The organism is Kushneria pakistanensis (assembly GCF_014652795.1).
Taxonomy (GTDB): Bacteria; Pseudomonadota; Gammaproteobacteria; order Pseudomonadales; family Halomonadaceae; genus Kushneria; species Kushneria pakistanensis.
The window spans coordinates 230,289-345,631 of record NZ_BMZM01000003.1 but is presented as its reverse complement, the minus strand read 5'-3'; the positions used below and the strand labels follow the sequence as shown (position 1 = coordinate 345,631).

The 115,343-nt window shown below is 61.1% G+C and carries 105 protein-coding genes and 1 tRNA gene (2 of these 106 cut by a window edge); 57 read left to right on the top strand and 49 right to left on the bottom strand.

Annotated elements, in window-relative coordinates:
* Together IE123_RS12040 and IE123_RS12035 are read left to right on the top strand one after the other, a co-directional pair.
* Positions 1-372 carry the 3' portion of a DUF1007 family protein gene (locus IE123_RS12040; RefSeq protein WP_229819736.1) on the top strand. The gene continues 297 nt to the left of window position 1, outside the view, so only the last 372 of its 669 coding nucleotides appear in the window; its start codon lies beyond the left edge, outside the window; it ends in the stop codon at positions 370-372.
* On the top strand, positions 357-1,388 hold the full coding sequence (locus IE123_RS12035; protein WP_189518507.1) for a nickel/cobalt transporter: 1,032 nt from the start codon (positions 357-359) through the stop codon (positions 1,386-1,388). The genes IE123_RS12040 and IE123_RS12035 overlap by 16 nt, the downstream gene beginning before the upstream one ends.
* A 13-nt stretch (positions 1,389-1,401) precedes the next feature.
* On the opposite strand, the gene IE123_RS12030 is transcribed toward IE123_RS12035, so the two are convergent.
* Positions 1,402-1,965 (bottom strand): fasciclin domain-containing protein, encoded by a 564-nt coding sequence (locus IE123_RS12030; RefSeq protein ID WP_189518505.1) that lies wholly within the window; start codon positions 1,963-1,965, stop codon positions 1,402-1,404.
* Positions 1,966-2,013: 48 nt separating this feature from the next.
* Positions 2,014-3,153 carry a GNAT family N-acetyltransferase gene (locus tag IE123_RS12025; RefSeq protein WP_189518503.1) on the bottom strand — a complete coding sequence of 380 codons (1,140 nt, stop codon included), beginning with the start codon at positions 3,151-3,153 and terminating at the stop codon, positions 2,014-2,016.
* Between the two features lie 168 nt (positions 3,154-3,321).
* Here IE123_RS12025 and pncB point away from each other — a divergent pair, with 168 nt between their 5' ends.
* On the top strand, positions 3,322-4,488 hold the full coding sequence (gene pncB, locus IE123_RS12020; protein WP_189518501.1) for a nicotinate phosphoribosyltransferase: 1,167 nt from the start codon (positions 3,322-3,324) through the stop codon (positions 4,486-4,488).
* A gap of 86 nt (positions 4,489-4,574) precedes the next feature.
* Here pncB and IE123_RS12015 read toward each other — a convergent pair whose 3' ends face one another.
* The 4 genes from IE123_RS12015 to gap all read right to left on the bottom strand — a co-directional run bounded on the left by IE123_RS12015 (position 4,575) and on the right by gap (position 7,937).
* Positions 4,575-5,414 (bottom strand): dienelactone hydrolase family protein, encoded by an 840-nt coding sequence (locus tag IE123_RS12015; RefSeq protein ID WP_189518499.1) that lies wholly within the window; start codon positions 5,412-5,414, stop codon positions 4,575-4,577.
* A gap of 168 nt (positions 5,415-5,582) precedes the next feature.
* A complete protein-coding gene (locus IE123_RS12010) occupies positions 5,583-5,903 on the bottom strand; it encodes a hypothetical protein (RefSeq protein WP_189518497.1) in 321 nt (106 codons plus the stop codon).
* A gap of 241 nt (positions 5,904-6,144) precedes the next feature.
* Positions 6,145-6,825 (bottom strand): haloacid dehalogenase type II, encoded by a 681-nt coding sequence (locus IE123_RS12005; protein WP_189518495.1) that lies wholly within the window; start codon positions 6,823-6,825, stop codon positions 6,145-6,147.
* 110 nt (positions 6,826-6,935) lie between these two features.
* Positions 6,936-7,937, bottom strand: coding sequence for a type I glyceraldehyde-3-phosphate dehydrogenase (gene gap / locus IE123_RS12000; RefSeq protein ID WP_189518493.1), 1,002 nt, complete (start codon positions 7,935-7,937; stop codon positions 6,936-6,938).
* Between the two features lie 490 nt (positions 7,938-8,427).
* On the opposite strand from gap, the gene glk reads away from it, so the two are divergent.
* From glk to IE123_RS11980, 4 genes are all read left to right on the top strand, one after another.
* A complete protein-coding gene (gene glk, locus IE123_RS11995; protein ID WP_189518491.1) occupies positions 8,428-9,390 on the top strand; it encodes a glucokinase in 963 nt (320 codons plus the stop codon).
* On the top strand, positions 9,387-10,256 hold the full coding sequence (locus tag IE123_RS11990) for a D-hexose-6-phosphate mutarotase (protein WP_189518489.1): 870 nt from the start codon (positions 9,387-9,389) through the stop codon (positions 10,254-10,256). The genes glk and IE123_RS11990 overlap by 4 nt, the downstream gene beginning before the upstream one ends.
* 5 nt (positions 10,257-10,261) lie before the next feature.
* Positions 10,262-11,125: an aldo/keto reductase gene (locus IE123_RS11985; RefSeq protein WP_189518487.1), complete on the top strand. Its 864-nt coding sequence runs from the start codon at positions 10,262-10,264 to the stop codon at positions 11,123-11,125.
* Positions 11,126-11,242: 117 nt separating this feature from the next.
* Positions 11,243-12,667 carry an amidohydrolase family protein gene (locus IE123_RS11980; RefSeq protein ID WP_189518485.1) on the top strand — a complete coding sequence of 475 codons (1,425 nt, stop codon included), beginning with the start codon at positions 11,243-11,245 and terminating at the stop codon, positions 12,665-12,667.
* Between the two features lie 113 nt (positions 12,668-12,780).
* Here the strand turns inward: IE123_RS11980 and IE123_RS11975 are convergent, their stop codons facing one another.
* The 3 genes from IE123_RS11975 to zwf (IE123_RS11965) all read right to left on the bottom strand — a co-directional run bounded on the left by IE123_RS11975 (position 12,781) and on the right by zwf (IE123_RS11965) (position 15,715).
* The gene (locus IE123_RS11975; RefSeq protein WP_189518483.1) at positions 12,781-13,443 is read right to left on the bottom strand and encodes a bifunctional 4-hydroxy-2-oxoglutarate aldolase/2-dehydro-3-deoxy-phosphogluconate aldolase; all 663 of its coding nucleotides are present in this window, start codon (positions 13,441-13,443) and stop codon (positions 12,781-12,783) included.
* 123 nt (positions 13,444-13,566) lie between these two features.
* Positions 13,567-14,247 carry a 6-phosphogluconolactonase gene (pgl, locus tag IE123_RS11970; RefSeq protein ID WP_189518481.1) on the bottom strand — a complete coding sequence of 227 codons (681 nt, stop codon included), beginning with the start codon at positions 14,245-14,247 and terminating at the stop codon, positions 13,567-13,569.
* On the bottom strand, positions 14,234-15,715 hold the full coding sequence (gene zwf / locus IE123_RS11965) for a glucose-6-phosphate dehydrogenase (RefSeq protein ID WP_189518479.1): 1,482 nt from the start codon (positions 15,713-15,715) through the stop codon (positions 14,234-14,236). Before zwf (IE123_RS11965) ends, pgl begins: the two co-directional genes overlap by 14 nt.
* A gap of 607 nt (positions 15,716-16,322) precedes the next feature.
* Here zwf (IE123_RS11965) and IE123_RS11960 point away from each other — a divergent pair.
* The 4 genes from IE123_RS11960 to IE123_RS11945 all read left to right on the top strand — a co-directional run bounded on the left by IE123_RS11960 (position 16,323) and on the right by IE123_RS11945 (position 21,027).
* Positions 16,323-17,765, top strand: coding sequence for a sugar porter family MFS transporter (locus tag IE123_RS11960; RefSeq protein WP_308430222.1), 1,443 nt, complete (start codon positions 16,323-16,325; stop codon positions 17,763-17,765).
* A gap of 185 nt (positions 17,766-17,950) precedes the next feature.
* On the top strand, positions 17,951-18,802 hold the full coding sequence (locus tag IE123_RS11955) for a putative selenate ABC transporter substrate-binding protein (protein ID WP_189518477.1): 852 nt from the start codon (positions 17,951-17,953) through the stop codon (positions 18,800-18,802).
* 4 nt (positions 18,803-18,806) lie between these two features.
* Positions 18,807-19,502: an ATP-binding cassette domain-containing protein gene (locus IE123_RS11950; RefSeq protein ID WP_229819735.1), complete on the top strand. Its 696-nt coding sequence runs from the start codon at positions 18,807-18,809 to the stop codon at positions 19,500-19,502.
* On the top strand, positions 19,489-21,027 hold the full coding sequence (locus tag IE123_RS11945; RefSeq protein ID WP_229819734.1) for a PhnE/PtxC family ABC transporter permease: 1,539 nt from the start codon (positions 19,489-19,491) through the stop codon (positions 21,025-21,027). The genes IE123_RS11950 and IE123_RS11945 overlap by 14 nt, the downstream gene beginning before the upstream one ends.
* A 22-nt stretch (positions 21,028-21,049) precedes the next feature.
* Here the strand turns inward: IE123_RS11945 and IE123_RS11940 are convergent, their stop codons facing one another.
* A complete protein-coding gene (locus IE123_RS11940; RefSeq protein WP_189518475.1) occupies positions 21,050-22,705 on the bottom strand; it encodes a right-handed parallel beta-helix repeat-containing protein in 1,656 nt (551 codons plus the stop codon).
* 196 nt (positions 22,706-22,901) lie between these two features.
* Between IE123_RS11940 and IE123_RS11935 the strand changes: the two genes are divergently transcribed.
* The 15 genes from IE123_RS11935 to IE123_RS11865 all read left to right on the top strand — a co-directional run bounded on the left by IE123_RS11935 (position 22,902) and on the right by IE123_RS11865 (position 36,641).
* Positions 22,902-23,654, top strand: a complete 753-nt coding sequence (locus IE123_RS11935; RefSeq protein ID WP_189518473.1) for a beta-ketoacyl synthase chain length factor — start codon at positions 22,902-22,904, stop codon at positions 23,652-23,654.
* 116 nt (positions 23,655-23,770) lie between these two features.
* Entirely contained in the window at positions 23,771-24,046 is a 276-nt protein-coding gene (locus IE123_RS11930; RefSeq protein ID WP_229819733.1) for a phosphopantetheine-binding protein, read from the top strand.
* Between the two features lie 16 nt (positions 24,047-24,062).
* Positions 24,063-24,617, top strand: coding sequence for a COG4648 family protein (locus tag IE123_RS11925; protein WP_189518471.1), 555 nt, complete (start codon positions 24,063-24,065; stop codon positions 24,615-24,617).
* On the top strand, positions 24,614-26,335 hold the full coding sequence (locus IE123_RS11920; RefSeq protein ID WP_189518470.1) for an ApeI family dehydratase: 1,722 nt from the start codon (positions 24,614-24,616) through the stop codon (positions 26,333-26,335). The genes IE123_RS11925 and IE123_RS11920 overlap by 4 nt, the downstream gene beginning before the upstream one ends.
* Positions 26,332-27,120, top strand: coding sequence for a glycosyltransferase family 2 protein (locus IE123_RS11915; RefSeq protein WP_189518466.1), 789 nt, complete (start codon positions 26,332-26,334; stop codon positions 27,118-27,120). Before IE123_RS11920 ends, IE123_RS11915 begins: the two co-directional genes overlap by 4 nt.
* On the top strand, positions 27,117-28,079 hold the full coding sequence (locus tag IE123_RS11910) for a lysophospholipid acyltransferase family protein (RefSeq protein ID WP_189518464.1): 963 nt from the start codon (positions 27,117-27,119) through the stop codon (positions 28,077-28,079). Before IE123_RS11915 ends, IE123_RS11910 begins: the two co-directional genes overlap by 4 nt.
* Positions 28,080-28,123: 44 nt before the next feature.
* Positions 28,124-28,723 (top strand): LolA family protein, encoded by a 600-nt coding sequence (locus tag IE123_RS11905; protein WP_189518460.1) that lies wholly within the window; start codon positions 28,124-28,126, stop codon positions 28,721-28,723.
* Positions 28,724-28,725: 2 nt separating this feature from the next.
* The gene (locus tag IE123_RS11900; RefSeq protein WP_189518458.1) at positions 28,726-31,065 is read left to right on the top strand and encodes an MMPL family transporter; all 2,340 of its coding nucleotides are present in this window, start codon (positions 28,726-28,728) and stop codon (positions 31,063-31,065) included.
* Entirely contained in the window at positions 31,040-32,371 is a 1,332-nt protein-coding gene (locus IE123_RS11895; RefSeq protein WP_229819732.1) for an NAD(P)/FAD-dependent oxidoreductase, read from the top strand. The genes IE123_RS11900 and IE123_RS11895 overlap by 26 nt, the downstream gene beginning before the upstream one ends.
* Positions 32,368-32,985 (top strand): DUF3261 domain-containing protein, encoded by a 618-nt coding sequence (locus IE123_RS11890; protein WP_189518456.1) that lies wholly within the window; start codon positions 32,368-32,370, stop codon positions 32,983-32,985. Before IE123_RS11895 ends, IE123_RS11890 begins: the two co-directional genes overlap by 4 nt.
* Positions 32,982-34,160: a beta-ketoacyl-ACP synthase gene (locus IE123_RS11885; protein ID WP_229819731.1), complete on the top strand. Its 1,179-nt coding sequence runs from the start codon at positions 32,982-32,984 to the stop codon at positions 34,158-34,160. The genes IE123_RS11890 and IE123_RS11885 overlap by 4 nt, the downstream gene beginning before the upstream one ends.
* A complete protein-coding gene (locus IE123_RS11880) occupies positions 34,153-34,614 on the top strand; it encodes a hotdog family protein (RefSeq protein ID WP_189518455.1) in 462 nt (153 codons plus the stop codon). Before IE123_RS11885 ends, IE123_RS11880 begins: the two co-directional genes overlap by 8 nt.
* Positions 34,615-34,671: 57 nt before the next feature.
* Positions 34,672-35,394, top strand: coding sequence for a 3-oxoacyl-ACP reductase FabG (gene fabG, locus IE123_RS11875; RefSeq protein WP_189518454.1), 723 nt, complete (start codon positions 34,672-34,674; stop codon positions 35,392-35,394).
* Between the two features lie 83 nt (positions 35,395-35,477).
* On the top strand, positions 35,478-36,077 hold the full coding sequence (locus IE123_RS11870) for a class I SAM-dependent methyltransferase (protein WP_189518453.1): 600 nt from the start codon (positions 35,478-35,480) through the stop codon (positions 36,075-36,077).
* A 96-nt stretch (positions 36,078-36,173) separates the two neighbouring features.
* Positions 36,174-36,641 (top strand): excinuclease ATPase subunit, encoded by a 468-nt coding sequence (locus tag IE123_RS11865; RefSeq protein WP_189518451.1) that lies wholly within the window; start codon positions 36,174-36,176, stop codon positions 36,639-36,641.
* 102 nt (positions 36,642-36,743) lie between these two features.
* On the opposite strand, the gene IE123_RS11860 is transcribed toward IE123_RS11865, so the two are convergent.
* The 11 genes from IE123_RS11860 to manD all read right to left on the bottom strand — a co-directional run bounded on the left by IE123_RS11860 (position 36,744) and on the right by manD (position 49,109).
* On the bottom strand, positions 36,744-37,604 hold the full coding sequence (locus IE123_RS11860) for a universal stress protein (protein ID WP_189518449.1): 861 nt from the start codon (positions 37,602-37,604) through the stop codon (positions 36,744-36,746).
* 85 nt (positions 37,605-37,689) lie between these two features.
* A complete protein-coding gene (locus IE123_RS11855; RefSeq protein ID WP_189518447.1) occupies positions 37,690-39,189 on the bottom strand; it encodes a SulP family inorganic anion transporter in 1,500 nt (499 codons plus the stop codon).
* A gap of 592 nt (positions 39,190-39,781) precedes the next feature.
* Positions 39,782-40,417, bottom strand: a complete 636-nt coding sequence (locus tag IE123_RS11850; RefSeq protein ID WP_189518446.1) for a YceI family protein — start codon at positions 40,415-40,417, stop codon at positions 39,782-39,784.
* 94 nt (positions 40,418-40,511) lie between these two features.
* Complete coding sequence (locus tag IE123_RS11845) at positions 40,512-41,267, bottom strand: slipin family protein (RefSeq protein ID WP_189518444.1); 756 nt, start codon at positions 41,265-41,267, stop codon at positions 40,512-40,514.
* Between the two features lie 29 nt (positions 41,268-41,296).
* A complete protein-coding gene (locus IE123_RS11840) occupies positions 41,297-41,869 on the bottom strand; it encodes an NfeD family protein (protein ID WP_189518442.1) in 573 nt (190 codons plus the stop codon).
* A gap of 152 nt (positions 41,870-42,021) precedes the next feature.
* Positions 42,022-43,203, bottom strand: coding sequence for a mannonate dehydratase (gene uxuA / locus IE123_RS11835; RefSeq protein WP_189518440.1), 1,182 nt, complete (start codon positions 43,201-43,203; stop codon positions 42,022-42,024).
* A 59-nt stretch (positions 43,204-43,262) separates the two neighbouring features.
* Entirely contained in the window at positions 43,263-44,762 is a 1,500-nt protein-coding gene (locus IE123_RS11830) for a mannitol dehydrogenase family protein (RefSeq protein WP_189518439.1), read from the bottom strand.
* Between the two features lie 44 nt (positions 44,763-44,806).
* Entirely contained in the window at positions 44,807-46,093 is a 1,287-nt protein-coding gene (locus IE123_RS11825) for a TRAP transporter large permease (protein WP_189518438.1), read from the bottom strand.
* Between the two features lie 4 nt (positions 46,094-46,097).
* Entirely contained in the window at positions 46,098-46,691 is a 594-nt protein-coding gene (locus tag IE123_RS11820) for a TRAP transporter small permease (protein WP_229819730.1), read from the bottom strand.
* Positions 46,692-46,786: 95 nt separating this feature from the next.
* The gene (locus IE123_RS11815) at positions 46,787-47,785 is read right to left on the bottom strand and encodes a TRAP transporter substrate-binding protein (RefSeq protein ID WP_229819729.1); all 999 of its coding nucleotides are present in this window, start codon (positions 47,783-47,785) and stop codon (positions 46,787-46,789) included.
* A gap of 112 nt (positions 47,786-47,897) precedes the next feature.
* On the bottom strand, positions 47,898-49,109 hold the full coding sequence (gene manD, locus IE123_RS11810; RefSeq protein WP_189518437.1) for a D-mannonate dehydratase ManD: 1,212 nt from the start codon (positions 49,107-49,109) through the stop codon (positions 47,898-47,900).
* Positions 49,110-49,350: 241 nt separating this feature from the next.
* Between manD and IE123_RS11805 the strand changes: the two genes are divergently transcribed.
* From IE123_RS11805 to dps, 3 genes are all read left to right on the top strand, one after another.
* On the top strand, positions 49,351-50,124 hold the full coding sequence (locus tag IE123_RS11805; protein WP_189518436.1) for an FCD domain-containing protein: 774 nt from the start codon (positions 49,351-49,353) through the stop codon (positions 50,122-50,124).
* 182 nt (positions 50,125-50,306) lie between these two features.
* Positions 50,307-51,875: a sodium:solute symporter family transporter gene (locus IE123_RS11800; protein WP_189518434.1), complete on the top strand. Its 1,569-nt coding sequence runs from the start codon at positions 50,307-50,309 to the stop codon at positions 51,873-51,875.
* 152 nt (positions 51,876-52,027) lie between these two features.
* The gene (gene dps / locus IE123_RS11795) at positions 52,028-52,567 is read left to right on the top strand and encodes a DNA starvation/stationary phase protection protein Dps (RefSeq protein ID WP_189518432.1); all 540 of its coding nucleotides are present in this window, start codon (positions 52,028-52,030) and stop codon (positions 52,565-52,567) included.
* A 105-nt stretch (positions 52,568-52,672) separates the two neighbouring features.
* Here dps and kdgK read toward each other — a convergent pair whose 3' ends face one another.
* The gene (gene kdgK, locus IE123_RS11790; protein WP_229819728.1) at positions 52,673-53,599 is read right to left on the bottom strand and encodes a 2-dehydro-3-deoxygluconokinase; all 927 of its coding nucleotides are present in this window, start codon (positions 53,597-53,599) and stop codon (positions 52,673-52,675) included.
* A 119-nt stretch (positions 53,600-53,718) separates the two neighbouring features.
* Between kdgK and IE123_RS11785 the strand changes: the two genes are divergently transcribed.
* The 3 genes from IE123_RS11785 (at position 53,719) to IE123_RS11775 (ending at position 55,387) form a co-directional block, all read left to right on the top strand.
* Complete coding sequence (locus IE123_RS11785) at positions 53,719-54,384, top strand: HAD family hydrolase (protein WP_189518430.1); 666 nt, start codon at positions 53,719-53,721, stop codon at positions 54,382-54,384.
* A gap of 91 nt (positions 54,385-54,475) precedes the next feature.
* Positions 54,476-55,195, top strand: coding sequence for a DUF2076 domain-containing protein (locus tag IE123_RS11780; protein WP_189518427.1), 720 nt, complete (start codon positions 54,476-54,478; stop codon positions 55,193-55,195).
* Between the two features lie 102 nt (positions 55,196-55,297).
* Positions 55,298-55,387 (top strand) — tRNA-Ser (locus IE123_RS11775).
* A gap of 121 nt (positions 55,388-55,508) precedes the next feature.
* Here IE123_RS11775 and IE123_RS11770 read toward each other — a convergent pair.
* The 3 genes from IE123_RS11770 to IE123_RS11760 all read right to left on the bottom strand — a co-directional run bounded on the left by IE123_RS11770 (position 55,509) and on the right by IE123_RS11760 (position 57,920).
* Entirely contained in the window at positions 55,509-56,030 is a 522-nt protein-coding gene (locus IE123_RS11770; RefSeq protein ID WP_189518425.1) for a copper resistance protein NlpE, read from the bottom strand.
* Between the two features lie 102 nt (positions 56,031-56,132).
* Positions 56,133-57,425, bottom strand: coding sequence for a sensor domain-containing diguanylate cyclase (locus tag IE123_RS11765; protein ID WP_189518423.1), 1,293 nt, complete (start codon positions 57,423-57,425; stop codon positions 56,133-56,135).
* 273 nt (positions 57,426-57,698) lie between these two features.
* On the bottom strand, positions 57,699-57,920 hold the full coding sequence (locus IE123_RS11760) for a hypothetical protein (protein WP_189518421.1): 222 nt from the start codon (positions 57,918-57,920) through the stop codon (positions 57,699-57,701).
* Between the two features lie 358 nt (positions 57,921-58,278).
* Between IE123_RS11760 and argC the strand changes: the two genes are divergently transcribed.
* The 5 genes from argC (at position 58,279) to IE123_RS11735 (ending at position 63,847) form a co-directional block, all read left to right on the top strand.
* Positions 58,279-59,235 carry an N-acetyl-gamma-glutamyl-phosphate reductase gene (gene argC, locus IE123_RS11755; protein ID WP_189518419.1) on the top strand — a complete coding sequence of 319 codons (957 nt, stop codon included), beginning with the start codon at positions 58,279-58,281 and terminating at the stop codon, positions 59,233-59,235.
* A 70-nt stretch (positions 59,236-59,305) separates the two neighbouring features.
* The gene (locus IE123_RS11750) at positions 59,306-60,121 is read left to right on the top strand and encodes an ion transporter (RefSeq protein WP_189518417.1); all 816 of its coding nucleotides are present in this window, start codon (positions 59,306-59,308) and stop codon (positions 60,119-60,121) included.
* Positions 60,122-60,233: 112 nt separating this feature from the next.
* Positions 60,234-61,811 (top strand): glucose-6-phosphate dehydrogenase, encoded by a 1,578-nt coding sequence (zwf, locus tag IE123_RS11745; RefSeq protein WP_189518414.1) that lies wholly within the window; start codon positions 60,234-60,236, stop codon positions 61,809-61,811.
* A gap of 222 nt (positions 61,812-62,033) precedes the next feature.
* Positions 62,034-63,203 carry a zinc-dependent alcohol dehydrogenase gene (locus IE123_RS11740; protein ID WP_189518412.1) on the top strand — a complete coding sequence of 390 codons (1,170 nt, stop codon included), beginning with the start codon at positions 62,034-62,036 and terminating at the stop codon, positions 63,201-63,203.
* 68 nt (positions 63,204-63,271) lie between these two features.
* Complete coding sequence (locus IE123_RS11735) at positions 63,272-63,847, top strand: hypothetical protein (RefSeq protein ID WP_189518411.1); 576 nt, start codon at positions 63,272-63,274, stop codon at positions 63,845-63,847.
* Positions 63,848-63,904: 57 nt separating this feature from the next.
* Here IE123_RS11735 and IE123_RS11730 read toward each other — a convergent pair whose 3' ends face one another.
* The 10 genes from IE123_RS11730 to IE123_RS11685 form a co-directional block, all read right to left on the bottom strand.
* Positions 63,905-64,861, bottom strand: coding sequence for a cyclodeaminase (locus IE123_RS11730; RefSeq protein WP_189518410.1), 957 nt, complete (start codon positions 64,859-64,861; stop codon positions 63,905-63,907).
* A 29-nt stretch (positions 64,862-64,890) separates the two neighbouring features.
* On the bottom strand, positions 64,891-65,985 hold the full coding sequence (gene eutB, locus IE123_RS11725; RefSeq protein WP_229819727.1) for a hydroxyectoine utilization dehydratase EutB: 1,095 nt from the start codon (positions 65,983-65,985) through the stop codon (positions 64,891-64,893).
* A gap of 29 nt (positions 65,986-66,014) precedes the next feature.
* Positions 66,015-67,481, bottom strand: a complete 1,467-nt coding sequence (locus IE123_RS11720; protein ID WP_189518409.1) for an NAD-dependent succinate-semialdehyde dehydrogenase — start codon at positions 67,479-67,481, stop codon at positions 66,015-66,017.
* 292 nt (positions 67,482-67,773) lie between these two features.
* Positions 67,774-68,754 (bottom strand): ABC transporter substrate-binding protein, encoded by a 981-nt coding sequence (locus IE123_RS11715; protein WP_229819726.1) that lies wholly within the window; start codon positions 68,752-68,754, stop codon positions 67,774-67,776.
* Positions 68,755-68,841: 87 nt separating this feature from the next.
* Positions 68,842-69,516: an ABC transporter permease gene (locus IE123_RS11710; protein WP_189518408.1), complete on the bottom strand. Its 675-nt coding sequence runs from the start codon at positions 69,514-69,516 to the stop codon at positions 68,842-68,844.
* Positions 69,516-70,151 carry an ABC transporter permease gene (locus IE123_RS11705; RefSeq protein WP_189518406.1) on the bottom strand — a complete coding sequence of 212 codons (636 nt, stop codon included), beginning with the start codon at positions 70,149-70,151 and terminating at the stop codon, positions 69,516-69,518. Before IE123_RS11705 ends, IE123_RS11710 begins: the two co-directional genes overlap by 1 nt.
* Positions 70,148-71,308 (bottom strand): ATP-binding cassette domain-containing protein, encoded by a 1,161-nt coding sequence (locus IE123_RS11700; protein ID WP_189518404.1) that lies wholly within the window; start codon positions 71,306-71,308, stop codon positions 70,148-70,150. Before IE123_RS11700 ends, IE123_RS11705 begins: the two co-directional genes overlap by 4 nt.
* 75 nt (positions 71,309-71,383) lie before the next feature.
* Entirely contained in the window at positions 71,384-71,887 is a 504-nt protein-coding gene (locus tag IE123_RS11695) for a cupin domain-containing protein (RefSeq protein ID WP_189518402.1), read from the bottom strand.
* Positions 71,888-71,974: 87 nt separating this feature from the next.
* On the bottom strand, positions 71,975-72,691 hold the full coding sequence (locus IE123_RS11690) for a gamma-glutamylcyclotransferase (RefSeq protein WP_189518400.1): 717 nt from the start codon (positions 72,689-72,691) through the stop codon (positions 71,975-71,977).
* 142 nt (positions 72,692-72,833) lie between these two features.
* Positions 72,834-74,147, bottom strand: coding sequence for a solute carrier family 23 protein (locus tag IE123_RS11685; protein ID WP_189518398.1), 1,314 nt, complete (start codon positions 74,145-74,147; stop codon positions 72,834-72,836).
* A 318-nt stretch (positions 74,148-74,465) separates the two neighbouring features.
* Between IE123_RS11685 and rutR the strand changes: the two genes are divergently transcribed.
* Positions 74,466-75,125 (top strand): HTH-type transcriptional regulator RutR, encoded by a 660-nt coding sequence (rutR, locus tag IE123_RS11680; protein ID WP_189518397.1) that lies wholly within the window; start codon positions 74,466-74,468, stop codon positions 75,123-75,125.
* A 137-nt stretch (positions 75,126-75,262) separates the two neighbouring features.
* A complete protein-coding gene (locus IE123_RS11675; RefSeq protein ID WP_189518394.1) occupies positions 75,263-76,459 on the top strand; it encodes an NAD(P)/FAD-dependent oxidoreductase in 1,197 nt (398 codons plus the stop codon).
* Between the two features lie 28 nt (positions 76,460-76,487).
* Here the strand turns inward: IE123_RS11675 and IE123_RS11670 are convergent, their stop codons facing one another.
* From IE123_RS11670 to pilM, 12 genes are all read right to left on the bottom strand, one after another.
* Entirely contained in the window at positions 76,488-77,000 is a 513-nt protein-coding gene (locus IE123_RS11670; RefSeq protein WP_189518392.1) for a GNAT family N-acetyltransferase, read from the bottom strand.
* A gap of 165 nt (positions 77,001-77,165) precedes the next feature.
* The gene (locus IE123_RS11665) at positions 77,166-77,420 is read right to left on the bottom strand and encodes a hypothetical protein (RefSeq protein WP_189518391.1); all 255 of its coding nucleotides are present in this window, start codon (positions 77,418-77,420) and stop codon (positions 77,166-77,168) included.
* 161 nt (positions 77,421-77,581) lie between these two features.
* Positions 77,582-79,018, bottom strand: coding sequence for a glutamate synthase small subunit GltD family protein (locus IE123_RS11660; RefSeq protein ID WP_189518390.1), 1,437 nt, complete (start codon positions 79,016-79,018; stop codon positions 77,582-77,584).
* Positions 79,019-79,031: 13 nt separating this feature from the next.
* The gene (gene gltB / locus IE123_RS11655) at positions 79,032-83,486 is read right to left on the bottom strand and encodes a glutamate synthase large subunit (protein WP_189518389.1); all 4,455 of its coding nucleotides are present in this window, start codon (positions 83,484-83,486) and stop codon (positions 79,032-79,034) included.
* A gap of 469 nt (positions 83,487-83,955) precedes the next feature.
* Entirely contained in the window at positions 83,956-85,320 is a 1,365-nt protein-coding gene (locus tag IE123_RS11650) for a CitMHS family transporter (RefSeq protein ID WP_189518387.1), read from the bottom strand.
* A gap of 357 nt (positions 85,321-85,677) precedes the next feature.
* On the bottom strand, positions 85,678-86,760 hold the full coding sequence (gene aroB / locus IE123_RS11645; protein WP_189518385.1) for a 3-dehydroquinate synthase: 1,083 nt from the start codon (positions 86,758-86,760) through the stop codon (positions 85,678-85,680).
* An 82-nt stretch (positions 86,761-86,842) separates the two neighbouring features.
* On the bottom strand, positions 86,843-87,412 hold the full coding sequence (gene aroK / locus IE123_RS11640; RefSeq protein ID WP_189518383.1) for a shikimate kinase AroK: 570 nt from the start codon (positions 87,410-87,412) through the stop codon (positions 86,843-86,845).
* Positions 87,412-89,592: a type IV pilus secretin PilQ gene (locus tag IE123_RS11635; RefSeq protein WP_229819725.1), complete on the bottom strand. Its 2,181-nt coding sequence runs from the start codon at positions 89,590-89,592 to the stop codon at positions 87,412-87,414. The genes aroK and IE123_RS11635 overlap by 1 nt, the downstream gene beginning before the upstream one ends.
* Positions 89,589-90,119: a pilus assembly protein PilP gene (locus IE123_RS11630; RefSeq protein WP_189518381.1), complete on the bottom strand. Its 531-nt coding sequence runs from the start codon at positions 90,117-90,119 to the stop codon at positions 89,589-89,591. The genes IE123_RS11635 and IE123_RS11630 overlap by 4 nt, the downstream gene beginning before the upstream one ends.
* Positions 90,116-90,763, bottom strand: a complete 648-nt coding sequence (locus IE123_RS11625; protein WP_229819724.1) for a type IV pilus inner membrane component PilO — start codon at positions 90,761-90,763, stop codon at positions 90,116-90,118. The genes IE123_RS11630 and IE123_RS11625 overlap by 4 nt, the downstream gene beginning before the upstream one ends.
* Positions 90,760-91,377, bottom strand: a complete 618-nt coding sequence (locus IE123_RS11620; RefSeq protein WP_189518379.1) for a PilN domain-containing protein — start codon at positions 91,375-91,377, stop codon at positions 90,760-90,762. Before IE123_RS11620 ends, IE123_RS11625 begins: the two co-directional genes overlap by 4 nt.
* Positions 91,374-92,429 (bottom strand): type IV pilus assembly protein PilM, encoded by a 1,056-nt coding sequence (pilM, locus tag IE123_RS11615; protein WP_189518377.1) that lies wholly within the window; start codon positions 92,427-92,429, stop codon positions 91,374-91,376. The genes IE123_RS11620 and pilM overlap by 4 nt, the downstream gene beginning before the upstream one ends.
* Before the next feature lie 281 nt (positions 92,430-92,710).
* Between pilM and IE123_RS11610 the strand changes: the two genes are divergently transcribed.
* The 3 genes from IE123_RS11610 (at position 92,711) to IE123_RS11600 (ending at position 97,129) form a co-directional block, all read left to right on the top strand.
* Entirely contained in the window at positions 92,711-95,242 is a 2,532-nt protein-coding gene (locus tag IE123_RS11610; protein ID WP_189518375.1) for a penicillin-binding protein 1A, read from the top strand.
* 65 nt (positions 95,243-95,307) lie between these two features.
* On the top strand, positions 95,308-96,153 hold the full coding sequence (locus IE123_RS11605) for a DUF481 domain-containing protein (protein ID WP_308430221.1): 846 nt from the start codon (positions 95,308-95,310) through the stop codon (positions 96,151-96,153).
* Positions 96,154-96,325: 172 nt separating this feature from the next.
* Complete coding sequence (locus IE123_RS11600) at positions 96,326-97,129, top strand: DUF481 domain-containing protein (protein WP_189518373.1); 804 nt, start codon at positions 96,326-96,328, stop codon at positions 97,127-97,129.
* 76 nt (positions 97,130-97,205) lie between these two features.
* On the opposite strand, the gene IE123_RS11595 is transcribed toward IE123_RS11600, so the two are convergent.
* Positions 97,206-98,477 carry a malic enzyme-like NAD(P)-binding protein gene (locus IE123_RS11595; RefSeq protein ID WP_189518371.1) on the bottom strand — a complete coding sequence of 424 codons (1,272 nt, stop codon included), beginning with the start codon at positions 98,475-98,477 and terminating at the stop codon, positions 97,206-97,208.
* Positions 98,478-98,707: 230 nt separating this feature from the next.
* On the opposite strand from IE123_RS11595, the gene IE123_RS11590 reads away from it, so the two are divergent.
* From IE123_RS11590 to tatC, 13 genes are all read left to right on the top strand, one after another.
* Positions 98,708-100,942, top strand: a complete 2,235-nt coding sequence (locus tag IE123_RS11590) for a primosomal protein N' (protein WP_189518369.1) — start codon at positions 98,708-98,710, stop codon at positions 100,940-100,942.
* 211 nt (positions 100,943-101,153) lie between these two features.
* Positions 101,154-102,839 carry an arginine--tRNA ligase gene (gene argS / locus IE123_RS11585; RefSeq protein WP_189518367.1) on the top strand — a complete coding sequence of 562 codons (1,686 nt, stop codon included), beginning with the start codon at positions 101,154-101,156 and terminating at the stop codon, positions 102,837-102,839.
* Entirely contained in the window at positions 102,840-103,721 is an 882-nt protein-coding gene (locus IE123_RS11580) for an SPOR domain-containing protein (RefSeq protein WP_189518365.1), read from the top strand.
* 283 nt (positions 103,722-104,004) lie between these two features.
* Positions 104,005-104,526, top strand: coding sequence for an ATP-dependent protease subunit HslV (gene hslV, locus IE123_RS11575; RefSeq protein WP_189518363.1), 522 nt, complete (start codon positions 104,005-104,007; stop codon positions 104,524-104,526).
* 2 nt (positions 104,527-104,528) lie between these two features.
* Positions 104,529-105,893: an ATP-dependent protease ATPase subunit HslU gene (hslU, locus tag IE123_RS11570; RefSeq protein WP_229819723.1), complete on the top strand. Its 1,365-nt coding sequence runs from the start codon at positions 104,529-104,531 to the stop codon at positions 105,891-105,893.
* 137 nt (positions 105,894-106,030) lie between these two features.
* Positions 106,031-106,423 (top strand): gamma-butyrobetaine hydroxylase family protein, encoded by a 393-nt coding sequence (locus tag IE123_RS11565; protein ID WP_189518361.1) that lies wholly within the window; start codon positions 106,031-106,033, stop codon positions 106,421-106,423.
* 167 nt (positions 106,424-106,590) lie between these two features.
* Entirely contained in the window at positions 106,591-107,337 is a 747-nt protein-coding gene (gene ubiE, locus IE123_RS11560) for a bifunctional demethylmenaquinone methyltransferase/2-methoxy-6-polyprenyl-1,4-benzoquinol methylase UbiE (RefSeq protein ID WP_189518360.1), read from the top strand.
* Positions 107,338-107,466: 129 nt separating this feature from the next.
* Positions 107,467-108,102, top strand: coding sequence for a ubiquinone biosynthesis accessory factor UbiJ (locus IE123_RS11555; RefSeq protein ID WP_189518359.1), 636 nt, complete (start codon positions 107,467-107,469; stop codon positions 108,100-108,102).
* Complete coding sequence (gene ubiB, locus IE123_RS11550; RefSeq protein ID WP_189518357.1) at positions 108,102-109,730, top strand: ubiquinone biosynthesis regulatory protein kinase UbiB; 1,629 nt, start codon at positions 108,102-108,104, stop codon at positions 109,728-109,730. The genes IE123_RS11555 and ubiB overlap by 1 nt, the downstream gene beginning before the upstream one ends.
* Before the next feature lie 95 nt (positions 109,731-109,825).
* Entirely contained in the window at positions 109,826-110,164 is a 339-nt protein-coding gene (locus tag IE123_RS11545) for a phosphoribosyl-ATP diphosphatase (protein ID WP_189518355.1), read from the top strand.
* A gap of 105 nt (positions 110,165-110,269) precedes the next feature.
* The gene (gene tatA / locus IE123_RS11540; RefSeq protein ID WP_189518353.1) at positions 110,270-110,521 is read left to right on the top strand and encodes a Sec-independent protein translocase subunit TatA; all 252 of its coding nucleotides are present in this window, start codon (positions 110,270-110,272) and stop codon (positions 110,519-110,521) included.
* Between the two features lie 6 nt (positions 110,522-110,527).
* A complete protein-coding gene (gene tatB, locus IE123_RS11535; protein ID WP_189518351.1) occupies positions 110,528-111,073 on the top strand; it encodes a Sec-independent protein translocase protein TatB in 546 nt (181 codons plus the stop codon).
* The gene (tatC, locus tag IE123_RS11530; protein WP_189518349.1) at positions 111,070-111,843 is read left to right on the top strand and encodes a twin-arginine translocase subunit TatC; all 774 of its coding nucleotides are present in this window, start codon (positions 111,070-111,072) and stop codon (positions 111,841-111,843) included. The genes tatB and tatC overlap by 4 nt, the downstream gene beginning before the upstream one ends.
* A 15-nt stretch (positions 111,844-111,858) precedes the next feature.
* Here the strand turns inward: tatC and elbB are convergent, their stop codons facing one another.
* Entirely contained in the window at positions 111,859-112,527 is a 669-nt protein-coding gene (gene elbB, locus IE123_RS11525; RefSeq protein WP_189518347.1) for an isoprenoid biosynthesis glyoxalase ElbB, read from the bottom strand.
* Between the two features lie 176 nt (positions 112,528-112,703).
* Between elbB and hemB the strand changes: the two genes are divergently transcribed.
* Positions 112,704-113,714, top strand: a complete 1,011-nt coding sequence (gene hemB, locus IE123_RS11520) for a porphobilinogen synthase (RefSeq protein ID WP_373295804.1) — start codon at positions 112,704-112,706, stop codon at positions 113,712-113,714.
* 79 nt (positions 113,715-113,793) lie between these two features.
* Positions 113,794-115,343 carry the 5' portion of a polyphosphate kinase 1 gene (gene ppk1, locus IE123_RS11515; RefSeq protein WP_189518345.1) on the top strand. It continues 646 nt past the right edge of the window, so 1,550 of the gene's 2,196 nt are visible here — the first part of the coding sequence; its start codon is at positions 113,794-113,796; its stop codon lies beyond the right edge, outside the window.

The window sequence follows — 115,343 nt, the reverse complement described above, 5'->3', positions numbered from 1 at the left end:
CTGACCCATGTGTATGACGGGGATCAGCCGCTGGCGCTGGGAAAGATCGTGGATTACACCACCCGTCTTGACGACAACCGGGTCGAATTCTCCTTTGTCGTAACGCTGGCCGAGCCGCAGCCGCTGAGTGAGTCGCTGCGCTGGCAGATCTTTGACGACACCTACTTCATCGAATTCTTGTATGACGATCAGACCGAGCGCCCCATCGAGCTGGTCAATGCGCCGTCGCAGTGCCGCGGCGAGGTGGTCCATGCCGATCCTGATCCCGCGGTCGTGGCCAGCGTCTCGGCCATTGATGTGACCGGTGAGACGCCCGAGGGCATCGGGCGCCTCTTTTCAGACACCGGAGTCATCAAGTGTCAGGATATTTAAAACCCCTGGTCGTCACGCTCGCTGTCGCGCTGCTGGCAACGCTGTTGTTGTCTACCGTCGGGCAGAGCCTGTGGCAGTCGCTGGTAACAGACATTATTCAACAGCAACGCACCCTGCATCGAGGGTTGGCCAATGCCATGATGGCGCTCTCCCGGCGTGAAAGTGCAGGTGACTGGCTGGATCTGATGGCGCTGAGCATGGGTTACGGCGTCTTTCATGCGCTCGGGCCCGGACACGGCAAGGCAGTTGTCGCGACCTATCTGCTGACCCATCGCGCCGCGCTGACTCGCGGACTGATCATGACCGCCTGCGCCGCCCTGCTGCAGGGGGTGGTGGCCATTGTCATGGTCACGGTACTGGTACTGGGATTTGGCTGGCTGACCCGGGAGGCGATGGCCAGCACCGCTTGGGTCGAAAAGGCAAGCTTTGTCGCTGTCACGGCGCTGGGGCTCTGGCTCATGATTCGCGCCGGTCGCGGCCTTCAGACACTCAAGGCCGAAGTGGCTCGCCGGCCATCACCTGCAGATACCATGTCACCCGCCGCCCTGCGACTGACCCCGGTACAACGCTCAGGTGCCAGCATCATGACGCCGCTCCATCATGTCAGCAATGGCCCCTGTCACTGTGGTCGCGTGCATCATATCGACCCCATGGCCAGCGGCCGGCACTGGCGCGAGATGACGGCGGCCATCTTCTCGATCGGGCTGCGCCCGTGCAGCGGTGCTGTCATGGTGCTGGGCGTGGCGGCCATGCTGGGCTTCTGGTGGGCAGGTGTACTGGCGGTGCTGGCCATGTCGGTAGGCACGGCGCTGTCTACCTCCCTGCTGGCCGCCCTGACCGTGCTGGCACGTGCTCGCATGGCGCATCTCTTCCAGCGGGCCGACACCCGCCGCCCGCTGGGGCTGGGCTACATCCTGGCCCTGCTGGGCGGTGCACTGATCACGCTGTTGGGGATTGCCCTTTTGATCAATGCACCGGATGCATCACTGTCACCGCTGATGCGAGGGCCGCTGTAGGCATGCTCTGCTGTCAGGAATCCGGACGCAGCCCGGTGGCATCCCAGGGAATCAGCACGCCATCGATGGGATGCACAATGCCGTTTTTCGCACGAATTTCCTGTTGATCGACAGGCACGTCGTTGACCTTGTACCGGCCGTTGTCCACGCTCAGACTGATCTGCCCCGACAGGGCCTGAGGCCGGCCAAGGGTCTTGAACTCGCTGGCCGGTACCGTGCCCGGCAGCAGGTGATACTTGATCACCTTCCTGAGCCACTCTTCATGCTCACCATCCAGCAGCCCCTGACGCTCGCTGTCCGGCAGTTGCGCAAAGGCCTTATCGGTCGGGGCAAAGATGGTGTAGGGCCCGCGCCCGTCAAGCATGTCACTCATGTGGGCATCATCGATCGCCTGCACCAGGGTATCGAAATTACCGCTGGCCTTCAGCGTTTCCAGAAGCGTCTGGTCTTCGTGGTCAGTACGGTCTCCCGGCTGCTGCTGGGGTGCACTCTGGGCCTCTGACTGCGCCTGCGCCATACCGGTACCTGCAAGGGCCAGACAGGCCGCCATCCATACGCTGCGATACAGGGTTTTCATCATCTCTCCATGATATGAATAAAAGAAATCCGTGGCGATCAGGGCGCCTCAGGTCTCGCGCCGAAAGGGAAGCATGGTGGCCGCTTCAAGACGCATCTGATCCATGGCCGTCTCTTCACGACCCAGAAACTCGGCCACGGCGTCGCGAAACCCTTCATGTGCCAGCCAGTGCAGTGACCGTGTGGCGATCGGTTCAAAGCCTCTGGCAATCTTGTGCTCTCCCTGCGTTCCCGGGTCAAAACGGGACAGCCCCGCCGCCAGGCAGTATTCGATGCCCTGATAATAGCAGGCTTCAAAATGCAGGCAGCTGGCCTCGACCTCACTGCCCCAGTAGCGTCCATAGAGCGTAGTCGAGCCGCGCAGACACAACGCTGCGGCCACGGGGCGCGATGTCTCATCGAGTGCCTGCACCAGCACCAGCGCCTCGGGCATGTCCTGTAACAGGCGGTAGAAAAAATCGATCTCCAGATAGCCGCGCTGGCCGCGCTCCATATAGGTGATCTGATAGCAGCGGTAGAAATGCTCCAGTGCTGTTTGATCGATGTCGCGGCCTTCCAGGCGACGCATTGTCAGCCCCTGCTCGGCCACCCGACGGCGCTCCCGACGCACTTCCTTGCGTCGTTTTGAGGTCATGGCCGCCAGAAAGCCCTCAAAATCACCATAGCCGCGGTCAAACCAGTGATACTGCATGCCGCTGCGCTCCAGAAGATCAGGCCAGCGCGCACGCCATTGACGCGCCAGCGATGCTTCCGGGAAAAGCAGATGCCACGACAGTAGACCGGCGCTTTCAAGGTGGTCGGCCATGACAGTCAGGGCGTCATCAGTATCGATATCGGGCGCGAGCAGCAACCGCGGGCCGGTCGCCGGGGTAAAGGGAATGGCACTGAGCTGCTTGGGATAGTATTCACCGCCGGCCCGCTCCCAGGCATCGGCCCACTGCCAGTCAAAGACGTACTCGCCCCAGGAGTGATCCTTCAGATAGCGCGGCATGGCGCCCACCAGCTGCTCTCCCTGCCATATGGTCAGGTGATGGGGCGTCCAGCCGGTGCGTGCACAGACGGCGCCCGTCACTTCCAGCGCATTGAGAAACTCATGACGAATGAAGGGATAGTCCGGGCCTGCCAGCGCATTCCACTGCTGCGCATCGATATCGGCCATTGCACCGATATCGCGAACATCGAGACTCATGGCGCTTCTCCAGCCAGATGCATGATAAAGCTACAGGATAGAAGGGACTGGCGCGCCCGGATCAGGCCCTGAGAGTGCCAGCGCTTCGGGATGGAGTCAGCGTAGCGGCTGCGCTATGCTGTCGAGCTATCGCTTAAATGGCCATCAACAGAGATGCCGACTCGCTCAATGCTGCATTCGATCCTTGATAATGACTTCTACAAGTTCACCATGCAAAACGCAGTGGTGAAACTGTTTCCCAACGCTTATGCGCGCTACAGCTTTATCAATCGTGGCGAGCATGCCTTCCCGCCCGGCTTTGGCGAGCGGCTTCGAGAGCAGGTAGATGCCATGGCCGCGCTGCGGCTGACGGGCGAAGAACGCCACTTCCTGGAGGTCACCTGCCCCTATCTCGACCCGACCTACCATGACTTTCTGGAAGGCTTTCGCTACAAGCCTCAGGAAGTCACCATCGAGCAACATGGCGAGACGCTAAGCGTCACCATCGAGGGGCTCTGGTATCGCACCATCCTCTGGGAAGTCCCCCTGATGACGCTGATCAGCCAGATCTGGTACGAAATGCTCGACGAGCAGCGTGACAGTGATGAGATGGTCATCCAGCGCACGCGTGAAAAGATCGAGCATTATGGCGAACTGGGAGTGCGCATTGCCGAGTTCGGGACCCGCAGGCGTCACTCCTATGAGGTGCACGACCTGGTCGTGAGTACGCTCAAGCGCTATGGCGGCAGCACCTTTACCGGCACCAGCAACGTGCATATGGCCCATCGTCATGGGGTCAAGCCACTGGGCACGCATGCTCATGAGTGGTTCATGTTCCATGCCGCCCGCTTCGGCTTCAAGATGGCCAATACGCTGGCGCTGGAGAACTGGGTCGAGGTCTATCGCGGCGACCTGGGCATTGCGTTGTCGGATACCTTCACCACTCAGGTCTTTTTTGAAGGCTTCGACAAGATGTTTGCCAAGCTTTTCGACGGTATTCGCCACGACAGCGGTGACCCGATCGAGTTTGCCAAGGCCACCATCGATCATTACGAACACTACGGGATCGATCCGCGCAGCAAGACCATCATCTTTTCCGATGCACTCGATACCCACAAGGTCGAAAAGATTACCCGCTTTTGTGAAGGGCGCATCGGCATGTCGTTTGGTATCGGCACCAACTTCACCAATGATGTCGGCCTCAAGCCGATGAACATGGTGGTCAAGATGACCGAAACCCGGCCCGAAGGTGATCAGTGGCTGCCGGTGGTCAAGCTCTCCGATATTCGCGCCAAGAATACCGGCGACCCGGACATGATTCATCTGGCACGGCGCATTCTGTCACTGCCCCAGTAATCGCGGTGGCCATCATGAGCGGGGCCGGCACGTCATGCACCGTGCCGGCCCCTTTTCGTTAAAGCCCTTCCTGTTACGGCGCTGCCTTACTTGGCGCTGGAAGCCGGTGCCGCAAACGCCTTGTTGAAGACGTTGAGCATGACCTGCCAGCTGGCCGCATCGGCCGCTGCGTTATAGGCCAGCGGTAGATCGAACTCGCTGGCTTTCGCATCGACATACGGATTGGTAAAGGCATGCATGGCGTCGGGATACTGAATCAGCGTGGCATCGGTATCCACGCCTTGATAAGTATCCAGCAGGGACTTGAGCGCCGATTGTTCGACCATCTGATCGTTCAGCCCGTTTTGAATGATGACCCGCCCATCGAAGTGGCTGGGCGTTTCGACCACCTGTCCGGGGCTGCCATGAAAGCTGACTGCAGCCTTGAACGGCATGCCGGCCAGTGCCGCATTGAGCGCGATACCGCCACCAAAGCAGTAGCCAATGATGGCCATGCGCGAGCCATCCACACCCTGGGTATTCTTGAGCGCCTCAATGGCGGTTTCCAGATTGTGTCGGGCGCCGGGCCAGTCGCTCATGACGGCCTTTGAAAAGCTGCCGGCGTCATCGGGATGCGTGGCCGTTTTGCCACTGCCGTACATGTCCACGGCAAAGGCCACGTACCCCAGTGCGGCCAGCTGTTCGGTGCGCTGGCGAATGTAGTCGCTCAGCCCCCACCACTCGTGGACCACCAGTACCAGCGGACGCTTGCCATCTGTCCTGGTGTCATGGGCCAGATAACCGGTGTATTGCTCGCCATCCACGCTGTAGGTGAGGGTTTGCGTTTCAACCTTCGGGCCCATTCGTCCCAGTGTGCCTTCATCGCCCCAGGTATTGACGCTGGCCAGCATCAATCCCATGCCAAGTCCCAGAAACATGGTTCTCATGAACGCTCCCAATGCAGTTATATGATCATTATGTGATGCCATTGTGACCGACAGTATAAGAAGTCATGCCACAGGAGGGTTATTTTTCCATCAATGGCAGCAACAGCAAAAAGGGGCCCCACCATGATTGGTGAGGCCCCTTTTCTGAACAGGACGGTACTGAACGAGTCAGGCGCGGCGCTGTTCAACCATCAGCGCCGAATTTTCATCGTGGTCCTGCCTGTCCGGCACTTTGCTCGTGGCTGTCTTTTGCGTATCCAGGGCTGCCCGCGCAACGCTTGCCCTGACCAGATCGCGAAGCTGATCGCAGGTAATGATAATGCGCTCGGCGCGAGGCTGACCCTGCCAGATCACATCGATGACCGGATGCTCCCGCGTCTGATCGATACCGACGATACGCCCCTGCCGCTCCCGACGTGCATCCTTCAGTGTTGATCCCAGAAGCTGATGCACACCGCTGACACATTGTTTTCTGGATACGTATGGCATGGCTGGCTGACCTGTTGCTGCCATTGAACGGCAGTCATTTCGGGTGCATTGCTGCACGCAAAAGGATAAATCAAGGTTGACAAATTATTCGTTTTGAAGCGCAACCTTAACATAACGAACTGATCAGAACACAGTATATTTGTCAATTAAATTGTCGCCATAGTGCGACACCTGCACACCTTTCAAACCGGTTAATGCAGGCAATTCAGACGGTGATAATGCCCCTGATCATCGCTCGATATCAGCCTCCCTTGCCCAGTTTCTGCGCCAGTTCATCGAGTCTTTCAACTTCAATATCGGGAACAAGTGCGGGGTCTTCTATCAGGGCCGTTTTGTCACGATGAATCCAGGCTGCCTTCAAACCCGCATGACGAGCTCCCTGAATATCCCAGTTGTTGCTTGAGACCAGCCAGGCATTTTCGTGGGACACATCCATGCGTCGTGCCAGGTGATGATAGACCACCGGGTCAGGCTTGAAGCGCTTGATATCGTCAACGCTGACCAGGGCTTCGAAATGGTGGGCAAGCCCTGCATTGCCCAGCACTTCCTGCATCGCCTTTTCGGTGCCATTGGAGAAGGCCACGCAGCGATAGCCGGATGCCACCAGTGATGCCAGCGCATCGTCGACCTCCTCAAAGGCGGGCAGCCGGGAATAGGCCTCCAGCCATTCATCCCGGGTCTTTTGCTCCACCGTAACCCCCTGCGCTGCAAGGGCGACATCCAGCGCGTCACGCGTACAGACCGAAAACTCGACATAGCGCCCCATCAGCCCGCGACGAAAGGCCAGCTGCAGCTGACTGGTACGCCACTGCGCCGCCACGCTATCGGCCTGATCATTCAGTGTCGGGCGCAATATATCGGCCATGGCGTTCGGATTGATCAGTGTGCCGTAAACATCAAAGGCCAGTAGTGTCTGTGTCATTTCTCCTCCCTGAGAAAGCTTTTCAAAAAATACGCGTCAAAAAAGGACGCCCTAAGGCGTCCTTTTAACCATGGCGCTGAACAGGTAGCGCTGCTATTACAGGGTGCGACTTAGAGCGTTTTGCCCATGGCCAGTGCCGTATCCAGCATACGGTTGGAGAAGCCCCACTCGTTGTCATACCAGGCCATGACCTTGACCAGCTTGCCGTTGACGCGGGTGTGGTTGGTGTCAAAGGTTGAAGAGCTGGGGTTATGGTTGAAATCAATCGATACCAGCGGCTTTTCGTTGATGTTCAACACGCCCGACTTTTCAGCAGCGTCGCGCATGATCTGGTTGATCTCGTCACGGCTGGTCTCACGCGAGGCCGTAAAGGTCAGATCCACCACCGAGACGTTGACCACCGGTACGCGAATGGCGAAGCCGTCCAGCTTGCCTTCAAGCTCCGGCAGCACCTTGGCCACGGCCGAGGCAGCACCGGTCTTGGTCGGAATCATCGACTGGGTCGCGCTGCGCGCACGGAACGGGTCGGAGTGATAAACGTCCGACAGGTTCTGGTCGTTGGTGTAGGCATGGATGGTGTTCATCAGGCCGGTCTCGATACCCACGGTATCGTTGAGGGCCTTGGCCACCGGCGCCAGGCAGTTGGTGGTGCATGAAGCGTTGGAGACCACCGTGTGACCGGCTTCCAGCACCTGTTCGTTGACACCAAATACGATGGTGGCGTCGGCATCACCGCTCGGACCGGAGATCAGGACACGCCTGGCACCGGCTTCAATGTGCTTGGCGGCAGCCTCACGCTTGGTAAAGATACCCGTGCATTCCATGACCAGATCAACGTTGAGATCGCCCCACGGAAGTTTGGCCGGATCACGCTCGGAGAGAATGCGAACACGGTCGCCATTGACGGTAAAGCTTTCATCATCATGGGTAATGTCGGCATTGAAATGGCCGTGCGTACTATCATTTTCAAGCAGCAGCGCATTCAGCGCCGGGTCGCCCAGATCGTTGATGGCCACGACTTCGATACGGTCACGATAACCACTTTCATACAGTGCACGAAAGGTGTTACGTCCAATACGTCCGAACCCGTTGATTGCGACACGAAGCGTCATGTTTTCTCCTCCTGCGACATTGGATGAAGCTCATCACCGACAGGTTAATGAGCCGCAATTCTCTCGGTTTTCGGCCCCTGATTCTCTAACGTGGGGTCATTTTTTGTGACCTCAATGGTCTGTTGTAATGCACTGCCTGTACTGATGTCACCGATCGATCAAATGTGCATCAATATCGCTTGTCTGGTGTTGCCTGATGCCCGAACAAGTCTGGCCAGAAACGATCAATTACGCCAGAACCCGTTCTCACTGTCTGACCATACCCTGACCAGACAGGACAGACCATGCCAAAACCTGCCTGATGGTTTTCACAAAACCGGGTGAATCGTGTCAAACAAGGCGCAACCCGGTAAAGTCCTGCCCATACGACATGCTTTATCCTGTCTTATCCCCTTGCATCAGCGTGTTGCCACAATGACTGATATTCTGGCGGCATCAATGAGCAGGACACGTTTCAAAGACTTATAGAACTTCAGGAGTACCATCCGCCATGACACGCCCCGCCCTGGTCGGCGATATCGGTGGCACCAATGCCCGCTTCGCCCTGGTGACCCCCGGCGCCTTCGATCTGCATGACATTCAGACGCTGGCCTGCGCCGATCACGCCAACCTTGATGATGCGGTCAACGCCTATCTTGCCAGTGTCGATGGTGAGCGGCCGATCGAAGCCTGTCTGGCCTTCGCCTGCCCGGTACACGATGACGAAATCAAGATGACCAACAACCCATGGCGCTTTTCGAAAAATGCCATGAAAGCGCGCCTCGGGCTGGATAACTTCAAGGTCATCAACGACTTTACTGCCATGGCGCTGGGCCTGCCCCACATTCCCGACGAGGATCTGGTTAATCTGGGTAACGGTCACAGCGAAGCCGGGCGCGCCCGTCTTGTCATTGGCCCGGGCACCGGCCTGGGCCTGGCCGGGCTGGCGCCGAGTCAGCGCTTCTGGATTCCCCTGTCGGCCGAAGGCGGTCATGCCAGTTTCGCTCCGGTCGATGATTTCGAGATTCGTCTGCTGCAGTGGTTTCGAGGACGCTACGGGCGCGTCTCGATCGAGCGCGTTCTTTGCGGCCAGGGGCTTCTGGACATCTATACCGCCATGTGCGAATTCGAAGGGCACGACTGCGGCCTCAGGACGCCGGCCTGCGTGACCGAAGCCGCGCGCGGCGAGCAGGACACCGTGGCATATCAGGCCGTCCTGCGCTTTTGCAAGATCCTCGGTGATGCCACCGGCGATGCGGCTCTGACGCTGGGCGCCCGTGGCGGCGTTTATCTGTGCGGGGGCATTCTGCCACGTATCCTCGATATTCTTCGGATCAGCGATTTTCGCAAGGCCTTTGCCGACAAGGGACGCATGAGCCCCTACAATGCCGATATCGCGACCTGGGTAGTGACCGCCAAATGGACCGGACTACTGGGCGCTGCCGAAGCACTTCATAACGAGGAGGTGACATGATCCCGGATGCATTGAGCGCGCTTTTGTCGTCCACTCAGGGGCAACGTGACGCGACCTGGGAGGGTCGATCACTGCTGGTGATCAACGATGAGTGGGGTGAGTTGATCCTTTCCCGCCAGGGTGGCCACCTGCTGCACTACGCCCCTGCTGGCGATCGCGGCTGGCTCTGGACCACCTCAACGCCCAAGGCACCGCCGGAGGCCCTGCGCGGCGGCGTGCCGCTGTGCTGGCCCTGGTTTGCCGAACCCGAAGACGGCAATGGGCCCATGCACGGGGTCGCTCGTACGGCTGACTGGCGCATTGATGCCATCGATGAAGACGTGGAAGGCGGCGTGGAAATTCATCTGTCGCCTGAGACACAGCTGCATGACATGCTTTCGCCCCGACTGGTCATCCATGCCAACGCACAGCGCCTGGCCATGGAGCTTGTGACAGAGCACATCGGTGAAACGCCGGTACGCCTGACCCAGGCGTTGCATGCCTATTTTGCCGTGCCGGATACGCATCAATGTCGCATTGAGGGGTTGGGTGGCGCACGCTATCTGGACAAGCTGGCCGATTATGCCGAGGCGGAACAGAACGGCGTACTGGGCGTTCGCGGCGCGCTGGATCGCATCCATCACTCCAGCCGGCCGCTGGTACTCGATGATGGCCACAGGCGTCTGCGAATTGCCAAGCAGGGTAGCGACTCGAGCGTTGTCTGGCATCCGGGAGACAAGCTTCCGACCGACATTCCCGATCGCGAGCGCCTGAACTTCATCTGCATCGAGCCGGCATGTACACGTCTGGACCCGGTCTGGCTCGCCCCAGGGGCGCAGCATGTCCTGTCGATGCACGTGAGTCTTGAACCATCTGCTCAGGAATAACCCGGATGAGCATGACAGCTGCGCCCTTCGTGGTCGGTCTGCGTCAGTTACCGTACTACGACAGCCTGCAAACGCCGGAAGCACTGGCGGCCTGGTTTCAGCAGCGGCTGGATGAAGGGCTTTGCGAATTCGACCACAGCGATCTCGAGAAGGGTCAGGAAACCCTTCTGGGCCGGGCCATTGGCCAGCTTCCGGGGGATAGCGCACGACAACTGCAGTTTGACATGCGGGTTGGCGTGGTCCCGGCACAGCACAATGACGACCGCTTTGGCGCCAAATATTACGACACACGCCCCGAGTATCTTGATGGGGTCGTGGATCGCGTACTGAAGCAACTGGGCCTGACGCAGCTCAATACGCTCATGCTCATGCGTCCCGACCCGCTGATGGATGTCGAGGCTACCGGGCGAGCGCTGGATGCCATCATCGAAAGCGGCCGGGCGCGCCAGATTGGCGTGGCCAACTTTCTGCCGGCTCAGTGGCGTCATTTGCAGGCCGCCATGCAGACACCGCTGGCCTGTCAGCAGATGGAGATGTCGATTGCTCGCAGCCAGATGCTCTTTGACGGCATGTGGGACAGTCTGCAGCGGGATAACATGGCAGGCCTTGCCGGCTCGCCACTGTGGGGCGGGCGCATCTTTGAAAACCAGCTGGGCCAGGTGCTCAAGGCGCTGGCCGACGCCTATCAGGTCAGTCCCGCCGGTATTGCGCTGGCCTGGCTCAACACCATTCCCGGACAGCCCAGAGCAGTTGTGGGAACCCTGCGCCCGGAACGGCTGCAAACACTTGTGCACGATGCCGGTCTGACGCTGAGCCGGCCGGAGTGGTTCGCGCTGCTGGAAGCGGTACGCGCCTGCCGCGTGCCCTGACACTTTCCTTCATGACATCTTAAGGCTGCCCGTTTCCGGATGGGCAGCCTTTTTTGTTTGTCTACGCTCTGATGGCCCCTTGAGTATTGATACAGATTAACCATTGGAGCGATCCACATGCGCGGACTTCTGCCCATCACCCGCCGCCGCCTGCTTGGCAGCATGAGCGCCCTTGCCGGTACCGCGGTGCTATCAAAAGCCCATGGTGTCCATGCTGCCAAAGGCCCTGCGTCTTCTCCATCTCGAGTAGCGGGGCGCTGGTGCATACGCAACGCCACCCTGCTGACGATGGATCCGGCTCACGGCACCCTGCGCGAGGCTGACATCCTGGTCGACAGCGGCGAGATCAAGGCCGTGGGCCATCAGCTTGAGGCAGGTGATGCCGAGATCATTGATGGTCGCCACCAGATTGTCATGCCGGGCCTTGTCGATACCCATAACCACATGTGGCAGACGCAAATGCGCGGCATGTTCGGGCAGACAGAGCAGACGCTTTTCTTTCCCGTGACACAAAGGCTCAGCGATCATTTTCGGCCCGAGGATATCTGGGTCGGTGAGTATCTGGCAGCGATGGAAAACGTTCGCGCCGGCGTCACCACCAGCAACGATTTTTTCGACTGCAACCGCAGCCCGAACCATGCGGCAGCGGCACTGGAGGCGCTGGCACACTCTCCCCTGCGCGCCCGTCTGCTTTATGGCGCACAGAGCAAGACCACCGAAAAAATGACCGACATCGAGCATCTGGCCGAGCTGCATGATGACTGGCAGAACCATGGCGCCGGTGGTCGGCTGTCGCTGGGCCTGGCCTGGCGCCTGCCGCCGGATCTTGAGAACCGGGAAGCCATGGCGCTCAAGCGGCGTGAATATGAAACAGCGCGCGAGATGGAGCTACCGATCTCGGTACACGTCAGCGGTGACGGCCATCATGAGATGTTCCAGAAACTGATCGATGAAGGGTTTCTCTATCCAGGACTTCAGGTTGTTCACGCCACCGATGCGCGCGACGAACACATGCAGGCGCTCAACGATGCAGGTGCCAGTCTTTCCCTGACGCCGGTCACCGAGCACCGGGTCTCCTATGGCCTGACGCGACTCTCCCACTTTGCACCGGTCAGGCGCCAGGGGCTGGGCATCGATGGCAACGCCCTGGCCGGCCGAGGCGACATGTTTGGCGTCATGCGTACTGCTGCCCTGACCGAACTGGGCGCCAGCGGCGATCAGACCAGCGTGGACTGCATGCATCTCCTGTCGCTGGCAACGTCCGCTGCAGCCGAGTCCATCGGCATGGGGGATATCATCGGCAGCCTGACACCCGGCAAGCGCGCCGATGTCATCATGATTGATACTCGCCAGCTTGATCTGGGCATGGTGCCACAGGAACCGGCGGCCATGCTGATCTTTGCCGCCAGCGCGGCCAGCGTATCGCTGGTAGCCGTGGATGGGCGCATCACCAAACGCGACGGGCAAATGCTGGATCTGGACGACACGCTGTATGAGCGCACCCGTTCATCCATCGATTACCTGAACCGGTTTCTCGACTAGGGGCAAAAAAAAGCCCGCCTCAAAACGAGACGGGCAAAACAACAGCCGAGGCTGCCGAGAGAGCCGATAGCGGCAGGGTCATTCATGCCCTGCCGTCTGATAACCCAATGGTTTTAGTGCTTGATGGTAGCGACCGTTTCGCGTGCGATATCGCGGATACCGTCCCAGTCCTCATTGTCGATCATTTCCTTTGGCGCCACCCAGGTGCCGCCGACGCACATGACGTTGCGAAGCTTCAAATAGTTGGCCGCATTGTCAGGCGTAATACCACCGGTCGGACAGAACTGGACATCACCCAGCGGGCCCGCCAGCGCCTTGAGTGCTGCTACACCGCCGCTTGCCTCGGCCGGGAAGAACTTGAAACGACGATAGCCATACTGCCAGCCGGTCAGCAGCTCGGTGGCGGTCGAAATCCCGGGCAGCAGCGGCACCGGGCTTTGAATACCGTACTCGTAAAGACGATCGGTCGTGCCGGGTGTGACCACGAAATCCACGCCGGCATCTTCTGCGCGACGATACTGGGCGGGTGTCAGCACCGTACCGGCACCAATGCTGGCTTCGGGCAGTTCATCACGCAGGCGGTAGAGCGCTTCCATGGCACAGTCCGTGCGCAGGGTAATTTCCAGCACGGTCAGACCACCTTCGTAGAGCGCACGGCACAAGGGCACGGCGTCTTCGATGCGATGAATGGTCAGCACCGGGATTACCGTGGTCCGCTGACAGATACTGTCAATTTCGGTCGTACGTGTGGACGGTAGCTGCTTGTCCGATGCCATGAAACCTCCTGATCATCACCCCGGCGACACGCGCCGTACTATCGGGCCGAAGACAGGCATCCTCGACCCGCACCTGTTCATTGACCCGGCACGACCTGACGCGCCGGGGCGTACTTTATCGTGTCATGGTGCCCAGTAAAGTGCCAGTGGCGCATCAAGAAAAGCCCGAATCGGCAGTTCCTGACGGTCGCTGCCTGCCATGGCCTGTGCCAGCACGCTCTTCTTGTCTGCACCGTTAAGGTGAAGATAACGACGGCGGGACTGCATGAGACGATCACGCGTCAGCGAAATGCGTGGCTGCCCCACACTTGGCGCACGGGCCGCAATTACCACGGCCTCGCTTTCAAGTCCGTCATTGAGTTGCTCGCTGTCCGGGAAAAGCGAGGCCGTATGACCATCGCCGCCCATGCCCAGCACCACAACACTGGCAGGCCAGGCAAGACCCGCGAGTCGCTCGCCTACTTCCCCAGCCCCGGCTTCAGGGGTCTGCTCGTCATTGACGAGTGGATGAAAGCGCGCATTGGCCGCGGCATTGATCATCATGTTGGTGCGCACGAAGCGATCATTGCTGTCGTCATGATCGGTCGGCACCCAGCGCTCGTCGGCCAGCGTAATATCCACCCGTGACCAGTCCAGTTCAAGCACGCTCAGTGCCTGCATGAAAGGCTTTGGCGTGCTGCCACCGGAAAGCACCAGTATGACGCGCTCCTGCTGCTCGAGATCTTCTCGCAGCGCGCCGGCCACGCTGATGGCCAGGTCCTGTGCCAGACGCGTGCGCGGGTCATTCGTTTCAGTAGTCTTCATACCAGCTGCGTCCGTCCTGCGTGATCATGGCAATGGATGATACCGGCCCCCAGGAGCCTGCCGGATAGCGCTTGGGCAGAATATCGCGCGCCTCCCAGCCTTCGATCATGCGATCGATCCAGCGCCAGGAGTATTCGATCTCGTCGCGCCGTACAAATAGATACTGCTGACCCTTCATGACCTCAAGCAACAGGCGTTCGTAGGCGTCGGGAATACGTGCCGACGGGAAGGCCTGATGGAAGTCCAGATGCAGTGGTCCGGTACGCAGACGCATGCCCTTGTCCAGCCCGCTGTCCTTGGTCAGCACCTGCAGGGCAATGCCTTCATCGGGCTGCAGCCGGATGATCAGCTTGTTGGCCGCCATGCTGCGCTGATCGTTATCAAAGATGTAGTGCGACTGCGGACGGAAGTGAATCACGATCTGTGACAGCTTCTCCGGCATGCGCTTGCCGGTACGCAGATAAAAGGGCACGCCCGCCCAGCGCCAGTTCTGAATTTCGGTCTTGAAGGCGACAAAGGTTTCGGTGCGCGAATCGACATTGGCGCCCTCTTCCTCGAGATACCCCGGCACTGACTTGCCGGCGATGGTGCCAGCGATGTACTGGCCTCTCACCACATCAGTGCTCAGACGCTCACCTTCAAACGGGCGAAGCGCCTTGAGCACCTTGACCTTCTCGTCACGAATGCTGTCGGCATCAAGATTGGAAGGCGGGTCCATGGCGATCATGCACAGAAGCTGCATCAGATGGTTCTGGACCATGTCACGCAGCTGTCCGGCCTGGTCGAAATAGCCCCAGCGCCCTTCGATCCCCACCGTTTCTGCCACGGTAATCTCGACGTGCGAGATATGACTCTGGTTCCACTGACTGCCAAACAGCGGGTTGGCGAAGCGCAGGGCCAGCAGGTTCTGGACCGTTTCCTTGCCCAGATAGTGGTCGATGCGATAGATCCGGCTTTCATCAAAGACGGCACCAATGGCGTCATTGATCTCTTCAGACGTCTGGAGCGAATAGCCGATCGGCTTTTCAACGACAACGCGAGACTCGTCGTCCAGACAGCCGCTTTTGGATAGATTGGCGCAGATTTCGCCATAAAGACGCGCCGGTACTGATAGATAGATGGTCAGTGGTCGCGGACTGTTGCCGTGCCATTGAGCAATCTGGTTGTAGCTTTCAGGAGAGGCAAACTCGATCTCGATATAGTCGAGCCTTGCCAGAAACCGGTTCATGCTTTCTTCGGTACGCTCATCGGGGCGTACGCGGGTTTCCAGCGCATCACGTACGCGAGCACGGAAGGCATCCTTATCATATTCCTGGCGGGCCAGACCCAGAATGCGGGTTTCCGGCGCCATCAGCGCTTCGCGATCCAGATGATAGAGCGCGACATACAGCTTGCGCAGGGCAAGATCTCCCAGCGCACCGAAAAGCGCCAGATCGACAGCAGTACTGTTGTCGTCATTCACACTCATGCCGTGCTCCCTTCCCGGTTTGGTAGATTTCCGACAACGTTAGACATCAGGACACCATCCTCGCAACACATTGCTTCGCTTCCATCAGGGCAGGCGATAACAGCCCCATTGTCTGCCCGTTCGGGTGTAGACACTGTCGAACCGATAATCTGACATGGCTTGCGGGCCAAAAACACAGGCATGGCTGCGCGCGACCCTGATCATGTGTCATTTGACAGGATAGTTCGGCGGCATCGAGGCTGCATGAAGACACAATGATATCAGTACTCCTTTACCTTGGGGATGAGATTTTCAAAAGCGTCATGAGGGTGAACGACCACCCATGACAGCCAGAGCATCAGCCTTTGGTCTAATAAGTCATGATAATCGCTGGCCTTACCCTACCTTAACGACTTTATTATGCGGCGCATGGTTTACGGGGAAATCAGCCACTGATCGGCAACCATTTCTTCGGGGCTTCCAAAAACAACACCGTTTATCGAAACCCATCATTTTCACGTGACAGCAAAAGCCCATAATGGCGCAGTACAAAAGCAGTGGCGCTGTTAATTTATGGCTGACACGATTAAGCCATCCCTCTTCATTGTCGCTGGATAAGGAAAGTTACATGGTAGGTCACGCAGGAGGCAGCTCAGGCGCTGCGCAGCAGGATCAGGACAAGCCGGATGCCGTAAAGAATGCCGACATCGTCCCCATGGTGTGGTTAAGCTGCGGCCTGGCCGCGCTGGCCGGCCTGCTGTTTGGCATGGATATCGGCGTCATTTCAGGTGCCCTGCCCTTTATCGTCAAGGAATTTCAGATCTCCACCCTGATGGAAGGCTGGATTGTCAGCTCCATGATGGTCGGCGCGGCACTGGGTGCCATGGGTGCAGGTGCCGTCTCACAGCGCTTTGGTCGTAAAAAGGCGCTGATGTACAGCTCACTGCTGTTTTTTGGTGGCGCGCTGGTCGCCGTCATGGCAACAAGCCCGCACATTCTGGTGCTTGCCCGCATTCTGCTGGGCCTGGCCGTGGGCGTAGCCTCTTTTACGGCACCCCTTTATCTCTCTGAAGTGGCGCCCGAGCGTATTCGTGGCACCACCATCTCCTTTTATCAGCTGATGGTGACCATCGGCATCCTGGCCGCTTTCATGTCGAACCTGGCCTTCAGCTATATCGAAAGCTGGCGCTGGATGTTCGGCGTGCTGATGATTCCTGCTGCCATGCTGTTTATCGGGGTACTCATGGTGCCCAACAGCCCGCGCTGGCTGGCCTCGCGGGACCGCTTTGAAGAAGCCCGCGAAGTACTGACCAAACTGCGCAGCAGCAAGACGGAAATCGATTATGAAATGAATGAAATCGAAGAGAGCATCAATGCCAAGCAGAACAGCCGCGGCTTTCAGATGTTCAAGGAAAATCCCAATTTCCGCCGCTCGGTCATGCTGGGCATCTGTCTGCAGCTGGTTCAGCAGTTTACCGGCATGAATGCCATCATGTACTTCGCCCCGCAGATCTTTCAGATGTCGGGCTTTGAAGGCACGGCCGCCCAGCTCTGGAGCACCGTGGCGACCGGTCTGGTCAACGTACTGGCCACCTTTATCGCCATCGGCTTTGTGGATCGTCTGGGCCGCAAGCCCATCCTCTATACCGGCTTTGCCGTCATGGCCGCCAGCATGGCCGTGTTGTCCTCGATTCTGGTCATCGGGCCGACGTCTGCCTTCCTGCAGTATGTCGGCATGGGCTCGCTGCTGATCTTTGTAGCCGGCTTTGCCATGTCGGCAGGCCCGCTGATCTGGACCCTGTGCGCCGAGATTCAGCCGCTTAACGGTCGTGACTTCGGCCTGAGCTGCTCAACGGTGGCCAACTGGGTGGGCAACTTTGCCATCGGCCAGTTCTTCCCGCTCATGATTGCCGTCATCGGTGGTGCCATGACCTTTGGCATTCTCTCGGTACTCAACGTGGTCTTTATCATCTTTACCCTGCTGCTGATTCCCGAAACCAAGGGCATCTCGCTTGAGAAGATCGAAAAGAACCTGATGAATGGCAAGCCGCTCAAGGATATCGGCGCCTGATCGGCCCCGTCTGTCCTGACAAGACCCCTCTCCAGAGAGGGGTTTTTTGTGTTTTCCATTGTCTGGTGAATCCACGCCAGACAACGGAAGGCACACATAAAAACATCAGCGACGACGTATATAGGCGCCAGCGCGTGCTAGCATGCACGTTCAACCCTACTCGACGCTTCTGAGGAGTTTCCCCGATGCGCAGGCTCGTTGCCCTCTCCCTTGTCATGTTCAGCACCACGGCGCTCGCCGACACCTTCCGTTTTACCGCCATTCCCGATGAGGATGAAGCAAGGCTGGTCGAGCGTTTTGACAAGGTCGCCGACTATCTTTCCGAGAAAACGGGTCTGGACGTCGAGTACGTTCCGGTCAAATCCTATGCGGCCGCCGTCAGTGCCTTTCGCAACGACCAGGTTCAGCTGGCCTGGTTTGGCGGCCTGACCGGTGTACAGGCACGTCAGATCGTGCCCGGCTCCAAAGCGATTGCTCAGGGCCGCGAGGATGCCCAATTCAAGACCTATTTCATCGCCAATGCCAATACAGGGCTGGAAACGGATCAGTCAGAACTACCGGATGCCCTGAAGGGCAAGACCTTTACCTTCGGTGCCAAGACTTCCACTTCCGGCCGCCTGATGCCCGACTACTATCTGCGTGAGCGTTTCAACGAGGCGCCTGACGACGTGTTCTCCCGGGTGGGTTACTCGGGCGATCATACCCGCACCATGGCACTGGTCGAGTCGGGCGCCTTTGATATCGGCGCGCTCAATTACACGGTCTGGGACGCTGCGGTCGCCGATGGGCGTGTGGATACCGACAAGGTACACGTGATCTGGTCAACACCGGCCTATCCGGACTATCAGTGGACCATTCGCGGAGATGTGGATGATCACTATGGCGATAACGCCACGGCACACGTGCAAAAAGCGCTGCTGGACATGACCGACCCTGATCTGCTGGCCAGCTTCCCGCGTGAGGGCTTCATTCCGGCGACCAATGAGGACTATGCACCCATCGAGAAGGTTGGCCAGGAGCTGGGGCTGCTGCGATAAGGCCATGCTGGAAACTGCTACTGTCGAACCCGGCACCCCTGCCATGCTTGCAGGGTTCGACCATGCCCGTCTGGGTCATGACCATCACATTGTCTTTCCCGATCTGACACTGCGCATCTCACAGGGCGAGCGCATCGCCCTGCTGGGGCGCAGCGGTGTGGGAAAATCAACCCTGCTGGACGCCCTGCGCGCTCAGCTGGGCGATCAGGGTGCCTGGTGTCCGCAGGCCAATGCGCTGGTGCCTGTGCTTTCGGCCTATCACAACATTTACATGGGCCGGCTGGCCCATTTTTCACGCTGGCAGAATCTGATCAATCTGCTGCGTCCCAACCGGGCCTGCTGGCAGGAGATCAGCGCGCTGGCCGAGACCCTCGGGCTTGACGGTCTCCTGCGTCGCCAGGTCGATCAGCTCTCCGGCGGCCAGCAACAGCGCGTGGCGATCGCGCGAGCGCTCTATCAAAAACGCCCCGTTTTCATTGGTGATGAGCCGGTGGCCAGTGTGGACCCACGCCAGGGCGCCCGACTGCTCGAACTGATCAATGAACGTCATCACACCTGCGTGGTGGCCCTGCATCAGCGTGAGCTGGCACTGGCGCACTTTGATCGCATCATCGGTCTGGATGACGGACGCATCATCATTGACGCGCCCGCTCACGAACTGACCCCCAACGATCTTGACGTGCTTTATGCCCCGGACTGACACCCCCGCCGGCTGGTTCAGCTGGCTTCGTGGCGAGAACATGGGGGCCAGACTGCTGCGCCTGACCGTGGCGATGGTGGTGATCACACTGGGACTGTTGCCCTGGGCAGATCTATCGATTACCACGCATGACCCATGGCACGAGCTGGGACGCATGCTCAAGGGGATGCTCCTGCCGGATGTGACGGCGACTGAATCGCCCCTGCGGGCCCTGTTGCTGACCGTCACCTTTGCCTTGTGGGGCGTGGCGCTGGGCATGGTGCTCGGGTTTCCGCTGGCGCTGATATTCATGCGCTCACGGCTGGTACGCACCCTGTGCGCCTTTGTGCGTGCCATTCACGAGCTCTTCTGGGCACTGCTGTTTCTGCAGGTCTTCGGACTTTCCGCGATCACGGCACTGGCCGCCATTGCCCTGCCCTATGCCGCCACTTTCGCCAAGGTCTATGCCGAAATTCTGGCTCAGATCGATCGCCGTCCTGCCCACATGCTCTCGCCGCACACCGACCGGCTGTCACGCTTTATTTATACGGAGCTGCCGCTGGCCTGGCAGCGCCTGTCGGGCTATACGCGCTATCGCTTTGAGTGCGCCCTGCGCGCCAGCGTACTGCTGGGATTCGTGGGCCTGCCAACGCTTGGCTACTATCTGGAAAGTGCCTTTCGACAGGGGCGCTACCATGAAGGCGGTGCCCTGCTATGGGCCTTTTACCTGTTGATTGCCCTGCTGCCCTGGTGGGCGCATCGCCGCCTGCTGCTGCCTTGGATGCTGGGAACGGCGTTTCTGCTCGGCCCCTGGCCCAGCGTCAATCCAACGCTGTTGTGGCAGTTTTTAAATCATGACATCTGGCCCCAGCCGCTTTTGAGCGGCGATATTGCCGCGCTGCCCGGGTGGTTTGCCCATCTGCCGAATCTGCTGCCTGCCATTGGCAACACCCTGCTGCTGGGGCTAATGAGCACCGTGGGCTCGCTGATGGTAGCGCTGCTGGCATGGCCGCTGGTCAGCCGCCATTTTGGCAATCGCGCCACACGCGCCATGGGTCGTGGCACGCTGATTATCATGCGCTCGACACCGGAGCTGTTGCTGGCGTTTATCCTGCTGCTGCTGACCGGCCCATCGCTGCTGCCGGCATGGATTGCCCTGTCCCTGCACAATGGCGCCCTGATTGCCTTTCTGGCCGCGCGTCACGCCGATGAGACAAGACCAGGGCTACCCGGCATCCGGGGAATCAATCTTTATAGCCATGAGCTGCTGCCACGCGTCTACCCGGGCATTCTGGCGCTGTTGTTCTATCGTGCCGAGGTCATCATGCGCGAGACCGCGCTTCTGGGCATGCTGGGCGTGGTCACGCTGGGCTTTCACATCGATTCAAGTTTCGAGTACCTGATGTTTGATCAGGCCGTGGCACTTTTGATGGTGACAGCCGTGATCAACATGGGGGTGGATGTGCTGTCACGACGCCTGCGCCCGGACGCCCTGCCCGAGCCTCAAAGGCAGCCCCGCCCGGCGCCGGTAGGTGACAGCGTCTGACGCTGCCGGGCAGGTCTCGCACTCAGCGTGGGTGGAAGATCGACAGGCTAAAGCTTTCAGGCAATGTCGGCTGGCCGCTCTTGCGCTCGACAAAGCGGACGCGAAAGCCTTTCCAGGCCTGATATTTACTCGAGCCGGAATAGGCCGCCAGGTACTCGATACCGTCATGAACGATGCCGGCATCCTCTACCGTGACCGTAATGATCGGATCACGCAGCTCCACCTCACCATCGGGGAAGGAAAACTCTACCTGGCCCTTGTCGACGGCCTCGCAGCGGCTGAAAAAGTCACAGCCCGGCCCGTCACCGCTTTTGCGCCATTTGACGAACTGAGAGATACCGGTCAGGGCATGGCGCACCGTGCCCTTCTTGTCTATCAGTGACGTCTCACCGATCACGCCGGGACGGCCGCGATTGACGCGGTAGTCGTCATACAAAAGCCTGTCATCGCCATCGATCTGGGAGGCGAAGCGCAGGGCGCCATCCCACACGCCCTTGTTTTTGGTGTCCCGGTCGGTATCAAACACCACATCGCCCTCGGGACCACTGTGACGAAAGACAATCGGATTGGTCTGACGGGTCTTGTCAGAATGGCTCGACTGAATCACCAGCGGCGTGGCTTCCTTCCAGGCATCGGCCTCGGCGCGTATCGAGCTCGGCGACAGGCGCAGCGCATTGCCGGTGGAATTGCGGACCAGGACTTCGCCACCGTCCAGCGATACGCCACCCATGCCACCGCTGTGCGAGTCATCCTTGAAGACGTTGGTCCAGCCATAAACGCAGGTATTGGATGAGGCAAAGCAGTTCATGAACTGCTGACTTTCGGTGGTTCGCACGCACGGCCATGGCGCCTTGCCCTTGTTGCGGCCCTCCCACCAGTTGCCGATAAAGCTGGAACGATAGATCAGCCGGGCCCGAATGGCGTCACCCTTCATGGCCTCGAAGATATTGTCCTGAAAGGTCGCACCATAGACATTTTTCTCGAAGATGATGCCATTATCGGAGTAGTTGAATTCATTGCCGACAAAGCGCGCCGTGGTGGAATTGTTACCCTTTTCATCGTCTACCTGTACACCCACCCCCATGCCGATAAAGGTGCAGCGCAGCAGGTTGTAGTTGACCATGATGCCACGCACGTGAATGCCGAAACCGCCCGAGGCGAAGTGGACATTTTCGATCACGGTGTTGTAACCGGGCCCCTCGATATAGGTCCCGTTCCAGCGGCCCTTCTTGCGACCGCTGGCAAAGTTGAGGTCACGCACGACCGGACCATGGCCGGTGAACATGACCCCCTCACCCAAAGAGTGAAACGGCATCAGCAGGGCATTGCCCTCGTTTCTGAAACGCTGCCGCCCGGGTCCAATGAGATTCTTGCCCTTGAGATCGACGGTCTGGCCGATCGCATAGCGCCCCGGGGGCACGTAAAGGCTGTTGACGATGCTGGAACGCGCGGCACGAATAAATGCCGGCGCACTGTCACGCTGGCCACTGGGGTCAGCGCCCCAGTAAAGAATATTGTTGCGGGCCGTCATGTCGAGCGCATCAGACCGCTCGCGTGACTCACTGGCCCGGGCCTGCCCCGAGACTGTCAGGGTGCCCGCCATGCCGGCAACAGGCAGCAGGGCCAGGGCGCGACGCATGAAGCGTCGGCGATTGCGGTCGTCTGTGGAAAGCGACATTCAAAACTCCGTCTAAAGCCGTATCAGGCCTGAATCAGGGAATCATCACACCCGTTTTGGACATGTGCTGCCATGCCATTGTGGCGGTCATGGGCCAGGGATAGTCACAATGATCACCTGAAATGTTTGTCATACTCCAGGTTTATGAATTCATGCCTGCCGATTACAATCAGATGTCACTTTTCGGGAGGCCCGCATGGACTGCTCATCCCATGCCGATACAGCACTATCCACGCTCTACCTTCACCGCTGGTGCGCCTGGCTTCCCGAACGGGCCGGTGAGCACATGCCTGCCTGTGTCATCACCGATGAAAAGCCGCCCGCTGCCAGCGTGCCGGCCATGCTGCGCCGGCGCCTGACCCCGCTGGGGCGCGCCGTATGTACGCTTCTGGGCGAGATGGGGGCCCATGAACATCCGGGCATGCCCGTGCTGCATGCCTCACGCCACGGTGACGGCCATCGCCCGCTGGACATGCTTGATACCCTGTTTGAGGGCGAGCCACTCTCGCCGGCCCGATTTGGCCTGTCGGTACACAACGCCGTGCTCGGCGTCTACTCGATCGCCTTTGATAATCACGCCTCGATGGCCGCCCTGGCCGCCGCCGGTGAAGAATTCGAGGCGCTGCTGAGTGAAGCCCGTGGCTATCTGTCTGATGGATGCGAAAGCGTGTTGCTGGTGCTGACCGACTCGCCGGTTCCCGAGCGCTATCGCATCCAGACGCAGGCGCCGCAGAACCCGTCCGCCCTCTTGATGACACTGTCGCTGTCACCGGCCCCTGACGCCGTGCGCCTGCAGGCCCATGCCATCGACACCGCCGGTGATCAGGCAAAAATCGTGACCCCACCGCTGCTGACGGACTGGCTGATGGGCCGGTGTGATCTGATCACGCGTGCCCCGGCCCTGCGCTGGCAGGCCGTTGGCGAGACACACACGACGCCTGGCGAATAGCCCCAAAGGCGCCCGGTTCTGGCATCATATGCCGCCCGAACATGCCGTGGCAGACGATCATCCTGCGGCGGATGCGTCTGTCATGGCACGACAACAAGGACTCTGGAGAACACGACATGGCCGATACATCACTGAGCGAACTTGAACGCGATGTCGCCAACATGATTATCGAAGCGCTGGAGCTTGAAGATATTACGGCTGACGATATCGACCCCGAGGCATACCTGTTTGGCGAGGGGCTGGGGCTTGATTCCATCGATGCACTGGAGCTGGGTCTGGCGCTGCAAAAGCGCTACGGCATCCGCCTGGACAGCGACGCCGAGGAAAACCGGGAACATTTTGCCAGCCTGAGAAAGCTCAGCATGCTGGTCGCCGAGCGCCGCAGCGACTGAGGTGCTGATGGGAGCCATGCCTGTCCCCCGTCCCGGCCCACGCCACTGGTCATCCCCGCTTTCGATGGTGCTGTTTCCGGCTGCCCTGTGGATCGTGTTGCCACTGTGGGGCATTCACGCCCTGCTGCTGACCTTCATGGTGCTGGCAGGCGCCCACTGGCTGGCAGGTGAGCATCGCATCCGCTGGGCTCTGGTGCTGGCAACGCTGATGGTGCTGCTGGTCAGTGGGCAGGCGGAGCTGGGTGTACGTCTATATCCAGTCATCGTCAACGTATCGCTGGCGCTGCTCTTTCTGGGCAGTCTGCGCACTACGCCGCTGGTCGAGCGCCTGGCACGTCTCTCGGAGCCCGATCTGCCGCCCAGCGGCGTGCGCTATACCCGCCGGGTCACCTGGGTGTGGGGCATTTTCATGGGCCTCAATGCGCTGGTCGCACTGGTGCTCGCACTCTGGGCCCCCCTGCACGTATGGCAGGTCTGGGCCGGCGCCATCAGCTATGGGCTGGCAGCGCTTTTGATGGTGGGTGAATGGCTGGTGCGCCAGCATGTTCGACGCAGCACGGTGAAGCCATGACTCCTTCCGGTGATACCAGACCCTCGCTGATCAACTGTCCCTGGCTTGAGGGTGATGCCACCGACATTGTGGCCTGCTCGGGCCAACAGGCTCGCACGCGGGGAGAGCTGTGTCAGGCCATCACGGCCTGGGCAAATACATCTCTGCCGGCTGGCCGGGATGTGGCGCTTTATGACAGTAATCCCTGGCGGTTTACCGCCGCCCTGCTCGGCCTGTGGCACGCCGGTCACCGGGTCTGGCTGCCCGGTGACAATCTGCCCGAGACCGTGACGCAGCTGCGCCAGCGGGATCTGATCCTGCTGGGCGAGCTGCCGGATGCCCCGCCGGCACCACTGCCGGTTACCAACAACACGCTTGCATCAACGCTGTCACCGGATCAAAGCGCCGTGGTGCTTTTTACCTCCGGCTCCAGCGGGGAACCGACCCCTATCTTTCGCACTCTGGGCCAGCTGGAGGCAGAAGTTGCCGCCTTTGAGCGACACTGGCCGCTGGCAGAGGGTGTCGTGGTCAGTCAGGTCAGCCATCAGCATACCTGGGGGCTCACCGTCGGGCTTTTGAGGGCCCTTGCGACCTCACATCCCTTTGGCCTTGAGATCGTGACCTGGCCCGAGACACTGGCCGAATGGCTCACCCGTGTGCCGGTCAGCGCCCTGATCAGCGCCCCACCGCAGCTCTCCCGCCTGCCCGGCAGCTCGATCGGCATGCCCGACCGTGGCCCCGCACGCATTTTCAGCGCCGCCGCACCGCTGACCGATGAGGCTGCCGCACAGGCCGAAGCCGTGCTGGGCAGTGAGCTCATCGAGATCTATGGCAGCTCGGAAAGCGGCGCCATCGCCTGGCGCCGGCCCTGTCAGGACACGACCTGGCAGGCACTCGATGATGTCAGACTTCGCTGCGACGGTGAGCGCACCCTGCTGCGCTCGGCACGTCTTCCCGAACCCGAGTGCTGGCATGAGCAGGCCGATCACATTCGTCTGATCAGCGATCACCCTGTGCGCTTCACCCTGCATGGGCGTGCCGATCGCATCGTCAAGGTGGGCGGCAAGCGCGTTTCTCTTGAGGGCCTGGCCCATCACCTCGAGGCCTTCCCGGGTGTGCTGGCAGCTCGCTGCCTGACCATCGATCACTCGGGCGGACGCATCGGGGCGGTCATCGCCATGGTGCCGGACAGCATTGCCCATGATCACGATACGCGCCGAGCGCTCATCAGCGCCCTGCGACAGCATCTGGCCGGCGCCTTTGAACCCGTGGTGCTGCCGCGCTTCTGGCGCTTCGTGCAACAGCTGCCGGTCAACGCCCAGGGCAAGCTGACCCGGGCCATGGCGCGCCATCTCTTTGACGATCTTGATGACCGACGCCAGCCACGCTGGCTGGATATCGAGTCGCCGGAACCCGACCAGCACCGGGTCACGCTTGAGATCCCCGAGCGGCTGGCGGCGCTGGAAGGTCATTTCCCCGGGCGTCCGATCGTGCCCGGCATTGCCCTGATTCACTGGGCCCGCCAGCAGGCCGAACGCCTTTTCGATGCCCGCGATCAGTGGCGGGACATGCGCCGGGTACGCTTTCCCACCCCGCTGTTACCCGGTGATCGCGCGGTCATGACGTTGACGCGCAAGCCTGACGCCCTGCAGGTCACCGTAAGCTCACATCGCGGTCAGCATCTGCAGTTGCGCCTGCTCGGTGTCACCTCCGCAACCGATAACCGGGAGTCTTCATGAACCATGCCCGCGAAGGCGCCGCGTTTTCCCCCTGCGTGCTGGTGCCCGTGTACAACCATGAGCATGCCATTGTGGCCACCTGCGAGGGGCTGGCTGACCTGAACCTGCCCATCGTGCTCATCGATGACGGTAGCCATGCTGATTGCGCGGCAGTGCTTGATCGGCTGGCGCAGGCCAGTGACGTGCATCTGCTGCGTATTGCACGCAACCAGGGCAAGGGCCATGCCGTACGCAGCGGGCTTTCGCATGCCCAATCGCTGGGATTTACACACGCCCTTCAGGTGGATGCCGACGGCCAGCATGACCGGCTGAGTCTGCCGCCCTTTATCGAGGCCGCCAGACAGCAGCCCGAGCGACTCCTGATCGGCTATCCGCGTTTTGATCACAGCGTGCCGCTGCACCGTTTCATCAGTCGCTACATCACCCATGTGTGGGTGTGGTGCAATACGCTCTCCACTGCCCTGCGCGACACCATGTGCGGCGTGCGTCTGTATCCGCTGAACGAGGTCAACGCCATGCTGGCGCGCCACGACTGTGGCGATCGCATGGAGTTTGATACCGAGGTACTGGTGCGCTGGTTCTGGGCCGGAAAGCCGGTCGATAATCTGCCGGTGCGGGTCACCTACCCAACGGACGGCGTGTCCCATTTTCGTCTGTTTCGTGACAATGTCCTGATGGCGCGCATGCATCTGCGCCTGACGCTGGGCATGCTGATACGACTGCCGAAGCTGCTGCTCATGCGCTGTCGGCCCGGGCGCGACGCGCAACACAAGAGCTCTTCATGACATCACCACAACGCAGACGTCCCACCCGGCACTGGTCGGCCATCAGCGAGTCCGGTTCGCTCAAGGGCATTCGCCTGATGCTCGCCATTCATGACCGCTTCGGCGCCCGCGCCTATCAGGGCGTCCTGTTTTTTGTCGGGCTCTATTACTGGCTGCGTCGACCGATTGCCCGACGCGCCTCAAAAGAGTATCAGCGTCGCCTGAAGACCTTCTGCCCGTCGGTCTCGCTTCCGCGCATGGCCACCGTGCGCCACTTCACGACCTTTGGCACGGCCATTCTGGACAAGGTGCTGGCGCTTTACGGGCGCATTGGCCCCGAATCCATTCATATCGAACAGCGCGAGACGCTCAGGGCCGCCATTGATGCCGGCCGGGGCGGCATTATCGTGGTCACCCATCTGGGCAGCCACGAGGTCTGCCAGGCGCTGGGCCGCCTGCGGCGCGATCTCAAAATGAGCGTGGTCATGCATACCCAGCATGCCCAGCGCTTCAACTCCCTGTTTGCCGATATTGACCGTCCCATACCGGTCGAGATGATCGAGGTCAGCGACATGGGTCCTGCCACGGCGCAGCGACTTCAGGCCCGTGTGGCCGAAGGCGGCTTCGTGGTCATTGCTGCCGATCGCGAACCCATCGAGGCAGGCGCCAGGCGCCGCTGGATCGACTTTCTTGGACAAAAGGCGCCCTTCCCCGAGGGGGCCTTCTGGCTGGCCATGTTGTTGCGCTGTCCGCTCTATCTGCTGGTCTGCGCCCGCCAGGGGCAGGCGCATCATGTGCACTTTGAATCGCTGGGGGACGCCGGGGGTCTGTCGCGCCGGGAGCGCGATGCCTGGATGCAGGAAACCATGGCGCACTTTGTGACGCGCCTTGAGTATTTCTGCTGTCGTTATCCGCTACAGTGGTTCAACTTTTACCCGTTCTGGCAGTCCGAGAAACCAAACGCACGCCCACCCCGTTAACCCACGGACATCCGCTGTCCTGCCGGCCCAGGAGCTTGAGTTACATGTCTCACCGCACGCGATTACGGTCACTGACCGCTCTCATGGCCACCCTGCCCCTGTGGCTGGCTGCCCTGCCGGCCCATGCCATGAGCCTTGACGAGCTGGCCGAGCATCTGGCCGCCCAGGGCGATGTGGCCGGTCGTTTTGAGCAGACCCGCTATCTGGCCGATCTGGATACGCAGATTGATGGCCGCGGCCACTACCGCTTCGAGCAGGGCGATCGCGTGGTGTGGTCACTGGAGACGCCGGTGGAAGAAACCATGGAACTTTCCGAGGCGGGCATTCGCCGCAACGGAGAACGCATCGACGATGATCCGGCCGGTGTAGCCACCCTGATCATGCAGCTGCTCAATGGTCAGCTCTCGACGCTGGCAGATCGCTTTGAGGTCACGCTCGAGGGCGATCAAACGGCATGGCACGCCACGCTGGTACCGCGCCAGCAGGGGCTGGCCGACTATCTCGACAATATCGATATGCGCGGCGATGACCGCCTTGAGCAGATCAACATGGCCATGGCCGATGGTGACCGGCTCAACATTCATCTGCTGCCGCCCGAGGAAGGTCCCGGCGTCCCGGGCTCGTCCTCACAACAGGCGCCATAAGCATGACACGCGCCTCGCGCCTGCCGGCCCTTTTATGGTTGTTGGTGTTGATGGCCTGCCTGGCCTTTGGCAGCTGGCAACTGCTGCGTGGGGCAAGCCTTGATACCCGCATCACGGCGCTGCTGCCCGAGACCCACCAGTCACCCGGGGTTGATCGCGCCAACGATCAGCTCGGCGCCCCCTTTACCCACCGCTTCGTGCTGCTGCTGGATGCCGAGCATCCAAACGAGGCCGCCGCCGCACTGGCACGGGATATTGAAAGCGCCGATGTTGTTGATCAGCTGCGCTATCGCCCGGGGGATTATCAGCTTGACAGCCTGATCGAGGTCCTGGGGCCGTCGCGCTACCGGCTGCTGGACGACACGCTGCGTGCCGCCATCGACAGCGGTGATACCGACGCTCTTCACCGCCAGGCGCTGGCTTCGCTGGTCATGCCCACCGGGCTTGATCAGCACCCGGTACGTGACCCCTTCGGACTGCTGGATCACTGGCTCGACAGTCAGCTCTCCACCCGCTTTGATACCCGGGGCGATCTGGTCACCCTTGAGGTGGATGGCAGGGCACTGGTGGTCATGACCGGTACGCTTTCCGGCAATGCCTGGGACACCGGGCTGCAGGATCGCCTGACGGATGCCATCACGCAGTTTGAAAGGGACTATCCCGAGGCGCGCCTGTGGCGCTCCGGCATGGTCTTTCACGCCGCCGATGGGGCCCATCAGGCCAAAAGCGAGATCAGTACGATCGGACTGGGGTCACTGATCGGCGTGCTGCTCATCCTGCTGGTGGTATTTCGCTCACCGGTCACGATTGCCACCCTGGTGCTGCCGCTGGTCACCGGTGGTGTGTTTGCGCTGGCGATCACGCTGTGGTGGTTTCAGGGCATTCACCTGTTGACCATTGCCTTTGGCAGCAGCCTGATCGGCGTGGCGATTGATTACGCACTGCACCTGCAGTGCGCCCGCACGCTCGCCGGTCACGATTTCCGGCTGCGGCACATGCTGCCCGGACTGGCACTCGGGCTTGTCACCAGCGTCATGGCCTATGTGGTGCAGGCCTTTACGCCCATGCCGGGGCTTCGCCAGATGGCCGTGTTTGCCGGCTGTGGTCTGGTGGGTGCCTGGCTGACGGTGGTGCTGTGGTTACCGCTGACGCGAGTGCGGACAACAGAAGGCACCCGGACGCTGGCCGAAAGGCTCTGGCGAGTGCTCGACCGGCTGCGTGGCCGGCTCGGGCCACGCCTGGCGCTGGTGCTGGCGCTCATGGCCATTGCCGTTGCCGGCCTCCGTCTGCAGGGCGATGACAGCCTGCGCCTGATCAACACCTCGTCACAGCAGCTGCTGGGCGATGAGGCGCTGATTCAGCAGGAACTGGGCCGCGACACCGGTACCGTCTATCTGCTGATCACCGCGCATGATACCGAAGGCTTTCTCGGCCGCGCCGAATCGCTCTCTCCTGTCCTGGATTCACTGGTTCAGGGGGGCCATCTGGGAGGCTATGCCAGTCTGGCCGAACACGTGCCCTCAAAGGCGCGTCAGAACGCCAACCTGGCGCGTGCCCGTGAGCTTTATCAGCAACAGCTGGATCGTGTGTATGCCTCGGCGGGGCTGCCGCCGGCCCTTTACGAGCGCGCCATTGAGACGCTGGAAAGCTCGCCCCCGCTGGCGCTGGCGCGCTGGCTGGCCAGCCCGCTGGGTGAAAGCGATCGGCGTCTCTGGCTTGGCGACATCGGCAAGGGCCAGATGGGCGGCATGATCACGCTCAACGGCGAGATCGATACGTATGCACGCCAGCAGCTGGCAAGTCTTGCGCGCAGTGATGAGAATATCGAGCTTGTCGACCGGGTCGGGCAGATCAGTGAGGTGCTGGGCAAGCTGCGCCGCCAGATCGCACAGTGGGTGGCAGCGGCGCTCATCGCGCTGACGGTGATACTGGCCCTGCGCTATCGGTGGCGCACCTGGCGGGTGATCGCCCCGGCCGGCGGTGCCATCCTGACCGTGCTGACGCTCTATGCCCTGCTGGGGGTGCCGCTCAATCTGTTTCATCAGCTGGCGCTGTTGCTGGTACTCGGTATCGGGCTGGACGCCGGCATCTTCATGCAGGAACATCCCAGAGCGCATCACGCCTGGCTTGCGATCACGCTGTCGATCCTCTCGAGCCTGCTGGCCTTCGGGCTTCTGGCCTTTAGTGCCACGCCGGTGCTTCATCACATCGGCATGACGACCCTGATCGGACTGGCCAGCGTCTGGCTGCTCACCGCGCTGGTACAGCGGCGCACGTCCCGGGAGCCAACAACGCCTCACGCTCGGACCAGGCCTCATGACACTACCCATGACCACGGATAACGCCATGACCCCTTCTGCATCACGCCTGCCCGAGACCATGATGTCTGAAACCGGGATACCCGAGGAAGATACCGATGTGGCCGTGATCGGCGCCGGGCCTGCCGGTGCCGTCGCGGCGGCCATGCTGGCCGAGGCCGGGCTTCGCGTCCTCGTGATCGAGGCGGCGCACTTCCCGCGCTTTTCCATCGGTGAAAGCCTGTTGCCGCAGTGTCTGATGGATCTCGAGCACGCAGGCTTGGCCGACATGATCAAAGGCGCCGGCTATCAGATGAAAAACGGCGCCCGCTTTGTTCGCGGTGAGCAGCGCGTGGATATCGATTTCGAGGACAAGTCGAGCGAAGGTACGGGCCGTGCCTGGCAGGTCGAGCGCGCCGACTTTGATCAACGCCTGATCGAAGCGGCGTGCGCGCGTGGCGCGACGGTACGCTTTGGCCAGCGGGTCACGGCCTTTGAACGCCACCCACAGACCCCGGTGTTGACCGTGTGTGACGAGCAGGGCCAACACTGGCGGCTCCGGGCCCGCTTCGTGCTCGATGCCAGCGGCCTGGCCCAGGTGCTGGCACGCCTGGAAGGCACGCTGGAGGAAACCCACCTGACCCAGCGCCAGGCCCTGTTTACCCATTTATCACTCAAGCCCGACGCCTGCAGCACGCATGATTTCGACCGCACCAAGATCCAGATCGGGCTGCATTCGCAGGCCAACGTCTGGTACTGGGTGATCCCCTTTGCCAACGACCGCGCCTCGACGGGTTTTGTGGGCGCCTCTGACGAGCTGGCGCACCTGACGGGCCCCGAAGCGGACGAGGTTCAGGGCTTTCAGGCCTGCTTCAAGGCCTTTGACGAGCTGGATGACTGGCTCGAGGTCGACACGCCGCACCGCCCCATCGCAGCGCTGGGCGGCTACAGCCGCAACGTCACCACACTCACCGGTCCGGGTTACGCCATTCTCGGCAACGCCGGCGAGTTTCTCGATCCCATCTTCTCCTCGGGCGTGACGATTGCGGTGCGCTCGGCCTCACTCGCCGTACCGCTGGTCAGGGCACAGCTCGAAGGCCGTGACGTGGACTGGCAGGGTGACTTCGAACGCCCGCTGCGCCACGGCATCGATACCTTTCGCGCCTTTGTGGACGCCTGGTATGACGGCCGCCTGCCGGCCATCATTTTTCATCCCGACCCGCCGGCCTACCTGAGGCGCATGATCAGCGCCGTGCTGGCAGGTTACGCCTGGGATGACGACAACCCCTTTGTCAGCCAGCCGCGTCGTCATCTCGACACCCTGGCCCAACTGTGTGGACATGCCGCATGACAGCACTGCCCTTTCTGCCACTACCCCTGCTGCCACGGCGCCTGGGGCCCTGTGCGCTTTTATTGATGCTCATCCTGCTGACCGGCTGCAGCGCGCCTGCCATGGCACCCCAGACCTCACCCGGCTGGCAGGGGGAGCCGCAGACGCTCAAGCGCAAGCTGACCATCACACCGTTTGATGATTCACGCCCGGAGCAGACGCTGCTGTCAGTGATTCGCCTCTCCGATGAAGGTCTGCGTGTGGTCATTGCCACGCCGACCGGTCAGCGTCTTTTCACCCTGCTCCGTGATGATGAGGGCGCGCGTTACACCCAGTCGATCATGGAAACGCCTCCCTTCCCGGCCCAATGGTTTGCCCAGCGTCTGGAGTGGAGCCTGCGCCCCGTATCAGAACTACAGGACGCCTTCCAGAGCAGCGCGTGGCAGGTGCGCGAGCGGCGCTTTGAACATGGTCGAGTACGCGAGATTCTCGACGGTGACACGCTCATTGTCCGCATTGATACCATCGAACACCCCGCCGACCAGGCGCATGACGTGCTGACCGATCTTCAGATCGGTTATCGCATGGTTATCACGCCCTTTGGCGATAACGCCCGCCCCGGAGAGACACCATGACGTCCAGATACTGCCGCCTCTCCTCGCCGGCCATGATCTGCAGCATTGGGAGCGACCACGACACCATCGCTGGCGCGCTTGCCACGGGCCGGCGCGGACTGACCCACAGCGAGCGCTATACGCCGGGGCGCGTACTGGCGCTGGGTGATGTCACGACTTCTCTGGCCTCGTTTGAAGGCTGGCCGGTCGAGCATGCCAGTCGCAACAACCGGCTCATCGCCACGGCGCTGCAGGCGCTGGGGCCACAGCTTGACGAGGCCCTGGCACGTCATGCACCACACCGCATTGCGGTAGTCATGGGCACCAGCACTTCGGGGATTTCGGAAACCGAGGCGGCCATTGCCCGTACCGGCCCGGGTAATGACTTTGATGAACACTACCGCTATGCCCATCAGGAGCTGGGCGCACCGGCCCACTTCATTCGCGCCCATCTGGGGCTCTCGGGGCCGGCCTGGACCATCTCCACGGCCTGCAGCTCGGGCGCCCGGGCACTGAGTGCGGCGCGTCGACTGCTGCTGTCCGGCCAGGCCGATGCCGTGATCGCCGGCGGGGCCGATACGCTGTGTCACCTGACCGTCAACGGCTTTGACGCGCTGGGAGCAATCAGTGACACGCCGTGCCAGCCCTTCACCACGGCGCGGCGCGGCATCAACATCGGTGAGGCCGCAGCCCTTTTCATCGTGACCCGGGAACCCGGCGGCGTTCAGCTCACGGGCTACGGTGAAAGCTCGGATGCCCATCACATTTCAGCGCCGGCCCCGGATGGCCGCGGCGCCATCACCGCGATCCGACAGGCGCTTGCCATGGCCGGTCGCAGCCCTAACGAGATCGACTATCTCAACCTGCACGGCACCGCCACCACCCACAACGATGCCATGGAAGCGCTGGCGCTTCATGACGTTTTCGGCGATCAACAGCCCCCTGCCAGTTCGACCAAGGCTCTGACCGGCCACACTCTGGGCGCTGCCGGCGCGCTTGAAGCGGCCTTTTGCTGGCTGGCGCTGGACCGGGGTTTTCTACCCCGCCACGCTCATGATCAACCGCTGGACGAGACGCTGATGCCGCTGTCGCTGGTGGACGCCAACACCTCCGGGCAGCCTCGAACAGCACTCTCCAATGCCTTTGCCTTTGGCGGCAACAACGCCGCTCTGGTACTGGAGCACAGCGATGCATGAGTCATGTCCAGCCCCGGCGGCCTGGCCGCCCATCGCATCACTGGTGCCGCACCAGGGGCCGATGTGCCTGCTTGATCACGTGGTGGACGCCGATGCCGAGCGCATCGTGGTAGCCGTGACCCCGTCACCAACGGATCTTTTTGCCGACACCCGCGGCATTCCGGTGCAGGTGGCGCTGGAGTGGATGGCGCAGGCGTCCGCCGCCTGGTCGACCCTGCAACCCCGCGAGGGCGGCACGCCCCGTCAGGGCATGCTGCTGGGCGCACGCCGGTTCGAGGCACAGGTCGCCCATCTGCCCTTTGGCCAGCCGCTGGAGATCCTCCTTACCGTGGACGCCGTCGCCGACAGCGGGCTGGGTACCTTCAACGCCATCCTCTATCCGGCCGGTGAAGCCCCCGAGCCCCGGTGGCTGGCGAGCGCCAATCTGAGCGTGCTGCAAACAGATGCTGTATGACGCCGGCCATCCCCGGCGCACTGGCTTTCATTTCCACACCTGCTATCGGAACGTGACATGTCACAGACCATCCTGATTACCGGCGCCAGTCGCGGCATCGGCCGGGCGGGCGCCCTGCGCCTGGCCCGCGACGGCTTTGATATCGTCGTGCATTACCGCCACAGCGAAGCGCAGGCACGCGCCGTGGTCGATGAGATCACCGCCATGGGACGACAGGCGCGTCTTTTGCGCTTTGATGTGGGCGCACGCGAGGAGGCCCGCACCTGTCTGGAAGCCGATATTGCCGAGCACGGCGCCTATTACGGCGTGGTACTCAACGCAGGCTTTCATCAGGACGCACCCTTCCCCGGCATGAGTGACGCGCAGTGGGACAGCGTACTCAATATTGATCTGGGCGGGTTTTACAATGTGCTCAGGCCGCTGGTCATGCCGATGATCCAGCGCCGCAAGCCCGGGCGTATTGTGGTGCTCTCCTCTGCCGCCGGCGTGATCGGCAATCGCGGCCAGGTCAACTATGGTGCGGCCAAGGGCGGTCTGATTGCGGCCAGCAAGTCCCTGGCACTGGAGCTGGCCAAAAGAAGGATCACGGTGAACTGTATTGCCCCGGGCTGGGTCAATACCGACATGACCGCAAGCGTTGATGTCGAAATCAAAAGGATCGTGCCCATGCAGCGCATGGGGGAAGCCGAAGAGGTCGCCGGCGTGATCAGCTTTTTGTGTTCCGACGACAGCAGTTACGTGACCCGGCAGGTGATTGCCGTCAACGGTGGACTGTTCTGATCGCGCCTTTTCAGGCCGACATCAGGCAAGACGCCGTTTTCGCGTGTTTTGTGAGGTCATGACAATAACGAAAGGGACAACGCATGACGTTCAAGGCAGCGCTGTACGGCTGGACGGCCACGACCCTTCGTACGCTGGATCACCACGGTGTACGGCTGCGCTACCCTTATCGTGACCGCATCATGTTTGAAAACGCCATCCTGCCGGCGCTGGCGCGCGATGAAAGCATTCAGCGCGTCCTGCTGGTGGGCTGTGGCTGGTATACCCACCACTACCCGGCGCTTTTGGGAGAAACGGAAGTCACGACCATCGACCTGGACGCTGCCAAGCGCCCTTTCGGCGGTGATCAGCATATCGTGGGCAACCTGACGGCATTGGGCAATCACATGCCCCGGGCCTGCCTGGATGCGGTGCTGTGCAACGGCGTGCTGGGCTGGGGGCTCAATGAGCACGATGACGTCGAACAGGCCTTTGGTGCCTGTGTGGACTGCCTGCGTCCGGGTGGTCTGTTGCTGCTGGGCTGGAACGACCAGCCGCCCTATAACCGGGTAGCCCCCGAGGATATTCCGGCCTTCGCCCGTCTTGAGCCGGTCAGGGTGCCGGGCCTGGATGCCCATCGCATTGTGGCGCTACCGCGCAATCAGCACTGTTTTCAGGCCTTTCGCAAACCACTTTCAGACTGAGGCATTCGGGTGTGGCGATGGCGTGGTCTTTCGCAAACGTGTGTGACAGGCTACATTGTGCACCCTGCCTTTTTGATACCTCCCGGAGGATGTTCGATGACCTTCCAGCTGCCCTTTAAAGTCTCCATGGCCGCTGCCATGACGGGCGCCCTGATCATGCTGGCCACGGCAGGCCCTGCACAGGCACGCAACACCTTTCTGATGCAGCCGCTGGCCGAGGTCATGACTCAGCCCGAAGCGCAGGAAAAACTCGATCCCTCGATCCGGCTCTACTTTGCCGACCAGCAGCACCCGGCTATTCAGACCCGTCGCGGCGGCTTTTACAGCTCCAACAAGGTCCGCGCTGCGCTACGTACCGATGCCGAATCCTGCCGTCTGGCCGCACTCCAGTCGCTGCTGGCCCTGCAGGACCGTGCCCGTCAGGTCGGTGCCAATGCCATCGTCAATATCACCAGCTACTACGAACAGCGTGCCAATCCGGACAGCCAGCGCTATGAGTGCCGTGCCGGCAACGTGGTCTCGGAAGTTGCCTTCAAGGGCGATATGGTCACACTGGGTCAGTAAAGCGGCTGACCTTTCAGGCAGTCAAAAAGGGCGCCCCATGGGGCGCCCTTTTGTGTCTTTCTCATCTGCCAAAGCCCGGGGCCCGGTTGCCACCAGGGATGTCTACTTCAGGTCTCGCATCAGCAGTACAGCGCCCGGCATGGCTTCAAGCAGCTTGTGCGTCATGCTGCCCATCAAAAACCGACGCAGTGAGCTGTGCCCGTAGGCGCCCATGGCTACAAGATCAATCTCGTGCTCCTGGGCGTAGGCCGGCAGCTTGCGTCCGGCGTTGCCTTCCAGCGTCACCGCCTGCGCATTGAGTCCTGCCGCACTCAGCAGCCGGGCACCGCGCTCGGCTGGACGTTCATCGGCGGGCTCACTGACATGAACCACATGCGTCTCCAAGCCTTCAAGCCAGCCCCGCTGCGCCAGACGCGAGAGCTGCTCAAGGCCGCGCTCGCTGCCGTCAAGGGCCACCATGGCGCGCGCCGGCACGCGAAAGCGCTCCGGAGCGATCAGCATGGGAACCTCCAGATGCTGCGCCAGATCTTCCAGGTGCGCGCCCAGTGAACCGCGCCCCTCACCGCAGTCATGCTGATGACCACAGCGCCCCAGCACCAGCAGATCGTCATGCGTACACTGCTCGCGAAGCGTTTCTCCCAGCACCCCGTGACGCTGCTGCACCTCGGGGGTCAGCGTATCATCCGCCAGCCGCGCCTGAAGCGCCTCGAGCATCTGGCGTCCCTGTTCGCGTGCCTGTCGGGCGGCCCGGCCTTCTTCCTCGGTCATCTGCTCGAGCATCTGCTCGCGGGCACCCAGCCCGATCTGCCCCGAGTAGTCCTCGGGACGATAGCCATGGTGCTCCAGCACGTGCAAAAGACACAGCGGCGTCCTGAGTCGGCGTGCCGCCCAGGCGGCGTAGTCACCGATGGCGCTGTCGGCGCGGGCCTGCTCATCGAAGCAGGCAATGGTGGTTCTGCTCATGTGAATCTCCCCAAACGCGAATCATCTTTCGAGTGTGGTTCATCCCGGGCGCCGGTGCCGCCGCCCGGGATCATGAAATCGCCGCTCAGTGACCGCCCGGCTCAATCACGCCCTCGGTCTTGTCATGCACCCCGAAGCGGTCAACCATGGTCTGACTGGCGGCGTTGAGTCCGATGACCTCGACCTCGGTGCCTTCGCGGCGAAATTTCATGACAATCCGGTCGAGTACCTCAACGGCAGTGACGTCCCAGAAATGGGCATGGGTGACATCGACACAGACCCGGTCCACGGCCTCCTTGACGTCAAAGGCATCGGCAAAGCGGGTGGTTGAGGCAAAAAAGACCTGCCCGCGCACGTGATAGGTGCGCCGGGAAGCGCCGCCCTGCTCGTCGAGCGCGCTGTCGATATGCAACATGCGACCGATCTTGTTGGCAAAAAAGAGCGCCGCCAGCAGCACGCCCACCAGAACCCCCATGGCCAGGTTGTGCGTCGCCACGGTGACACCTACGGTGGCCAGCATGACGATATTGGTGGTCAGCGGCTTTTTGGGCAGATCGCGAATCGAGCCCCAGTCAAAGGTGCCGATCGAGACCATGACCATCACTGCGACCAGTGCTGCCATCGGAATCTGCGCCACCCAGGGACCGAGAAACACCACCATGATCAAAAGGCCGATGCCAGCGGTCATGGTGGAAAGGCGCGTACGGCCACCGGATTTCACGTTGATCACGGTCTGACCAATCATGCCACAGCCGGCCATGCCGCCCAGAAAGCCGGTCGCGATGTTGGCAATGCCCTGCCCGCGGCACTCGCGGTTCTTGTCACTGGGGGTATCGGTCAGATCATCGACAATTGTGGCGGTCATCATCGACTCCAGCAGCCCCACCACGGAAAGCGTCAGCGCGTAGGGAAAGATGATCATGAGCGTGTCGAGATTGAGCGGAATATCGGGCATCAGAAATACTGGCAGGCTGCTGGGCAGCTCACCCATGTCACCCACCTTGTGAACATCAAGGCCCATGATCATGGAGATGGCCGTCATCAACACGATACACACCATCGGTGAGGGAATGACCTTGCCCACCTTCGGCACATACGGAAAGAGATAGATGATGGCCAGACCACCCAGCATGATGGCGTAGACCGTCAGCGTGGCATTGGCGCCGGTGATCTCCGGCAGCTGCGCCATGAAGATCAGGATGGCCAGGGCGTTGACGAAACCGGTGACCACCGAGCGGGACACAAAGCGCATCAGGCTGCCCAGTTTCAATACCCCCCAGAGCACCTGCAAAAGGCCGGTCAGGATGGTCGCGGCAAAGAGATACTCAAGACCATGATCGCGCACCAGGGTCACCATCAAAAGCGCCATGGCACCGGTCGCCGCTGAAATCATCGCCGGGCGCCCGCCGGTAATGGCAATCACCACCGCCATCGAAAATGACGCATAAAGCCCGACCTGCGGGTCAACGCCTGCGATGATCGAAAAGGCGATCGCCTCGGGAATCAACGCCAGCGCGACCACCAGTCCTGACAATACGTCAGGGCGCACGTTGGAAAACCAGTTCTGTCTTATTGAGCCTCTCATGCTCATCTTCCCTTCTGCGGTTGAAAAATTCATGGCGTCTTCAAAGGAAGACGCACGCTATTGCTGCCAGCGGCCTGACGCTGTGCGCCGGGCCTGAATATGGATGGCCTGTCCCATGGGCTGACACAAGGCGACAGGACATGAATGCGCAGGGCCGGATGCCGACCAGCGCTACACGATGGTTCAGATACCATTGTCCCGTTAGAAACATGACAGGGCGTGCGGGCCAGCCAATGGGTGGCGCGCGATGGTATTCAATCTTCAGGTCAGGATTTCAAACAAAACCACGGAGATTTGACGCCAGAGGCGTCACGACTAAAGCACTCGTGCGAGTGCGCCACTCGGGTGAGCGGTTATCCCTGAAGGGCTCAGGGTGGCGTAAGGCGCCAGGAGGTCGTGACAGGCATCGAGATCATTGTGTCAACTCATCAAGGAGGTCATCAATTGCGGCGCAGTCTAACAGCCCAACCGTCATTGTGCATCCCGGGGTAGCGCATGATGCGTTCAGCGCCGGCATGAAAAAGGGACCGTGATCAACATCACGGCCCCCGGTACGCAGGGCAGAAAAACGCCTGCCCAGTGAATACAGCGCTTAGTTTGTCTGTTCAGGTACGAATTCAGCTTCGATTCTCAGCGTGACTTCATCGCTGATGCCCTGCTTATCGTCTTCGGGCAGCAGGTAATTGATGGCGTAGTCGCTGCGCTTGATCGTGGCTTCGCCGCTAAATCCGATGTGGTATTTCTCATCGAAGGCATAAATGCCGCCGCGGTTGAATTCGGCTTCAATCTCGACCGGATGTGTCTGACCGTTGAGTGCCAGATCACCGGTAATGGTGGCCTCGTTGTCACCATCGATTTCGATGCTGGTAGAGGTAAAGGTGGCCGTACCGTACTCGGCGCTGTTGAAGAAATCCTCACCCTGCAGGTGCTCACCCAGATCGCTGCCGGTCAGTACCTTGTTCAGCGGAATCTGGATTTTCAGGTTGCTGTTGCCGGGCTCTTCACCAAGCCTGAGCTCACCGGAAAGGTCTGCAAACTGGCCTTCATAGTGCGAGAAGCCGTAATGATCCACGCCCCAGGTAATCTTGGAGTGCAGCGGATCGATCGTGTAATTGCCGGCTGGCACGTCGTTGATATTGTCGGTTTCCGGCGCCTTGTCGGCCATGACCGGTGCGGCGCTCAACAGGCCTGCCAGCAATGCGGCGCCCAGTGTAGTCGTTTTCTGCATGTTTCCATCTCCCTGAGTGACCCAATCGGTGCAGGTTACAGCATAGGTTAAATTGATGAATTTTGCGGTACGTCTGACCTGGTCAATGCCTGACTCAGTCCCTGGTACTTCCGCGCATCTGCTCAAAGATTTTGGTAATTTCCAGCGGCAGCGGGAACACGATGGTCGAAGCATTCTTGTTGCTCATGTCGCTCATCGTCTGCAGATAGCGAAGCTGCAATGCAGCCGGATTTTTCGACATGATCTCGGCGGCTTCCACCAGCTTTTCGGACGCCTGCATCTCCCCTTCGGCCGCGATGATCTTGGCGCGACGTTCACGTTCGGCCTCGGCCTGACGGGCAATCGCGCGCACCATGTCCTCGCTGATATCGACCTGCTTGATCTCGACATTGGACACCTTGATGCCCCACGCCTCGGTCTGCTGATCAAGGATGGTCTGAATGTCATCATTGAGACGATCGCGTTCGGAAAGCATTTCATCGAGATCATGCTTGCCCAGCACCGAACGCAGCGTGGTCTGCGCAATCTGGCTGGTGGCCATGCCATAGTTCTCGATCTGAATAATGGCGCGTTCGGGGTCGACCACCTTGAAATAGACCACTGCATTGACCCGTACCGTGACGTTGTCGCGAGAGATCACGTCCTGCCCCGGCACATCCAGCGTGACGGTACGCAGGTCCACCGTATCCATCTTCTGGATCACGGGCACGATGAAAAAGAGCCCCGGGCCCTTCACGCCCTGAAAGCGTCCCAGAAAGAACACCACGCCGCGCTTGTATTCGGGCAGCACCTTCACCGAAGCGGCAAGAATAAACACAATGACAACAACGGGAATCAGATAGCTCAGCATGTAATGTCTCCCTGACAGGGCCTGGTGAATTATTCGTGCGTGGGTGTTGCATGATCCGTGGATGAGGCTGCGTCGAGTATCAGCACAAGGCCGTGTACCTCACTGACACGACGCTGCTCGCCTTCTGCCACGGGCGTGGTGCTGCGCGCCTGCCACCGCTCGCCCTGAACGCGCACATAACCGTGATAATCCCCCTGATGATGCTCGGTAAAGCGCCGCGTGGCTTCACCCACGGCGCCGATGACCTCCTCGCGCCCGCCCATCGGGGTGATGTGGCGAAAGCGCAAAAAGCGCATCACGATCCAGAGTAAAAAAGCGCCGAGCAGCAGCGCAGTAGCAACGACCAGTCCCATACCCAAGGCGCTATCTCCACCGGGCAACAGACCCGCGTTGACCATCATCGAGGCGCCGGCCACAAAAACCAGCAACCCCAGCAGTCCCACCACGCCAAAGGTGGGTGTGACGGCTTCAATGCCGATCAGCAAAAGCCCCAGCAGCAGGATCAGGATGCCATCCTCGATGGCCAACGGCGTGGCCGCCCAGGCAGGCAATGCCACCAGCGAGAGAGCAAGAAAGGTCAGTATGCGAGGTGCAGGTTTCATCAGCCCTCCCGGCAGGCGCACTGCATCAGCTATTAATGATTAACAGGGTACACCTGCCGACTGCACTGTGTCTGAACGAATCACCGGAAAGGATGAGATGAAAAGCGCCGGGCAGAACCCGGCGCAGGAAAGCCATGACGCCTCAACAAGAATCAGCAGAAGCGGCGAACGGCGCACTCCACACCGCGCAGCTCGGCCAGCCCCTTGAGACGTCCGATCAGCGGATAGCCGGGATTGGTGGTGCGCCTGATATCGTCACAGAGCATGTGACCATGATCGGGTCGCATCGGCAGTCGAGCACCGCCCTCCTCAAGCCGGCGGCGCTCTTCTTTTACCAGCTCGCCGATCACGCCGACCATATCGACATCGCCATCCAGATGCTCCGCCTCGATAAAACTCAGGGGGTCATCCGCGTCGCGCCGAGTAGCGCGCAGATGCACGAAATGAATGTGCGGTGCGAACTCACGCGCCATGGCGATGAGATCGTTGTCCTCGCGCACGCCATAGGAGCCGGTGCAAAATGTCAGGCCGTTGGCCGGGCTTTTGATCTGATCGAGCACCCAGCGGGCGTCCTCGGCCGTCGACACGATCCGGGGCAGTCCCAAAAGCGGGCGCGGCGGGTCATCGGGATGCACCGCCAGCCGCATGCCCAGCCGCTCGGCAACCGGCACTACCTTCTGTAGAAAGTGGCGATAGTTGCTTCGCAATCGTTCCGCGTCGATGGCCTCATAGGCGCGAAGGTTTTCGAGAAACTGCGCCAGGGTGTAGTGCTGATCCGCGCCCGGCAGTCCGGCGATCAGCGTGGTGACCAGCCGCTTTTGTGCCTCGTCATCCATGCGTTCAAAACATCGACGCGCCGCGGCCTGCTCATCAGGGCTGTAGAGTGACTCGGCGCCGGGACGCTTTAAAATGAAAAGCTCGAAGGCAGCGAAGGTGGTCTGGTCAAAGCGTAGTGCCAGCCCCCCGGTGTCGGTGGGCCATGCAAGCTCGGTGCGCGTCCAGTCCAGAATCGGCATGAAGTTGTAGCACACCGTGTCGATACCGCAGGCCGCCAGGTTTTCCAGCGTTGTGCAAAACACCTCGATGGCCCGATCGCGCGCTGTCGTATCCAGCGCCTGCTTGATCGCCTCCGGCACCGGCACGCTTTCCACCACTGACCACGACAGCCCCGCCGCCTCGATCAGCGCCTTTCGCTCGACAATGGCCTCCACCGACCAGGGCGTGCGTGGATCGTGGCCGTGCAGCGCGGTAACGATGCCAGTGGCCCCGGCCTGGCGAATCTCGGATAGCGTGACCGGATCATCGGGGCCGAACCAGCGCCAGGTGTGTTCCATGCCCTTGTTCTCCCTGTAGCGTAAACCGTGAAAACTCCCCGGCAAATCCTGAAACCCGTTCAGACGTTCGCCAGATGCTGCTCAAGAGCTGCGCGCATGCCGAGATGCTCGATCGCCTCCAGCGCCTTTTGCACCTGCTGACCAAAGCGCGGCGCGCTCACCAGTGCCGGCGAGAAGATCGCCTCGATCGCCATGGCGGCCGCTGCCCGATCGGCGCTGCGCTCATGAGCATGACACTGCGCCAACTGCTCGGACATCGGATCACTGACCGGATACGCCTGGCCCTGCTCGTCAACGCCGCGGGTATAGCGAATCCAGGCGGCCACGCCAAACACGGTGGCGGCCAACGCATGCTCATCATCACTGGCGGCCAGACGCGCCTCGCCACCGCGCAGCCAGCGCTGGGGCAGCTTCTGCGAGCCGTCCATCGCGATCTGGTGGAGCCGGTGACGCAGGCTGTCGTTGCCAAAACGCGCCATCAGCGCGTCGGCGTAACCGTCAAGCGACACGCTCTCCGGCATCGACAGGGTCGGTGCGGCTTCTTCCAGCATGTAGCGGCGCAAAAGCTTTTGCAGCAGCGGATCCTGTACCGCTTCGGCCACCGTCTCTACGCCCATCAAGGGGCCGGTATAGGCCAAAAGCGAGTGCGCGCCGTTGAGCATGCGAAGTTTCATGGTCTCGAACGGTGCCACGTCCTCGACCATCTCGACGCCGGCCTGTGCCCAGTCGGGCCTACCCTGCGGAAAGTGATCCTCGATCACCCACTGCAAAAAGGCCTCGCTGACCACGGCCGCCGGGTCGTCACAGCCCAGCGCCTGCAAACGAGCGAAGGCCTCCTCGTCCATGGCCGGCACGATGCGATCCACCATACTGGAGGGAAAGGCCACCTGGGTGGCGATCCACTCGGCAAGCTCGGTATCCCGCCGTTCGGCCAGCGCCACCACGGCGCGCCGGGTGCGTTCGCCATTGTCCGGCATGTTGTCACAGGAGAGCACCGTGAAAGGCGCAATGCCGGCCTGTCGACGCCGAGCCAGCGCCTCGACCAGAATGCCCGGCGCCGTGCGAGGCGCCTGCGGCTGGGCGATGTCGGCGGCAATGGCCGGATCGTCACTCAGGAGCGTGCCTTCGCTGGGGCTCAGGTAATAGCCCTTTTCGGTCACCGTCAGCGTCACGATGCGGGTATCTGCATCGCTCAGGCGCGACAGCAGCGCGGGGAGATCCTCGCCGCGCAGGCCCTGCGCATCGGTGCCGGTAAACAGCGTCTCATTAATCGCACGAATCTCGCGCAGGGTGACATGGGCGCGGTCGGTATATTCGGCCAGATGGTAGCGAAATCCCTGATCACGCAGGGTCTCAACCAGCGCGCGATTGCCGCGGATATTGACGCTGCAGATGCCCCACTCACGCTCGCCACGCGCGATGCACTGCTCGACCACCTGCGCCTGATGCGCCCGGTGAAAGGCGCCCAGCCCCAGGTGCACGATGCCAATACGCCCGGGCGCGTGTTCGGATGGAATACGTACCGCCTCAATGGCGTCCTGATGGTCGGATGGGCTCATTAATCTCTCCTTGTCTGTGGCGTCTGCACTTCCGAAACGCCCCGTTATCCTGCCGGTCCCATGACCAGATTGGGCAGCCACAGCGAGATGGCCGGGATGTACATCACCAGCCCCAGCACCGCGAGGTTGCAGAGCAGAAACGGGATGATGGCGCGGGCGACCTGGCTCATGCGGATCTCGCCAATCCCCGACACCACGAACAGACAGATGCCTACCGGCGGCGTGGTCAGCCCGATCATCAGATTCAGTACCGCCATGATGCCAAAGTGCACCGGGTCGACCCCGACGCCGGTCGCCACGCCCAGCAGCGCCGGAAACAGGATGATCAGTGCCGCGATGGTTTCCATGAAGGTGCCGACAAACAAAAGGATCAGGTTGAGAATCAGGATCACCATCAGCGGGTTCTCGCTGATCCCCAGGATGCCGTCGGCAATCATCTGCGGGATGCGCTCGCTGGTCAGAATCCAGCCAAACAGATTGGCCAGTCCCACCAGCATCATCAGGGCAGCAGACGTCAGGGCGGCATCGACAAAAAGCTTTGGCAGGTTACGCCAGTTCAGCCCCTTGTAGACGAACATGCCCACCACCATGGCGTAGAGACACGCCACGATCGAGGCCTCGGTCGGTGTAAAGAAGCCGCCGATGATCCCGTAGAGAATGATAAAGGTCATCAACAGCGCCCAAAACGCGCTCTTGCCCTCCACCAGAATCTCCTTGAGCGTGGCGCGCTTCTCCTTCGGATAGCCTCTTTTGACCGCCAGCACGTAGACCGTGATCATCATCCCGAGTGCCAGCAGAATGCCCGGCACCACGCCTGCCATGAACATGCGCCCGACTGAAATACCGGACAGCGAACCGACAATGATCATCGGTACGCTGGGCGGGATAATCGGCCCGATCGTTGAGGAGGCGGCGGTGACGGCCGCGGCAAAGGGCTTGTCATAGCCAGCCTTTGCCATGCCGGGAATCATGACCGAACCCACGCTTGCCGCATCAGCCACGGCGGTGCCGGAGATGCCGCCAAAGATCATCGAGCCGCCCACGTTGGCAAGGCCCAGCCCGCCGCGGATATGACCGACCACGGCGTTGGAAAAACGCACGATGTGCTCGGTGATGTTGCCCACGTTCATCAGGTTACCGGCCAGAATGAAGCCCGGAATACACAGCAAAACAAAGGAATCCATGCCGGCAAACATGCGCTGGGGCACGATGGTCAGCGGAATACCAGCCGTAAGGAGATAGGCCGCCGACGAGATCCCCAGGGCAAAGGCGATCGGAATACCGGCAAACAGCAGTACAAAAAACACCGCAAACAGCATTAATACTTCCATGGTGCTACCTCCGCTCGCCGCCAGGCGCTGCTTTGTCGTGACGGGACAGGCCCAGAAGTCCGGCCACGGCCTCGATGGCACCGATCACGCCGTACAGGATGACCATGGCGAACAGCACCACGGTGGCGCCAAAGATCCACTGCATCGACACCTTGAGTGCCGGCGATGTCTGAAAGGCGCCGATGCTGGCGTACTGCCAGGCATAGGGCAGGATTACCCAGGCAAAGCCTGCCAGCACCACGCTGATCAATAGCTGATAGAGACAGGCGCCCCGCACGCCGAAGCGATGATGAAAAAGTTCCAGGCTGATGTGCTTGCCGCGGCGCATGACCAGGCCTGCGCTGACGGCAATCATCATGATAAAGAGATAGCGTGACAGCTCCTCGGTCCAGACCGGGGCAGCCGGCAGCACCAGACGCCCCAGAATCTGCAGGATCACCACGCCGGCAATGGTGACCAGTATCAGACCGGCCACCGTTGCCAGTATTCGATCCATGACGTTGACCAGGCTGCCGAGCATCCCGCCCAAGCGCGGTACACGACCCAGCACATCGAGTGCTTCCAGCGCCTCGCTGGCCCGCTTTTCAGTGTCACTCACGTTGTCTCTCCCTGCTGTCACGCCCCTTGAGCACGATGCACAAGGGGCGTGAGGATCAGCGATTTACCCATGACTCGAAGACGAGCCGACAGCCCTCAGAGCTTTTCGATGCGCTCGAGAAGCTCGGTCTGCTCGGGGTCAAGCGCCTTTTTGATGGCCGGCATGGCCTTTTTGGCGAAGGCGTCGGTGTCGACCTCGACAAAGGTCATGCCCTTGTCCTTGAGCGCTTTTTCAAGGCGCTTCTGGTCTTCGGCGAAAAGCTCGCGCTCATAGCTCTGCATGTCGCCGGCGGCGTCACGCACCACCTTTTGCAGGTCATCCGGCATGCCTTCGAGCTGGCGCTTGCCGATCACGACATAGATCCAGCTTCTGACGTGGTCGGTCATGTTGACGACCTTTTGCACCTCGGAAAGACTGGCGCTTTCGATCAGCGACAGCGGGTTTTCCTGCGCATCGATGGTGCCCTGCTGCAGCGAGGTAAATACTTCGCTGAAGGCCATGGGCGTGGGGCGTGCCCCCAGTGCCTGCCAGGTATCGACAAACAGTGGCACGTTGGGCACGCGCAGACGCAGGCCCTTCAGATCATCGGGTGTTCTGATTTCACGATTGGCGGTCAGCTCGCGTGCCCCGCGCTCGAACCAGGTCAGCGGTACCAGGCCGGTGCGCTCGGTGATCTGCGCCTCGATCTCGCTGCCGATGTCACCGTCAACCGCCTTTTCGAGCTGCTCGCTGTCGCGGAAGGCATAGGGCACGGCCATCATGGCCGCCTTGGGTGCCCAGTTCTGCAGGCTCTCCCCGGTAATGGTGATATCTGCCGTGCCCAGCTGGATGGAGTTGATCATGTCCATCTCGTTGCCCAGCTGCTCATTGGGATAGACCTGCACTTCGATGCGACCGTCGGAGTTTTTCTCGACCGCCTCCTTGAAGTGCATGGCGGCCTTGTTCCAGATGTTCTGCTCGTTGGCCAGGTGGCCGAACTTCAGCGTGTAATCGGCGGCCTGTACCGGTGTGGCCATGGCCAGAACGCCGGCGGCCAGCACGCCGGCACTGATGAGCTGCGACAGACGCAGGCGAGACAATTGACGCATCGACATACCTTGCTCCTTCAGGGCCTGGGCCCCGATTCAAAATCCAGCGTTGGGATCATCGGCTGCCCGGCAGCCCTTATCTATCGCCCTGCTCCCTTTCAAGCAGGACGCCATCGGCCTACCAGTGCCAGAGCGTGCCATCCTCGAGCCGATTGACCGGCAGGCTGGCGCGCTTGTAGGGGTATTTCGCCGCCAGGGCCTCGTCGATATCCACGCCGTGGCCGGGCACTTCACCCGGCGTGAAATGGCCATCCTCGAAGCGATAGGCATGCGGGAAGACAGCGTCGGTTTCCTCGCTGTGCGGCATGTGCTCCTGAATACCGAAGTTGGGCACCCAGGTATCGAAATGCAGCGCCGCGCCCATGCAGACCGGGGAGAGATCGGTCGGCCCGTGAAAACCGGTGCGCACGTGGTACAGCTCGGCCAGTGCCGCGATGCGGCGCACATGGGTGATACCGCCGGCATGGGTCAGGGTGGCGCGGATATAGTCGATCGACTGCGACTCGATCAGCTCACGACAGTCGTGAATGGAGTTGAACACCTCGCCCACCGCCAGCGGCGTGGTGGTGTGCTGGCGGATCATGCGAAAGGCAGCCTGGTTTTCGGCCGGCACGCAGTCCTCGAGCCAGAACAAATGATAGGGCTCGACTTCCTTGCCCAGCCGCGCCGCCTCGATGGGCGTCAGGCGGTGGTGCACGTCGTGCAGGACATGCAGGTCGTCGCCGAAGCGCTCGCGCACGGCTTGGAAGAGCTTGGGCACATGGTTGAGATACTTCGAGGTGCTCCAGACGTTTTCACTCGGCAGGCTTGAGTCGGCCGGTTCATAACGCTCGCCGGGCTTTTTGGCCACCCCATAGGTGGAGGCAATACCGGGAATGCCGCACTGTACGCGTACGGCGCGATAGCCCAGCTCGACATGACGGGCGACCTCTTCCAGACAGCCCTCGATGTCGTGGCCGGTGGCGTGGCCGTAGACCATGACCCGATCACGGCTTTTGCCCCCCAGCAGCTTGTAGAGCGGCAGGCCGGCGGCCTTGCCCATGATGTCCCACAGCGCCATGTCCACCGCCCCGATCGCCGACATGGTGACCGGGCCACGGCGCCAGTAGGCGCCGCGATAGAAGAACTGCCAGATGTCCTCGATGGTGGAGGGATCACGTCCGATCAGCGCCGGCGCCACGTGCTCCTCGAGATAGGCGACAACCGCCAGTTCCCGGCCGTTAAGCGTGGCATCGCCGATGCCGTAGATGCCTTCATCGGTTTCAATCTTCAGCGTGACCAGATTTCGCCCCGGGCAGGTCACGATGACGCGCGCATCAACAATCTTCATAAGGATTCTCTGGCTGTGTCCATCAATGGCGCCAGGCTACCTGCATTATGATTGGCATACCAAATAGACATTGGTATACACCGGCGTCGCAAAGCTTCACGGCGGCCCTTAAAGTGTTGTCAGATAGGCTGTATCAGCAGGTCATGTTGAATATGCCGAAATTGGCATACCAGAAAGGAACCGTCTCGGATACGCTATTGCGTGCTGCCGATCACGGGTTGCAGTCATCAGGGAGGTCGGGATGCGCCGACAGTATCAGATCATTGGCGAGCAGATCGGTGAGCAGATCGACCGCGACGGCTATCACCCCGGGGACAGGCTGCCCACCGAACGTGAATACGCCGAGCGCTTTGATGTCAGCCGCACGGTGGTACGCGAGGCCTTTATCATGCTGGAGCTGGCCGGCCGCGTGGAGGTACGCAAGGGCTCGGGGACCTATGTCTGCCGTCCCGACGAGAGGCCGGCACGCCCGACAGCGCCATCCTCCCCCGGTCCTGTCGAGGATATCGGCCCCTTCGAGCTTCTGAAGGCGCGCCAGGTGGTGGAAAGCGCCGTGGCCGCGGCCGCCGCCGAACTGGTCACACCGAGCGATATTCGTGCCCTGTCGGCGCTACTGGCCCAGGAGCGCCAGGCGCTGGAGACTTCCACCGGCGGGCAGGAGCTGACCAACGCCCCCGATCAGGCCGACCAGGCCTTTCATCTGCTGATTGCCCGCGCCACTCAGAACACCCTGCTGGAAGACGCCGTTCTCCGACTCTGGGAACAGCGCGATCGCAGCCACATGTGGCGTCGCCTGCATGGGCGCATCATGGACTTCTCCTATCGTCGCAGCTGGCTGGCTGATCATGACCGTATTCTGGCCTGCCTCAAAAAACGCGACAGCGCCGGCGCCCATGACGCAATGTGGGCCCACATTGACCATGTGATGCATACGCTGTTTACCCATTCCGATACCGATGACCCGGGCTTTGACGGCTATCTCTTCACTCGCGGCATCGAGTCTCCCTCCTCCTGATCTTCCCTGCCGGTTCATGAATTACGGCCCACCCCCGGGTCGCCAGCCCCATGCATCTGACCTAATGTAGATAGCGACAGCACGAACACGCCTGCGTCCGGTACTGCACGCGGCGCGTCAGATAACAACACCAATACGGATGATCGGCAGCGTCATGGCGCTGCCCATGACGGGAGGTGGGCATGGCCTGGCTGGATTACGTGGTGATTGCGCTATATCTGGGCGGCTTTTTGCTGCTGGGGCAACTTTTCAGGCAACAGCACTCCGGCGAGGACTACTTTCTGGGCAGCCGGGGCTTTGGCTGGTTTCCACTGTCACTGTCCGCTGCCGCCACGCAGCTGTCGGCGGTGAGTTTCATCTCGGCGCCCGCCTTTGTCGGCATGAAGGAAGGCGGGGGTCTGATATGGCTAACCTATGAATTCGCCGTACCGCTGGCGATGATTGCGCTCATCGTGCTCTTTTTTCCGACGCTTTACGCAGCCGGCGTGGTCAGTATCTATGGCTACCTGGAAAAACGCTTCGGCCGCAGCACCCGTATCCTTTTGAGTCTTGTCTTTCAGCTTTCGCGCGCCTTCGCCACCAGCGTGATGGTCTACGCCATTGCATTGATTCTCACCCACGCCATCGGTCTGCCGCTGTGGGCCACCATCGTGGTGATCGGCGTCGTCACGCTGGTCTACGCCTGCCAGGGCGGCATGAAGGCGGTGGTCTATGGCGATGTCATCCAGATGATTCTGCTGGTGATCGGGCTGGTGGTCTGCCTGGTGTTTGCCCTGTCCCTGATCGGTGGCTGGGACGTCTTCATGGCCAATGTCGACCCGGCGCGTCTTGAAACCGTGCGCTTTGATGATTTTGGCATCGGCCAGGACAGCAACGGCTTTGGCTTCTGGCCCATGGTCATCGGCGGCCTTTTCCTTTACGCCGCCTATTACGGCGCCGATCAGAGCCAGGCCCAGCGGCTTTTGTCCGCCCGCAACGCGCGCACCGTGCGTCATACCCTGCTGGCCAACGGGCTGCTGCGCTTTCCGGTCACGCTGTGCTACTGCCTGCTCGGGCTGGTGCTGGGCACGTTTGCCATCACGCATCCGGAATTTCGCGCACTGGTGCCCGAGGACGAGCCGGACCTGATGGTCCCGCTGTTCATGCGTGACTACCTGCCTGCCGGGCTGACCGGCATCCTGATCGTGGCGATTTTCTCGGCGGCCATGTCCTCGGTCAGCTCGGCGATCAATTCGCTCTCGGCGGCCAGCGTCGAGGATCTGTTCGTGCGCGGGCGCCACATCGATGAAAAACGCTATATGCGTCTGTCGCGCCTCACCTCGGTGTTCTGGGGCGTAGTCTGCATTGCGCTGGCCTTTTTTACCGGCAATATCGCCTCGACCATCATCGAGGCGATCAACAAGGTCGGCTCACTCTTTTTCGGACCGATGCTGGCGACCTTTCTGGCCGCCATTCTGATTCGGCGTATCAACGGGACAGGGGCCAACTGCGGGCTGGTGGCCGGCGTGGCGCTCAATGCCTTCCTGTGGCTTTACGTGCCGGAGCTTTTCTGGTTCTGGTGGAACGTGACCGGGGCAGTCACCATGCTGGTGGTGGCGCTGATAGTGAGCGCCGTGACGCATCGCCGCACGCACAGCGATGTCATGCCCGACGCCGTGCTGGATCTGCACATGCCCACGGTCGCAACGCTGGGCGTATTTTTTGTGGCTATCGTCGGGTTCAGCGTATGGCTGCCGACCCTCCTGATCTGATGCCCTTTCATCGATCTCTGAATTGAACCTTGATATCGAGACGGAACGTACCAAAATTCCTTGAGTAGAACGTGATGGCGTGCCCTGCAGACACGTCATGGCGCCGGCAGGATATGGCCGTTTTCACTGATCTCGACAAAAGGATGTGACTCATGAGCAGTGCAACAACACGCAATATCAAGGAAGCCAACCAGAAAGCCGCGACGAAGCTCTATCCGACGCGCAACGATATTCCCGAAGGCGAGCGCGAAAAGGTCGTGGCCATGATGAACGCCCGCCTGGCCGAACTGATCGACCTGGCACTGGTGATCAAGCAGGCGCACTGGAACCTCAAGGGCCCGCAGTTCATTGCGGTACACGAGATGCTCGACGGTTTCCGCAGCACCATGGATGCTCATGTCGATGAAGTGGCCGAACGTCTGGTGCAGCTGGGCGGTACGGCGCTGGGCACGGTACAGCTCGTCTCCCAGAATACGAGCCTTGCAAGCTACCCGGCCGATATTCATCGCATTGAAGATCATCTCAAGGCACTGGCCGATCACTACGCCGGTGTAGGCGCCACGGTGCGCAAATCCATTGACGAAGCCGACGAGCTTGGTGATGCCGACTCCTCTGATCTGCTGACCAGCGTCTCGCGCACGCTCGACAGCAACCTGTGGTTCATCGAGGCCCACATGCAGGAAGGCGCCTGAGTTTCAGGCCTGTCGTGACGGCCACCCTGCCGTCGCGTGCAAAAAGATAACGGGAGCGCTCCCTGAGAGCGCTCCCGTTTTTTTGATACACAATCAGCCTTTAGCTCAGGGCATGTCAGGCATGTATTGAGCATCAATAATGGCGCCGCGATGGCCGATCACGGTGCCAGCCAGCCGGTGTCCCCAGCGGGCGGCCTGTTCCACATCACCGCCGGTCAGACGGCAGGCCAGATAGCCGGCGCTGAAGGAGTCCCCCGCCGCGGTCGTATCCACCACCTTGTCGACACGCTCACCGGCTACCTCATGGCGCCTGCCTTCATGTTCGATGAGACAGCTTTCGGCACCGCGCTTGATCACGATCTCGCTGACACCCTGCTCATGATAAAAATCAAACAGGGCCTCGGGCGTTTCAAAACCAAACAGCGCCTGGTCATCCTCAAAGGTGACAATGGCCAGATCCACCTGGGCCAGCAGGGCTTCGTGCGCCTGGCGGGCGTCATCGACGTCCGGCCAGAGCCTGGGGCGGTAGTTGTTGTCAAAGACAACCCGTACGCCGCGCTCGCGCAGTGCGGGCAGCCCCGCCAGCAGCCGCTCGCGCCCCTCGCCGGTCAGAATGGCCAGGCTGATGCCGCTGAGATAGAGCGTGTCGCAGTGTGCCAGACTCTGGAGCAACTGCTCGCCTTCCTCGCCATCGAACATGAAGCGGGCTGCGGCCTCGCTGCGCCAGTAGTGAAAGCGCCGCTCGCCTGCCTCATCGGTTTCGATGAAATAAAGCCCCGGCAGACGCGACTCAAGGGTTCTGACATTGTCGGTGCCCACGCCTTCCCGGGCAAAGCGCTCACGCATGGCCTGGCTGAAGCTGTCGGTGCCCAGCGCCGTGACGTACTCCACCTTCAGCGATGAGCCTGCAAGGCGGGCCAGATAGGCCGCCGTATTGAAGCTGTCGCCACCGAAGGTCTGATGGACGGACTGCCCTGGCCGGCCGTGCATTTCGATCATGCACTCACCCATAAGCGCGATGGTTGCTGACAAGATGGTTCTCCCTTTGCATTGTGTTTTGCGACGATGCACCCGAAGCTGGTATGACTCAAGCAGCCCCGATACTTTCCACACCTCATGACGTTCCCAAGAGAACAGCTTCAGGAGCCCCCATGGCACGCATCAGATGTCTGATTTTCGACTGCGACGGCACGCTGGTCGACAGTGAACCCCTGCTGGCCGACGTCCTGGCCCAGACCCTGCCCGAGGCGGGTCTGCCCTTTACCGCCAGCGATTATATGAACGAATTCCGCGGCGTGGTCTATGCCCATATCGTGGCGGCACTGGAAAAGCGTTACGGCGCCGTGGACGAGGCGCTGAAAAAGGAAACCGAAACGCGCATGCGCGCCCGTCTGATGGAAGGTCTCAAGGACAATCTGCAGATCATCGCAGGTATCGAGACGGCCATGGAGACGCTGGCACCGGACTATCTGTGCTGCGTGGCCTCCAACGGCCCGCTCAACAAGATTCGACAATCCATGGAAGTCTCCGGACTCGGGCGCTTTTTCGGCGATCATCTCTTTTCAGCCTATGAAGTGGGCCACTTCAAGCCTGACCCGGGCCTCTTTCTGCACGCCGCCCGTGCCATGGGTGCAGCACCGGAAGAGTGTCTAGTCATTGATGATGCCCCGGTGGGTGTGACCGCGGCACTGGCCGCCGGTATGCAGGTGGCCCATATCAATCATTTCCCCGATGAGGAACAGACGCCGGAACGCGCGCATGAACTGCTCCACATGAAGGATCTGCCGGCGCTGGTGCACACACTGAATCAGATCTGATTCGGGCACCATGGCGCCTGGCGGTGGTCAAAGCCATTATTGCCCCCATGTATTGTCAGACTCATGTATTGCCGGATCAGGGAGAAAACCGATGGCACGCAGCGAACAGGAAGTGATCGACGGGCTGTTTTCCCGCCTGAAGGAAGCCGAGGAACAGACCGGCGAGCGGGATGCCCAGGCGCAGGAGCGCATTGATGCCCACGTACGCGACCAACCCGGCGCGCCCTACTACATGGCACAGACGATTCTGGTACAGGAGGCCGCCATCAAGCGTCTCAACGCCCGCATCGAGGCGCTGGAACAACAGAAAAGCGAGAAGCGCAGCAGCGGCGGCTTTCTGGCCGGCATCTTTGGCGCTGGTCAGAATGAAGAAAGCCCCACCGAGCGGGGCCGGCGTGCGCCAGCCTCATCAGGACGCGCTGCCGCCAGTGGCCCGGGCCAGAACTGGCAGACCAACGGCCCGGCCGGTGGCATGCCCGGCAATGCCATGCGGGGCGGTGGTGGCTTTCTGGGCGGCGCCCTGCAAACGGCGGCGGGTGTTGCCGGCGGCGTGGTGCTGGGCAACATGCTGATGAACATGTTCGAAGGTCACCATGGCGAAGGGATGGCAGATGCCATCGAAGACCCGGTCGGTACCGATCATCAGGATGATCAGATGGCCGGCGACGACACCGGTGGCGATCAGGGCGGTTTTGAACCGGCCAGCCACGATGAGCCATCCGATGCGCCTTATGACGATGGCGGTTTTCAGGATGACAGTTCGTTTTTCGGCGGTGATGCGGGTGGCTTTGACGATTTCGACGAGCTCTGAGTCCGGGAGCTCCCGGGTCAGTCCTGGTCAGGATGTGCATTCTGCCGGCATCACGGCGGGCATGGACAAACCGCAACGACATCAGTACCATATGGCGCCTTCGGAGAGGTGGTCGAGTGGTCGAAGGCGCCGGTCTCGAAAACCGGAGTGGGTTCGCGCCCACCGAGGGTTCGAATCCCTCCCTCTCCGCCAGACATGAAAAACCGGTCCTCGTGACCGGTTTTTTTGTGCCCGGCTTCCGCCTTTCTCCAAACGCCAGACATGAAAAACCGGTCGTGATGACCGGTTTTTGTACGCCCCTGGGCTGCGAACGCTACCCCTGATAGGGCATGGACTGCGCCGCCGTGCCGGAAGCAGGCTGTACCGGCTCGGCCACACGACGCAGTTCGATATTTTGCGTAGTGTTGATCGGCTGGCCGTTGCAGTTCAACTGACGCAGGCGGTCATTGCCGATCACCTGAAAACTCATGCAGCTTTCATCGTTTTCGGGATCAAGCTGATAAATGACGGCCTGCGGGTCAACCGGACTGCCGCGCGTGACCACCCAGTCACCCGAGCGCGTCTGAACCTCACGTGCTGCGTCGCTACCCGGATTGTCGCGGCTCAGATAGCGCTGCTTGAGCGTATAGGTCGCGCCAAAGCCGGTCATGCCGGAAGACACAAGCGTCAGCTGGGTATCGATACCCTCACAGTCAGCACAGGGCAGCACGCCCTGCCAGCTTTCGGCCACGGACATGACCTGCGGTGCCGATGACACTTCCGGCTGCTGGCTGCAGCCACCCAGTGCCAGACCTGCTGCTGCCAGCATGATGCCGCTGGAAAAAGCTCTTTTCATGACGCGCCCCCGTTTGCCTTTATATGTCGTGATCCATGCAGGGCCCTGACCACGCATGGTTATAGGCAAACGTAGTCGAGCCGCATCAAACTGTCGTGACCTTCAGGAGACGATTCGATCACGTCCGCGTCCCTTGGCCTGGTAAAGCTTTTGATCCACCATCTCAACCAGTGCGTTGCTTTTCAGGCCCCGCCCATTGACGATGCCGGCCGAGAAGGTCACCTGCAGCCCACGCGGACTGAGATACTCAAGTGCCAGCGTATGGCGCAAACGCTCAAGGGCTTGAAGCGCACCGGCCAGATCGATTCCCGGCAGGATCAGCATGAACTCTTCCCCGCCCCAGCGCACCAGAATATCGCTGGCACGCAGCTGACGTGACAACACCTCGGCAAACTGCTGAAGAACCTGATCCCCCACGGTGTGGCCGTAGTCATCATTGACGCGCTTGAAATGGTCGATATCCAGCAGGGCCACGCTGATATCCATACTCTGACGCTCGGCCTGCTCAAGGGCAGCCTCGAGACTGCTGATGCCAAACCGGCGATTACGAATACCGGTCAGCTCATCATGGGTGGCGAGATACTCAAGGCGCACATTCTTTTCTTCCAGCGCCATCTCAAGCTTTTTGCGCTCGCTGATATCCACCAGAAAGACCACATCCCGTGGCCGGCCATCCTCGCCCTCGATGCGCACGCTTTCGACAATGACCGTATGGCGCTCACCGTTGCGTGCCACCAGCGCACACTCGCCAAAATGCTGGATATGGCCATGATGCCTGCCCTGCGCGCCATACTGCTGGCGCAGCAGATACTGATGGCTGCTGTAGGGCACCACCATCGAGAAGGGCCGACCGATCAGCTCGTGTTCTTCGTAGCCATGAAAGCGACAGTAGGCCGGATTGACCATCTCGAAACGACCATCTTCCGTCAGCACGCAAATGCCCATGGGTGTGGCATTGATGATGCTCGAGATGCACGCCTGGCTGCGCCGGAGCTCTTCATGCTGAAGGATCTGCTGGGTACAGTCCTGCAGCACAACCAGTACCCGCCTCGCTTCATTGTCGTCCTTCAGTCGACATCCGGTGAGGCCGAGCGCCATGCGTCGCCCGCAGCCATTGAAGCGAAGCCAGCGCACGCGAGGAGTCTGCCCCTGGCCGGCAGACACATGATCAAGATGCCAGTAATGCGCTGGATGACCATCATCTCCATCGGGATACCATTGCCAGGGCTCCTCTTCCTCCAGAGGCGCGAAATGATTCAGCAGGGTCCTGGCGGAATGATTGGCACCTTCAAGCGTGATGCGCTCACCACACCGGTAGATCAGTGCTGCGATATTCAGCCTATCGAGAGCCTCGATGGACGGGCAGTCGTCGGTGGAGGAAAGACAATGATTCATCTCGTGATGATTACCTTTTGTTACATTAATCGCGCTCATGTTCACATTATGAACATCGTGGTCCCCTCGCTGCCTGTTCAATCAATGCATTAATCATTCTCGATATGAAAAATACATTGCAAAGGGTGCAAACGGCACAATTCACATGGGCGGGAGACGTACAAAGGCATGAAATAACCGGACCAAAAACGAAGGAAGGAATAATGAAAGGAGACGTTCTTTACCAGCCAAAAGAATGAGCAGGCAGGCCCTGAACAGTGCCTGCCCGTCTGATCATATGCGCGACAACACGGGGTCGTTGTGTTGTTGATTAAAAATATAATCCTGACGACCATCCGTCTTGCATACCTTGACACTGCCACGCATTTCCAGCGCTCTCTTTTCAGCCCATTGGGCAGCAGTTCGCTTGGTATAAAAGCGTTTGATGGTCTGGTTCCTGTCATCACAAACCAGCCAGCGACCGTTTTGTTTTTTTACCAGATAGTTGAAAGACATCGTGACCTCTCCCTGGCAGCGTCATGTCCGTTATTGTCAAACAGCCATCCTTACCGTTTCCAAAGGCAGGTTCTTCATTTGCAGGAATTACTATAAGTCACCCCTCACGTTTTGCCAGATGCTTTTTATATCAAGGGCCCAATGGCCGGCCCAACAGGGAAATTCCCTGATGCCCTTTACAGATAATGACCCTTCTGGAGACTGCCATCGGCTGCTGTTCAAACATGACCCATCACCGAACGCCGTATGCCGCCGCCGATGGGTCACGCGGGGCTTTCCTCGGGTGCATGCACGTCCTGAAGGCGTACAATGACACCAACCAGCGAATTCGACTCACTACTCCCATGCGAGGTAGACCATGACATTCAGGGTATTCGTGGATGGCCAGGAAGGTACCACCGGCCTGAGAATTTTTGACTATCTGCACGCGCGGCAGGATATCGAACTGCTGCGCATCGACAGCGAACGACGCAAGGACAAGACCGAGCGGGCACGGCTGATCAATCAGGCCGACGTGGTCTTTCTCTGCCTGCCGGATGACGCCTCTCGCGAGGCCGCCGCGATGGTCGATAACCCTGATACCTGCCTGATCGATGCCAGCACCGCCTTTCGTACCGATCCCGAGTGGACCTACGGCCTGCCGGAACTGACACCGGGTCAGCGCGAGCGCATCCGGGCCAGCAAGCGCATTGCCAACGTGGGCTGCCATGCCAGTGCCTTCATCATGCTGGTACGTCCGCTGATCGAGGCAGGCCTTTTGCCGACGGACTACCCCTTCTCGGCCTTTTCATTGACGGGCTACAGCGGTGGCGGCAACAAAATGATTGCCGAGTATGAAGCCGACCAAAACGGCGCGCTGGATGCTCCTCGCCCCTACGCCCTGACGCTTTCCCACAAGCACCTGCCGGAAATGCGCCTTCATGGCGGCCTTGAGCACTCGCCGGTCTTCACCCCGATTGTGGGCAACTTCCTGAAGGGGCTGTCAGTCAATATTCCGCTTCAGCGCTCGCATCTGCCCGAAGGTACCAGCGTTGAAAGCATTACCCGTGCATGGCAGGCCCACTACGATGGCGCCCCTTTTGTACACGTGATGGCACCGGGGGATAGCGATGCCCTGGAAGGCGGGTTTTTTGACGTGACGGCCTGCAACGATACCAACCGTGTCGATCTGTGTGTCTTTGGCAATGAAGAGAGACTCGCGCTGGTCGCCCGCATGGACAACCTGGGCAAGGGTGCCGCGGGTGCTGCCGTGCAGAACATGAACATCCATCTGGGGCTGGAGGAAACCACCGGGCTGGCGCGCCGGCTCGGCTAGCCCCCCATCTCCCGGTGTGGCGAGCACCCGCCGGGAGACGATTCATGTTCAGGCATCGTGGGAACGTTCAATGACAGAGCGCGTCACTCCCTTTCAGCTGTTCATTCTGGTGCTGTCGATCTACGTCATCACCGCCATGGCCGTCAGCATACTGCTGACACTGCCACCGGAGCTTTCCCGCCTGCTGCAGTACATGGACTATATCGTCTGCCTGTTCTTTTTCATCGATTTCTGTCAACGCTTCATTCGCGCCGAAAGCAAGCTGGCCTACATGCGCTGGGGCTGGATCGACCTGCTGGCCTGCATCCCGGCCGGCTTCTTCCAGGGCGCCCGCCTGTTTCGCGTGGTGCAGGTGCTGCGCGTGCTGCGTGCGGTCAAATCGATGGAGATGATCTGGCAGCTGTTGTTTCGCAACCGCGCCGAAGGCGTGTTCGCCTCGGTCGCCACCGCCACGGTACTGCTGGTGGCCTTCGGCGCCATTACCATGCTGATGGTGGAAAGCCCCCACCCTGAAAGCCCGATCAATACCGCAGAAGAAGCGCTCTGGTGGGCAATCGTGACCGTCACCACCGTAGGCTACGGCGATTTCTATCCTGTCACGACCCTGGGACGGGTTGTGGCCGTCATGCTGATGATCGGGGGCGTGGGTCTCTTTGGCAGCTTTGCTGCCTATATCAGCTCGATCTTCATCGCCGATGACAGCGAGCGAGAATCCCGCGAGGCGCGCGCCCAGCGTGACATGACCCGTGCGCTCCATGAGCAGATCCGTGAATTGACCAGCGAAGTGCGGGAGCTGCGCACTCGACTCGATCAGCTGCATGACGCTCCCGAGTCTCCTTCCCGGCGACACTGCGATGACGAAAAACGCTCTGACCAGCCGCCTTGACGCAGGCTTGAGATGCCCCATGAGGCATAACGTCATATTTGCATTACGCTTTATGAAAAGGGAGCGACCCGCTGCCCCCCGTCCATACGCAAGCGATGCATGAGGCAAGCCCATGACCCAGACCGACAGTCAGCAGCAAAAGGCTGCCCCGCCAGCCGACGACACCACCATGTTCATCTTTGGCGCCAGCGGCGATCTGGTAAAACGCCTGCTGGTGCCATCGCTTTACAATCTGGACCGCGACGGCCTGCTGGATCAGGGCATGACCATTGTCGGGGTCGATATTGCCGAACACGATGACGAAAGCTTTCGCAAACATCTCAAGGACTTCATCGCCGACAAGGCAGCGGACAAGCATGCCGAGGGCGGCGGTCAGGAACTGGATGAGGAACACTGGCAGGATTTCGCCCGGCGCATCCATTATCTGCAGGGCGATTTCACCGAATCAAACGTCTTTGAACAGATCAAAGGCCATATCGAACAGGCCGACAGCGACAACGCGCTGTTCTACTGCGCCACCGCTCCGCGCTTTTTCGGCGACATCGCTGAAGGCCTTGGCAAGGCCGATCTGATGCAGGAAGGTGACAACCGCTACCGCCGCCTGGTGGTGGAAAAACCCTTCGGCCATGATCTCGAGTCGGCAAAGGCGCTTAACGCCCAGCTTTTAGAGGTCATGAAGGAAGAGCAGATTTATCGGATCGACCACTTCCTGGGCAAGGAGACCGTGCAGAACATTCTGGTCGCCCGCTTTGCCAACGTGTTGTTTGAGCCCTTCTGGAACAATCACTACATCGATCACATCCAGATCACGGCTGCCGAGACCGTGGGTGTTGAACAGCGCGGCAGCTTTTATGAAAAAAGCGGCGCCATGCGCGACATGGTCCCCAATCACCTCTTTCAGCTGCTGGCGATGATTGCCATCGAGCCGCCGGCCGCCTTTGGCGCCGATGCCCTGCGCAGCGAAAAGGCCAAGGTGCTGGGTGCCCTGCGCCCCTGGCCGCGCGATGAGGTAAGAAAGAACTCGGTGCGCGGCCAGTACCGTGCCGGCCAACTCAACAATGACGATGTTCCCGGCTATCGGGATGAGCCCAATGTGGCAGAAGACAGCAATACCGAGACCTACGTCGCCATGAAGATGATGGTCGACAACTGGCGCTGGGTGAACGTGCCGTTTTATCTGCGCACCGGCAAGCGGCTGAGTGCCCGCGATACCGAAATCGCCATCTGCTTCAAACCGGCCCCCTATGCCCAGTTTCGCGGCACCGACGTTGAGCGCACGGCCTCCAACTGGCTGATCATCCAGATTCAGCCCAATGAGGGCATGTGGTTCGACTTTCAGGCCAAGCGCCCGGGGCCGGAGCTTGAGATGGATACCGTCAAGATGGGCTTTGCCTACAAGGACTTCTTCGACCTGCCGGCCGCGACCGGCTACGAAACCCTGATCTATGACTGCCTGACCGGCGATCAGATGCTGTTCCAGCGCGTGGACACGATCGAAAACAGCTGGCGCGCCGTTCAGCCCTTCCTCGATGCCTGGGCCGAGGATGACAGCGTGGAAGGCTACGACGCCGGCTCCGAGGGCCCGCAGAGTGCCCATGATCTTCTTGGTCGTGATGGCCGCGAATGGCACAAGATCGGCGAGGTCACAGGTCCCGGTGTCGCACCAACGCCGGGCAGCCTGCGCCGATAATCTCATCGAGTGTCCTGCGAAGGCCTGCCGGGCCTTCGCAGCGCCTGCGCGTTCTGACACGTCCCCATTGTCACTTTCTTATCAGGGGTTAGTGAGCCTGCTGCCTGCCCACCTTGTCGAAACACCTCTCGCTGAACCAGGTTAAAGGGACGCCTCTTTTCCTGGGCACTGCACGATGCAGTGTCTGTCCCTCAGCATCCGTCCTGACCCGGAGGTCACGACATGAAAGCACTCTGCTGGCACGGCAAGAATGATGTTCGTTACGACACGGTACCCGACCCCACCATCGAGGATGCACGCGACGCCATCGTCAATGTCAGCAGCTGCGCCATCTGCGGCTCCGACATGCACCTGTATGATCACTTCATTCCGGCCATGGAATCCGGCGACGTGCTGGGTCACGAGTTCATGGGCGAGGTGATGGAAGTCGGCAGCGAGACGCGCAATCTCAAGGTCGGCGACCGGATCGTGGTGCCCTTTACCATCACCTGCGGGGAATGCGAGCAGTGTCGTCGCGGCAACTTCTCGGTCTGCGAACGCTCCAACCGCAACCGCGCACTCGCGGACACGGCCTTCGGTCACGCCGGTTCCGGGCTGTTTGGGTACTCACACCTTACCGGCGGCTACGCCGGCGGCCAGGCCGAATACGTGCGTGTGCCCTTTGCCGATCACACCCATATCAAGGTGCCGGATACGCTCACCGATGAGCAGGTACTGTTTCTCGGAGACATCTTCCCCACCGGCTGGCAGGCCGTGGTGCAGTGCGACATCCAGCCCACCGATACCGTGGCCATCTGGGGTGCCGGCCCGGTGGGTCAGTTCTGCGTGCGCAGCGCCATCATGCTGGGCGCCGAGCAGATCATCATGATCGACAACGTCCCCGAGCGGCTGGCCATGGCCCGCGCCGGCGGTGCCACCACGATCAACTTTGATGATGAAAGCGTGCTGGAGCGGCTCAATGAGCTGACCCGCGGCAAGGGCCCCGAGAAGTGCATCGATGCGGTAGGCCTTGAAGCCCATGCCACCCGCTCGCTGGACAGCGTCTATGACCGGGTCAAGCAGGCCGTGATGCTGGAAAGTGATCGCGCCCATGTACTGCGCGAGATGATCTATGTCTGCCGTCCGGCCGGCGTGATCTCGATTCCGGGCGTCTACGGCGGGCTGGTCGACAAGATTCCAGTGGGGGCGCTGATGAACAAGGGCCTGACGGTGCGCACCGGTCAGACCCACGTCAAGCGCTGGGCCGATGACCTGCTGGCGCGTATCGATGATGGCCAGATCGATCCGTCGTTTGTCATTACCCACTCGATGGGACTCGACCAGGGGCCGGACATGTATAAAACCTTCCGGGAAAAACAGGACGGCTGCATCAAGGTGGTGCTCAAGCCCTAATCCCTGGTTCTCCTTCAAAAGGCCCCTTTTAAAAGGCATACCTGTCAAAAGACAGAGGAGACGCTTGCATGACGACATCGCATCATCTGTCCGCCAATCCGGGCAACCATGGCGGCCCGCGCTCGATGGATGCCAATGATCGCCTGGCCCGCGTTATCGGCTGGGCCGGCGTGGGTCTGGGGCTGGCGGAGCTTTTCATGCCGGGACGTATTACGCGCTCGCTGGGCATCGAAGGTCATGAAAACTGGGTGCGCGCCTGTGGCGTGCGCCAGATCGTGACCGGGCTGGGTGCCCTGAGCGACAACCCGGCGCCGGCCCTCAAGCTCCGAGTGGCCGGCGACGCGCTGGATCTGGCGGCGCTGGCCTGGGTGCGTCGCGAGCCGCACGCGCATCACGGCAACATTGATCGCGCCATGCTGGCCGTGGGGGCGTGCACGGCACTGGAAGGCTGGTGCGCCGGCAAGCTGCATCGCCGCCATGACTACATGGGCGGCGTCACGCCTGACTACAGCGACCGCTCGGGCTTTCCAAAACCGATCGCGCAGATGCGCGGCATTGCCAACGATTTTGAAACGCCCGCGGACATGCGCGCAGCCCTGCCGATGCCACGCTATCAACCCGGTGAGCCGCGCATCACTGGCTGATCCGGTCGGTCATCCGCCCTGTCGCCACATCCGGCCGGCACGGGGCGGCTTTTGGGCTCAAGGCGCCGGGGTCAGATGCGACAGCGCAAACCCGGCAATCGCCGTATCCTGCACGCCTGTACCGGTCAGATCGCACACCGTGATCTGATCGGCTCTGTTGCGTGGCGACTGACTAGAGGCAATCACCTGCCCCAGCTCCCGCACCTCAAAGGGTGGCGTGCTGCCGGCCCAGGCCTTGAGCTCGCCGTTGGTCTCGCTCTGGGCGCGGGTATCGGCCACGAATACGTCGGCACGCGTCATGACCGACGCCTCCAGCTCGCGCTTTTCCGGACTGTCCGAGCCCATCGCGGTGACATGCACGCCCATGGGCAGATGTGAGTCATCAAGCAGCGGCGATTTCGACGGGGTGGTGGTGACAATCACATCCGCCTGGCGACAGGCACTTTTGATATCGCTCTGCACGTTGACGGTGAGGTCAGGAAATCTCGCTCGCATGCGCTCGGCATACGCGCTGGCGCGGTCGGTATCGCGCGCCCACACATCAACGGTGTCGATGTCGCGTACCAGTTTCAGGGCGGCAATCTGCAGTTCGGCCTGCACGCCGGCACCGATCACGGCCGCGCGACGGCTCTCCTCTCGTGACAGATGCTTCGCCGCGATGGCGCCCGCCAGCGCGGTGCGAATATCAGTGAGATAGCCCTCGTCAAAAAGCACCGCCTCGACCAGTCCGGTTTTCGCCGAGAAGACAATCATCAACCCGTTGAGACTGGGCAGGCCGATGGAGGGATTATCAAAAAAGCCGGGGCTGACCTTGATGGCGAAGCGATCATTGCCGCGAATGTGAGCCGTCTTGACGTCGACCTCGCCGTTGGACTCCTCGATCGCCATGGAAAGAATCGGCGGCTGCACTACCTGCCCCTGGCCGAGCGCGCGAAAGCCGGCTTCCACGGCTTCAAGCGCTGCCTGGTCCAGCGTGACGACGTTCTGAATCTGCGTGCGGTTGTAAAGCTCCATGCCCGCTCTCCGTGTCCTCAAATGGTGGTTCAAGCATCAGCCATGTTTTTGGCCCGCTGCCAGGTGGCCATGTCCACACCGTTGCCCGAGACAATGAGCGCCACGCGCTCACCGCGAATGTCGATGGCGTGCTCCTCGAGGGCGGCAAGGCCAACGACCGCCGCCCCTTCCACCAGCATCTTTTCGACTTCCAGAAAGTGCACCATGGCGGAGGCGATGGCGCGCTCGCTGACCTGGCAATGATCGGTCATCACCTCGCGCACCAGTGCCAAGGTGCAGCGGTTTTCAAGGCCGATGCCGCCGCCGAGCGAGTCCGCCAGCGTTTCGACCTCCTCGACGGCGACCGGGTGGCCGGCGGCCAGGCTCTCGATCATTGCCGCGCCTTTCATCATGCTCACGCCGGTGATATGCACCCGCGGGTTGATCGAGCGTACGGCGCGGCCGATGCCGCCCAGCAGTCCGCCACCGGACAGGCCGATCAGGACTCGATCCAGCTCGGGGACGTCTTCCATCAGCTCAAGGCCTATGGTGCCCTGCCCGGCCACGATCAACGGATCATCGAAGGGTTCGATCAGCGTCATACCCTCCTCACTAACCAGCCGATGCGCTTCCACGAAGGCATCATCCTGGCTGCGCCCGACTGTTCGCACCTCGGCGCCCAGCGCCTTGATGGCAGCGACCTTGTTGGGCGGCACCAGCTTCGATACGCAGATGATCGCCCGCGCCCCCAGCCGGGACGCCGCCCAGGCGACCGCCCGGCCGTGGTTGCCGGTCGAGGCCGTGGTCACGCCGCGTTCAAGCGTCGCCTCATCCAGCGCGGCAATGGCGTTGAGCGCGCCTCGCAGCTTGAAGGCGCCGCTGGGCTGCAGGGTTTCGAGCTTGAGATGGACCTCGGCATCAAAGCGGCGTGAGAGCGCCACGGACTGGATCAGCGGCGTTCGCGCCGCCTGTCCCGCAATCCGGGCGCGGGCGAGATAGATGTCGTGCAGGGTGACAGGGTCGCAGATCATGAGGCTCTCGGTCGGTAGAAGGCGAATGCGCCACGGCGGTGTCTCACTCTGGAAACGTTCACCCTGGCGCATGGCATGACGCGCTTCAAGGCGCGCCTGTAAGCGCTGCGACATCGTTTCGGCTGATCGCCATGGAGGCGGCCTCAGCTCCCTGACGGGCCCGGCATGTTGCCCAGACAGAAGTACTTGGTATCCAGATACTCCTCCAGCCCCTGGGCGCCGCCCTCGCGACCGAGCCCCGACTGCTTGACCCCGCCAAAGGGAATCGGTGCGCCGGTCATCTTCAGCGTATTGATGCTGACCATGCCGTATTCGAGCCCGCGCATCATTTTCCAGAGGCGCTTGACGTCGTTGCTGTAGATATAGGCCGCCAGCCCGTACTCGGTGTCATTGGCCGCCGCCACGACCGCCTCGTCGTCATCAAAGGCGCATACGCCCGCCACCGGCGAGAAGGTCTCCTCGCGAAAGACGCGCATCTGCGGGGTGATGTCGGCCAGAAGCGTGGGCACAAAGAAGTTGGCGCCCGGTGCCATCGACTGATTGCCGGCCACCAGCCGTGCGCCCTTGTCGAGGGCATCATCGACGATGGCCTGCGCCGTCTCGACAGCGCGACGGTGGATCAGCGGGCCGATATCGACCTCCATCATGCCGCTGCCAACCCGGAGTGCCTTCATGTGCGCGGCAAAGCGTTCCAGAAAGCGATCGTAAATGCGCCGATGCACGAAGATGCGATTGGCGGCCAGGCAGTCCTGCCCGGCGGTCTGAAACTTCGCCGCCACCGCATCGCGGGCGGCATCCTCGACACCCACATCCTCACAGACGATAAAGGGCGCATTGCCGCCCAGCTCCAGCGACATGCGTTTGACGCTACCGGCACTCTGGCGCATCAGCAGCCTGCCCACCCGAGTGGAGCCGGTAAAGGAGACCGAGCGCACCCGATCATCGCTACACAGCACCTCGGAAACCGTCGCCGGCTCGCCGGTCACCACGTTGAACACGCCCGGCGGGATGCCGGCGCGCTCGGCAAGCTCGGCCAGGGCCAGCGCCGTGAACGGCGTCTCGTTGGCCGGCTTGACGATGACAGGACAGCCGGCCGCCAGCGCCGCGGCCGCCTTGCGGGTGATCATCGCCAGCGGAAAGTTCCAGGGCGTGAACATCGCCGACACGCCCACCGGCTCCTTGAGCGTGCCCAGCATGGCATCGGGAATATGGCTCGGGATCGTCATGCCATAGGCGCGACGTGCCTCTTCGGCAAACCACTGAATAAAGCTGGCCCCGTAATCCACCTCGCCGCGGGCGTCGTTCAGCGGCTTGCCCTGTTCCAGCGTCATGAGATGGGCCAGATCCTCGCGATGCTCGAGCAGAAGCTGATGCCAGCGGTGCAGATGGCGACCACGCTCATCCACCGACAGCGCTCGCCAGCCGGCAAAGGCGCCTTCGGCCGCGGTCACGGCACCGGTGATCTGCTCGGCGTCCAGCAGCGCACAAAAGCCCAGGGTTTCACCGTTGGCCGGGTCCAGTACGGTTTCATCATGGTTTCTGGCGCCGGCCGTCCATTGTCCGTCGATATAGGCCAGTTGACGGAAAAGGCGCGGGTCGTTGAGCTGCATGTCACCTCCTGAACGCCTGAGCGTCGTGGATGCCCGTCATGGAAAGGCACGTCATGAAAAGAACCGTGACAACAGTGCAGCCGCACTCCGTCACGCGACTTTCAGAGTGACAGACCCTGCGATCAGGTTTTTTCTGTCCCGCGCCTCCCCACCGGGGATTTTTTTCCTTATGAGTGGTGCAACCTGGCGTTTTTTCGGGCGATGACGGTGCAGACTCTGATAAAACTGCGGCCGGCGGACACAAAAACGCCGCCCCGAAGGCGGCGCTGGCAGACATCAGGCTGGAGATATCCTAGTGCGCGTCTACGCCCTGCTGGATTTCCTGCATGTGTTCATCCACCCACTCACTGGCGACCTGCGCCGGGTCTTCCTTGTCGATCTCGACGCGGTGGTTCATGGCCTGTAGATCTTCCGTGGTCAGCGCGGCTGATACGCGATTGAGGCTGTCACGCATCTCATCGGTCAGCGCCTCACTGCGGGCGATCGGCACGATGTTCTGAGCCGGCTCCAGATTCTTGTCATCACGTAGTGCGACCCAGTTGTTTTCAGCGATCGCTCCCTGGGAGGAGAACATGCGCGCCACGTCGATATCGCCATTGGCCAGCGCGCCACGGGTCAGCGGCCCGCCGGCATCGAGGGAGCGGAAATTGGCAAACTCGATGCCATAGACCCGCTTGAGCCCGGGGAGACCCACATCACGGGTGCGCGTTTCCGGTGGCGCGCCGATGGTCAGCTCACCGGAGACCGGCGCCAGATCGGAAAAGGTTTCAAGGTTGTATTTCTCGGCCGTCTCACGCGTGACCACGAGCGCGTCGCGATCTTCTGCCGGCGAGGCGTCCAGCGCCTCGAGCCCGTCAGGCAGGACGTCACGCAGGGCCGCCATGACATCTTCCTCGTTGCGGGCGTCGGCATGCGCCTCATCCTGATCGAGATAGGTCATCAGCGCGCCGGTATAGTCCGGCAGCAGATCGATTTCGCCATTGGTCAGCGCCGGGAAGACCACCTCGCGCGAGCCCAGATTGAGGCGCGTACTCACATTGACCCCATCCCCTTCAAGCACATCCGCGTAGATGTTGGCCAGAATCAGCTGCTCGGGGAAGTTGGTCGAGCCAATGGTCAGGCTTGCCTGATCATTGCCACCGGTCTGGGTGGTGTCATTGCCGGCAGTGTCATCATCGCCGCCGGAGCAACCCGCCAGCCCGACCAGCGCCAGCGCGCCCAGTCCCAGCTTCCAGCTGCTGCCCATCTTCATCATCCCGATCCCTTTTGTCATGACACTCATTCCCTTGTTGGTCGTCGTGGGTCTCTCGATTCTGGCCCAGACCGGCGCCTCATGCATCCTGCCATTGCCCTCATGGCGTTATTGCAGTCCTTTGGCCGTGATCAGCTTCTGAAGGCCTGCAAACAAAAGTTCGGTGGCCATGGCCAGCACGGCGACCAGAATCGCGCCAACCAGTACCTGGGCGAGATCGCGCACGGCCAGGCCATCGATCAGATAGCGCCCGAGCCCGCCGAGCCCTACATAGGCGGCAAGCGTGGCCGTCGACATGACCTGCACGGCAGATGTTCGCACCCCGGCCATGATCAGCGGCATGGCGATCGGCAGCTCCACCTGCCACAGCCGTTGCCAGCCGGTCATCCCGAGCGCCACGGCCGCCTGACGCACGGCCGGGTCCACCTCGCGCATGCCCACGAAGCTGTTGGTCACCATCGGGGGGATCGCCAGCGCGACCAGCGCCACGATCACCGGCATCACCCCAAAACCGGCCAGCAGAAAGACCAGAATGATGACCCCGAAGGAAGGGATGGCGCGGCCGATGTTGGAAATATTGATCGCCAGCAGGCCGCCGCGTCCACTGTGTCCCAGTCCGATCCCGACAGGCAGCGCGATGGCCGCCCCGATCAGCGTCGCGATCACTACATAGGTGATGTGCTCGGTAATGTGCGCCAGGATGCTGCCCGGGCCCTGCCAGTTCATCGGCTGGGAAAAAAAGTCGATCACCCCCGCCAGCAGGCTCATGACATCGTTATTCATCAGCGCACTCCCCGCTGCCATGGGGTCAGCCAGTACTGTATGCCCACCAGCGCCAGATCCACCGCGACCGCCAGCATCACCGACAGTACAAAGCCGATGACCAGGGGCGTGGCAAAGCTCAGGGTAAAGCCGGTAATGAAGAGCTGCCCCAGCCCGCCCTGCCCGATCAGCGCGGTCACTGTCACCATGCCGATAATGGTCACCGCTGCAATGCGAATGCCGGCCACGATCACCGGCAGCGCAATCGGCAGTTCCACGGTAAAGAGCCGCCGGGCCGGCGTATAGCCCAGCGCCCTGGCCGCCTCGCGCACGCTGGGCGAGACGCCACGCAGCCCCTGGACAATATTGCGAAAGAGGATCAACAGCGTATAGATCGTCAATCCGATCAGCGAGGTGGCCATCGAAAGCCCGGTAAAGGGCATCAGCAGAATGAACAGCGCCAGAGAGGGAATGGTGAACATCACCCCCGTCACGGCCAGCGACGGGCCGTAAAGTCTTGGCCAGCGCACCGCCAGCAGTGCCAGCGGAAAGGCAATCAGAAAACCGAACAGCAGCGCGAGCCCCACCAGCTGCACATGCTGCAACAACGCCGCCGTGATCTGGTGCGTGTTGGATGCCACCCAGCCCCAGTTCATGACAGCCGCCTTGTCAGCTGTAGCTGATCAATCACGCCCATGTAGCGCCCCTGGGCGTTGAGTACCGGCATGACCTCGCCCGGGGAGCTGATCAGGGCATTGAGCGCGCTGCGCAGGTTGTCATGCAGATACAGACGATGACGCCAGGGCTTCAGGGAAAGCGAGTCAATGCGCGCCCGGTCATCGGCCTGCTTGAGCGTGTCCCAGTCCAGCCACCCAAGCGGCGCGCGCTGCTCATCGAGCACCACAATGCCCCCACTGCCGGCCTGCTGCAGATAGCTGCGTGCCCGCGCCACGATCTCGTCTCTGGGTGCCGTAAGCCCGGCATCCAGTTCCAGACTGTCCAGACGCTCCAGCGCCAGCCGCCGCAGCTCACGATCGGCACCGATGAAATCGACCACGAAGTCGCTGGCCGGTGCCGACAGCAGCTGCGCCGGAGTATCAAACTGGGCAAGCCTGCCGCCCTGGGCAAAAATGGCCACCCGATCGCCCAGCTTCATCGCCTCGTCGATGTCATGCGTCACCATCACGATGGTCTTTTGCACCCGACGCTGCAGGCTTAAAAACTCCTCCTGCAGGTGCGTACGTACGATGGGGTCGACCGCGGCAAAGGGCTCATCCATCAAAAGAATCGGCGGGTCGGCGGCCAGCGCCCGGGCCAGCCCCACGCGCTGCTGCTGCCCGCCGGAGAGCTGATGCGGATAGCGCTCAGCGAGCGCTTCATCAAGGCCCACCAGCTCGACCAGCTCTGCGACCCGCTCGCGAATGCGCTTTTTGCCCCAGCCCAGCAGGCGCGGTACCACGGCGATGTTGTCGGCAATTGTCTTGTGGGGAAAAAGTCCCGAGTGCTGCATGACATAGCCGATCTGGCGGCGCAGCCGGGTGGCATCCACCGACATCACATCGCGATCACCGATCAGGAGCTGGCCTTCGCTTAGCGTCTCCAGTCGATTGATCATGCGAAGCGTGGTGGTCTTGCCACAGCCCGAGGGGCCGACCAGCACGGTCAGCTCGCCCGCCGGCAGGGTCAGGTCCAGCTTGTCGACGGCCACCGTGCCATCGCCATAGCGTTTGGTGACCCCTTCAAACACGATGGCACTGCTGTCGTGGGTATCACGATCTTCCGCGCTGGCGCGTTGGCGATGGTCATTCGTCAACGGCGTATCCTCTTGAAGTGAACAAACGCTCCCCGGGCAGGCAGCGCGCTATTGTCATGACGCCATCGACATGGCTCAGCTCCAGTCGCTGGCCACACCGCCGGCCTCTCCCGCTACCGGATCAAGCGAAGGTCGTGACACCGACGCGATGCGCTGTCGCACGGCAGGCGTGTTGTCGCCGCTGCGGCAGATGTCCCAGTCTCCTTCTCCGCGCGGATACCCTGCCGTCAGGGCAAAGTCGTTGCTGGCGCTGATGCGACAGTGGCCGGTCCCGGCCGGCAGCACGATGACATCGCCGGCGCTGACCTCGATGTTCTCACCCTGCTCACCGCCCAGCCTTAGCGTAGCGGCACCGTCATACACGCCCAGCACCTCATGGGCCGTGCTGTGAAAATGATGATAATCAAATACGCCACCGCGCCACTGGGCGGGCCAGTCGTTTTGCTCGAACAGGGCCTCAAGGGTCTCCACCAGCGATTGCCCGTTTTCTGCGGTCATGCCGCGATAGAGCAGCGTGGGATAGCCGCTGTTGGGAATGTTGCCATCATCGCGAAAATAAAGTGTCTGCGGCGTTTTCATTCATGCTCCCGGGCATCGGGCCTTGATTGGCCATGTTCCTGAAGTACAGCAGGAAATCGATCGCCATGCGATAAATATGCGTGAACCCTAACGAGAACGGCTCGTGCGATTGTAGGCATGCACGGCGCGTTGAATGCGACCCAGATAGGCATCCTCGATGCCCAGGTCGCGCAACCCGCCGACCGTGTTGTCCAGATATTCAAGACAGCTGCCCAGCACGCCGTGGGCCGTGGCCAGTCGGCCCACGATGTCGGCGTCCGACAGTCCGGGCAGGTAGCGCGGGTGTTCGGGGTTGGCGATAAAGGCAATGCCCGGCAGCTCGCCCTCCTCGGTGGCCAGCGTCACCCAGCGCGGCATGTAGGCACCGGTGATCATCTCGCGGCGCCAGACCAGCAGCAGCTCATGCTCCAGACGTTGCTCGCTGACCCGCAGCGCCATGCCTTCGCTGTCGCCATCGGGCACCAGCGCCAGCATCAGCCCCGGGCATTCGGGCGTGCCGCGACCGTGCTCAAGGTTCAGGCAGAAGTCACGATGATAGCCCTCAAGGCGCACGCGACGGCGCTCCTCGATCTCGATACACGGATTCCACACCAGCGAGCCATAGGCGAACAGGTAGACGCCATCGATCTGTTCGCTGCCGGATGGACGGTGAGAAAGCATGTCATTGATTGAATTGCGAAAGCTGTCGTTGGAGACCAGCGGCTCCTGCGGGTGATGCTTCTCGTAGTGGGCGCGCAGGCGGTCGGCCTCGAGTACTTCGCGTGTCATGGCCAGCGGTCTTTCATCGTCAGGCTGTTCGTTCATCGAGCACTCTCGCTTGTGACAGTCGTCTCACAAGCCTAACGCGACCGGGCCCTGAAAACGAAAGCACATGTCATGACAGCGCCCCGGGTCTGTCCATGCCGGCGGTATGACAGGCCCCGGGGTGTCGGGTATCAGACCCGGCTCAGTGATCGCCTTCCAGCGTCCTGCGCGACGTGCCGCGACGCAGAATGGCGTGCAGAATCACTGCGCCAAAGGTGGCGGTACCGATGCCATCCAGCGTGAACTGTCCGAGATTCAGCGAAAAGTTACCGGCGCCCAGCACCAGCGTGACCGCCACCACGATCAGGTTGGCGTTATCGCCAAGATTCACGTTGTTTTCAATCCAGATGCGCGCACCGGCCACGGCAATCAGACCAAAGACCACGATCGAGGTACCGGCCAGCACCGGCCCCGGAATGGTGTGGATGACCGCCCCGAAACGCGGTGAGAAGCCCAGCAGAATCGCAAAGCCGGCGGCCGCGACAAAAATCAGCGTCGAGTAGACCCGGGTCACCGCCATCACGCCGATATTTTCGGCATAGGTCGTCACGCCCGTGCCGCCGGCCGAGCCGGAAACCATGGTGGCCAGACCATCGCCCAGAAAGGCGCGGCCGATGTAGGGGTCCAGATTGCGCTGGGTCATCGCCCCGACCGCCTTGACGTGGCCCAGGTTCTCGGCGACCAGAATCACCGCGACCGGCGCAATCAGTACAATCGCATGAGTACTGAACTCGGGCGTTGAAAAGGTGGGCAGACCGAACCATGCCGCCTGAGAAATCACCGAGAAGTCGATCGGTGTGCCCCAGCCCAGCCCGTTGGTGACCACGGCATAGATGATATAGGCCGCCACCAGCCCGACCAGGATCAACAGCCGCTGCAGCATGCCGCGGGTAAACACGGCCGCCAGCCCCACGCAGAGGATCGTGACCAGCGCCATAATGCTGTCAAAGCTGGAATCGGCCACACTCGAGACCGCCACCGGCGCCAGATTGAGCCCGATCGTCATGACGATCGCCCCGGTCACCACCGGGGGCAGCAGGACCTCGATCCACTGTGTGCCCAGCCCCATCACCACCAGCCCGACCAGCGCGTAGATGGCGCCACAGACGATAATACCGCCCAGTGCCAGACCAATATTGGGATTGCCGCCGCTGCCGGCATAGCCGGTCGCGGCAATCACTACCCCGATAAAGGCAAAGCTCGAGCCCAGATAGCTCGGTACACGTCCGCCCACGATCAGAAAAAACAGCAGCGTGCCGATGCCGGACATCAAAATGGCCAGATTGGGATCAAATCCCATCAAAAGCGGTGCCAGCACGGTGGAGCCGAACATGGCCACTGCATGCTGAATACCCATGACCACCGTCTGGCCGGCGCTCAGGCGCTCATCGGGCGCCACCAGCCCGCCCTTGCTGCCGTCGGCCCGCTGCCAGCGTGGAAACCAGGATTGTGCCATCTCTTGTCTACTCCAGCCTTGTCATCAAATGCGATATGGCGCGCATTCTATCGCCCCGGGCGTCTTGATGCTCTTTTGTCATCGAAGACCCGGCAAAACGCTGAAGGATTTTCTGAATATCAAACGCCGGCTCTGTCAGTCTGATGACCGCCGCCTGGTGCAGTGCATTACGGCGAAGCGCCTGCTTCACGCCCCCTGCCATATCATTACTTAACGGTATAAAAAGCGGGACACACAAATGTGACAATCGACCCAGGGGCCTTTACAACAGCGTCTGATATCGTAGGACCACTACAGGCGAGGATGAATGACGTCCCCATGATCGATGATCTGCCAGACCCGGATGCTCCACCGGCGGCCGGCAAGCGCCGCAGTACGATCGAGAAACGTCGCGCCGGCATGCGCCAGGCCGCACTGCACTTTTTCTCGCGCTTTGGTCTGCACGGCACCAGCCTGGACCAGGTGGCCGAGCGTGCCGGCGTGTCAAAGACCAACCTGATCTATCACTACCCAACCAAGGAAGCACTGTATACCGCGGTACTGCGCGAGATGCTCGACATCTGGATCGCACCCTTTCAGGCCCTGCAGCCTGATGCCGATGCCCTGGCCGCCATTCGTCACTACATTCGGCTCAAGCTGGAGCTTTCCCGCGATCACGCCGAGGCCTCACGCCTTTTCTGTCTGGAGATGGTGCAGGGTGCGCCGCTGCTGGGCGCCCTGCTGGAAGGCAGCCTGCGTACGCTGGTCGACGAGAAGGCAGGCGTCATCAAGCACTGGATCGCGCGCGGCGACATCGCCCCGACCGATGCCTGGCACCTGTTTTATCTGCTATGGGCGACCACCCAGCACTACGCCGACTTTGCCGTCCAGATCGATGCCATTTCCGGAAAAACACTACAGGATCCGGACTTTCTCGAGGACGCCGTCAGCAATCTCCAGACCATCGTCATGGCCGGACTGACGCCCCGTTCACCCTGATTCCGGCATCCCGCCGCCCCTGATCCAGGTTAATTCCATGACCGACAGCCCCCCTGCCCTGAACTACGCTTGAGCTATCACAGCAACCGGCTGGATGCCGGAATAACACTCAGCGCCTTTCACGACAGGGAGTCGATATGCAACGCCACGATTATCTGATCATCGGAGGCGGCATGGTAGCCGCCAACGCCGTCAACGGCATTCGTGAACACGACGGCCAGGGCAGCATCGCCATTCTGGGCGCCGAGCCCGACGGCCCAGTCACGCGCCCGGCCCTTTCCAAAAAGCTCTGGACTGATCCCGAGTTCACCTTTGATCAGATCTGGATGGCACCTGAAAAGGACGCCAACACCACCCTATATACCAATACGCGCGTGCAGAGCATTGATCGCGACGAGAAGACCGTGACCACCGACGACGGCGAGATTCACGGCTACGGCCAACTACTGCTGGCCACCGGTGGCACGCCCGTCACGCTGGATAACCTGCCCGAAGGCGAACGCGTGCTCTATTTTCGCACCGTGCGCGACTATAACCGCCTGCGTGAGCTTTCAGGCCAGCAGCGTCATATCGTGGTCGTGGGCGGCAGCTATATCGGCACCGAGATTGCCGCGGCGCTGGTGCAGAACGACACGCAGGTCACGCTGATCCATACCGAAGAGGTGCTGGGCGGCAAAATGTTCCCGAAATCGCTGGCCAGCTGCTTTCATCAGCGCTATCTGGATCAGGGCGTAACACTGCTGGGCGGCCACAGGGTCGATAATGGCCGAACGCATGGTGACAGGGTCACCCTGGCACTGGATGACGGCACCACGGTGGAGGCCGATGCGGTGGTATTTGGACTGGGCGTGACGCCCAATGTGGAGATTGCCGAACGCGCCGGCCTTGAGGTCGACGATGGCGTGATCGTCAACGAGCGGCTGCAGACCAATGACGAGAACATCTTCGCGGCCGGCGACATTGCCCGCTATCCGGATCAAATTCTCGGCCGCCAGCGTGTCGAGCACGTTGATCACGCCAACCAGTCCGGTACTACCGTGGGCCACATCATGGCCGGCAGCCAGGAGCGCTACGACCACACGCCGTACTTCTACTCCAACGTCTTTGACATGGCCTACAAGGCGGTCGGCACCCTGAATAGTTCGCTCGAAACCGTCGAGGACTGGGCCATTCCGCAGGAAAAGGGCGTGGTGTATTACCTGAAAGACGGCCGGGTGAAGGGGGTGCTACAGCTCAACATGGAACCGGACAAGCTGGAAGAGGCGCGCGAGGTACTGGCCGATACGTCCGAGCAGAGTGAAAAGACATTGATCGGGCGCATCAGGATCGATTGAATATGATGCGTTATCGCAAACCCAATGCTCATGATAGCGTCAGGCGCATGATGTAGTCGGTATCCACGACCTCTCCCATCCGGAAGTCGTGGGTACCTGTAATCTCAAACCCCATGGATCTGTAAAACTCAAGCGCCCTATAATTATTTTCCCAGACGCCCAGCCAGACAAATCGGCTGTTTGATGCTCTGGCAAAGCCCATTGCCTTATCGAACAGGGCTCGACCAAACCCCTGGCCCTGAAACTGTTGAAGAAGATAGATCCGCTCGATTTCAATACCCCCCTCTTCCTGCGGCTCGGTTTGCGCCAGTCCTCGATTCATCTTGAGGTACCCGGCAACGTGCCCCTTTGTTTCAAGCAGCCAGAAGTCTGACTGTGGATGGCCAAGCTCGTTGGCCACAGTGTCAGGGTGGAAAGCGTGATCAAGATACTTCGCCATGACATCAGCGTCATAGTGGCCTTCAAAGGTCTGACGATAAGTTTCGCGCCCGATGGTCGCCACTTCCAATACATCTTCCGGCCCGCACGTCCTGAAGGTCATCGCCACATTTTTCTCCTCTGAAGACTTTAATACCGAGCAAACGCCGGTCATGACACGCCTGTCTGTTTCGATCAACCCTTCCTTTTTAAAATACAGTCATAACACTGCATAAAAAAACGGGCCCCCTGCGATCAGGGCGCCCGTTTTTACGGCCTTGCGAGACATTTAAATGCTCAGACGGCTGTCCTGGAGCTTTGAAATCACGAGCTTCGAGCGGCGCTCGATCTCTTCGAGCATGCCGGCGCATTCATCGGACATGCCGCTGTCGCGGATTTCTGCCAGTGCCAGCAGTGCCTTGAGCTGGCTGCTGGTTTCCAGCGCCCTGCCCTGGTCACCGTCGTTGTTGCCCATGACATGATCTTCCAGTTCACGCATATGGTTATTGGCCTGATCCAGAATATTGCGTTCCAGCCTGATCATGTTCTTTACCCTTGTCCGTTCGTTGCAGTGTGTTGCGAGGGCGCCACTGTATAGATTCAAAGGCGCACATACCACCGACATGGGCGTCAATGTGCCTGGATTCAAGCCCAAAAAGGGCGCCGGCATGGCTGCCGGCGCCCTTGTGCCCTGCCCGGTCGTGATCAGACCTGCAGGTAGTCCAGAATGCCTTCGGCGGCCTGGCGGCCTTCGAACACGGCAGTCACCACCAGATCCGAGCCGCGCACCATGTCGCCGCCGGCAAAGATCTTTTCATTGCCGGTCTGGTAGGCAAAGCGCTTCATCTCCATATCGCCCTTCTCGGGGGCCAGCACGCGACCACGATCATCAATCTCGACGCGGTGATCGCTGTACCAGTCCACTTCGTGGGGCTGGAAACCAAAGGCCACTACCACCGCTTCGCACTCGATGATCTCTTCGGAGTCCGGCACCACCTCGGCACGCTGACGGCCGTTCTCGTCCGGATCGCCCATGCGGGTACGCACGACCTTGATGCCTTCGACCTTCCCGTCTTCGCCGACCACCGCAATGGGCTGACGGTTGAAGAGAAACTCGACGCCTTCCTCGCGGGCGTTTTTCACCTCGCGACGCGAGCCGGGCATGTTGGCCTCATCGCGACGGTAGACGCAGGTCACCTCATCGGCGCCCTGACGCAGGGCGGTACGGTTGCAGTCCATCGCCGTATCGCCACCGCCGAGCACCACCACCCGCTTGCCCTTGAGCGAGACGAAGTCTCTGGCCGAATCCGAAAAGCCCAGGTTGTGGTTCACGTTGCCGATCAGATAGTCCAGCGCCTTGTAGACGCCATCGAGCTGCTCGCCGGGAAAACCGCCTTCCATGTACTTGTAGGTACCCATGCCCATGAACACGGCATCGTACTCGGCCAAAAGCTCGGTAATCTCGATATCAGTGCCGATGTTGACGCCCAGGCGGAACTCAACGCCCATCTCCTCGAACACCTTGCGACGGCGCTGCATGACGTGCTTTTCAAGCTTGAATTCGGGAATCCCGAAGGTCAAAAGCCCGCCGATTTCCGGGTAGCGGTCATAGACCACGGGCTTGACCCCGTTGCGTACCAGTACATCGGCGCAGCCCAGACCCGCAGGGCCCGCGCCGATGACCGCCACGCGCTTGTCGGTCCACTCCACGCCGGTCATGTCCGGGCGCCAGCCCATCGCAAAGGCGGTATCGGTGATGTATTTCTCGATCGAACCGATGGTCACCGCGCCAAAGCCGTCGTTGAGCGTGCAGTCGCCTTCGCACAGGCGATCCTGCGGGCAGACGCGACCGCACACTTCCGGCAGCGAATTGGTGCGATGGGAAAGCTCGGCGGCTTCCAGAATATTCCCCTCGGTGACCAGCTTCAGCCAGTTGGGAATATAGTTGTGGACCGGGCACTTCCACTCACAGTACGGATTGCCACAGTGCAGGCAGCGATGTGCCTGACTGGCGGCCTCGCGCGGACGAAACTCTTCATAGATTTCGCCAAATTCCTGCACGCGCAGGTGCGCTTCCTTTTTCTGCGGATCCTGACGGCCCACATCGATAAACTGAAAATCGTTGGAGAGCTGTTCTGCCATGTGCATTCACTCCTCACTCGGGCCGGCGGCGGGATTCAGCCAGAAGGCTTCCAAGGCTTGCCGCCTTGGGCTTCACCAGCCAGAAATAGCGGACAAATTCGGCGAAATCCTCAAGAATTTCCTGGCCCCAGGCAGACCCGGTTTCGGTGACATATTCCTGAAGTGTTTCACGCAGGTAGCGCCGATAGGCTTCCATGTACTCGGTATTGACGCGCTGAATCTCGACCAGCTCGTGGTTGTAGCTGTCCACGAACTCACGATCCAGATCGAGCACGAAGGCAAAGCCGCCGGTCATGCCGGCCCCGAAGTTGAGCCCGGTCTTGCCCAGCACCGTGACCACCCCGCCGGTCATGTACTCACAGCAGTGATCACCTGCACCTTCAATGACCGCAAAGGCACCGGAATTGCGCACCGCAAAGCGCTCGCCGGCCGTGCCCGAAGCATACAGCGTGCCGCCGGTGGCGCCATACAGGCAGGTATTGCCGATGATCGCCGTATGGTGACTCTTGAAACGGCTGCCCTGCGGCGGCGTGATCACCAGCTTTCCGCCGTTCATGCCCTTGCCGACGTAGTCGTTGGCATCGCCTTCGAGATACATGTTGAGCCCGCGGGCGTTCCACACCCCGAAGCTCTGCCCGGCAATACCCTTCAGACGCAGTGTGATGGGCGCATCTTCAAGACCGGCCTCGCCATAGCGCTTGGCAATCGCTCCCGAAAGCGTGGCGCCGATCGAGCGGTCGCAATTGGTGGTGGTGAGATGGAACTCGCCACCACTTTGCTCCTCGAGCGCCTCGCGCGTCAGAGCCATGATCTCGAGATTCTTCTCGCCGCCGTCGTGGGGCACGTTGCGCTCCACCTGACAGAACTGCGGCGCGTCATCGGGCACGAAGTCGTTATGCAAAAGCGATTCAAACTCGAGCGCACGCTGCGAGCGAGTCTCACCCTCGATCTTCTCAAGCAGATCCACCCGCCCGATCAGATCAGTGAGCCGGCGCACGCCCAGCATGGCCATCAGCTCGCGTACTTCCTCGGCAATGAAGCGGAAGTAGTTCTTGACCATATCCACCGTGCCGCGGAAATGCTCATCACGCAGGCCCTGATGCTGGGTGGCGACACCGGTCGCGCAGTTGTTCAAATGACAGATGCGCAGGTACTTGCACCCGAGCGCCACCATTGGCGCGGTGCCAAAGCCGAAGCTTTCGGCGCCGAGAATCGCGGCCTTGATCACATCCAGTCCGGTTTTCAGGCCGCCATCAGTCTGCAGGCGAATCCGCCCGCGCATGCCGTTGATGCGCAGCGCCTGGTGTACCTCGGGCAGGCCCAGCTCCCACGGGGAACCGGCATGCTTGATCGAGGTCAGCGGGCTTGCCGCGGTACCACCGTCATAGCCTGACACCGTGATCAGATCGGCGTAGGCCTTGGCCACACCGGTGGCAATGGTGCCGATGCCGGGCTCGGAGACCAGCTTGACCGAGACCTGTCCCTCCGGATTGACCTGCTTCAAATCAAAGATCAGCTGGGCCAGATCCTCGATGGAGTAGATGTCATGGTGCGGCGGCGGCGAGATCAGCGTCACGCCGGGCACGGCGTAGCGCAGTCTGGCAATCAGCGCGTTGACCTTGCCGCCGGGCAGCTGACCGCCCTCACCGGGCTTGGCGCCCTGGGCGACCTTGATCTGCATGACCTCGGCGTTGACCAGATAGGCCGGCGTCACGCCAAAGCGCCCGGAGGCGATCTGCTTGATCTTGGACGAGCGAATCGTGCCGTAGCGCGCCGGGTCTTCACCGCCCTCACCGGAGTTGGAGCGCCCACCGGCCTCGTTCATGGCCTGGGCGAGCGATTCGTGTGCCTCGGGTGACAGTGCGCCCAGTGACATGCCGGCGCTGTCAAAGCGCGGCAGCAGGCTTTCCACCGGTTCGACCTCGCTCAGATCAATCGGCGCAGCGCCAGGCTTGAGTCTGAGCATGTCGCGAATGGTGGCGACCGGGCGCTCGTTGACCAGCTGAGCAAACACCTTCCACTTCTCGAAGCTGCCTTCCTGCACGGCCTCCTGAAGCTTTTTAACCACGTCCGGGTTGTAGGCGTGATACTCGTGGCCATGCACGTAGCGGTAGATGCCGCCCTGGCGGATCGGCTTGCGCGGTAGCCACGCATCCCGGGCCAGCAGCTCCTGCTGCAGCTGCAGCTCGGCAAAGCCGGTGCCCTCGATGCGCGAGGCCATGCCATGGAAGCACAGCTCCATGATCTCGGAGGACAGACCCACGGCCTCGAACTGCTGCGAACCGCGGTAGGAGGCAATGTGCGAGATCCCCATCTTGGAGAGGATCTTGAAAAGCCCCTTTTGCAGGCCGCGGCGATAGTTCTCGCGGCCATCCGCCGGATTGCCGGTCAGCTCGCCACTACGGTACATGTCCGCCATGGTCTGGTAGGCCAGCCATGGATAGACCGCCGTGGCACCCACGCCAAAAAGCACCGCCATCTGGTGGGCATCACGGGCATAGCCGGTCTCGACCACCAGGTTGACGCGTGGGCGCAGTGCCAGCCGGCCCAGATGCTGGTGTACCGCGCCCACGGCAAGGGCCGGATGAATCGGCAGCTGACCCTTTTCCAGACCGTTATCGGAAAGCACCAGTACCACGCAGCCGGCACGCGCCTTCTCTTCGGCCTGCTGGCGCAGATGCACGATGGCCTCTTTCAGGCTCATCGCCTCGCCGTCATACATCATCGGCAGGCGACAGCTGGCAAAGGTCGGATCTTCGTGTTCGGTCAGCGCCGTGAACTTGCGCGGAGACAGCACCGGCGTGGTCAGAATCAGGCGATGGGCGTGATCGGGCGTGGCTTCAAACACGCTGCGCTCGGCACCCAGACAGGTCTCCAGCGACATGACGATCGCTTCACGCAGCGGATCGATCGGCGGGTTGGTGACCTGAGCAAACTTCTGACGGAAAAAGTCGGTCAATAGTCGCGGCTGGCGCGACAGCACCGCCATGGGCGTGTCATCCCCCATCGAACCCACGGCTTCCTGGCCTGTTTCGGCCAGCGGGCGCAGTACCTGGTCACGCTCCTCGTTGGTCACCAGGAACATCTTCTCCATCGCCAGCAGCTGCTGACCGTCCACGGCCTGAAACTGCGCCAGTTCGGTCAGCGCTGATTCCAGGTAATGAGCGTTTTCCTTGAGCCAGCGCTTGTAGGGATAGGCACGCTTGAGGCGGTCATCCACATCGCGGGTATGCAGCACTTCACCGGTATGGGTATCCACCGACAGGATCTGCCCCGGTCCGACGCGCCCCTTGGCCACGACCGAGCCTGAAGGGTAGTTCCATACGCCGATTTCCGAGGCGAGCGTGATATAGCCGTTGTCGGTGATCACCCAGCGCGCCGGGCGCAGGCCGTTACGGTCCAGCATGCACACGGCGTGGCGACCGTCGGTCAGCACGATGCCGGCCGGGCCGTCCCAGGCTTCCATGTGCATGGAGTTGTATTCGTAGAACGCGCGCAGCTCGCTGTCCATGGTCTCGACGTTCTGCCATGCCGGCGGCACCATCAGGCGCACGGCGCGGTAAAGCTCCATACCGCCGGTCAGCAGAAGCTCCAGCATGTTGTCCATGCTCGAGGAGTCGGAACCGGTGGTATTGACCACCTCATCAAGTCCGGCAATGTCCTTTAGGCGCTCGGTGGTAAAGCTTTCCTTGCGCGAGTTGGCCCAGCTGCGGTTGGCCTCGATGGTGTTGATTTCGCCGTTATGGGCCAGAAAGCGAAACGGCTGGGCGAGCGGCCAGCGCGGCGCGGTATTGGTCGAAAAGCGCTGGTGGAAGACGCAGATCGAGGTCTCCATGCGCTTGTCACCCAGGTCGTGATAGAAGGTCGGCAGATCCGCCGGCATCATCAGACCCTTGTAGGAGACGACCTTTGAGGAGAGCGAACAGACATAGAAGTCCTCCTCGCCCTTGAGCCTTTGCTCGGCAAACCGGCGCGCCATGTAAAGATCGACGTTGAAGTCGAGATCACCCTCGCGCTCGGGCGCGGGGGACACGAACATCTGGCGAATGCGCGGCAGGCAGGACTGTGCCAGCGGTCCGCACACGCTCGGATCGACCGGCACATCGCGCCAGCCATGAAAGGCCAGCCCACGGGCGGCGAGTTCTTCCTCGACAACGCCCCGCGCCTTCATTTCACGGTCATCGTCGTCGGGGAAGAACACCACGCCCACGGCGAAGTTGTCACCCAGCTCTGCCTGCAGTGACTCGCGAGCGATATCGCGCATGAAGCCTGTCGGCATGCCCAGCAGCAGGCCGCAGCCATCACCGGTTCTTCCATCGGCGTTGATGCCGCCACGATGCGTCATGCAGGTCAGGGATTCGATGGCCGTGGCCAGCAGGTCATGGCTTGACTGCCCTTCCATATGGGCGATCAGGCCGAAGCCACAGTTGTCACGGAACTCGTCGGGCCGATGAAGACCTCTTGTCATGAACATGCCTCTCCGTAAACGCTAGAAAGCGAAGCATCAAGAAATTGACACGGTTGTAATGGGTCTAAAAGAAGGATACTCTGCCCGGTTATTTTTATTTCAGACAGCGCCTCTTGAGCGCCCGAGGTGGGAAAAGAGCTGAATCGAGCATACGATAGACGGCTCTTGAGGCAAACCCCCTGCCGCCCTCGTGATTTTGGAAAAAACGACTCAATTTCGAAGAGTTACAGCACTTTCCTGCCAAAAAAGACAATCTTCTCAAGACGTTAGACATGCACCCCAATGGCGCCGGAAAGGTTTTATCGCCCTATAAAAGTGCGCCACGACCCATGCCGTTTGTGCATAACCCATGCCTTTTTTGGCTATACGTCCTTTTCAGGCATGACCGTATCCATCGACAAGGGCCCGGAAGCAGCTTCCGGGCCATGGCAGATACCACATGGGGGGAGATAATGCTGGATACGTGGTCTCAGTACAGACCAAACAGATAGCCCACCACCATCATGATGAGGCTGAAACCCCATAGATAGAGGAAGGCGTAGCGGATATAGCGGCCTATCTCGAGACCGGCCAGTCCCAGCGCCAGCCACAGGGCCGGTGAGAACGGACTGATAAAGGTGCCCACAATGCTGCCAATCGACATGGCGTGCGCCACCGAAATCGGATCCACCCCGGCACTGGCGGTAATCTGCTGAATGACCGGCAGCAACGCAAAGTAGTAGGCATCGGTACTGGTCAAAAGCTCCAGCGGCACCCCGATCGCGCCGACAATGATATGCAGCATGCCCACCGCCTGGCCGGGCAGCACATGCGTCACATCCAGCGCAATGGATTCCAGCATGCCGGTACCGTTGAGGATCCCCAGGAAGGCACCGGCAGCCGCGATGATCGCGCCCATGCTGAAGGCCTGCGGGGCGTAGCGCGAAATGATGTGTGACTGCTGGGAGAGATCCGGATAGTTGAGCAGCAGCGCTACCGACAGTGACAGCATGAAGATATACGCCGGGGCCATCAGGCCCATCGCCAGCGATACGACCGTCACCAGCGTCAGTGCAGCATTGATCCAGTAAAAGCGCGGCATGCCCTCACGCGGTGTAGCAGCTTCCTCCCCGCCCTCGCCGGGTGCATCGTCAGTGACCACCACACCGCTGGAGGCGCGATCCGCGTTGCTGCCCGGCGGATAGTTCAGGGCGACTGCGCCCTCGGTCCCGCCGGCCGCTTCGATACGACGTTTTTCACGAAGACCCAGCAGCGCTGCCCCGATCACGGCCATGACTACACCGATCAGCTGTACCGGTATCAGGCCATGCCAGAGCGCATCGGGCGAGATATCGGTCACGGCGGCGGCGCGCCCGATCGGGCCACCCCAGGGCACCATGTTCATGATACCCATGCTGGTCGCCATCAGGGTCAGCATCAGATAGGGGCTCATTCCCAGCCGACGATACAGTGGGATCAGCGCCGGCAGCACGATCAGAAAGGTGGCAGCACCTGCCCCATCAAGCTGTACGCAGGCAGCCACCAGCGCGGTCATGACCGCCACGGCTATCACGTTGCCGCGTGTCAGCTTCACCATGCCGGTAATCAACGGATCAAAAAGCCCGCGTTCCTTCATGACTGAAAAGAAGAGGATGGCGAACATGAACATGAAGGCAACACTGGCCACCTTGTTCACACCCTGTTGGAAGAACTCCGATATCTCGCCGATGCCAAACCCTGCCAGCAGCGCACCGACAAAGGGAATGGCACTGAGTGCGATAACCGGGATGACCTTTTCAAACAGCAAAAGGGTCACGATCGTGATGATGATGGCAAGGCCTATGAGGGTCAGCACCTTTCCTCTCCAGCGTTTGTTGTCATGATGGGAAGCTGCCGGCACACAGGCCGGCTGGAGAACAATCAGGCGAGGTTAGAGCGGCGGATACCGGCAAGGCAAAACTTACATAATTGAAAGAAAAGGATTTTTAGAGACAGGCGAGGCGACACAATAAGACCTTGGTCTCAGGCACTGATGACTTGTTAATAATCATTATTATTTACAGTGCCATTTTTCCGCCAAAGCTTTCAGAAATGAAAGCATTGGCAGATGTAGCAATACTACTAAAGTTGAGCCAAAAAAATGCCGGTGCATCTGCGCACCGGCATTTTGATCAATAAGAAGGCAATGCCATATCAGTACGAATGCATAAAGCTACTGCCTTTCCCAGTTCTCCAGGAGTTCGCGGACCTGTGCCTCATCCACCTCATCGGTGATACAGGCCTCGCCCAGCGCCTTGAGCAATACCAGCCGCAGGCGCTTATCCATGACCTTCTTGTCCAGATGCATCAATTCCAGAAAACGCTCGGCACTGACCTGCGTCGGCGCATGGCGCGGCAAACCGGCAGCCGTCAGCAGCGCCTCCACGCGCGTCACCGTGGCAGCTTCCAGCCAGCCAAGTCGATGCGACAGGGCCGTGGCCATCATCATGCCGGCACCGACCGCTTCGCCGTGCAGCCAGCGGCCGTAGCCCATGGCGGTCTCGATGGCATGGCCAAAGGTGTGCCCCAGATTGAGATGTGCCCGCACGCCCTGCTCGGTCTCGTCTTCCACCACGATCTCGGCCTTGATGGCGCAGCTTTTCAAAATCGCCTCGGTCAGAAGCGCGGCGTCCAGCGCGCGCAGGCCGGCCATGTTGTCCTCAAGCCACGCCATGAAATCAACATCCCGGATCAGACCGTACTTGATTACCTCGGCAAGCCCTGCCGTGAGCTCACGCGCCGGCAGCGTGTTGAGGGTATCGGTATCCACGATGACCGCGCGCGGCTGATGAAAGGCACCGATCATGTTCTTGCCACGCGGATGATTGACGCCGGTCTTGCCGCCCACCGAGGAGTCCACCTGTGCCAGCAGCGTGGTGGGTACCTGGATAAAGGCGATGCCACGCTGATAGCAGGCGGCCGCGAAACCGGTCATGTCACCGGTGACGCCGCCGCCCAGTGCGATAAGAGTGGCGCGGCGGTTGAAGCCGGCCGCCAGCAGACCGTCCCAGATGCGCTCGACATGCTCAAGATTCTTGGTCGCCTCACCGTCGGGCAGGATGACCTCATGCACATCGTAGTCGGCCAGTGTCGCCTTCAAACGCTTCAGATACAGCGGCGCAACGGTCTCGTTGGTCACGATCATGACCTGACGCCCGGCCAGATGCGGGGTCAGAAGCGACACATCATCGAGAAGGCCGGGGCCGACGTGAATGGGATAGTGACGATCCGGCAATTCCACCGTGAGAGTCTGCATCTCTGGCATCCGTTGATTCATGGGAAAGAAGGCGTTTGAAAGAAAGCGGCCTGCCCCGGCGAATCCCGCCAGGGAGGTGAACTCAAAACGAATAGCCCGACAGCTCGGATGAGCAGCCGCTTGATGAGTGACAGGCATAGCGCCGGGCGCGCCGGCGAATCTCGGCCACGACCGAGCGCGGGCTGCGCCGGTCGGTACTGACAATCAGCGTCGCGGTATCGCGATAGAGAGGATCGCGCAGCTCCAGCAGCTCGCGCAGACGCTTTTCCGGATCGGCGCACTGCAACAGCGGTCGGTTGCGATCACGCGCAGTGCGTCTTAGCTGCTGCTCGATGGTAGTCGAGAGATAGACCACCACGCCTCGCTCGCGCAGCAGGCGCCGGTTGGTCGGATGCATGACGGCCCCGCCGCCGGTCGCCAGCACGATGCCCTGTCGGCGGGTGATCTCATCAATGACCTGCGCCTCGCGAATGCGAAACCCTGCTTCGCCTTCCACGTCGAAGATCCAGGGAATATTGCATCCACAGCGCTGCTCGATAACGTGGTCGCTATCAAAAAAGTCACGATGCAGCTCGGCCGCAAGCGCACGGCCGATGGTGCTTTTACCGGTCCCCATGGGACCGACCAGAAACAGATTGGGTAAGGCCTGCATTAGCGCACCGTCAGGGTGTCCTCAAGGATCCTTGGCGTAATGAATACCAGTAATTCTACCTTTTCATTGGACTGTTCGGTATAGCGAAACAGTCGGCCAAGGCCCGGCAGGTCACCCAGCAAGGGGGTCTTGTACAGATTGTTGACCTGCTCTGTAGAGAGGATACCGCCAAGTACGACCGTTTCACCATCGTTGACCAGCACCTGGGTCTGAATTTGATTGGTATCAATGGCCGGCACACCGTTGTACTGATTGGTGGAGACATCGTCATTGTTGACGATCAGATCCATGATGATGCGATTGTCCGGTGTGATCTGCGGCGTCACTTCCAGCGACAGCACGGCCTCCTTGAACTGTACGGTCGTGCCGGTCAGGGTGTTGTCACCGCCCTGCTGATAGGGAATCTCCTGCCCCTGCTTGATCAGGGCCGGATGCTGGTTGGCGGTGATCACCTTGGGCTGGGAGATGGTCTGGCTCTTGCCCTCGGACTCCAGTGCGTTGAGCTCCAGATCCAGCAGGACATCGCCGGAGAGATAGCCGAAGCTGAAGCCGGTGGTCGGTGCCACGGCGTTGCCCAGATCCACGCTCAGCCCGCCATTGGCGGCAATGCCGCTGGACGCACCGCGCAGATTGATCCCGCTGGACGGCGTGCCCGGACGCGACAGCCCCCAGCGCACGCCCAGCTGATTGACCACGCGATCACGTGCGATCACGATGCGCGCCTCGATCTGCACCTGACGCACCGGTACATCCAGATGATCAATGGTGCGACGAATCTCCTCGATGCGCTCGCGAGTATCCTGCACCAGCAGCGTATTGGTGCGCTCATCCACCGACACATGACCGCGTTCGGACAAAAGCCCCAGCCCCTGGTCACCGCGCAGAAGCGCTGCCATGTTGACCGCCTTGGCATAGCGCATCTGCAGATAGTCGGTCGTCAGCGACTCATTCGCGGAAAGACTCTGATCGGCCTGCGCGACGCGCTGCGCCATCCCGGCCAACTCTTCCCCCGGTGCCACCAGCAGCACATCGCCGCTGCGGCGACTGGCAAGGCCACGGGTCTGCAGGATCAGATCCAGCGCCTGATCCCAGGGCACCTGGCGCAGGTTGATCGTCACGTTACCGCTGACAGTGTCGCTGACGACCAGATTGAGTCCGACCTCATCGGCCAGAATCGACAGCACCGTACGCACGTCAATGTCCTCGAAATTCAGCGAGATGCGCTTGCCGTCAAAGGGAAACTGCGCCTGCTGACGACCGGCCGCAGCGGAGTCTGCCGGCGACACCCGAATGACTGCCTCACGGCCCCGCTGAGTGGCCATCGCCACCGCGCCCGGCGCCATGGCCAGCGTCAGCACCACATCCTCGCCGGACTGTGAGGGTGTAATGCGCGACACGGGCGTGGCAAAGTCGCTGACATCCACGATGCGCTGCCACTGCGGTGTCAGCCGCACACCGCTCAGGCGCACCTGCGCCTGGCTGCCCTGCACGTCCAGCCGAGGCGAAATCCCCTGGCGGTCCAGCGTCACGATCAATTCACCGGCGCCCTGCCCGGCCGCGCGATAGTCGATATTCTCGATTCGAGCGCGAGCATCGCTGACCGCAGAGGTGTCGCTGTCGCCATAGGCGCGACTGACCGCGCCGCCGGCCTGCACGGCAGCAACACGCTGTAAAAGATCGCCCCCCTGGCCGGCGACCGTACCACCAGTGCCCTGTGCGCCCTCGCCCAGCATGACTTCCAGCACATTTCCTCTGGCAGACAGCTGCCAGCCCACCGGACGCGCCATGGCGAAAATGACGCGCAGGTGATCTCCCGAAACACGTGCCTCGGCCTCATTGACGCTCTCACCGGCCAGCGGTACACGTGTGCCCGACAGACGACTGCCGGTGGCGTCGAAATCCAGCACCAGCCGCTGCGGCGCACCAAGCATCGTGGACTGCGGCACATTGATGGCGCCATCAAAGGTCAACCGAACGAGATCACGCCCCTGACCTGCCGAATGCAGCGAAATACTGGTCAATGATGCCGCGCTGGCCAGTGAGGTGGTCAGCAGCAGCAAAAGCCCTGACAGCAGCGCCATGACATGGCGCCGGGCCGGGGCCTGACGCATGGTTGTCGTGAAGATTCGCAGCCCGGACAACAGCCGTGTGCGATAGAGATGATGACCCTTGTGTGTCATGAAGTTGCTCCCAGCGTCAGCGTGCGGCTGACCTCGCTGAAACCGCCGCTGCCATTCGGCGCCAGCTCCGTAATCTCGATGTGGTCACTGCCAATGCGCGTGACCCGTCCATTGTTCTCACCAATATGCTGCTGGCGCTGCAGACGCACGACCCGACCTTCTGGCGTGCGAATCAGCGCGATCGTGCGGCCGTCCACGCTCAGGGTGCCAACCAGGCGCAGCACATTGAGCGCGTAGCCTTCCAGCGGCTCACGCGCGCGATCAGGGTCCGGCATGGCACTAGCCTGCGCCTTCAAGGGTGCCGGCGCGGCAGCGACCATGCCCGGAGCAGGCGCAAAGGGGCTGCGACGCTCGTGCGCGTCATAGCGCAGGGGCTGATACGCCGGCTGCTCGGGCAGCGCATCCAGATGGCCGACCGGGCGATGGCGCAGCGTTTCCAGTTCGGCATCAAGCTGCGCTGTAGTGTCCTGCCCGCATCCCCAGAGCCCCAGACACAGTGCCAGCATGATCAACGGCGTGGCTCTCATGGCGTCACCGCTCCGGCCGAACCAGCTTCGGACTCATAGCGATAGGTCTCGGCCTGCAGCGACAGCACCAGCATCTCGCCGGCGTCACCGCTTGCCGGTGCCAGGGTGAAATCATGCAGGGTCACGATGCGCGGCAGCTCCGCCACCCGCGACACAAAGGTGGCCAGCTGGTGGTAATCGCCGCGCACCTGAATATTGAGCGGCTGGGTAATATAGAAAGGATGCGCTTGCGGCGATGCCAGCCGGATGAAGTCGATTTCCAGCTGCTGCTGACGGCCGGCGTCGCTGATGTCATCAAGCAGCGCCGGCACCTCGCTATCGGTGGGCAGCATGCTTAACAGCGCGCCCATGCGTGCATCCAGTTCCTGCATGCGCCTTTCCAGCAGCGGCAGGTTGGCCGCCTGAAAGGCGCGCGTGGCGTACTGCGACTTGAGCGTCTCTACCTGCGCCTGTGCCTCGGTCACTTCCTGCGCCACCGGCGAGGCCAGATACCACTGTGCTGCCCATGCCACGATCAGTACGACCACGCCACAGACCAGCACCCGCAAAAGCCAGGGCCAGCTGCCGCCCTCCTCGAAGGTCAGTTCGCTCAGTCGAATCTGGCGCAGGCGCTGCCATTCAAGACGCCAGTCAATGCGGGTCATGGCTGCTTCTCCGGGGATGCCGGCGATGCAACCTGCCTCTCATGCAGGGGATGCTCCGGCACCTGCAGATTGAAGCGACGCTGGTTTGAACGCTCGCTTTCGGCACGCACATCCAGCAGCAGGGGCTCTCCCAGTACCGGCGCGCTGGAGAGCGCACGCATCTGATCGGAGACCTGACGGTTGGTGGTCGCCAGCCCGCTGATATCAAGCTGACCGTCATGACGCATGACCCGGTCGTAGGTCACGCCCTCGCCCAGGGTATCGGTCAGCGCCTGAAAGAGTGCCACCGTCTGGGAGCGGGAGAACTGCAGCTGACGAATCAGCTCAATGCGCTCCTGCATCTGATGGCGCTTTTCATCCAGCGTGCGCCCCTGGGTAATATCGTGTTCAAGGGCATCCGTGCGCTGCTGTATATAGGCAATATCGGTGTTGATATGACCCAGCTGATACTGTTGATACTGCTGACACAGGAAACCGATACCCAGCCCGAGGAGCGCGCTGAACAAAAGCCAGAGATGAAACCGGCGGGTACGGCGCTCGCGGGCCTGCTCGCGCCAGGGCAGCAGGTTGATATCGATACGAACATCGCCAGGCGTTGCGATCACGTTGCTCATGACAGCGACCTCATGGCCAGCCCGCAGGCGGTCATCATGGCCGGCGCGTCCAGGGTCAGTCGGGCATTATCGATCCCGCTGCCCACACGCATGGTGGCAAACGGGTTGGCCGGTACCACCTCAAGGCGGCTTTCCTCGGCCAGGCGTTCGGCCAGCCCCTCGATGACGCTTGAGCCGCCGGCCAGGATCAGTCGTTCGATCTGGCAGGCCCCGGCCGTGGTGTAGTAAAGCTTCAGCGAGCGCATGATCTGCTGTACCAGTGACTCCCGGAAGGGATGCAGAATGCGGCGCTGGTAATCCGGCAGATCGCCGCTTTTCTTGGCACGCCCGGCCTCGTCAAAGGTCAGCCGGTAGTGCTGACGAATCTCGTCGGTGAGCTGGCGCCCGCCCATGACATTGTCGCGGGTATGCACGATGCGTCCGCGATGAAAGATATGAAAGGCCGTCATGCTGGCACCAATGTCGATCAGTGCGCTGCCGCGGTCGGGGTGATGGGGCAGGCGGGAGAGCAGATAGCGGGTCGCGCGCTCCATGGCGAACATCTCGACATCCACTACCGCAGGCTCCAGCCCGACCTGCACCAGCACATCGGTGAGCAGCTGCATGTCCTGACGCCTGCAGGCCACCAGCAGGATATCCTGCTGATCGTCATAGCGGGCGTTGACGCCCAGACGCTGGAAGTCGAGCGTCACCTCATTGAACGGAAACGGAATATGCTTGTCCGATTCCATGGCAATGCGCTGGGCGATGTCGTTGTCATCAAACGACACCGGCATGCTCAGTACCTTGGTAATCACGGCGCCGGTGGGAACGGCCACGACGGCACGGCGCGTGCGCGGTCCGGCATGGTCGATGGCACGTGACAGCGCCATGACCACCTGGTCCATGTCGCGAATGCGGCGCTCCACCACGGCGCGATCCACCAGCGGGCGTACGGCCCAGGAGGCCACCCGCCAGCGTTCGCCCTGGCGTTCAAGTTCAAGCAGCTTGACGGTGGCGGAGGTGATATCCACGCCGATCAAACCCTGTGTCGCACGTCCGAAACCCAGCACGTCAGCTCTCCAGCCAATGACCCGCCTTATGCGGACGTTGTTTATAACGTGTTAACTGCGGTAATGAAGGGGCAAATAACGGGGTTTGCAGGCGCTTTAAATGGTTTTAAAAGCAGGTACTCTGTGCTCGACTACCCATTAACGCTGGTCGCCCCTGCACTGGCTACTTATAATGCCCGGCTTGCTAGTGCCACATACCCGCGCGGTCTTCGACTACGACGCCAGACGATCAACGACGTCCTGCGGACCCAAGCCCGCCTCATTGACGGAACACGTGTTACATGACGTTCATCAAGCGCCTGGTTTTTCACCTCTTCTTCCTGCTGCTTGCCATAACGGCCGGCATTGCACTTTCTGTAGCTGGCGCTGCGCTCTACTTCGCTCCCAGCCTGCCCGACGTTCATCAGCTGCAGGACTACCAGCTCGAGATGCCGCTGCGGGTGTACACCGCCGATGAAAAGCTCATCGGTGAGTTCGGTGCCCAGCGGCGCCAGCTGGTCAAGGGCGATGAGATTCCGCAGGACTTCATCAATGCGCTACTGGCGGCAGAAGATGCCGGTTTCTATCAGCACCCGGGCGTGGACCCGCGCGGCCTGATGCGCGCAGCCCTTGAGCTGGGCACCAGCGGGCGCATCCGCTCCGGCGGCAGTACCATCACCATGCAGGTGGCCCGTAACTATCTGCTCACACTGGATCAGACCTTTACCCGCAAGATTCGCGAAATCCTGCTGTCGCTGCAGATGGAGCAGATCCTCTCCAAGCAGCAGATCCTTGAGCTCTACGTCAACAAGATCTATCTGGGCCAGGGCGCCTATGGGGTGGGTGCCGCCGCCGAGGCCTATTTTGACAAGCCGCTGGATGAGCTGAGCCTGCCGGAACTGGCCACCATTGCCGGGCTGCCCAAGGCGCCCTCCAGCCTGAATCCGATCAGCAACCCCCAGCGCTCGCTGATTCGACGCAACTGGGTGCTGCTGCGCATGCATCAGCTTAACCTGATTGACCAGAACACCTATCAGGCCGCCGTTCAGGCCCCGATCGAAACCCGACGCCACCACAGTCAGCCTGACGTGCAGGCCCCCTGGGTGGCGGAGATGGCCCGCCAGTACGCCATCGAGCGTTTTGGTGATGAGGCCTACACCGGCAACTATCGCATCGTCACGACGCTGGACAGCAAAATGCAGGAAGCCGCCCGCGATGCGCTGATCAACGGTCTGGTGGACTACGACACCCGCCATGGCTGGCGCGGGGCTGAAGAAAGCGATATCCCGGCCAGCCTGTCGGAAGCCCAGGATCGTACCGACCGGGCAGGCCTTGAAGAAGAACTCTCCGAGTCGCCGGAAGTGGAAAGCACCGCACGCGAGGCGGCGGCACGCAGCAAGGTCACCGTGCCCGGCATCGAGGGTGATGTCAGTAACTGGCAGCGCGTACTGGACGCCACCCCGCGTCTGGGGCCGCTGCAGCCGGCGATCGTGATCGATACCAATGGGCGCACCATGCGGGTGCTCAATGACAACGACGAGGTTGTCACCATCGAGTGGCCGGGCCTTGAATGGGCCGCACGCTACCTGAGCCCACGCGGCCGGGCAGCCGCCCCGAGCAGTGCCGGTCAGATTGCCAGCCGCGGCGATCTGGTCCGTATCATGGAGCGCACCCGCGGTGACGGCTGGCGTCTGGCACAGATGCCGCAGGCCGAAGGCGCACTGGTCTCGCTGGATCCGCAGACCGGCGCCCTGCAGGCGCTGCAGGGGGGCTTCAGCTTCGCCAGCAGCAAGTTCAACCGGGTCACGCAGGCGCGTCGTCAGCCGGGGTCCGGCTTCAAGCCCTTCATCTATCTGGCAGCGCTTGAAAGTGGCATGACGCCGGCCACCATCATCAACGATGCACCGATCGTGCAGGCCGGCATCGGCAATCAAAACGCCTGGCGCCCGGAGAACGACGAGCGCAGTTTCGGCGGCCCGACCCGATTGCGCGTGGGGCTTTACCGTTCTAAGAACCTGGTGACCATCCGTACCCTGCAATCGGTCGGGCTGGATAACACCATTGACTTTCTGGTCAACATGGGCTTTGAACGTGACCGCCTGCCGCATGGCCTGTCGCTGGCGCTGGGCACGGCCGAGCTGACGCCGCTGGAGATCGCCCGCGGCTACGCCGAGATCGCCAACGGCGGTTTCCGCATCAAGCCGTGGTTCATCAAAAGCGTGACCCAGGGCGAGGACGGTCCCAATCTGCTGGAAGAGACCAATCCGCCGGCGGCCTGTCGCGAATGCGACCCGATGGATGCCACCGTCACCATTGACGGGCGCACCTATCCGATCGCCGAACGCGTGGCCTCTCCCGAGTCGGTGTATATGCTGCGTAGCATGATGCGTGATGTCATCGAGCGCGGCACCGGCCGCGGTGCGCTGTCGCTCAACCGTGGGGATATTGCCGGCAAGACCGGTACCACCAACGATCAGCGTGATGCCTGGTTCTTGGGCTTCAACAACAACGTGGCCACCAGCGTCTGGGTCGGCAAGGACACCAACGAGACCATCGCCGAATACGGTGCGCAGGCCGCTCTGCCGATCTGGAAGGACTATATGGGTGCGGTACTCAAGGGAACGCCGGAAGCCGCGCCGAGTGCGCCCGACGACATTGTGACAGTGCGCATTGACCCGGACACCGGCAAGCGTTTGCATGACGAGGACGGCGGCGGCATCAGCGAGATCTTCCGCAAGGACAACCTGCCGCCCTGGCAGCAGCGCTCGATCCGCCCTGAACTTGAATCGGAAAGCGGTTCTCAGGGCACCGGCAGCTACGACGCCATTTTCTGATCCTGATCGCGCCTTCCTGTCCGGGCACCCTGCCCGGACAGGTATCCACACCGCAGTGAAATTTCATGACCAAGAGCCCATCCAGCCACGCCTGCAACGACACCCCTGCTTCAACCGCGTCCGCCTCGGTGACCATGCCCTGCTCGTCACCGGCCCTGCGCCGATGTGTCGGTCTTTTCGTGCTGACCGTGCTCGCCTGCTGGCAAAGCAGTGCGTACGCCGCCGATTCGCTGTTCTATGCCCCGCCGCCGCCCAGCGATGATGCCGTGCCCTTTTCGGGCGCCATCGAACTGGGCTATACGGCGCTGTCCGGCAACACCAACACCGAGACGCTGCTGGGCAAGGGTCGTATTACCTGGTATGACCAGGCCTGGACACATACCACCCGCGCCGAAGTCAAAAACGTCAGTGACAGCGAAAACACCACTGCCGAGCAGTATCTGCTCAGTCAGCGTGAACGCTACTCGCTGGGCGACTCCCCCAACTACCTTTTTGGGCTGGCACGCTATGAAAAGGAGCGCTTCTCGGGCTACGACAATCAGTTCACGGCCATTACCGGCTATGGCCGTCAGATCTTCGATACCGACCTTCAGGCCCTGTCGCTGGAGGCAGGCCCGGGCTATCGCTATGACGACTATGAAAACGGCGGCAACCGACACATGTTGCTCGGCTATCTGGCTGCCGACTACGCCCTGTCCCTGTCGGATACGGCCAGTTTCATCCAGCAGTTTTCCGTCGAAGGGGCCGATGACAACGTGACGCTTCGTTCCTACTCGGCCATTTCAGTGGCCATTAACGCAAGCCTTGCGCTTCGCGTGTCCCACGACATCAAAAGCAACAGCAATCCGCCCCATGAGGCAGATGCCAACACCGATCGCACCACGGCGGCCTCGGTGGTTTACAACTTCTAACGCCTTTCAACGTTCTCGCCCACGAAGATATCGATCCTCACAAAACATGACCCTAATCCCTGTGTGGCCCACAGGCCTTGTAGGCACACTGCTGTCGCGCAGCGCCAGCGTCATGGGGCGCTGCCAATAGCACCACACAGGCCATGACCACTACAGCTGCCCTGCAGCGCACTTGATTCAAGAGATTTTCGTCATCATGGGTTCACGCCATCTACGTTTTTTTGTTCCTGCCCTGCCGCTGCTGGCCGGGTTGCTGTCGGCCGGCCAGAGTCTGGCGGCCGACAATGAAAACTTTGCCAATTATTCAACGCTTGAAAGTGCCAGTCAGGCCGAGGATTACTTTGATGGGGAGTATTCGCTGGGCTACACGAAACTGTCAGGCAACAGCAACAGCTCGAGTCTGCGCACCAGCACCAACCTGACCTGGTATGACGGTCCCTGGTCATGGAATCTCTATGGCGCCATCAATAGCGCCAGTGATGACAACGAAACCTCGGCCGAGAACTATAATCTCGGCGGACGTACCCGCTACAACCTGAGCGATGAGAACTATCTCTTCGGGCTGGCACGCTGGCGCAAGGACCGCTTTGCCGGCTACAACTCCCAGAGCACCCTGGCCGGCGGTTATGGCCGCCAGCTGCTCAGTGGACCACCACAGTCATTGTCGGTGGAGGCAGGTCCCGGCGTGCGTCGCGACAGCTATACCGATGGCGGCGAGAAGTATCGTGCGCTGGCCTATAGCGGACTGAACTATCGCTGGCACGTCTCGGACACGGCGACCTTCGGGCAGGATCTGGTACTGGAGGCCACCGGGCTCAACCTCATCATGCGCTCGCAGACCTCACTGACGGTCGCCATCAACGACGCCCTGGCGATGCGCCTGGCCTACGATGTCGATTTCAACGACGATCCGCCGGAAGACGCCGAGCACAAGACCGATACCACCACCGCAGTCTCGGTGGTCTACAACTTCTGATACGGTCCGGCCGGCATGAAAAAACCCCGCCACCCTTTTGGGTGGCGGGGTTTTTCGTGTTGCCTGCGTTAAGCGATCAGCTGCCGTACACGTCTTCGACGCTGGTCAGCGGATAGTGGGACGGATAGGCCTTCGTGGCCACACCGGAATCCACCGCAGCGCGGGCTACGGCCGAGGAGACCCGATCCAGCAGACGCGAGTCCATCGGCGTGGGGATGATGTAGCCGCGCCCGAACTCGAGCGACTCGAGCTCGTAGGCTTCCAGCACTTCATGGGTGACCGGCTCGCGGGCAAGGTCCTTGAGGGCGTGGACGGCCGCGACCTTCATCTCTTCATTGATGTCGCGGGCGCGTACGTCCAGTGCGCCGCGGAAAATGAAGGGGAAGCCCAGCACGTTGTTGACCTGGTTGGGATAGTCCGAGCGACCGGTCGCCATGATCACATCATCGCGGGTCGCATGCGCGGTGTCGGGATGAATCTCCGGGTCCGGGTTGGAGCAGGCAAACACCACCGGGTTGGCCGCCATCCTTTTGAGCTGCTCGGCGGCAAACAGATCAGGACCGGACAGCCCGATAAAGACATCGGCGCCATCAATGGCATCATCCAGACTGCGCTGTTCGGTAGTGGCCGCGTAGCGTGCCTTGAACTCGTTGAGATCATCACGACCATCGTGAATGACGCCCTTGCTGTCGAGCATGCGGATGTTGTCACGCGTAGCACCACAGGCGATCAGCAGGTCCATGCAGGCAATGGCCGCCGATCCGGCGCCCAGACAGACGATGCGGGCGTCTTCCAGCGTCTTGCCGGCGATGTCGAGGGCGTTGAGCAGGCCCGCCGCGGTGACAATGGCCGTACCGTGCTGGTCATCATGAAAGACCGGAATATCGCAGCGCGCCTTGAGCTCACGCTCGATCCGGAAGCACTCGGGCGCCTTGATGTCTTCCAGATTGATGCCGCCCCAGGTCAGGGCAATATTGGCCACGGTGTCGATAAAGGCGCTGGGGTCTGCCGTATCGACTTCGATGTCGATGGCATTGATGCCGGCAAAGCGCTTGAACAGCACACCCTTGCCTTCCATGACCGGCTTGCTGGCCAGTGCGCCCAGATTTCCAAGGCCCAGAATGGCGCTGCCGTTGGAAATGACCGCGACCAGATTGCCCTTGCCGGTATAGCGATAGGCAGTTTCCGGATCACGGGCGATCTCACGCACCGGCTCGGCCACGCCCGGGCTGTAGGCCATGGCAAGATGTCTTGAAGAGGTCGTGGGCTTGGTAATTTCGATGCTCAGCTTCCCCGGAATCGGGTCGGCGTGATAATCCAGTGCTGCCTGTCTTTTGTCCTGGGACATGTCTGTTATCCGATTGAAAATCAACTATCAATCCGGCGCAGCGTAACGAAAAAGCCCCCTGCCTACAAGCTGACAGCCCCGGCCGCGCAAGGGTACAAGGGCACTACAGGAATACACTTGAGGATCGCCGTCACGAACGGCCTGCAGAACGTGCTACCCTGCCGCGGCCCGCGATATCACCCTTAAAATGCGGGCCTGATATTCCTCTATACCTCTGGAGCAAGTCGATCGTGTCCACGCCTGGACCTGAACGCGTGATCCTGGCGGTGGCCGTGCCCTCGCCGCTCAAGCGAGTGTTTGATTACCTGCCCGATCGAGATGCGCCCGATGACGGCTGGGTGGCCGGCGTGCGCGTGCGTGTTCCCTTCGGACGGCGGTCGGTGATTGGTGTGGTAGTCGAGGTTCGCGGCCACAGCGATGTGCCCGTTGATCGTCTGCGGCGCATCGAAACCCTAATTGATCGCAGCCCCCTGCCCGGGGACTGGCTGTGGCTGTGCCGGTTTGCCGCACGCTATTACCAGCACTCGCTGGGCGAGACCATCAGCAGCGCCATGCCGACCCTGCTGCGCCAGGGGCGGCCGCTGGAAGCCCGCTCCCAGGCACGCTGGTTTATTACCGAGCGGGGCCACACACCGGGCGATGCCCTGGCGCGTGCGCCGCGTCAGGCCGAGCTTCTGGCCGCCATTGCCCAGCACCCGCGCGGACTGGTGACGCCGGCAATCGCCGCCCTGGGGTTCAATCGAGCCCAGCTTAATGCGCTGCGAGACAAGCAGCTGATCGATTGCCGCGAGGAGAGCGTGGCCGCTCCCGCCAGCGAGCGCTCGGCCAGAACGCTGGCCGAGCCTACGCTGCCGCTCAACCGCGAACAGGCTGCTGTGCTGGCCGAGCTTCATCAGGACATGGACCGGTTCCAGGTATCGCTTCTCCATGGCGTCACCGGCAGCGGCAAGACCGAGGTCTATCTGCAGTTGATCGAGGCCGTGCTGGATCGCGGACGCCAGGCACTGGTGCTGGTGCCGGAGATCGGCCTGACCCCGCAGACGCTGTCACGCTTTCGAAAACGCTTCAACGCACCGGTCATCACCCTGCACTCCGGACTCAACGACAGCGAACGCCTGGACAGCTGGGAAGCCGCACGCTCGGGACGCGCCGCCGTACTGATCGGCACTCGCTCGGCGGTCTTTACGCCCATGGCACGCCCCGGTGTCATCATTGTGGATGAGGAGCATGACGGTTCCTTCAAGCAGCAGGACAGCCTGCGCTACCACGCCCGCGATCTGGCCATCGTTCGCGCCCGGCATCATGGCATTCCCATCGTGCTGGGCAGCGCCACGCCATCGCTTGAGAGTCTTTCACGCGCACGTGACGGCCATTACCGCCATCTGCGGCTCAATACCCGGGCCGGCAACGCGGCACCAGCCATCCTGTCGCTGGTGGATCTGCGCGGCAAGCCGCAGCGCGGCGGGCTGGGGCCACAGGCGCTGACGGCCATCAAGGAGCATCTCCAGGCCGGGCGTCAGGTGCTGGTGTTCGTCAACCGCCGCGGCTTTGCACCCACGCTGACCTGTCACCAGTGCGGCTGGCTGGCCGAATGCCCGCAGTGCGATGCCCGCATGACCCTGCACCGTGACCCGCACCGTCTGATCTGCCATCACTGCGAGCAGCAGCGTGGCGTGCCGGATGCCTGTCCCAAATGTGGCAGTGCCGATTTAAGGCCCCAGGGCGCCGGGACCGAGCGCACCGAAGAGGCCCTGCAGGAGGCCTTCAGCGATACCCGTATCCTGCGTATTGACCGCGACACTACCCGTCGGCGCGACGCCCTGGAGAAGACGCTCACCGAGATTCACAAGGGCGCATGCTGTCTGCTGGTGGGCACCCAGATGCTGGCCAAGGGTCATCACTTCCCCCATGTGACACTGGTTGTGGTGGTCAATGCCGATGGGGGCCTCTACAGCGCCGACTTTCGCGCACTCGAGCACTCCGCGCAGCTGCTGACCCAGGTCGCCGGCCGGGCCGGACGCGCGCAGCACCCGGGGCGTGTACTGGTCCAGACCCTGCACCCCGAGGACCCGAGCCTGAGACTGCTGGCCGAGGAAGGCTATGACGCGCTGGCCGAGGAGCTTCTTAGCGAGCGCCGTCTGGCGGGCCTGCCGCCCTTTCGCTTCATGGCACTCATGCGCGGTGAAAGTGCGCGCATGGAAGCCGTGATCGAGCTGTTCACCCAGGCCGGTGACGCCGTGCGGGCGTGGCTCAACGAGCGGGGGCTGGCCGTTCACTGTCTGGGCCCGGTGCCGGCGCCGATGGAGCGACGTCAGAACCGCTATCATGCCCAGTTGCTGTTGAGTTCCGACAAACGCAGCGCCCTGCATGAAGCCAGCGCCTGGCTGGATGAATGGATGTCGCAGCAGGCCGATGCCCGGCGCCTGCGTTACAGCATCGATATCGATCCGCAGGAGATGTGCTGAGCCGACCCGGGCGGGCCCACACATGTTCGATACATGTCGGACACAATACCGGTTTTGACACTGTCCACGGTTGAACGATAATGGCGGGCGCCAAAGCGCCTGTCCCGCTTGATACGTCGACAGCGTCAACACAAGCGCGTTATCACCGGGCGCACAGTTCAAGACCTGGCCGAATGCGTCGGGCCAGCCATCCACGACCATAGATGCCAGCATGAAAGAGACGATTACCCTACTGCTCAATACGGCGCTCGAAGCCCTCAAGGCCGAAGGCGCCCTGCCCGTTGGCACCCAGCCCGACATCCGTGTCGATGCCGCGCGCGACCGCGCCCACGGCGACTACGCCAGCAATCTGGCCATGATGCTGGCCAAGCCTGCCGGCATGAAGCCGCGTGATCTGGCGGAACGCCTGATTGCAGCGCTGCCGGCTTCCAACGCTGTCTCGCGTGTCGAGATTGCCGGCCCCGGCTTCATCAACTTCTTCGTCAACACCAGCGCCGCCGGTGAAGTCCTGTTCGACATTCTTGAGGCCGGTGACGACTTCGGCCGCAACAATGACGGTGCCGGTCAGAAGGTGCAGGTCGAGTTTGTCTCGGCCAACCCGACCGGCCCGCTGCACGTGGGTCATGGCCGGGGCGCGGCAGTGGGCGACAGCCTCTGTCGTCTGCTGGAAGCCAACGGTTACAGTGTCACCCGCGAGTTCTATTACAACGATGCCGGCGCCCAGATCGATAATCTGGCCCTGTCGGTCGCTGCCCGCATCAAGGGCATCGAGCCCAACGATCCGGCCTGGCCGGCCGATGGCTATCGCGGCGAGTACATTCAGGACGTGGCGCGTGCCTACATGCAGGGCGAGACCGTCACGGCGGACGACCGTCAGGTCACGGCGGCAGCCAACCCCGACGACATGGACGCCATTCGTGCCTTTGCGGTGGCCTGGCTGCGCCATGAGCAGGATCTCGATCTCAAGGCCTTCGGCGTCGGGTTCGATGTCTTTTTCCTGGAATCTTCACTGTATGAAAGCGGCAAGGTCGAAGCGACCGTCGAGCGCCTGATTCAGGGCGGACATACCTATGAGTCCGACGGAGCCCTGTGGCTCAAGACGACCGATTTCGGGGATGACAAGGACCGCGTGATGCGAAAGCGCGAAGGCGGTTACACCTACTTCCTGCCTGACGTCGCCTATCACCTGGACAAGTGGCAGCGCGGTTTCACCACCGTCATCAACGAACAGGGCGCCGATCACCACTCCACGGTGACTCGCGTCCGAGCAGGCCTTCAGGCACTCGATGCCGATATCCCGCAGGGCTGGCCGGACTATGTCCTGCACCAGATGGTGCTGGTCACCCGTTCGGGTCAGGAGGTCAAGCTTTCCAAGCGGGCCGGCAGCTACGTCACCCTGCGCGATCTCATTGACGAAGTCGGCCGTGACGCCACGCGCTACTTCCTGGTGTCGCGCGCGGCGACCTCGCAGATGACCTTTGATATCGATCTGGCCCGCTCCCAGTCCAGCGACAACCCCGTCTACTACGCCCAGTACGCGCACGCACGCGTCTGCAGTGTCGAGGCGAAGGCGGCCGACAACGGCTGGGCCTTTGACGCAGGTCTGGCACGCGAGTCACTGCATCTGCTCGAAGATGCCCGCGAGCGCGATCTCATCAACCGTCTGGGCAGCTGGCCCGAGGCCGTGCGCCGCGCCGCCGAGCAGCGTGAGCCACAGCAGATCGCCCTGTATCTGCAGGAACTCGCCAGCGAATTTCATACCTGTTACAACGCCGTCAAGGTCATGGTCGATGACGCCAACCTGCGCAACGCGAGGCTGGCGCTCGGCATGGCCGTACGCCAGGTCATGCGCAACGGGCTTGACCTGCTTGGCGTCTCGGCTCCCAGGGAGATGTAAATGGCACAGCGCCAGAACAAGAGTGCGCCCTCGAGCAAGGGCGCCACATCACGCAACAAGGCCAAACGTGGCGGTGGCGGCGACGGCTTTCATGTGCCCGGCTGGCTGTGGGCGCTGGTAGGCATCATTGCAGGCTTCGCCATTGCGCAGTACTTCCACAACGATGCACCACCCAAGCGCGACCAGGTGGCCGCCGTGGTTGCCAAAAAGCGCGCCGATGGTGGCGATCAACAGCAGGGAAGCGAGTCGTCACCGCAGGACGCCGAAGAAGGCCAGATGCCGACCTTCGAGTTCTACACCCTGCTGCCCGAGTCGGAAGTGATTGCACCGAACGTGGAAGACTACAGCTCGTCCCCGCGACCGGGCACCGAGGGCGCCGTCCTGGAACAGCATGCCCGCCGTATCGCCGGCAGCAGCAGTAGCGCCTCGGTCAGCAATCCCGACGGTAACAAGGCTGCCTCGTCACAGCAGAGTGCCCCGGCGCGCAAGCCCGAACCTGCGCCTGAGCCGAAAGGCAATGCCGGCAGTAATGACGCCATTCAGCAGCTGGCGTCCCGCCACGAAGCGGCCGACAAGAGTCAGCGGGCTTCTTCAAATTCAGGCAGCAGCTCGGGCAGCAGCAGTTCCGGTTCCAGCAGCAGTTCAGGCCCCAGTTATATGCTGCAGGCAGCGTCGTTCAAGTCACAAAGCGATGCCAACACCATGGCCGGCAAGCTGCGTGATCTGGGCCTGGTGACCCAGGTCAGTCAGGTCAAAACGGCGGACAACACGACCTGGTATCGCGTCCAGGCCGGACCCTATCGGGATGCCGGAGAGCTGTCGCGTGCCAAGGGACTGATGCAGACCCGCGGCATCGATCCGATGCAGATTCAGCAGCGCTGAGACGCGGCGTTTGCTGATATCAGGGCGCCTGTTGCCATGCAACAGGCGCCCTTTTTCATGTGCCAGAGTGGCTCTTTGCGCCCTGAAAAGGGTCGAAAGCAGGCCATGACGGGGCCGCACGGCCCATTCAGGACAATTTCCCTGCAGGTCATGGCTTGATTTGGCGGATCAAAGCCCGCACTTCAGGGGAAAGTTTTCAAAACGCAGACGACTTTACGCGCTCCGGGCGCTGTCTGTGTTCAAGTCACCAGGTGCATGTCACCAACGAATTGGAGTAGCGCCGATGACCACGATTGTTTCCGTTCGCCGCGGCGAGCAGGTCGCCCTGGGTGGCGACGGTCAGGTATCGCTGGGCAATACGGTCATGAAGGGTAATGCCAGCAAGGTCCGCCGTTTTTACCGTGGCCAGGTACTGGCCGGTTTTGCCGGCGGTACGGCCGATGCCTTTACGCTGTTTGAACGCTTTGAAGCGCAGCTTGAGAAGTATCAGGGCCACCTGACCAAGGCGGCCGTGGAGCTTGCCAAGGAATGGCGCACCGACCGGGCCCTGCGCAAGCTCGAGGCGATGCTGGCCGTGGCCGATCGCAATGCCTCACTGATCATCACGGGTACGGGTGATGTCCTGGAGCCGGAACACGGCATCATCACCATCGGCTCGGGCGGTCAGTTTGCCAATGCCGCGGCACGTGCCCTGGTACAGAACACCGACCTCTCAGCGCGTGAAATCACTGAAAAGAGCCTCGCGATTGCGGCAGACATCTGTGTGTACACCAACCACAACGTGACGCTCGAATCACTGGACTGATCATGACAGAGACTTCCATGCCCTCTCAGAACGCCAACAGCAATCACATGACCCCGCGCGAGATCGTGCACGCGCTGGATCAATACATCATCGGTCAGGCCGACGCCAAGCGCGCCGTGGCCATTGCCCTGCGTAACCGCTGGCGTCGCATGCAGCTCGATGACACGCTGCGCCCCGAGGTCACACCCAAGAACATTCTGATGATCGGCCCGACCGGTGTGGGCAAGACCGAAATCGCCCGCCGTCTGGCCAAGCTTGCCAACGCGCCCTTTATCAAGATCGAGGCGACCAAGTTCACCGAAGTCGGTTATGTCGGGCGCGATGTGGAGTCGATCATTCGTGACCTGGTGGAAGCCGCCATCAAGCTGGTCCGTGAGCAGGCCAAGTCGCAGGTGGGTCACAAGGCTGATGATGCCGCCGAAGAGCGCATTCTTGACGCCCTGCTGCCGCCTGCCCGTGGCAGTGAGTACGACAGCGGCAAGAGCCGTGACAGCGCTACGCGTCAGACCTTTCGCAAGCAGCTGCGCGAAGGCAAGCTCGATGACAAGGAAATTGACATCGAGCTGTCACCGGCCGGTCAGGGCATGGACTTTCAGGCCCCTCCGGGCATGGAAGACATGGCCAATCAGCTGTCCAGCATGTTCTCCAGCATGGGCAAGCAGAACAAGGAAACGCGTCGCATCACCGTGAAGGAAGCGCTCAAGCTGGTACGTGATGAAGAGGCTTCCAGGCTGGTCAACGATGAAGACCTCAAGGCCCGCGCCATCGAGGCCGTCGAGCAAAACGGTATCGTGTTCCTTGACGAGATCGACAAGGTGGCCAAGCGCGCCGAATCCGGCAGCGGTGGTGATGTCTCCCGCGAAGGTGTGCAGCGTGACCTGCTGCCGCTGATCGAGGGGTCGACGGTGTCCACCAAGCACGGCATGGTGCATACCGATCACATTCTCTTTATCGCCTCGGGCGCATTCCACCTCTCCAAGCCCTCGGATCTGATTCCGGAGCTGCAGGGACGTCTGCCGATCCGTGTCGAGCTGTCGGCCCTGTCGCCGGACGAGTTCAAGCGCATCCTGACCGAGCCTTCTGCTTCCCTGACGCGTCAGTACGAGGCGTTGATGAAGACCGAAGGCCTTGACGTCGAGTTTACCGATGACGGCATCGAGCGCATCGCCCAGATCGCCTGGCAGGTCAACGAGGGCACCGAAAACATCGGTGCGCGACGCCTGCATACGGTGATGGAACGTCTGCTGGAAGAGGCGCTCTTTGAAGGCAGTGACATGAAAGGTCCGCTGGTCATCGATGGCCCCTATGTCGATGAGCGTCTGGGCGCACTGGCCCGCGACGAGGATCTGTCGCGCTACATCCTCTAAGGCATCTTTATCGTTTAACGCCAACAGCGTATCTTGTGAGGGCGGCCCGTTCATGGGCCGCCCGCTTTTTTGCATGATGCCCATCCTTTTGACAAAGGCGCATCATCCGGTACTCCTCAACATCATGGAGATATCCCATGAGTGCCCCCATGCCCACCGGCGTCCACTATCACCAGCGCAGTCGCGAGCTGGCGCTGACCTATGATATTGACGGTGAACAGCAAAGCTTTCGACTCAGTGCCGAAATGCTTCGAGTGTATTCCCCCTCGGCCGAGGTCCGCGGCCACAGCCCGGAGCAGGCAGTGCTGCAGACCGGCATGAAATATATCGGTCTTAAAAACATCACGGCAGTGGGCAACTACGCCCTCAAGCTGCACTTTGATGATGGCCACGACAGTGGCCTTTATACCTACGCCTATCTCTGGGAAATGATCGAACACCGCGAACTGTGGTGGGATGACTATCTTCACGAGCTCAAGAAGGCCAATGCCTCACGCGAGCCGCTGGGCATACCGCTGCAGCGCCAATAAGCGAAGACCGTATGGCCGTCAGGACAAATGATGTCCTGAAAGCTACAATGGCTCTCGACAAGCGCGACCCTCCCGACCGGAGTGACGATGCACCGATGCCCCCAGGGCAGGTAGCGCTACTGACGATACCAGAACACATGATTTGCAAACGCTGACAGGGGAACGCCATGGACAAGCAGACAACGCACTTCGGCTATGAGGAAGTCCCTGTCGAGGAGAAGGCCGGCCGTGTCGAGCAGGTCTTCGATAGCGTGGCGCGCCGCTATGACGTCATGAATGACCTGATGTCGATGGGCGTTCATCGCTTCTGGAAGCGCGTGGCGCTGGAACGCTCGGGCGTACGCCGCGGTCATGCCGTGCTCGACATTGCCGGCGGCACCGGCGATCTGACCGCGAAGTTTGTGGAGCGTGTGGGCCCTACCGGTCGAGTGGTACTGGCCGACATCAATGCCTCCATGCTGCAGGTCGGACGTGACCGGCTGCTTGATCGTGGCGTGGGTGCTCAGGTGGAAATCGTGCAGGCCGACGCCCAGGCACTGCCCTTCCCCGATAACACCTTTGACTGCATTACCATTGCCTTTGGCCTTCGCAACGTCACCGACAAGGATGCAGCGATTGCTTCCATGACACGCGTGCTCAAGCCGGGCGGCCGACTGCTGATCCTGGAGTTCTCAAAGCCGGTCAATGCTGTCTTTGAGAAGGTCTATGATCAGTACTCCTTTCATGTTCTGCCGCGCATTGGCAAATGGGTGGCCAACGATGCCGACTCCTACCGTTACCTGGCCGAATCGATCCGCATGCATCCCGATCAGCCGACCCTCAAGGCCATGATGGAAAATGCAGGCCTTGAGCGCGTCGAGTACACCAACATGACCGGCGGTGTCGTGGCACTGCACCGCGGTATCAAGTTCTGAACGTCCCGTGCGGGTGATGCCCTTCATTGGCCATCATCCGTCGGGCCGCTTTCCCGACAGGGTTAATGGCATGACACACGTGTATTTCATGACTTTTTGTCATCGCATACCTCAAGGACAGTCCTGCTGATGTCCTTCATAACTCCCGTGCTGCTGACCGGTATCGAAAAAACCGTCAACCGCCTGCTGGCACGTGATCCGGCGGCGCCGTCCCGTCTGGCGGCCATGGCCGGTCAGCGCCTTTTGCTGAGACTGGAAGCCCCACGGATTGAAGTCCTGGTCATCTTTCACATCCACGGCCTGACACTTGCCTCACTGCCCGATGGTGAGGACCGGGATGCTGATACGACCATTGAAATCGATGCCGATACGCTGGGTGCTTTGCTGGGCGGCATGCCGATTCAGTCACTCATGACCCAGCACAAGCTGGTGGTGCGTGGCCAGCTCGGGCTTTTGATGCAGGCACGCGAACTGCTGATGGATCTCGATATCAACTGGGAAGGCGCCTTTGCCGAATGGTTTGGCGAGGCACCGGCCCATAGTCTGGCGACCGGGCTGCGACGCCTGGGGCGCTTTGGCGTGCACTCTTCAAAAAGCCTTGAGCAGGACCTGCGTGAGTACATTCTCGAAGAAGGCCAGTGGCTGGCCGGCCGCGCGCGCTTTGACGTGGCCCGCGAGCACCTGACCGAACTTGAAATTGCGACCGACCGGCTTGAAGCCCGACTTGAACGGCTCAACCGTCGTCTGCGAGGGCATCACTCTTGATGACGCTATGGCGCCTGATCCGTATTGCCTGGGTGGTCACCCGTTATCGGCTCGACAGTCTGATTCCTGCCGAACGCCTGCCCGGCTATGCCCGCTTTCTGATGGCCATCGCGCCCATTCGACTGTTCCCGAAGGGCAATAAAACACGCGGTGAGCGCCTGCGTCTGGCGCTGGAGGATCTGGGCCCCATTTTCATCAAGTTCGGCCAGATGCTGTCTACCCGGCGTGATCTGATGCCGCCGGATATCGCCGTCGAGCTCAAGCGGCTGCAGGATCAGGTACCGCCCTTTCACAGCGACACGGCGCGCACCATCATCGAAGAGGAGCTGGGCGCGCCGGTCGGTGAACTTTTTGATCATTTCGAGCCCGATTCGATGGCCTCGGCCTCCATCGCTCAGGTCCATGCCGCGCGCCTGCATACCGGCGAAGAAGTGGTGGTCAAGGTCATCCGCCCCGGCATCGACAGTGTCATGCGCAACGACATGGCGCTGCTGTACACCTTTGCCCGGGTGCTTTTGAAGGTCTGGCCGGAAGCGCGGCGTCTGCGCCCGGTGGAAGTGGTCAAGGATTATGAGTCCACCCTTTTTGATGAGCTTGATCTGCAAAAGGAGGCGGCCAACACCTCCCAGCTCAAGCGCAATTTTCAGCACTCCCCGCTGTTGCATGTGCCGACCATTTACTGGCCGCTGACCCGCAAGCGGGTCATGACCCAGGAGCGGGTCAATGGTGTACCGGTCGCCGATATCGACACACTCGAGGCACAGGGCGTTGATATGCGCCTGCTTGCCGAGCGGGGTGTGGAAATCTTTTTTACCCAGGTGTTTCGCGACAACTTCTTTCATGCCGACATGCACCCGGGCAATATCTTCGTTGATATCAGCAACCCGCGCGACCCCAGCTACATTGCCATCGACTGCGGTATCGTGGGCAGCCTGACCCGCGAGGATCAGGATTATCTGGCGCGCAACATCATCGCATTTTTCCGCCAGGACTATTATGAAGTGGCCATGCTCCACATCGAGTCCGGCTGGGTCGGTGAACATACCCGCGCCAACGAATTTGCCGCCGCTATTCGCTCGGTCTGTGAGCCCATTCTTGAAAAGCCGCTCAAGGACATCTCCTTTGGGCAGGTATTGATGGGGCTTTTTCAGACGGCGCAGCGCTTTCACATGGAAGTACAGCCGCAGCTGGTGCTGCTGCAGAAAACCCTGCTGAACATCGAGGGGCTGGGGCGCACCCTGTATCCCGAGCTTGATCTGTGGCATACCGCCAAGCCCTTTCTGGAGCGCTGGATGCATGAACGCGCCGGCCCCAAGGGGTTCTGGGAAGAGCTCAAGCGCCAGGCGCCGGATCTCGCCCAGCGCATACCGCAGATCCCGGTACTGGCACACCAGGCACTATCTCAGGTCGAAAACGAGCGCAAGCACCGCGAGCAGCAGACCGCGGCCTTCGTCACCCTTCAGCACTCCTTCTCGGGCGTGCGCAAGGGAGCAAGGCGCATCAGGATCGGGCTGGTGCTGATCGCCGGAGCACTGGCCTGGCAGCCCATCTCGCAGTGGGCGATGCAGCAGCACTGGAGCGTGCTGGCGGCCGCCGGCATCGGCCTGGCATTGGTGATCTGGCGCTGAGTACGGCAGATGACGTCGACAGATTACGGACGGTGATGGTATAAGTCCCATCGTCCTGAACACGCTTAGCCATGATGACTCAGGAACACATCTCAATGAGCACTATTCTCGATCAGCTCGATCAAAGCCTGGCCGACCGGCGCCACGGTGACGCTGATACGTCCTATGTCGCTGGCCTGCACCAGCGCGGTCTGAACAAGATTCTGGAAAAGGTGGGCGAAGAAGCGGTCGAAGCCATCCTGGCCGCCCGCGACGCCGAGCATGGTGATGAAAGAACCCGCCAGGCACTGATCAATGAGACGGCCGATCTCTGGTTTCATTCGCTGGTGATGCTGTCGCATCTGGGTCTGGACCATCGCGACGTGCTTGAAGAGCTGGCACGTCGTCAGGGCATCTCGGGACTGACGGAAAAGGCATCACGCACCGGCGGCTAACATTTGCCCCTTTTACCTGTCCTACCATTACAATGATGGGCGCTGTATCAAACAGCGCCGGATTTATCAAAGACAGTGTCCTGTCGGACACAATGGAGAAACGCCATGTTGGGTGGTATCAGTATCTGGCAGCTTCTGATCGTTCTGGGCATCATTATCCTGATTTTCGGCACGAAGAAGCTTCGTAATCTGGGCGGTGATCTCGGTGGCGCCATCAAGGGCTTCAAGCAGGCCGTCAACGATGATGACGAGACGACCAGCAAACCACAGCAGCGCGTCAAGCATGACGACACCGCGGGCCACGAGACCATCGATAGCCATACGGACACGCGCGAAAAAGAAGACACCCGGAAATAATCCTACATGTTTGATATCAGTTTCCCTGAGCTGATCGTCGTGGGTGCCATTGCGCTGGTGGTTCTGGGCCCCGAGCGTCTGCCAACGGCAGCGCGCACGGCCGGCCTGTGGCTGGGAAAGATCAAGCGCACGGTGGCCAATGTTCAGCAGGAAATCACCTCGCAGCTCGAGACCGAAGAGCTGCAGCGCAAGATGAAAAGTCAGCAGGACCGCTTCGAGCAGGGCCTGAAAAAGGCCAGGGACGATATCGAAAGTGTGGGAGATGACCCTTCCGCCAGCAGCAAAAAGCTGTCGGACAGGGCGCTTTCCAGGGATGGGGCGTCAGACCGGCAAAGCGAGGTGCCCGATCCCGGGCCAACGCAGGACCATCACGCGCCTGGTGCCGATCCATCGACAGCACCGGCGCCGGATCGTCACGCGCATACCGCTGACCCCGCGACCGCCCCGGCGCCGGCCTCCGAGGCCACCGCCAGAGAGCAGAAAAAGTCCGATACGGTCCCTTCCCGGCCCGCCGCCTCGGACAGCCATGACAGGGATAACCACGATCGATGAGCCCACAGGACGATAATCAGCCGCAGACACCGCTGATCGATCACCTTATTGAGCTGCGTTCACGCCTGCTGCGCGCCATGATCGTCATCGTGGTCGCCTTTGCGGCGCTGTACGCCTTTTCCAACCAGATCTATACCTTTGTGGCCGAGCCGCTCATGGCGCTGTTGCCGCCCGGCTCACAGATGATCGCCACGGAAGTCGCCTCACCCTTTCTGGCCCCTTTCAAGCTGACACTGATTGTCTCGCTGTTTCTGGCCATTCCCTTTGTGCTCTATCAGGCCTGGGCCTTTATCGCGCCGGGTCTATATGCCCATGAGAAGAAACTGGCCCTGCCCATTCTGGGCTCAAGCGTGCTGCTGTTTTATGGCGGGGCGGCCTTTGCCTACTACGTGGTATTCCCGTTGCTGTTTCAGTTTTTCACCACGGCCGGGCCGGCTGATGTTCAGATCATGACCGACATCAATGCCTACCTTTCCTTCGTGCTCAAACTCTTTATGGCATTTGGACTGGCCTTTGAGATTCCGGTAGCCACCTTTCTGCTGGTCCTGACCGGCGCCACCACGGTACAGGCCCTATCGGCCAAACGCCCCTATGTGGTCATTGGCTGCTTTATCGTGGGCATGGTCCTGACCCCGCCCGATGTCATTTCGCAGACACTGCTGGCCGGGCCGATGTGGTTACTGTTTGAAGTGGGCATTCTCTTCGCCCGTCTCATTCGCCGCCCACGCGGTGGCCGTGACGATGTCGAGATGAATGACACCAGTACCTGAGCGTCAGGCCGCGCATCAGCGCGGCTGCCCCATCAGCGTATGCATCCGTTCCACCAACTTGAAAAGCCCCTGAGCCACGTCTGAAGGCCGCTTGCCCATGAGCCAGCCAGGCGTGGTAAGGACGCGATGCTCGATATCCACCACGATCTCGCCCACGCCAGCGCTCTTGTGCAGCCCCCCCATGGCACTGATGGTGCCGGAAAGCTCGGCACTCTGTCCCAGCGTCACCGGTATGGCCTGTTCAAAGAGTCGCGGGACCAGTAGCGCGGCCATGCCGACCAGGGCGATGGGCTTGCGTGATTCATGAAACTCGTGAAGCCGGGAAACAAGCTGCTCCAGCACCTGCATGGAGGAACCGCTGACAGCAAAATCACTCAGCTGATTGATGGCGCCATGCCCGCCGGGAATGATGATGGCGCCAAACTCTTTTGCCTTCAGCTTCTCCAGCGGATAGACGCGCTCATGCACCATGCGACACGACTCCACCATGGCATGGCGGCCCTTATCTTCCATGGCCTCGCCACTGGTATGGTCAATGACATGGTGTTGTGCCACATCCGGGGCAAAGCAGCTCCATTCAAGCCCGAGCTGATCCAGGCGCAACAGCACCATGGTCAGTTCCTGTACATCGGTACCATCCAGCCATCCGCATCCGGAAATAACGACTGCTACACGCTTTTTCATGCTGCTGCTCCCATGAGATACATGACATCCGCCTTCCCGGGCAGACAGTGGCGACAGGCAACAAACAGGGCCTGATCGGGTGCGACGATAATCGTCACCGCTGCCGGACAGGCCAGCTATTATAATTGTCTTCGTTCATGTCACTTTCGCGTTTCAGGAGCAATCTCGTGACCTTCATGTCTTCACGTAAATTTCCCGAAACCCGTATGCGTCGCATGCGCCGCGATGATTTTTCGCGCCGCATGATGCGCGAAAGCACGCTGACAGTGGATGATTTGATCCTGCCTGTTTTCGTCCAGGAAGGTGACAACCGCCGTGACACCATTGCATCGATGCCGGGGGTTGAACGCCTCTCCATTGACCAGCTGGTGAAGGAAGCCGGTGAACTGGTCACCCTGGGTATTCCTGCCATTGCCCTGCTTCCTGTCATCGAGGCCGAGCACAAGAGCGAGTTTGCCGAAGAGGCCTACAATGCTTCCGGTCTGATCCCGCACACCATTCGTGCCCTCAAGTCCGCCTGGCCAGGCCTTGGCATCATTACCGATATTGCCCTTGATCCCTACACCCTTCACGGTCAGGACGGCATCCTCGATCACCACGGCTACGTCATCAATGATCGAACGGTCGAGACGCTGATCAAGCAGGCATTGAGCCATGCTGAAGCGGGCGCCGACTATATCGCGCCTTCCGACATGATGGACGGGCGTATTGGTGCCATCCGGGATGTTCTTGAGGCGGAAGGACTGGTCAATACCCGCATCATGTCCTGCTCCAGCAGGTACGCATCACGCTACTACGAGCCCTTTAGTGACGCCGTGGGCTCAACAGCTCATCCACCCCGTGCCGACAGGTCAACCTACCAGATGGACCCGGCCAATAGTCATGAGGCGCTGCATGAGGCCGCTATGGACATCAGCGAAGGCGCCGATGCCGTCATGATCAAGCCGGGCATGCCTTACCTGGATGTACTGTATCGCGTCAAGCACGAGCTGCGTGTCCCGACTTTCGTCTACCAGGTCAGCGGCGAGTACGCCATGCACAAGGCCGCCTTTGCCAACGGCTGGCTGGATGAAGAGACTGTCATGCTGGAGTCACTGCGATGCTTCAAGCGCGCCGGGGCCGACGGTATTCTGACCTGGTTTGCCAAACAGGCAGCGCAGGCCCTCAAGACGGACCGGCTGTCATAAAAACGTCATGAGAGTTTCTCACACTGGTGGATGCGGTCCCTTCCTGCAGGGCCACATGTCATTTCCCGGAGAGTTTCTGATGTCATCGATATCCCCTGTTCCGGCGTCTGAAACGCCAGCCTCACCCGAAAATGACCCGACTGCCGCGCTGAGAATCAATCACACACATGCCGGCATTCGCGCCAGAGCCGCGGCCAACGCCGCGCGCGACCTGGATGACGCAGGGCTTTATTTCAATCGCGAACTATCGACCCTGAGATTCCATATTCGCGTTCTGGAACAGGCGCTTGATGAGACCCATCCCCTGTTGGAAAGGCTCAAGTTCCTGCTGATCTTTTCTTCCAACCTGGATGAATTCTTCGAGATCCGTGTCGCAGGGCTCAAGCGGCGCATGGCCTATGGCAATGAAGAGGCCGGCATGGATGGCCACTCGACCTCCAGCGTCTTCCACGAGATCGCCACAAGCGCACACGAACAGGTCGAGCGCCAGTACCATATTCTCAACACCCAGCTCATTCCGGCACTGGCCGAGCGTGGCATTCACTTTCTGCGGCGCAACACCTGGAGCAAGGCGCAAAAGGAGTGGGTCGGCGCCTATTTCGATGACGAGATCATGCCGGTCATCAGCCCCATCGGCCTGGACCCTTCTCACCCCTTCCCCCGGCTGGTCAACAAGAGTCTCAACTTCATTGTCGAGTTGGAGGGGCGCGACGCTTTCGGGCGTGAAGGCGGCATGGCCATTATTCCGGCGCCCCGGTCCCTGCCCCGCCTGATAAGGCTGCCGAAGGAACTGGAGCGCGAGGGCCATCAGGAATATGTCTTTCTCTCCTCGATGATTCATGCCCATGCCGAAAAGCTTTTCCCCGGCATGACAGTGCGGGGCTGCTATCAGTTTCGCCTGACCCGCAATGCCGACCTTGCCATGGATACCGAGGATGTCTCGGACCTTGCCTCCGCCCTCAAGAGCGAGCTGCTGGCCAGACGCTATGGAGACGGCGTACGTCTTGAAGTGGCCAACAACTGCCCTGCGCACCTGAGCGACTTTCTGCTCAGGCAGTTCCGGCTCGAGCATGAGGATCTGTATCTGGTTGATGGTCCGGTCAATCTGAGCCGTTTGATGGCCATGATCGGTGACAGCGAACGCGCCGATCTGCGCTATACGCCGTTCGTGCCGGGCCTGCCAAAGGCGCTTCGCAAGGACGAGAGCCTGTTTGATCTGATCAGTCGGCAGGATATTTTGCTGCTGCATCCGTGGGAGTCGTTCGGGGTTATCGAAAACTGGCTGGCCGAGGCCGCCCGTGATCCGAGCGTGCTGGCCATCAAACAGACGCTCTATCGCACCGGTGTCGAGTCCGGCGTGGTCAGTGCGCTGATCGATGCAGCGCGCAGCGGCAAGGAGGTCACGGTGGTGATCGAGCTGCGTGCCCGCTTTGACGAGGCCGACAATATTGCTCTGGCCTCCCGGCTTCAGGAGGCCGGCGCCAACGTGATCTATGGCGTCATGGCCTACAAGACCCATGCCAAGATGCTGCATATCGTGCGCCGCGAAGCAGGCCGCATTCGTCACTACGCCCATATGGGCACCGGCAACTATCATTCAAAAACGGCAAAGCTTTATACCGACTACAG

What these genes read in the sequence shown, in the direction of transcription:
- IE123_RS12030 (WP_189518505.1), bottom strand. Translation starts at nt 1,965, where the DNA reads ATGAAAACCCTGTATCGCAGCGTATGGATGGCGGCCTGTCTGGCCCTT.
- IE123_RS12025 (WP_189518503.1), bottom strand. Translation starts at nt 3,153, where the DNA reads ATGAGTCTCGATGTTCGCGATATCGGTGCAATGGCCGATATCGATGCG.
- pncB (WP_189518501.1), top strand. Translation starts at nt 3,322, where the DNA reads ATGCTGCATTCGATCCTTGATAATGACTTCTACAAGTTCACCATGCAA.
- IE123_RS12015 (WP_189518499.1), bottom strand. Translation starts at nt 5,414, where the DNA reads ATGAGAACCATGTTTCTGGGACTTGGCATGGGATTGATGCTGGCCAGC.
- IE123_RS12010 (WP_189518497.1), bottom strand. Translation starts at nt 5,903, where the DNA reads ATGCCATACGTATCCAGAAAACAATGTGTCAGCGGTGTGCATCAGCTT.
- IE123_RS12005 (WP_189518495.1), bottom strand. Translation starts at nt 6,825, where the DNA reads ATGACACAGACACTACTGGCCTTTGATGTTTACGGCACACTGATCAAT.
- gap (WP_189518493.1), bottom strand. Translation starts at nt 7,937, where the DNA reads ATGACGCTTCGTGTCGCAATCAACGGGTTCGGACGTATTGGACGTAAC.
- glk (WP_189518491.1), top strand. Translation starts at nt 8,428, where the DNA reads ATGACACGCCCCGCCCTGGTCGGCGATATCGGTGGCACCAATGCCCGC.
- IE123_RS11990 (WP_189518489.1), top strand. Translation starts at nt 9,387, where the DNA reads ATGATCCCGGATGCATTGAGCGCGCTTTTGTCGTCCACTCAGGGGCAA.
- IE123_RS11985 (WP_189518487.1), top strand. Translation starts at nt 10,262, where the DNA reads ATGAGCATGACAGCTGCGCCCTTCGTGGTCGGTCTGCGTCAGTTACCG.
- IE123_RS11980 (WP_189518485.1), top strand. Translation starts at nt 11,243, where the DNA reads ATGCGCGGACTTCTGCCCATCACCCGCCGCCGCCTGCTTGGCAGCATG.
- IE123_RS11975 (WP_189518483.1), bottom strand. Translation starts at nt 13,443, where the DNA reads ATGGCATCGGACAAGCAGCTACCGTCCACACGTACGACCGAAATTGAC.
- pgl (WP_189518481.1), bottom strand. Translation starts at nt 14,247, where the DNA reads ATGAAGACTACTGAAACGAATGACCCGCGCACGCGTCTGGCACAGGAC.
- zwf (WP_189518479.1), bottom strand. Translation starts at nt 15,715, where the DNA reads ATGAGTGTGAATGACGACAACAGTACTGCTGTCGATCTGGCGCTTTTC.
- IE123_RS11960 (WP_308430222.1), top strand. Translation starts at nt 16,323, where the DNA reads ATGGTAGGTCACGCAGGAGGCAGCTCAGGCGCTGCGCAGCAGGATCAG.
- IE123_RS11955 (WP_189518477.1), top strand. Translation starts at nt 17,951, where the DNA reads ATGCGCAGGCTCGTTGCCCTCTCCCTTGTCATGTTCAGCACCACGGCG.
- IE123_RS11950 (WP_229819735.1), top strand. Translation starts at nt 18,807, where the DNA reads ATGCTGGAAACTGCTACTGTCGAACCCGGCACCCCTGCCATGCTTGCA.
- IE123_RS11945 (WP_229819734.1), top strand. Translation starts at nt 19,489, where the DNA reads ATGCCCCGGACTGACACCCCCGCCGGCTGGTTCAGCTGGCTTCGTGGC.
- IE123_RS11940 (WP_189518475.1), bottom strand. Translation starts at nt 22,705, where the DNA reads ATGTCGCTTTCCACAGACGACCGCAATCGCCGACGCTTCATGCGTCGC.
- IE123_RS11935 (WP_189518473.1), top strand. Translation starts at nt 22,902, where the DNA reads ATGGACTGCTCATCCCATGCCGATACAGCACTATCCACGCTCTACCTT.
- IE123_RS11930 (WP_229819733.1), top strand. Translation starts at nt 23,771, where the DNA reads ATGGCCGATACATCACTGAGCGAACTTGAACGCGATGTCGCCAACATG.
- IE123_RS11925 (WP_189518471.1), top strand. Translation starts at nt 24,063, where the DNA reads ATGCCTGTCCCCCGTCCCGGCCCACGCCACTGGTCATCCCCGCTTTCG.
- IE123_RS11920 (WP_189518470.1), top strand. Translation starts at nt 24,614, where the DNA reads ATGACTCCTTCCGGTGATACCAGACCCTCGCTGATCAACTGTCCCTGG.
- IE123_RS11915 (WP_189518466.1), top strand. Translation starts at nt 26,332, where the DNA reads ATGAACCATGCCCGCGAAGGCGCCGCGTTTTCCCCCTGCGTGCTGGTG.
- IE123_RS11910 (WP_189518464.1), top strand. Translation starts at nt 27,117, where the DNA reads ATGACATCACCACAACGCAGACGTCCCACCCGGCACTGGTCGGCCATC.
- IE123_RS11905 (WP_189518460.1), top strand. Translation starts at nt 28,124, where the DNA reads ATGTCTCACCGCACGCGATTACGGTCACTGACCGCTCTCATGGCCACC.
- IE123_RS11900 (WP_189518458.1), top strand. Translation starts at nt 28,726, where the DNA reads ATGACACGCGCCTCGCGCCTGCCGGCCCTTTTATGGTTGTTGGTGTTG.
- IE123_RS11895 (WP_229819732.1), top strand. Translation starts at nt 31,040, where the DNA reads ATGACACTACCCATGACCACGGATAACGCCATGACCCCTTCTGCATCA.
- IE123_RS11890 (WP_189518456.1), top strand. Translation starts at nt 32,368, where the DNA reads ATGACAGCACTGCCCTTTCTGCCACTACCCCTGCTGCCACGGCGCCTG.
- IE123_RS11885 (WP_229819731.1), top strand. Translation starts at nt 32,982, where the DNA reads ATGACGTCCAGATACTGCCGCCTCTCCTCGCCGGCCATGATCTGCAGC.
- IE123_RS11880 (WP_189518455.1), top strand. Translation starts at nt 34,153, where the DNA reads ATGCATGAGTCATGTCCAGCCCCGGCGGCCTGGCCGCCCATCGCATCA.
- fabG (WP_189518454.1), top strand. Translation starts at nt 34,672, where the DNA reads ATGTCACAGACCATCCTGATTACCGGCGCCAGTCGCGGCATCGGCCGG.
- IE123_RS11870 (WP_189518453.1), top strand. Translation starts at nt 35,478, where the DNA reads ATGACGTTCAAGGCAGCGCTGTACGGCTGGACGGCCACGACCCTTCGT.
- IE123_RS11865 (WP_189518451.1), top strand. Translation starts at nt 36,174, where the DNA reads ATGACCTTCCAGCTGCCCTTTAAAGTCTCCATGGCCGCTGCCATGACG.
- IE123_RS11860 (WP_189518449.1), bottom strand. Translation starts at nt 37,604, where the DNA reads ATGAGCAGAACCACCATTGCCTGCTTCGATGAGCAGGCCCGCGCCGAC.
- IE123_RS11855 (WP_189518447.1), bottom strand. Translation starts at nt 39,189, where the DNA reads ATGAGAGGCTCAATAAGACAGAACTGGTTTTCCAACGTGCGCCCTGAC.
- IE123_RS11850 (WP_189518446.1), bottom strand. Translation starts at nt 40,417, where the DNA reads ATGCAGAAAACGACTACACTGGGCGCCGCATTGCTGGCAGGCCTGTTG.
- IE123_RS11845 (WP_189518444.1), bottom strand. Translation starts at nt 41,267, where the DNA reads ATGCTGAGCTATCTGATTCCCGTTGTTGTCATTGTGTTTATTCTTGCC.
- IE123_RS11840 (WP_189518442.1), bottom strand. Translation starts at nt 41,869, where the DNA reads ATGAAACCTGCACCTCGCATACTGACCTTTCTTGCTCTCTCGCTGGTG.
- uxuA (WP_189518440.1), bottom strand. Translation starts at nt 43,203, where the DNA reads ATGGAACACACCTGGCGCTGGTTCGGCCCCGATGATCCGGTCACGCTA.
- IE123_RS11830 (WP_189518439.1), bottom strand. Translation starts at nt 44,762, where the DNA reads ATGAGCCCATCCGACCATCAGGACGCCATTGAGGCGGTACGTATTCCA.
- IE123_RS11825 (WP_189518438.1), bottom strand. Translation starts at nt 46,093, where the DNA reads ATGGAAGTATTAATGCTGTTTGCGGTGTTTTTTGTACTGCTGTTTGCC.
- IE123_RS11815 (WP_229819729.1), bottom strand. Translation starts at nt 47,785, where the DNA reads ATGTCGATGCGTCAATTGTCTCGCCTGCGTCTGTCGCAGCTCATCAGT.
- manD (WP_189518437.1), bottom strand. Translation starts at nt 49,109, where the DNA reads ATGAAGATTGTTGATGCGCGCGTCATCGTGACCTGCCCGGGGCGAAAT.
- IE123_RS11805 (WP_189518436.1), top strand. Translation starts at nt 49,351, where the DNA reads ATGCGCCGACAGTATCAGATCATTGGCGAGCAGATCGGTGAGCAGATC.
- IE123_RS11800 (WP_189518434.1), top strand. Translation starts at nt 50,307, where the DNA reads ATGGCCTGGCTGGATTACGTGGTGATTGCGCTATATCTGGGCGGCTTT.
- dps (WP_189518432.1), top strand. Translation starts at nt 52,028, where the DNA reads ATGAGCAGTGCAACAACACGCAATATCAAGGAAGCCAACCAGAAAGCC.
- IE123_RS11785 (WP_189518430.1), top strand. Translation starts at nt 53,719, where the DNA reads ATGGCACGCATCAGATGTCTGATTTTCGACTGCGACGGCACGCTGGTC.
- IE123_RS11780 (WP_189518427.1), top strand. Translation starts at nt 54,476, where the DNA reads ATGGCACGCAGCGAACAGGAAGTGATCGACGGGCTGTTTTCCCGCCTG.
- IE123_RS11770 (WP_189518425.1), bottom strand. Translation starts at nt 56,030, where the DNA reads ATGAAAAGAGCTTTTTCCAGCGGCATCATGCTGGCAGCAGCAGGTCTG.
- IE123_RS11765 (WP_189518423.1), bottom strand. Translation starts at nt 57,425, where the DNA reads ATGAATCATTGTCTTTCCTCCACCGACGACTGCCCGTCCATCGAGGCT.
- IE123_RS11760 (WP_189518421.1), bottom strand. Translation starts at nt 57,920, where the DNA reads ATGTCTTTCAACTATCTGGTAAAAAAACAAAACGGTCGCTGGCTGGTT.
- argC (WP_189518419.1), top strand. Translation starts at nt 58,279, where the DNA reads ATGACATTCAGGGTATTCGTGGATGGCCAGGAAGGTACCACCGGCCTG.
- IE123_RS11750 (WP_189518417.1), top strand. Translation starts at nt 59,306, where the DNA reads ATGACAGAGCGCGTCACTCCCTTTCAGCTGTTCATTCTGGTGCTGTCG.
- zwf (WP_189518414.1), top strand. Translation starts at nt 60,234, where the DNA reads ATGACCCAGACCGACAGTCAGCAGCAAAAGGCTGCCCCGCCAGCCGAC.
- IE123_RS11740 (WP_189518412.1), top strand. Translation starts at nt 62,034, where the DNA reads ATGAAAGCACTCTGCTGGCACGGCAAGAATGATGTTCGTTACGACACG.
- IE123_RS11735 (WP_189518411.1), top strand. Translation starts at nt 63,272, where the DNA reads ATGACGACATCGCATCATCTGTCCGCCAATCCGGGCAACCATGGCGGC.
- IE123_RS11730 (WP_189518410.1), bottom strand. Translation starts at nt 64,861, where the DNA reads ATGGAGCTTTACAACCGCACGCAGATTCAGAACGTCGTCACGCTGGAC.
- eutB (WP_229819727.1), bottom strand. Translation starts at nt 65,985, where the DNA reads ATGTCGCAGCGCTTACAGGCGCGCCTTGAAGCGCGTCATGCCATGCGC.
- IE123_RS11720 (WP_189518409.1), bottom strand. Translation starts at nt 67,481, where the DNA reads ATGCAGCTCAACGACCCGCGCCTTTTCCGTCAACTGGCCTATATCGAC.
- IE123_RS11715 (WP_229819726.1), bottom strand. Translation starts at nt 68,754, where the DNA reads ATGACAAAAGGGATCGGGATGATGAAGATGGGCAGCAGCTGGAAGCTG.
- IE123_RS11710 (WP_189518408.1), bottom strand. Translation starts at nt 69,516, where the DNA reads ATGAATAACGATGTCATGAGCCTGCTGGCGGGGGTGATCGACTTTTTT.
- IE123_RS11705 (WP_189518406.1), bottom strand. Translation starts at nt 70,151, where the DNA reads ATGAACTGGGGCTGGGTGGCATCCAACACGCACCAGATCACGGCGGCG.
- IE123_RS11695 (WP_189518402.1), bottom strand. Translation starts at nt 71,887, where the DNA reads ATGAAAACGCCGCAGACACTTTATTTTCGCGATGATGGCAACATTCCC.
- IE123_RS11690 (WP_189518400.1), bottom strand. Translation starts at nt 72,691, where the DNA reads ATGAACGAACAGCCTGACGATGAAAGACCGCTGGCCATGACACGCGAA.
- IE123_RS11685 (WP_189518398.1), bottom strand. Translation starts at nt 74,147, where the DNA reads ATGGCACAATCCTGGTTTCCACGCTGGCAGCGGGCCGACGGCAGCAAG.
- rutR (WP_189518397.1), top strand. Translation starts at nt 74,466, where the DNA reads ATGATCGATGATCTGCCAGACCCGGATGCTCCACCGGCGGCCGGCAAG.
- IE123_RS11675 (WP_189518394.1), top strand. Translation starts at nt 75,263, where the DNA reads ATGCAACGCCACGATTATCTGATCATCGGAGGCGGCATGGTAGCCGCC.
- IE123_RS11670 (WP_189518392.1), bottom strand. Translation starts at nt 77,000, where the DNA reads ATGACCTTCAGGACGTGCGGGCCGGAAGATGTATTGGAAGTGGCGACC.
- IE123_RS11665 (WP_189518391.1), bottom strand. Translation starts at nt 77,420, where the DNA reads ATGATCAGGCTGGAACGCAATATTCTGGATCAGGCCAATAACCATATG.
- IE123_RS11660 (WP_189518390.1), bottom strand. Translation starts at nt 79,018, where the DNA reads ATGGCAGAACAGCTCTCCAACGATTTTCAGTTTATCGATGTGGGCCGT.
- gltB (WP_189518389.1), bottom strand. Translation starts at nt 83,486, where the DNA reads ATGACAAGAGGTCTTCATCGGCCCGACGAGTTCCGTGACAACTGTGGC.
- aroB (WP_189518385.1), bottom strand. Translation starts at nt 86,760, where the DNA reads ATGCAGACTCTCACGGTGGAATTGCCGGATCGTCACTATCCCATTCAC.
- aroK (WP_189518383.1), bottom strand. Translation starts at nt 87,412, where the DNA reads ATGCAGGCCTTACCCAATCTGTTTCTGGTCGGTCCCATGGGGACCGGT.
- IE123_RS11635 (WP_229819725.1), bottom strand. Translation starts at nt 89,592, where the DNA reads ATGACACACAAGGGTCATCATCTCTATCGCACACGGCTGTTGTCCGGG.
- IE123_RS11630 (WP_189518381.1), bottom strand. Translation starts at nt 90,119, where the DNA reads ATGAGAGCCACGCCGTTGATCATGCTGGCACTGTGTCTGGGGCTCTGG.
- IE123_RS11625 (WP_229819724.1), bottom strand. Translation starts at nt 90,763, where the DNA reads ATGACCCGCATTGACTGGCGTCTTGAATGGCAGCGCCTGCGCCAGATT.
- IE123_RS11620 (WP_189518379.1), bottom strand. Translation starts at nt 91,377, where the DNA reads ATGAGCAACGTGATCGCAACGCCTGGCGATGTTCGTATCGATATCAAC.
- IE123_RS11610 (WP_189518375.1), top strand. Translation starts at nt 92,711, where the DNA reads ATGACGTTCATCAAGCGCCTGGTTTTTCACCTCTTCTTCCTGCTGCTT.
- IE123_RS11605 (WP_308430221.1), top strand. Translation starts at nt 95,308, where the DNA reads ATGACCAAGAGCCCATCCAGCCACGCCTGCAACGACACCCCTGCTTCA.
- IE123_RS11595 (WP_189518371.1), bottom strand. Translation starts at nt 98,477, where the DNA reads ATGTCCCAGGACAAAAGACAGGCAGCACTGGATTATCACGCCGACCCG.
- argS (WP_189518367.1), top strand. Translation starts at nt 101,154, where the DNA reads ATGAAAGAGACGATTACCCTACTGCTCAATACGGCGCTCGAAGCCCTC.
- IE123_RS11580 (WP_189518365.1), top strand. Translation starts at nt 102,840, where the DNA reads ATGGCACAGCGCCAGAACAAGAGTGCGCCCTCGAGCAAGGGCGCCACA.
- hslV (WP_189518363.1), top strand. Translation starts at nt 104,005, where the DNA reads ATGACCACGATTGTTTCCGTTCGCCGCGGCGAGCAGGTCGCCCTGGGT.
- hslU (WP_229819723.1), top strand. Translation starts at nt 104,529, where the DNA reads ATGACAGAGACTTCCATGCCCTCTCAGAACGCCAACAGCAATCACATG.
- IE123_RS11565 (WP_189518361.1), top strand. Translation starts at nt 106,031, where the DNA reads ATGAGTGCCCCCATGCCCACCGGCGTCCACTATCACCAGCGCAGTCGC.
- ubiE (WP_189518360.1), top strand. Translation starts at nt 106,591, where the DNA reads ATGGACAAGCAGACAACGCACTTCGGCTATGAGGAAGTCCCTGTCGAG.
- IE123_RS11555 (WP_189518359.1), top strand. Translation starts at nt 107,467, where the DNA reads ATGTCCTTCATAACTCCCGTGCTGCTGACCGGTATCGAAAAAACCGTC.
- ubiB (WP_189518357.1), top strand. Translation starts at nt 108,102, where the DNA reads ATGACGCTATGGCGCCTGATCCGTATTGCCTGGGTGGTCACCCGTTAT.
- IE123_RS11545 (WP_189518355.1), top strand. Translation starts at nt 109,826, where the DNA reads ATGAGCACTATTCTCGATCAGCTCGATCAAAGCCTGGCCGACCGGCGC.
- tatA (WP_189518353.1), top strand. Translation starts at nt 110,270, where the DNA reads ATGTTGGGTGGTATCAGTATCTGGCAGCTTCTGATCGTTCTGGGCATC.
- tatB (WP_189518351.1), top strand. Translation starts at nt 110,528, where the DNA reads ATGTTTGATATCAGTTTCCCTGAGCTGATCGTCGTGGGTGCCATTGCG.
- tatC (WP_189518349.1), top strand. Translation starts at nt 111,070, where the DNA reads ATGAGCCCACAGGACGATAATCAGCCGCAGACACCGCTGATCGATCAC.
- elbB (WP_189518347.1), bottom strand. Translation starts at nt 112,527, where the DNA reads ATGAAAAAGCGTGTAGCAGTCGTTATTTCCGGATGCGGATGGCTGGAT.
- hemB (WP_373295804.1), top strand. Translation starts at nt 112,704, where the DNA reads ATGTCTTCACGTAAATTTCCCGAAACCCGTATGCGTCGCATGCGCCGC.